100 protein-coding genes and 1 rRNA gene (1 of these 101 cut by a window edge) are annotated in these 112,729 nt (G+C 71.0%); 47 read left to right on the top strand and 54 right to left on the bottom strand.

The features are described from left to right. Positions 1-74: ribosomal RNA gene (rrf, locus tag ACZ6RT_RS06450) — 5S ribosomal RNA — on the top strand; the annotation flags it as partial. A 390-nt stretch (positions 75-464) separates the two neighbouring features. Here rrf and ACZ6RT_RS06455 read toward each other — a convergent pair. Then, a complete protein-coding gene (locus ACZ6RT_RS06455) occupies positions 465-902 on the bottom strand; it encodes a nuclear transport factor 2 family protein (RefSeq protein ID WP_470152457.1) in 438 nt (145 codons plus the stop codon). 230 nt (positions 903-1,132) lie between these two features. Here ACZ6RT_RS06455 and ACZ6RT_RS06460 point away from each other — a divergent pair, with 230 nt between their 5' ends. Beyond that, a complete protein-coding gene (locus tag ACZ6RT_RS06460) occupies positions 1,133-1,774 on the top strand; it encodes a TetR/AcrR family transcriptional regulator (protein ID WP_470152458.1) in 642 nt (213 codons plus the stop codon). Here the strand turns inward: ACZ6RT_RS06460 and ACZ6RT_RS06465 are convergent. Next, positions 1,735-2,199, bottom strand: coding sequence for an Lrp/AsnC family transcriptional regulator (locus ACZ6RT_RS06465; RefSeq protein WP_344893570.1), 465 nt, complete (start codon positions 2,197-2,199; stop codon positions 1,735-1,737). The genes ACZ6RT_RS06460 and ACZ6RT_RS06465 overlap by 40 nt on opposite strands. Positions 2,200-2,331: 132 nt before the next feature. On the opposite strand from ACZ6RT_RS06465, the gene ACZ6RT_RS06470 reads away from it, so the two are divergent. Then, positions 2,332-3,219, top strand: a complete 888-nt coding sequence (locus ACZ6RT_RS06470) for a phenylalanine 4-monooxygenase (protein ID WP_470152459.1) — start codon at positions 2,332-2,334, stop codon at positions 3,217-3,219. A gap of 417 nt (positions 3,220-3,636) precedes the next feature. Continuing rightward, positions 3,637-4,752: a serine hydrolase gene (locus tag ACZ6RT_RS06475; protein WP_470152460.1), complete on the top strand. Its 1,116-nt coding sequence runs from the start codon at positions 3,637-3,639 to the stop codon at positions 4,750-4,752. A 245-nt stretch (positions 4,753-4,997) separates the two neighbouring features. Here ACZ6RT_RS06475 and ACZ6RT_RS06480 read toward each other — a convergent pair whose 3' ends face one another. From ACZ6RT_RS06480 to hisN, 6 genes are all read right to left on the bottom strand, one after another. Continuing rightward, positions 4,998-5,717: a response regulator transcription factor gene (locus tag ACZ6RT_RS06480; protein WP_399186653.1), complete on the bottom strand. Its 720-nt coding sequence runs from the start codon at positions 5,715-5,717 to the stop codon at positions 4,998-5,000. A gap of 17 nt (positions 5,718-5,734) precedes the next feature. Further along, complete coding sequence (gene pstB, locus ACZ6RT_RS06485) at positions 5,735-6,547, bottom strand: phosphate ABC transporter ATP-binding protein PstB (protein WP_344893581.1); 813 nt, start codon at positions 6,545-6,547, stop codon at positions 5,735-5,737. A gap of 44 nt (positions 6,548-6,591) precedes the next feature. Beyond that, the gene (pstA, locus tag ACZ6RT_RS06490; protein ID WP_470152461.1) at positions 6,592-7,482 is read right to left on the bottom strand and encodes a phosphate ABC transporter permease PstA; all 891 of its coding nucleotides are present in this window, start codon (positions 7,480-7,482) and stop codon (positions 6,592-6,594) included. Continuing rightward, positions 7,482-8,423, bottom strand: a complete 942-nt coding sequence (gene pstC, locus ACZ6RT_RS06495) for a phosphate ABC transporter permease subunit PstC (protein ID WP_470152462.1) — start codon at positions 8,421-8,423, stop codon at positions 7,482-7,484. Before pstC ends, pstA begins: the two co-directional genes overlap by 1 nt. Then, on the bottom strand, positions 8,423-9,433 hold the full coding sequence (locus ACZ6RT_RS06500; RefSeq protein ID WP_470152463.1) for a PstS family phosphate ABC transporter substrate-binding protein: 1,011 nt from the start codon (positions 9,431-9,433) through the stop codon (positions 8,423-8,425). The genes pstC and ACZ6RT_RS06500 overlap by 1 nt, the downstream gene beginning before the upstream one ends. A 556-nt stretch (positions 9,434-9,989) precedes the next feature. Further along, entirely contained in the window at positions 9,990-10,793 is an 804-nt protein-coding gene (gene hisN / locus ACZ6RT_RS06505; RefSeq protein WP_399186649.1) for a histidinol-phosphatase, read from the bottom strand. Between the two features lie 139 nt (positions 10,794-10,932). Here hisN and ACZ6RT_RS06510 point away from each other — a divergent pair, with 139 nt between their 5' ends. Next, complete coding sequence (locus ACZ6RT_RS06510; protein WP_470152464.1) at positions 10,933-11,388, top strand: DUF4442 domain-containing protein; 456 nt, start codon at positions 10,933-10,935, stop codon at positions 11,386-11,388. 325 nt (positions 11,389-11,713) lie between these two features. Here the strand turns inward: ACZ6RT_RS06510 and rsgA are convergent, their stop codons facing one another. Beyond that, positions 11,714-12,781, bottom strand: a complete 1,068-nt coding sequence (rsgA, locus tag ACZ6RT_RS06515; protein ID WP_399186679.1) for a ribosome small subunit-dependent GTPase A — start codon at positions 12,779-12,781, stop codon at positions 11,714-11,716. Between the two features lie 86 nt (positions 12,782-12,867). Further along, positions 12,868-14,145 carry a 3-phosphoshikimate 1-carboxyvinyltransferase gene (gene aroA, locus ACZ6RT_RS06520; protein ID WP_470152465.1) on the bottom strand — a complete coding sequence of 426 codons (1,278 nt, stop codon included), beginning with the start codon at positions 14,143-14,145 and terminating at the stop codon, positions 12,868-12,870. A gap of 203 nt (positions 14,146-14,348) precedes the next feature. Between aroA and ACZ6RT_RS06525 the strand changes: the two genes are divergently transcribed. Together ACZ6RT_RS06525 and ACZ6RT_RS06530 are read left to right on the top strand one after the other, a co-directional pair. Further along, the gene (locus ACZ6RT_RS06525) at positions 14,349-15,110 is read left to right on the top strand and encodes an SOS response-associated peptidase (RefSeq protein WP_470152466.1); all 762 of its coding nucleotides are present in this window, start codon (positions 14,349-14,351) and stop codon (positions 15,108-15,110) included. Between the two features lie 226 nt (positions 15,111-15,336). Beyond that, positions 15,337-15,660: a TraR/DksA family transcriptional regulator gene (locus ACZ6RT_RS06530; RefSeq protein ID WP_470152603.1), complete on the top strand. Its 324-nt coding sequence runs from the start codon at positions 15,337-15,339 to the stop codon at positions 15,658-15,660. Between the two features lie 189 nt (positions 15,661-15,849). On the opposite strand, the gene ACZ6RT_RS06535 is transcribed toward ACZ6RT_RS06530, so the two are convergent. Further along, a complete protein-coding gene (locus ACZ6RT_RS06535; protein WP_470152467.1) occupies positions 15,850-16,590 on the bottom strand; it encodes a methyltransferase domain-containing protein in 741 nt (246 codons plus the stop codon). 354 nt (positions 16,591-16,944) lie between these two features. On the opposite strand from ACZ6RT_RS06535, the gene ACZ6RT_RS06540 reads away from it, so the two are divergent. The 6 genes from ACZ6RT_RS06540 (at position 16,945) to ACZ6RT_RS06565 (ending at position 22,061) form a co-directional block, all read left to right on the top strand. Beyond that, positions 16,945-17,481: a sigma-70 family RNA polymerase sigma factor gene (locus ACZ6RT_RS06540; RefSeq protein ID WP_386247759.1), complete on the top strand. Its 537-nt coding sequence runs from the start codon at positions 16,945-16,947 to the stop codon at positions 17,479-17,481. Between the two features lie 64 nt (positions 17,482-17,545). Beyond that, positions 17,546-17,812 carry a mycothiol system anti-sigma-R factor gene (gene rsrA, locus ACZ6RT_RS06545; RefSeq protein ID WP_470152468.1) on the top strand — a complete coding sequence of 89 codons (267 nt, stop codon included), beginning with the start codon at positions 17,546-17,548 and terminating at the stop codon, positions 17,810-17,812. Positions 17,813-17,863: 51 nt separating this feature from the next. Beyond that, a complete protein-coding gene (locus ACZ6RT_RS06550) occupies positions 17,864-18,808 on the top strand; it encodes an NAD-dependent epimerase/dehydratase family protein (protein ID WP_399186643.1) in 945 nt (314 codons plus the stop codon). A gap of 256 nt (positions 18,809-19,064) precedes the next feature. Beyond that, positions 19,065-20,411 carry an HD-GYP domain-containing protein gene (locus tag ACZ6RT_RS06555; RefSeq protein WP_399186642.1) on the top strand — a complete coding sequence of 449 codons (1,347 nt, stop codon included), beginning with the start codon at positions 19,065-19,067 and terminating at the stop codon, positions 20,409-20,411. Then, positions 20,408-21,688 (top strand): HD-GYP domain-containing protein, encoded by a 1,281-nt coding sequence (locus tag ACZ6RT_RS06560; protein ID WP_470152469.1) that lies wholly within the window; start codon positions 20,408-20,410, stop codon positions 21,686-21,688. The genes ACZ6RT_RS06555 and ACZ6RT_RS06560 overlap by 4 nt, the downstream gene beginning before the upstream one ends. A 160-nt stretch (positions 21,689-21,848) precedes the next feature. Beyond that, positions 21,849-22,061: a biotin/lipoyl-binding carrier protein gene (locus ACZ6RT_RS06565; RefSeq protein WP_344893625.1), complete on the top strand. Its 213-nt coding sequence runs from the start codon at positions 21,849-21,851 to the stop codon at positions 22,059-22,061. A 51-nt stretch (positions 22,062-22,112) separates the two neighbouring features. Here ACZ6RT_RS06565 and ACZ6RT_RS06570 read toward each other — a convergent pair whose 3' ends face one another. After that, the gene (locus ACZ6RT_RS06570) at positions 22,113-22,493 is read right to left on the bottom strand and encodes a thioesterase family protein (protein WP_344893628.1); all 381 of its coding nucleotides are present in this window, start codon (positions 22,491-22,493) and stop codon (positions 22,113-22,115) included. 392 nt (positions 22,494-22,885) lie between these two features. Here ACZ6RT_RS06570 and ACZ6RT_RS06575 point away from each other — a divergent pair, with 392 nt between their 5' ends. Then, a complete protein-coding gene (locus ACZ6RT_RS06575; RefSeq protein WP_470152470.1) occupies positions 22,886-24,673 on the top strand; it encodes a serine/threonine protein kinase in 1,788 nt (595 codons plus the stop codon). A gap of 141 nt (positions 24,674-24,814) precedes the next feature. Here the strand turns inward: ACZ6RT_RS06575 and ACZ6RT_RS06580 are convergent, their stop codons facing one another. The 4 genes from ACZ6RT_RS06580 to ACZ6RT_RS06595 form a co-directional block, all read right to left on the bottom strand. Then, entirely contained in the window at positions 24,815-26,467 is a 1,653-nt protein-coding gene (locus tag ACZ6RT_RS06580; RefSeq protein ID WP_399186639.1) for an acetolactate synthase, read from the bottom strand. Positions 26,468-26,727: 260 nt separating this feature from the next. Then, entirely contained in the window at positions 26,728-27,450 is a 723-nt protein-coding gene (gene bioD / locus ACZ6RT_RS06585; RefSeq protein WP_470152471.1) for a dethiobiotin synthase, read from the bottom strand. A gap of 41 nt (positions 27,451-27,491) precedes the next feature. Next, on the bottom strand, positions 27,492-28,211 hold the full coding sequence (locus tag ACZ6RT_RS06590; protein ID WP_344893640.1) for a GntR family transcriptional regulator: 720 nt from the start codon (positions 28,209-28,211) through the stop codon (positions 27,492-27,494). Next, positions 28,208-28,804, bottom strand: a complete 597-nt coding sequence (locus tag ACZ6RT_RS06595) for a hypothetical protein (RefSeq protein WP_470152472.1) — start codon at positions 28,802-28,804, stop codon at positions 28,208-28,210. The genes ACZ6RT_RS06590 and ACZ6RT_RS06595 overlap by 4 nt, the downstream gene beginning before the upstream one ends. A 68-nt stretch (positions 28,805-28,872) precedes the next feature. Between ACZ6RT_RS06595 and ACZ6RT_RS06600 the strand changes: the two genes are divergently transcribed. Beyond that, complete coding sequence (locus tag ACZ6RT_RS06600; protein ID WP_399186635.1) at positions 28,873-30,336, top strand: sensor histidine kinase; 1,464 nt, start codon at positions 28,873-28,875, stop codon at positions 30,334-30,336. A gap of 325 nt (positions 30,337-30,661) precedes the next feature. Here the strand turns inward: ACZ6RT_RS06600 and ACZ6RT_RS06605 are convergent, their stop codons facing one another. Both ACZ6RT_RS06605 and ACZ6RT_RS06610 read right to left on the bottom strand, forming a co-directional pair. Next, positions 30,662-30,910: a WhiB family transcriptional regulator gene (locus ACZ6RT_RS06605; protein WP_344893649.1), complete on the bottom strand. Its 249-nt coding sequence runs from the start codon at positions 30,908-30,910 to the stop codon at positions 30,662-30,664. A 279-nt stretch (positions 30,911-31,189) separates the two neighbouring features. Beyond that, entirely contained in the window at positions 31,190-32,149 is a 960-nt protein-coding gene (locus ACZ6RT_RS06610; RefSeq protein WP_470152473.1) for a diacylglycerol/lipid kinase family protein, read from the bottom strand. Positions 32,150-32,227: 78 nt separating this feature from the next. Here ACZ6RT_RS06610 and ACZ6RT_RS06615 point away from each other — a divergent pair, with 78 nt between their 5' ends. Further along, positions 32,228-32,626, top strand: a complete 399-nt coding sequence (locus ACZ6RT_RS06615; protein WP_470152474.1) for a hypothetical protein — start codon at positions 32,228-32,230, stop codon at positions 32,624-32,626. Between the two features lie 143 nt (positions 32,627-32,769). Here the strand turns inward: ACZ6RT_RS06615 and ACZ6RT_RS06620 are convergent, their stop codons facing one another. The 3 genes from ACZ6RT_RS06620 to sodN all read right to left on the bottom strand — a co-directional run bounded on the left by ACZ6RT_RS06620 (position 32,770) and on the right by sodN (position 34,861). Continuing rightward, positions 32,770-33,549, bottom strand: coding sequence for an RNA polymerase sigma factor SigF (locus ACZ6RT_RS06620; protein WP_344893659.1), 780 nt, complete (start codon positions 33,547-33,549; stop codon positions 32,770-32,772). Positions 33,550-33,566: 17 nt separating this feature from the next. After that, the gene (locus ACZ6RT_RS06625; RefSeq protein WP_344893661.1) at positions 33,567-33,992 is read right to left on the bottom strand and encodes an ATP-binding protein; all 426 of its coding nucleotides are present in this window, start codon (positions 33,990-33,992) and stop codon (positions 33,567-33,569) included. 467 nt (positions 33,993-34,459) lie between these two features. Next, a complete protein-coding gene (gene sodN, locus ACZ6RT_RS06630; RefSeq protein ID WP_399186633.1) occupies positions 34,460-34,861 on the bottom strand; it encodes a superoxide dismutase, Ni in 402 nt (133 codons plus the stop codon). A gap of 89 nt (positions 34,862-34,950) precedes the next feature. On the opposite strand from sodN, the gene ACZ6RT_RS06635 reads away from it, so the two are divergent. Continuing rightward, on the top strand, positions 34,951-35,253 hold the full coding sequence (locus ACZ6RT_RS06635; protein ID WP_470152475.1) for a S24 family peptidase: 303 nt from the start codon (positions 34,951-34,953) through the stop codon (positions 35,251-35,253). On the opposite strand, the gene ACZ6RT_RS06640 is transcribed toward ACZ6RT_RS06635, so the two are convergent. Continuing rightward, positions 35,223-35,753, bottom strand: coding sequence for a CGNR zinc finger domain-containing protein (locus ACZ6RT_RS06640; RefSeq protein WP_344893670.1), 531 nt, complete (start codon positions 35,751-35,753; stop codon positions 35,223-35,225). The genes ACZ6RT_RS06635 and ACZ6RT_RS06640 overlap by 31 nt on opposite strands. A gap of 269 nt (positions 35,754-36,022) precedes the next feature. Between ACZ6RT_RS06640 and ACZ6RT_RS06645 the strand changes: the two genes are divergently transcribed. Together ACZ6RT_RS06645 and ACZ6RT_RS06650 are read left to right on the top strand one after the other, a co-directional pair. Further along, complete coding sequence (locus ACZ6RT_RS06645) at positions 36,023-37,222, top strand: NAD(P)-dependent malic enzyme (RefSeq protein WP_470152476.1); 1,200 nt, start codon at positions 36,023-36,025, stop codon at positions 37,220-37,222. A 258-nt stretch (positions 37,223-37,480) separates the two neighbouring features. After that, positions 37,481-38,839 (top strand): hypothetical protein, encoded by a 1,359-nt coding sequence (locus ACZ6RT_RS06650; RefSeq protein WP_470152477.1) that lies wholly within the window; start codon positions 37,481-37,483, stop codon positions 38,837-38,839. A 197-nt stretch (positions 38,840-39,036) separates the two neighbouring features. Here ACZ6RT_RS06650 and ACZ6RT_RS06655 read toward each other — a convergent pair whose 3' ends face one another. The 5 genes from ACZ6RT_RS06655 to ACZ6RT_RS06675 all read right to left on the bottom strand — a co-directional run bounded on the left by ACZ6RT_RS06655 (position 39,037) and on the right by ACZ6RT_RS06675 (position 47,621). Continuing rightward, complete coding sequence (locus tag ACZ6RT_RS06655) at positions 39,037-40,539, bottom strand: trypsin-like serine peptidase (protein WP_470152478.1); 1,503 nt, start codon at positions 40,537-40,539, stop codon at positions 39,037-39,039. An 800-nt stretch (positions 40,540-41,339) separates the two neighbouring features. After that, on the bottom strand, positions 41,340-42,842 hold the full coding sequence (locus ACZ6RT_RS06660; RefSeq protein ID WP_470152478.1) for a trypsin-like serine peptidase: 1,503 nt from the start codon (positions 42,840-42,842) through the stop codon (positions 41,340-41,342). Between the two features lie 487 nt (positions 42,843-43,329). Continuing rightward, positions 43,330-44,490 carry a trypsin-like serine peptidase gene (locus ACZ6RT_RS06665; RefSeq protein WP_470152479.1) on the bottom strand — a complete coding sequence of 387 codons (1,161 nt, stop codon included), beginning with the start codon at positions 44,488-44,490 and terminating at the stop codon, positions 43,330-43,332. A 131-nt stretch (positions 44,491-44,621) separates the two neighbouring features. Further along, positions 44,622-45,851 carry a trypsin-like serine peptidase gene (locus ACZ6RT_RS06670; RefSeq protein WP_470152480.1) on the bottom strand — a complete coding sequence of 410 codons (1,230 nt, stop codon included), beginning with the start codon at positions 45,849-45,851 and terminating at the stop codon, positions 44,622-44,624. A 213-nt stretch (positions 45,852-46,064) separates the two neighbouring features. After that, positions 46,065-47,621 carry a trypsin-like serine peptidase gene (locus ACZ6RT_RS06675; RefSeq protein WP_470152481.1) on the bottom strand — a complete coding sequence of 519 codons (1,557 nt, stop codon included), beginning with the start codon at positions 47,619-47,621 and terminating at the stop codon, positions 46,065-46,067. Positions 47,622-48,169: 548 nt separating this feature from the next. Here ACZ6RT_RS06675 and ACZ6RT_RS06680 point away from each other — a divergent pair. Then, entirely contained in the window at positions 48,170-48,634 is a 465-nt protein-coding gene (locus ACZ6RT_RS06680) for an SSI family serine proteinase inhibitor (RefSeq protein ID WP_470152482.1), read from the top strand. Between the two features lie 216 nt (positions 48,635-48,850). Here the strand turns inward: ACZ6RT_RS06680 and ACZ6RT_RS06685 are convergent, their stop codons facing one another. Continuing rightward, entirely contained in the window at positions 48,851-49,969 is a 1,119-nt protein-coding gene (locus ACZ6RT_RS06685) for a trypsin-like serine peptidase (RefSeq protein ID WP_399186624.1), read from the bottom strand. 317 nt (positions 49,970-50,286) lie between these two features. On the opposite strand from ACZ6RT_RS06685, the gene ACZ6RT_RS06690 reads away from it, so the two are divergent. The 4 genes from ACZ6RT_RS06690 to ACZ6RT_RS06705 all read left to right on the top strand — a co-directional run bounded on the left by ACZ6RT_RS06690 (position 50,287) and on the right by ACZ6RT_RS06705 (position 55,029). Then, positions 50,287-51,771: an acetyl-CoA synthetase gene (locus ACZ6RT_RS06690; RefSeq protein ID WP_470152483.1), complete on the top strand. Its 1,485-nt coding sequence runs from the start codon at positions 50,287-50,289 to the stop codon at positions 51,769-51,771. Positions 51,772-51,975: 204 nt separating this feature from the next. Then, the gene (locus tag ACZ6RT_RS06695) at positions 51,976-52,863 is read left to right on the top strand and encodes a hypothetical protein (RefSeq protein ID WP_399186622.1); all 888 of its coding nucleotides are present in this window, start codon (positions 51,976-51,978) and stop codon (positions 52,861-52,863) included. 9 nt (positions 52,864-52,872) lie between these two features. Further along, positions 52,873-53,835, top strand: a complete 963-nt coding sequence (locus ACZ6RT_RS06700; RefSeq protein ID WP_399186621.1) for a zinc-binding dehydrogenase — start codon at positions 52,873-52,875, stop codon at positions 53,833-53,835. A gap of 201 nt (positions 53,836-54,036) precedes the next feature. Next, positions 54,037-55,029, top strand: a complete 993-nt coding sequence (locus tag ACZ6RT_RS06705; protein WP_470152484.1) for an oxygenase MpaB family protein — start codon at positions 54,037-54,039, stop codon at positions 55,027-55,029. 134 nt (positions 55,030-55,163) lie between these two features. Here the strand turns inward: ACZ6RT_RS06705 and ACZ6RT_RS06710 are convergent, their stop codons facing one another. From ACZ6RT_RS06710 to ACZ6RT_RS06740, 7 genes are all read right to left on the bottom strand, one after another. Next, the gene (locus tag ACZ6RT_RS06710) at positions 55,164-55,874 is read right to left on the bottom strand and encodes a PadR family transcriptional regulator (RefSeq protein WP_399186619.1); all 711 of its coding nucleotides are present in this window, start codon (positions 55,872-55,874) and stop codon (positions 55,164-55,166) included. After that, positions 55,871-56,713 (bottom strand): DUF4097 family beta strand repeat-containing protein, encoded by an 843-nt coding sequence (locus ACZ6RT_RS06715; RefSeq protein ID WP_470152485.1) that lies wholly within the window; start codon positions 56,711-56,713, stop codon positions 55,871-55,873. Before ACZ6RT_RS06715 ends, ACZ6RT_RS06710 begins: the two co-directional genes overlap by 4 nt. Before the next feature lie 115 nt (positions 56,714-56,828). Next, positions 56,829-57,005: a DUF6104 family protein gene (locus tag ACZ6RT_RS06720; protein ID WP_344893721.1), complete on the bottom strand. Its 177-nt coding sequence runs from the start codon at positions 57,003-57,005 to the stop codon at positions 56,829-56,831. Positions 57,006-57,111: 106 nt separating this feature from the next. Then, a complete protein-coding gene (locus ACZ6RT_RS06725; protein ID WP_470152486.1) occupies positions 57,112-60,897 on the bottom strand; it encodes a multifunctional oxoglutarate decarboxylase/oxoglutarate dehydrogenase thiamine pyrophosphate-binding subunit/dihydrolipoyllysine-residue succinyltransferase subunit in 3,786 nt (1,261 codons plus the stop codon). 193 nt (positions 60,898-61,090) lie between these two features. Then, positions 61,091-61,756 (bottom strand): B3/4 domain-containing protein, encoded by a 666-nt coding sequence (locus ACZ6RT_RS06730; RefSeq protein WP_399186616.1) that lies wholly within the window; start codon positions 61,754-61,756, stop codon positions 61,091-61,093. Between the two features lie 105 nt (positions 61,757-61,861). Then, positions 61,862-64,363 (bottom strand): glycoside hydrolase family 9 protein, encoded by a 2,502-nt coding sequence (locus tag ACZ6RT_RS06735; RefSeq protein WP_470152604.1) that lies wholly within the window; start codon positions 64,361-64,363, stop codon positions 61,862-61,864. 341 nt (positions 64,364-64,704) lie between these two features. Beyond that, positions 64,705-65,598 (bottom strand): glutathione S-transferase family protein, encoded by an 894-nt coding sequence (locus tag ACZ6RT_RS06740; RefSeq protein WP_470152487.1) that lies wholly within the window; start codon positions 65,596-65,598, stop codon positions 64,705-64,707. A 222-nt stretch (positions 65,599-65,820) separates the two neighbouring features. Here ACZ6RT_RS06740 and ACZ6RT_RS06745 point away from each other — a divergent pair, with 222 nt between their 5' ends. Continuing rightward, positions 65,821-66,327: a flavin reductase family protein gene (locus tag ACZ6RT_RS06745; protein ID WP_344893733.1), complete on the top strand. Its 507-nt coding sequence runs from the start codon at positions 65,821-65,823 to the stop codon at positions 66,325-66,327. A 132-nt stretch (positions 66,328-66,459) separates the two neighbouring features. On the opposite strand, the gene ACZ6RT_RS06750 is transcribed toward ACZ6RT_RS06745, so the two are convergent. Continuing rightward, complete coding sequence (locus ACZ6RT_RS06750) at positions 66,460-67,518, bottom strand: dihydrodipicolinate reductase (RefSeq protein ID WP_399186614.1); 1,059 nt, start codon at positions 67,516-67,518, stop codon at positions 66,460-66,462. Positions 67,519-67,883: 365 nt separating this feature from the next. Between ACZ6RT_RS06750 and ACZ6RT_RS06755 the strand changes: the two genes are divergently transcribed. The 7 genes from ACZ6RT_RS06755 to ACZ6RT_RS06785 all read left to right on the top strand — a co-directional run bounded on the left by ACZ6RT_RS06755 (position 67,884) and on the right by ACZ6RT_RS06785 (position 75,524). Then, positions 67,884-68,780, top strand: a complete 897-nt coding sequence (locus ACZ6RT_RS06755; RefSeq protein WP_399186613.1) for an SDR family oxidoreductase — start codon at positions 67,884-67,886, stop codon at positions 68,778-68,780. A 129-nt stretch (positions 68,781-68,909) separates the two neighbouring features. After that, the gene (locus ACZ6RT_RS06760; RefSeq protein ID WP_470152488.1) at positions 68,910-69,143 is read left to right on the top strand and encodes a hypothetical protein; all 234 of its coding nucleotides are present in this window, start codon (positions 68,910-68,912) and stop codon (positions 69,141-69,143) included. Between the two features lie 445 nt (positions 69,144-69,588). Beyond that, the gene (locus ACZ6RT_RS06765) at positions 69,589-71,103 is read left to right on the top strand and encodes a sugar ABC transporter ATP-binding protein (RefSeq protein WP_470152489.1); all 1,515 of its coding nucleotides are present in this window, start codon (positions 69,589-69,591) and stop codon (positions 71,101-71,103) included. Next, entirely contained in the window at positions 71,100-72,128 is a 1,029-nt protein-coding gene (locus ACZ6RT_RS06770; RefSeq protein ID WP_470152490.1) for an ABC transporter permease, read from the top strand. Before ACZ6RT_RS06765 ends, ACZ6RT_RS06770 begins: the two co-directional genes overlap by 4 nt. Positions 72,129-72,217: 89 nt before the next feature. Continuing rightward, complete coding sequence (locus ACZ6RT_RS06775; protein ID WP_470152491.1) at positions 72,218-73,282, top strand: substrate-binding domain-containing protein; 1,065 nt, start codon at positions 72,218-72,220, stop codon at positions 73,280-73,282. Beyond that, complete coding sequence (locus tag ACZ6RT_RS06780; protein WP_399186609.1) at positions 73,282-74,520, top strand: Gfo/Idh/MocA family protein; 1,239 nt, start codon at positions 73,282-73,284, stop codon at positions 74,518-74,520. The genes ACZ6RT_RS06775 and ACZ6RT_RS06780 overlap by 1 nt, the downstream gene beginning before the upstream one ends. After that, positions 74,517-75,524: a sugar phosphate isomerase/epimerase family protein gene (locus tag ACZ6RT_RS06785; protein WP_399186608.1), complete on the top strand. Its 1,008-nt coding sequence runs from the start codon at positions 74,517-74,519 to the stop codon at positions 75,522-75,524. Before ACZ6RT_RS06780 ends, ACZ6RT_RS06785 begins: the two co-directional genes overlap by 4 nt. 106 nt (positions 75,525-75,630) lie before the next feature. On the opposite strand, the gene ACZ6RT_RS06790 is transcribed toward ACZ6RT_RS06785, so the two are convergent. The 3 genes from ACZ6RT_RS06790 to ACZ6RT_RS06800 are packed head-to-tail and all read right to left on the bottom strand — an operon-like array spanning position 75,631 to position 77,395. Further along, complete coding sequence (locus ACZ6RT_RS06790) at positions 75,631-76,716, bottom strand: Zn-dependent alcohol dehydrogenase (protein WP_399186607.1); 1,086 nt, start codon at positions 76,714-76,716, stop codon at positions 75,631-75,633. Positions 76,717-76,725: 9 nt separating this feature from the next. Next, positions 76,726-76,920 (bottom strand): ferredoxin, encoded by a 195-nt coding sequence (locus tag ACZ6RT_RS06795; protein WP_344893760.1) that lies wholly within the window; start codon positions 76,918-76,920, stop codon positions 76,726-76,728. Between the two features lie 10 nt (positions 76,921-76,930). Then, positions 76,931-77,395 carry a pyridoxamine 5'-phosphate oxidase family protein gene (locus ACZ6RT_RS06800; protein ID WP_399186606.1) on the bottom strand — a complete coding sequence of 155 codons (465 nt, stop codon included), beginning with the start codon at positions 77,393-77,395 and terminating at the stop codon, positions 76,931-76,933. Between the two features lie 78 nt (positions 77,396-77,473). On the opposite strand from ACZ6RT_RS06800, the gene ACZ6RT_RS06805 reads away from it, so the two are divergent. After that, the gene (locus ACZ6RT_RS06805) at positions 77,474-78,121 is read left to right on the top strand and encodes a class I SAM-dependent methyltransferase (RefSeq protein ID WP_344893766.1); all 648 of its coding nucleotides are present in this window, start codon (positions 77,474-77,476) and stop codon (positions 78,119-78,121) included. Here ACZ6RT_RS06805 and ACZ6RT_RS06810 read toward each other — a convergent pair. The 6 genes from ACZ6RT_RS06810 to ACZ6RT_RS06835 form a co-directional block, all read right to left on the bottom strand. After that, positions 78,057-79,139, bottom strand: coding sequence for an enediyne biosynthesis protein UnbU (locus ACZ6RT_RS06810; protein WP_470152492.1), 1,083 nt, complete (start codon positions 79,137-79,139; stop codon positions 78,057-78,059). The two genes, ACZ6RT_RS06805 and ACZ6RT_RS06810, sit on opposite strands and share 65 nt — an antisense overlap. Further along, positions 79,136-81,070: a CRTAC1 family protein gene (locus ACZ6RT_RS06815; protein ID WP_470152493.1), complete on the bottom strand. Its 1,935-nt coding sequence runs from the start codon at positions 81,068-81,070 to the stop codon at positions 79,136-79,138. Before ACZ6RT_RS06815 ends, ACZ6RT_RS06810 begins: the two co-directional genes overlap by 4 nt. A 180-nt stretch (positions 81,071-81,250) precedes the next feature. Beyond that, positions 81,251-82,171, bottom strand: coding sequence for a DUF1702 family protein (locus ACZ6RT_RS06820; RefSeq protein ID WP_470152494.1), 921 nt, complete (start codon positions 82,169-82,171; stop codon positions 81,251-81,253). A 1,116-nt stretch (positions 82,172-83,287) separates the two neighbouring features. Next, entirely contained in the window at positions 83,288-84,340 is a 1,053-nt protein-coding gene (locus tag ACZ6RT_RS06825; RefSeq protein WP_470152495.1) for a prenyltransferase, read from the bottom strand. A gap of 76 nt (positions 84,341-84,416) precedes the next feature. Further along, positions 84,417-85,130 (bottom strand): class I SAM-dependent methyltransferase, encoded by a 714-nt coding sequence (locus tag ACZ6RT_RS06830; RefSeq protein ID WP_344893778.1) that lies wholly within the window; start codon positions 85,128-85,130, stop codon positions 84,417-84,419. Between the two features lie 40 nt (positions 85,131-85,170). After that, a complete protein-coding gene (locus tag ACZ6RT_RS06835; protein ID WP_399186601.1) occupies positions 85,171-86,415 on the bottom strand; it encodes a glycosyltransferase family 4 protein in 1,245 nt (414 codons plus the stop codon). Positions 86,416-86,705: 290 nt separating this feature from the next. Here ACZ6RT_RS06835 and ACZ6RT_RS06840 point away from each other — a divergent pair, with 290 nt between their 5' ends. Continuing rightward, entirely contained in the window at positions 86,706-87,734 is a 1,029-nt protein-coding gene (locus ACZ6RT_RS06840) for a GDP-mannose 4,6-dehydratase (protein WP_399186600.1), read from the top strand. 183 nt (positions 87,735-87,917) lie between these two features. Here ACZ6RT_RS06840 and ACZ6RT_RS06845 read toward each other — a convergent pair whose 3' ends face one another. Further along, positions 87,918-88,859, bottom strand: coding sequence for a L,D-transpeptidase (locus ACZ6RT_RS06845; protein WP_470152496.1), 942 nt, complete (start codon positions 88,857-88,859; stop codon positions 87,918-87,920). 357 nt (positions 88,860-89,216) lie between these two features. Between ACZ6RT_RS06845 and ACZ6RT_RS06850 the strand changes: the two genes are divergently transcribed. Next, positions 89,217-90,416, top strand: coding sequence for a macrolide family glycosyltransferase (locus ACZ6RT_RS06850; RefSeq protein ID WP_470152497.1), 1,200 nt, complete (start codon positions 89,217-89,219; stop codon positions 90,414-90,416). A 172-nt stretch (positions 90,417-90,588) separates the two neighbouring features. Here ACZ6RT_RS06850 and ACZ6RT_RS06855 read toward each other — a convergent pair whose 3' ends face one another. Together ACZ6RT_RS06855 and ACZ6RT_RS06860 are read right to left on the bottom strand one after the other, a co-directional pair. Next, positions 90,589-91,794 carry a cytochrome P450 gene (locus tag ACZ6RT_RS06855; protein ID WP_470152498.1) on the bottom strand — a complete coding sequence of 402 codons (1,206 nt, stop codon included), beginning with the start codon at positions 91,792-91,794 and terminating at the stop codon, positions 90,589-90,591. Between the two features lie 237 nt (positions 91,795-92,031). Then, the gene (locus ACZ6RT_RS06860; protein ID WP_470152499.1) at positions 92,032-94,443 is read right to left on the bottom strand and encodes a glycoside hydrolase family 95 protein; all 2,412 of its coding nucleotides are present in this window, start codon (positions 94,441-94,443) and stop codon (positions 92,032-92,034) included. A gap of 471 nt (positions 94,444-94,914) precedes the next feature. On the opposite strand from ACZ6RT_RS06860, the gene ACZ6RT_RS06865 reads away from it, so the two are divergent. From ACZ6RT_RS06865 to ACZ6RT_RS06900, 8 genes are all read left to right on the top strand, one after another. Further along, entirely contained in the window at positions 94,915-95,784 is an 870-nt protein-coding gene (locus ACZ6RT_RS06865) for a fumarylacetoacetate hydrolase family protein (RefSeq protein ID WP_399186595.1), read from the top strand. Continuing rightward, positions 95,781-97,220, top strand: a complete 1,440-nt coding sequence (locus ACZ6RT_RS06870; protein ID WP_470152500.1) for an L-fuconate dehydratase — start codon at positions 95,781-95,783, stop codon at positions 97,218-97,220. Before ACZ6RT_RS06865 ends, ACZ6RT_RS06870 begins: the two co-directional genes overlap by 4 nt. After that, positions 97,213-97,959, top strand: coding sequence for an SDR family NAD(P)-dependent oxidoreductase (locus tag ACZ6RT_RS06875; protein ID WP_470152501.1), 747 nt, complete (start codon positions 97,213-97,215; stop codon positions 97,957-97,959). The genes ACZ6RT_RS06870 and ACZ6RT_RS06875 overlap by 8 nt, the downstream gene beginning before the upstream one ends. 59 nt (positions 97,960-98,018) lie before the next feature. After that, complete coding sequence (locus ACZ6RT_RS06880) at positions 98,019-99,083, top strand: sugar ABC transporter substrate-binding protein (protein ID WP_399186592.1); 1,065 nt, start codon at positions 98,019-98,021, stop codon at positions 99,081-99,083. Continuing rightward, positions 99,083-100,576, top strand: a complete 1,494-nt coding sequence (locus tag ACZ6RT_RS06885; protein WP_470152502.1) for a sugar ABC transporter ATP-binding protein — start codon at positions 99,083-99,085, stop codon at positions 100,574-100,576. The genes ACZ6RT_RS06880 and ACZ6RT_RS06885 overlap by 1 nt, the downstream gene beginning before the upstream one ends. Then, entirely contained in the window at positions 100,573-101,595 is a 1,023-nt protein-coding gene (locus tag ACZ6RT_RS06890) for an ABC transporter permease (protein WP_399186589.1), read from the top strand. Before ACZ6RT_RS06885 ends, ACZ6RT_RS06890 begins: the two co-directional genes overlap by 4 nt. Positions 101,596-101,749: 154 nt before the next feature. Next, the gene (locus ACZ6RT_RS06895) at positions 101,750-102,685 is read left to right on the top strand and encodes an aldo/keto reductase (protein WP_470152503.1); all 936 of its coding nucleotides are present in this window, start codon (positions 101,750-101,752) and stop codon (positions 102,683-102,685) included. A 90-nt stretch (positions 102,686-102,775) separates the two neighbouring features. Further along, on the top strand, positions 102,776-103,156 hold the full coding sequence (locus tag ACZ6RT_RS06900; protein ID WP_399186587.1) for a mycoredoxin: 381 nt from the start codon (positions 102,776-102,778) through the stop codon (positions 103,154-103,156). 39 nt (positions 103,157-103,195) lie between these two features. Here the strand turns inward: ACZ6RT_RS06900 and ACZ6RT_RS06905 are convergent, their stop codons facing one another. Next, positions 103,196-104,503 carry a collagen-binding domain-containing protein gene (locus ACZ6RT_RS06905; protein ID WP_470152504.1) on the bottom strand — a complete coding sequence of 436 codons (1,308 nt, stop codon included), beginning with the start codon at positions 104,501-104,503 and terminating at the stop codon, positions 103,196-103,198. Between the two features lie 254 nt (positions 104,504-104,757). Then, positions 104,758-105,084: a rhodanese-like domain-containing protein gene (locus ACZ6RT_RS06910; RefSeq protein WP_399186585.1), complete on the bottom strand. Its 327-nt coding sequence runs from the start codon at positions 105,082-105,084 to the stop codon at positions 104,758-104,760. A 36-nt stretch (positions 105,085-105,120) separates the two neighbouring features. On the opposite strand from ACZ6RT_RS06910, the gene ACZ6RT_RS06915 reads away from it, so the two are divergent. Continuing rightward, a complete protein-coding gene (locus tag ACZ6RT_RS06915; protein WP_399186584.1) occupies positions 105,121-105,750 on the top strand; it encodes a TetR/AcrR family transcriptional regulator in 630 nt (209 codons plus the stop codon). A 42-nt stretch (positions 105,751-105,792) separates the two neighbouring features. Here ACZ6RT_RS06915 and ACZ6RT_RS06920 read toward each other — a convergent pair whose 3' ends face one another. From ACZ6RT_RS06920 to ACZ6RT_RS06935, 4 genes are all read right to left on the bottom strand, one after another. Further along, positions 105,793-106,467: a FadR/GntR family transcriptional regulator gene (locus ACZ6RT_RS06920; protein WP_399186583.1), complete on the bottom strand. Its 675-nt coding sequence runs from the start codon at positions 106,465-106,467 to the stop codon at positions 105,793-105,795. Between the two features lie 37 nt (positions 106,468-106,504). After that, the gene (locus tag ACZ6RT_RS06925) at positions 106,505-107,524 is read right to left on the bottom strand and encodes an MBL fold metallo-hydrolase (RefSeq protein ID WP_470152505.1); all 1,020 of its coding nucleotides are present in this window, start codon (positions 107,522-107,524) and stop codon (positions 106,505-106,507) included. Between the two features lie 105 nt (positions 107,525-107,629). After that, a complete protein-coding gene (locus tag ACZ6RT_RS06930; RefSeq protein WP_470152506.1) occupies positions 107,630-108,784 on the bottom strand; it encodes a steroid 3-ketoacyl-CoA thiolase in 1,155 nt (384 codons plus the stop codon). Between the two features lie 130 nt (positions 108,785-108,914). Beyond that, a complete protein-coding gene (locus ACZ6RT_RS06935) occupies positions 108,915-109,628 on the bottom strand; it encodes a TetR family transcriptional regulator (protein ID WP_399186580.1) in 714 nt (237 codons plus the stop codon). Positions 109,629-109,820: 192 nt separating this feature from the next. On the opposite strand from ACZ6RT_RS06935, the gene ACZ6RT_RS06940 reads away from it, so the two are divergent. The 3 genes in view from ACZ6RT_RS06940 to ACZ6RT_RS06950 are tightly spaced (each overlapping or abutting the next) and all read left to right on the top strand, a layout consistent with a single transcriptional unit that may run on beyond the window. Then, positions 109,821-110,906, top strand: a complete 1,086-nt coding sequence (locus ACZ6RT_RS06940) for an acyl-CoA dehydrogenase family protein (protein WP_470152507.1) — start codon at positions 109,821-109,823, stop codon at positions 110,904-110,906. Beyond that, positions 110,906-112,060: an acyl-CoA dehydrogenase family protein gene (locus ACZ6RT_RS06945; RefSeq protein WP_470152508.1), complete on the top strand. Its 1,155-nt coding sequence runs from the start codon at positions 110,906-110,908 to the stop codon at positions 112,058-112,060. The genes ACZ6RT_RS06940 and ACZ6RT_RS06945 overlap by 1 nt, the downstream gene beginning before the upstream one ends. Continuing rightward, positions 112,057-112,729, top strand: partial view of a bifunctional MaoC family dehydratase N-terminal/OB-fold nucleic acid binding domain-containing protein gene (locus tag ACZ6RT_RS06950; RefSeq protein WP_470152509.1) — the 5' portion only. The gene runs 374 nt beyond the window's last position; only the first 673 of its 1,047 coding nucleotides appear in the window; the start codon lies at positions 112,057-112,059; the stop codon falls past the right edge of the window. The genes ACZ6RT_RS06945 and ACZ6RT_RS06950 overlap by 4 nt, the downstream gene beginning before the upstream one ends.

A 112,729-nucleotide genomic window follows, 5' to 3' on the forward strand; every position in this document is an offset into this window, starting at 1 on the left:
ACCCGGAAGTTAAGCTCTTCAGCGCCGATGGTACTGCACCGGGGACGGTGTGGGAGAGTAGGTCACCGCCGGACAATCTTTCGAAAGCCCCCACCATTGGTGGGGGCTTTCGTGTTTCCCGGGGTGCTTTCTTGCTTCCCGAGGGTTCTTTCCCGGGTGGTTCTTCTGGCCTTGGTGGGGTTGTTCTCCTGCGGGCCCCTGGCGTGCTCTCAGCCGTCATGTCTTCCGCTCGTCGACGGCAGCGAACGCACCAAGGGCACCGGCCGAATCGAAAGCAGGGATCGGCCGCCGGGAATCGCCCCACGATCCGGCCCCCACACGTCAGCCGATTCGCAGGGCCTCAGCCGATTGGCAGGGCCACCGGACTCGGCCGGCCGCGATCCGCCCTGGCGTCGATCGCAGGCACCGGGCCTACCGGCCTGTTGATTCGACGCCGATCCCGGATCGTCCACCGCGGCCGTTCGTCAGCCGTTCCTCAATCGTTCGGCGACCTCGGCCATCACCAGGGGGTTCTGGTACTCCCTCCACAGGACGATCTTGCCGTCTCGCGCCCTGAGGACGCCGATGAACGATGAGGAGGCCCGGTGCCCGGTGGCGACGACGGTACCCGTGAGCTCGTACTCGACAACGATCACTTCGGGGTCGGCGGTCTCGTGGATCACCACGTCGCGGATCTCCTCCAGCCTGTACTGCCGGGCGAACGCGGCCTGTTCGGGACCGGTGAAGCGACGGACCGCCTCCTGTCCCTCCAGCCGCCGGGGCGTGCCTTCAGTGGCGAAGGGAATCTCGATGACGGCGTCGTCGGCCAGCTCGTCCGCGATGCCACCGGTGTTCTCCGTCCAGTGACGTCGCATGCGGTCGAAGAGGTCGACGGGGCCGGGAACGAGAATGGATTCGGGCATTGTGGATCCTTTCGGGAACGACTACTAAGATGAGTGGAAACTCACTCTATGATCGTGAGTCAGTACTCACTTTGTCAACGTCGCGTCGTCGCACCAGGTGCCAACATCGCCTCGGCCTCGCCCGCAGCCGACGTCTTCCCGCGTCGGCGTCGCGCCGGCCTCGTGTCATCGGCCGTGCGGTGTCGCCCGGGTGCCGCCCCGGTGTCGCGTTCTGAAGCATCGTGGAGAGGATGGAGCCCATGACCCCGGCCAAGTCGTCATCGGACCGTACGGACGATTCCGGCGGCGCCAGGCCGCTGCGTGCGGACGCCCGGCGCAACCGAGAACGCATCATCGCGGTGGCCGAGGCCGTCTTCGCGGAGAAGGGGCCCTCGGCGTCGACCGAGGAGGTCGCCGCCCGCGCGGGGGTCGCCATCGGCACGGTCTTCAAGCACTTCCCGACCAAGCAGGCCCTGCTGCAGGCCATCATGAAGGGCCTGCTGGAGCGGCTGACCGAGGAGCTGTCCGCTCTCGCCGCCGGTTCCCGTCCCGGTGAGGAGTTGTTCGACTTCATCGCGGGCGTGGTCGAGCAGGCGGCGCACAAGAGGACCGTGGTCACCCTGCTGGCCGAGACCGGCGTCGATCTCCAGGTCGCGGGTTCGCTCCAGCTGCTGCGCGACGGGATCGAGACGCTCCTGCTCCGCGGTCAGAAGGCCGGGACCGTCCGGGAGGACGTCCGGCTCGACGAGGTGCTCGCCCTGCTCACCGGTCTCTGCCACGGAGCGCTTCACGCGGGCTGGGACGCCGACCTCCAGCGCCGTACGCTGGCCATCGTGTTCGGGGGGTTGCGGGGTCAGCCGGACGCGGCGCGCAGCAGAGGCTCGATCCGGTAGGGGACCTGGATCGAGAGGGCGATCGTGGTGTCGGTCCGCTGGACCGCGGGGGAGGCCAGGATGCGGGCGATGATCTCCTGAAGCTCGGGCGTGCCGCGCGCGACCACCCGGCAGAGCAGGTCGGCCTGGCCGCTGGTGCCGTACACCTCCAGGATCTCCGGTACGGACTCCAGGGCGCGTACGGCCTCGTTCAGCCGGCCCTGGGCGATCTGCAGCGAGACGAACGCCAGGATCGGGTACCCGGCGCCCTCGGGGGTGACCGTGGGGCCGAAGTCGGCGATGACGCCGCGGGCCGTGAGCTTCTCGACGCGGGCCTGCACGGTGCCGCGGGCCACGCCGAGCAGGCGGGCCAGCTCGGTCAGGCCGATGCGCGGGTGGGCTCGCATGGTGATCAGGAGGCGGCCGTCCAGCTCGTCTATCGACATGATTCCGAGGATCGCACCGGATTGGTCGATTCGACCAGTCCTCAGGGGGAGTCGCCGTACGTTCCTGAGCGGATCGCCCAGTGGAACTGGCCGCTCTTGTCAACGATTCGAGAAATTGCTGTCATTTCCTACATGTTCGAGGAAGCGCAGTATTTCGCACCGGTGGCGACCCGTGACGACGGCACGATCGAGGTCGAGCTCGGCACGGGTCATCCCGGTTTCGCGGACCCGGTCTACCGCGCTCGCCGCAACGCGATCGCCGCGCTCGCGGTGGGCTACGTACCGGGTACGCCGATCCCGACGGCCGAGTACACCGACCAGGAACACGAGGTGTGGGCCCTGGTCAGTCGTGAACTCGCCCTCAAACACCACAAGTACGCCACCACCGAGTACGTGAACGCGACGGAGCGGCTCAGGCTGCCGGCCGAGCGCATCCCGCAGCTGCAGGAGGTCGGGGACCTGCTGGAGCCGCTGACCGGGTTCCGGTACCTGCCGGCCGCCGGTCTGGTGCCGCTCAGGGACTTCTACGGGGTGCTGGCCGACGGCCTCTTCCATTCCACGCAGTACATCCGGCACCACTCCACGCCGCTGTACACGCCCGAGCCGGACGTGATCCACGAGGTGATCGGGCACGCCAACGCGCTCGCCTCCGACCGGTACTCCAGGCTCTACCGCCTGGCCGGGCAGGCCGCCCGCCGGGTGGAGGGCAAGGAGGCCCTGGAGTTCATCTCGAAGATCTTCTGGTTCACGCTGGAGTTCGGCGTGATGACGGACCAGGGCGAGCTGCGGGCGTACGGCGCGGGCATCCTGTCCTCCTACGGGGAGATCGAGGAGTTCCGCGGGATGGACATCCGTCCGCTGGACATCGCCGCCATGGGCACCACCCACTACGACATCACGAAATATCAGGATGTGCTGTTCAGGGCGGAGTCGCTGGAGCACCTCGAGGACGTCGTCGGAGGGTTCTGGGAGACCTGCGACGACGAGAGCATCGCGCGGCTGACCGCCGACGCCCGCTGAACGACGGGCTCGTCGCCCTGCCGGTGGCGGGCGGCCGGAGGTGACGCCACCCCGGCCGCCCGGCCGATCGACCGCGGATGGTGACGCCACCGCGGTCACCCGGCCGATCCCGGAGGATGACACCACCGCGGTCACCCGGCCGTTCACGGAGGATGACGCCACCGCGGTCGCCCGGCCGTTCACGGGAGGTGACGCCGCCGATGCTCGCCCGGCCGGTCGCCGGTGGCCGGCCCGGGGGCGACCGGGGTGAGATCGTCCCCCGGTTAATCGCCGCCGTTCCCTAAGGCCGGGCATCGATCCGGTCCGACATTTCCTGGCTCATGCCCTGATTGGGGCTAGGTTCCACTTCATCGTCTTCCTGTCACTCTCGGTTGGACATATCCCGATCGGGACGTCATGGGAGAGCGGTGGGATGTGATGACAAGAGCCGGTAGCCGGGTGGCCGGGGCCGTGATCCTGGTGACCATCGCGCAGATCAGCGGATGCGGGGTGCACCGGGACCCGTCGCCGGTGGGCCTGTCCTCGGTGACCCCGTCCTCCACGCCTCAGGCGGCACCGACGCCCCCGATGTCCACGGCGTCCCCGACCGGGCCGTTCCTGGCCGCGGACCCCCCGCCCACCTTCCCCGGGACCGCACCGCCGTCCGCTTCCGGCAGGGCGCCGGCCGCCGAGCCTCCGCGCTTCCACTCCGGGAGGCTGAGCCGCAGGCTGGACGCGTTCCTGGCGGCGTACGGGGGGCGGACCACCCTTTCGGTACGGGACCTGACCACGGGCCGGCACTACCGCTACCACCGGGCCCTGCGGCTGCCGACGGCCAGTGCGTCCAAGATCGGAATCCTGGCGGCGCTGCTGCTCGAGACGCGGTGGCGCGACCTCGACCGGCGTGCCAGGTCCGACGCGCGCAAGATGATCCGCTTCAGCGACAACGGCGCGGCCGACCGCCTGTACGAGCGGATCGGCCTGGAGAACGGGCTGGACGTGGCGAACCGCAGGCTCGGCCTCAGGCGGACCCACACGCCCGGCGGCCGGTGCGTGAACCTGTACTGCTGGGGCATCACGCAGACCACCGCCGAGGACCAGACCCGGCTGGTCAGGGCGCTGGCCACGGACAGGAGCCCGCTGGAACCCGCGACACGCCGCCGGGTGCTCGGGCTGATGGAGAGGGTCGCCCCCGACCAGAAGTGGGGGATCAGCGCGGGCGCGTGCGAGGGGGACCGCGTGGCGCTGAAGAACGGCTGGCTGCGGCATGTGGCGAACGGGCGCTGGGTGGTGGTCAGCGCCGGGCTGATCCGCGGGCACGGGCACGACTACGCGGTGGCCGTCCTCACCGGGGACAGCCTCAGCATGGGAACCGGCATCGCCAAGATCGAGGGTGCGGTCGAGCGCGTCATGGCCGCCTTCCGGGGCGGGCTCGGCTGCCGGGCGGTCGAGAGCGGCCGAAGTGGCGAGGGCGCCGAGGACGGCAAGGACGGCCAGGCTGGCGAGGGCCGCGAGGGCGGAGGGCGCAGCCGGTGGACCCGGCAGGGCCGGTGAGGCCGGTGAGGTCCGCAGGGCCGGCGCGGCCGACGAGGACTGAGCGGCCCGCGGAGCGGCCATGCCGGGCCCTTCGGGAAGACCCGCTTCCGGAACGTGCCCCCGCATCGCTCCGGAACCGCTCCGGGGCCATGCCGGGGCCACGCCGGGGTCCGTCCGGCTCGGGGGCGCGATGTCGTCGTCCCGCGAGCCGTGGGCCCCGGAGCCCGGTGGCGCGGCGTGGCGCGTCGTCCGCCGGTGTCCGGTCAGGAGGCCTTGGCCGTCAGGCGGTACCCCACTCCCCGGACGGTCTGGATCAGCCGGTCGTCGTTGTCGCCGAGGCGGGCGCGAAGGCGCTTGACGTGCACCGCGATGGTGTTGGTCGACGTGGTGTCGGTGGAGTGCCAGACGTGCCGCATGATCTGCTCCCGCGTCACCGTACGGTGGGCGTTGCGCATCAGGTAGTGCAGCAGCTCGAACTCACGCAGCGGCAGGTGGACGATCCGGCCGTCGACGCTCACCTGGTAGGCGTTCACGTCCAGCTCCACCCCGCCGACCACCAGGGTGCCGCGGGTGGCGGAGTCACCGCTGAACGCGGCGTGGATGAGCGGCAACAGCTCGGGCACCCGGTACGGGCGGGCGACGCACGCGGTGGCCCCGGCCGCCAGTGCCTGAACGGCCTGCTGGGCGTGGCCCTCGCCCACGCCCAGCAGAACGGGTACGGCTCTGGTGAGCCGTACCGCGCGGACGAACTCGACCGCGCCGATGACCGGCAGAGAGGCGCTGACGAGAACGACGTCGGGCCGGAACGCCCCGGCCTGCAACAGCGCCTGGGCGCCGTCGGTGACGGCCATGACCTTCACGCCTTCGCGTTCCAGGGTCTCTGCGAGGTCATGGGCCATGGCCGCTTCCGGATCGGCCACCAGCAGCATGGGCGCCGTCCGTGTGTCCTCGTCCACCTCGGGTGCCGTTTGCGGCTGGATCACCCGGATCCTCCAATGGGTTAGCCGAAGCGGCCGGTGATGTAGTCCTCGGTCCGCTTGTCGGTGGGGTTGGTGAAGATGCGGCTGGTCTCGTCGAACTCCACCAGCCGGCCGTGCCGTACCCCGGCCTCGTCCACCTCGGCCGTGAAGAACGCCGTGCGGTCCGAGACGCGGGCGGCCTGCTGCATGTTGTGCGTGACGATCACGATCGTGTAGTCGCGCGTCAGCTCCTGCATCAGGTCTTCGATCTTGGTGGTCGCGATCGGGTCCAGGGCCGAGCAGGGCTCGTCCATCAGGATCACGTCGGGCTTCACCGCGATCGCCCGCGCGATGCACAGACGCTGCTGCTGGCCTCCGGAGAGGGAGAGCGCGTTCTGCTTGATCTTGTCCTTGACCTCGTCCCAGAGCGCGGCCTTGGTCAGCGCGCCCTCGACGATGTCGTCCATGTTGCCCTTGACCCCGTTGACCCGGGGGCCGTAGGCGATGTTGTCGTAGATCGACTTGGGGAAGGGGTTCGGCTTCTGGAAGACCATGCCGATCCGGCGGCGGACCTCGATCGGGTCCACGTGGTCGCCGTACAGGTCCTCGTCGTGGTAGAGGATCTTGCCGGCCGCACGGGCTCCGGGGATGAGGTCGTTCATCCGGTTGAAGCAGCGCAGCACGGTGCTCTTGCCGCAGCCGGAGGGACCGATCATGGCGGTGATCTCGCGGTTGCCGATGGTCAGGTCGACCCCGCGCACCGCCTCGTAGTCGCCGTAGAAGACGCTGAGCCCGGAGACGGTGAAGACCGGGTCGAGGGCCTCGATGGTACGGGGGACTTCGGGTCCGCGCACGTTCACATTCGGCACGGAAATTCCAATCTCGGACATTTCTTTCCTCACCAGCGCTTCTGGTAGCGGTTACGGAGCCAGATGGCGACCGAGTTCATCAGGAGCAGGATCGCCAGCAGGATCACGATCGCCGCCGCGGCGAGGATGGCGAACTCCTCCTGGGGACGGCTGATGAAGCTGTAGATCTGCAACGGCAGGACGGAGAAGCTGCTCCACACGCCCTCCGGGTTGAACCGGACCAGTGTCGCGGCGCCCAGCATCAGGAACGGGGCGGCCTCGCCGATCGCCCGGGAGAGCGCCAGGATCGAGCCCGTCGCGATGCCGGGGATCGACGCGGGCAGCACCTGGCGGTAGATGGTCTGCCACTGGGTGGCGCCCAGCGCCAGCGAGCCCTCGCGGATCGACGGCGGCACCGCGCGGATGGCCTCGCGGGCGGAGATGATCACGATGGGCAGCACGAGCAGCGAGATGGTGACCGCGCCGGTCATCACGGTGAAGCCGAACTGCATCCAGCGGGCGATGATGCCCAGGCCGAGGATGCCGTAGACGATCGAGGGAACGGCCGCCAGGTTGGAGATGTTCAGCTCGATCAGCCGGTTGTACCACTTGGTCTTGTCGGCGTACTCCTCGAGGTAGATCGCCGCGAGGATGCCGGTGGGCAGGGCCATGACCGCGGTCAGGCCGATGATCCACAGGGTGCCGAGGATGCCGGACTGGATGCCCGCGGTCTCCGGGCGGCGGATCGAGGGCTGGTTCTCCCACAGGACCGAGTTCAGGCGCGGCCAGCCCTCCTCGACCACGTAGACGAGGAGCATGGCCAGGAACAGCAGCGCGATGGCCAGGCTGGCCATCAGCGCGATGCGGAAGAGGTGTTCCTTGAGCGGGCGTCCCTTGCTCGCCAGCTGCACGGCCGAGCGCGGGGTGGTGAGGATGGCCATCAGTCGTAGACCTCGCGATACTTCTGGACCATGCGGGCGCTGAGGTAGTTCATCGCGAACGTGATCACGAAGAGCAGGGACCCCACCGCGAAGATGGTCTTGTAGGCGATCGAACCGACCGAGGCGTCGCCGGAGCCGGCCTGAGCGATGAAGGCCGCCATGGTGGCCATCTCGTTGCCCGGGTAGAGCGTGAAGACGGACTTGAAGCCGCCGGCGATGGCCACGATCATCGTCTCGCCCGCGGCCCGGGAGATCGCCAGGATGATGGCGGCGACGATGCCGGAGAACGCGGCGGGGACCACGACGCGCACCGAGGTGAGCATCTTGGAGGCGCCGAGGGCGTACGAGCCCTCGCGCAGGCCGTTCGGGACCGCCGCCATCGCGTCCTCCGACAGGGACGCGACGATCGGGATGATCATGACGCCGACGAGGAGGCCCGCGGCGAGCGCGTTCTTGCCGTCCAGGTTCAGGAAGGGGAAGACGTCCCTCAGCAGCGGGGTGACGAAGGTCAGGGCGAAGAAGCCGAAGACCACCGTGGGAACGCCCGCGAGGACCTCCAGCACCGGCTTGAAGATCTTACGGGTCCTGGTGGAGGCGTACTCCGACAGGTAGATCGCGGCGGCCAGGCCGAGCGGCACGGCGACCACCATGGCGATGAGGGTGATCTCCAGCGTCGCGACCAGAAGCGGCCATACGCCGAACGACGGCGGGTTGAACAGCGGCCCCCAGTTGGTCGAGCCGAAGAACTCGCCCAGGCTCACCGAGGCGAAGAACTCGATGGTCGGTTCGAGGAGCGCGATGACGATGCCGACGGTGGTCGCCACCGACACCATGGCCGCCGCCAGCAGGATGACCTTGATGGCGGACTCGCCGTAACGCGGGCGCGACCGCGCCAGGGACCCCGGGGTCCCTGGAACGGTCGTGCGGTGCTGTGCCGACATCAGCCGGCGCTCTTCAGCGAGGTGATGTCAGCCTTGAGCTTGGCCTCCTGCTCGGGGTTGAGCGGGATGTACTTCGCGTCCTTGACGATCGCGTTGATGTTGCCGGCGTAGAAGTCGAGGAAGGCCGCGACCTCGGGCCGCTTCGCCGCGGCGGTGGAGGGGTAGAGGAACAACGGGCGGGCGAGCGGGGTGTACGTGCCGCCCTGCGCGCTCTCCACGCTCGGGGCCACGCAGCCCTCGCCGGAGTCGATCTCCACGGCCTTGAGCTTGTCGGCGTTCTCCTCGAAGTAGGTGAAGCCGAAGTAGCCCAGGCCGCCCTTGGCGCCCGCGACACCGGTGACGATGTCGTTGTCGTTCTCGCTCGGGCTGTAGTCCTTGCGGCTGGCACCCTCTTCACCGTTGATCTCGTCGGTGAAGTAGTCGAAGGTGCCGGAGTCGGTGCCGGGACCGTAGAGCTTCAGCTCCTCGGCCGGGAACTTGGCGTCGACGTCCTTCCAGGTCTTGACCTTGCCCTCGGCCGCAGGCTCCCACATCTTCTTGAGCTGGTCGGTGGTGAGGCAGGTGGCCCAGGTGTTCTCCTTGGGGACCACGACGGTCAGCGCGTCGACGGCCACCGTGAGCTCGGTGAACTTGATGCCCTTGGCGTCACAGGCCGCCTTCTCCTCGTCCTTGATCGCACGGGAGGCGTTGGAGATGTCGGTCTCGCCGGCGCAGAACCTCTCGAAGCCGCCGCCGGTGCCCGAGGTGCCGACCGGCACCTTGACCTGGGGCTGCTCCTCGTTGAAGAGCTCGGAGGCCGCCTGGGTGAGGGGGGCCACGGTGCTGGAGCCGTCGACCTTGATCTCGCCGCTCAGCTTCGCGCCGCCCTCGCCGGCGGCGGCAGAGGGCGCGTTCGCGGCGGTGGTACTGCCGTCACTGCTGGGCTTGGCGTCGCCACCGCAGGCGCCCGCGAGCGAGACGACGAGCGCGGCCGTCGCCACCGCGCTGAGGCGGCGCTGTGCACTGGTCACGGTATGTTCCTTCTCCGTAGTGAGATCTGTTCTCGATGACTCCGATGAAACCGGGGCAAAGTGAACGGAGATGAAACGAGCCATGACCGGGGCCGGAAGAGGTGAGCCCGCAGGTGTGAATATCGGGGCTTGGCCCAGGGCATGACACCGGTTTCCGGACCGCGGTGGACGTTCAAGGGGTCGTGACGGCTCCATGGTCCGGACGTGGTGCGCGCGGTGGCCGGGAGTGGCCCGGTGGGTGGATCCGGGCTGGTCGGGACGGATGAGGGCCGTGGCGCGGAGCCGGGACCCCGGGTGGGGGGCGCGGATGCCCCGCGAAAGGGCGGGAGGGCGGTCCGACGGGCCGGTCCCGGTACCGGGGACTTCGGCAGCCGGTCACGTCCGGTGCACCGATCCGTTCACCTTCCGGACATCCTGGTGAGCGGGCGGGGTAGGGCTCGGAGCCGTCGCGTACGGGCGGCGGGCTCCGCAGAGGGGGCGGGCGAGAGCCGGCGACGGACCGTCCGGAAGGGGGCGGGACGGTGACGGTGACGGTGACGGACCGCCCCGGTGGACGTCAGACGGGAAGGGTCAGCGGCCCGGAACCGAGGCGTTCGAGCACGCTGCCGTGCAGGGGGCCGTTGCTGCACAGCAGGCTGCCGCCGTCGATGTCGGGGACGCCCGACAGGTCGGTCCAGATGCCGCCCGCCTCCTCGACGATCACGGTCAGGGCCGCGATGTCCCAGGCGGAGAGCTCGGGCTCGGCCGAGACGTCGACCGCGCCCTCGGCGACGAGCATGTGCGACCAGAAGTCCCCGTAGGCGCGGCTGCGCCAGACGGAACGGTTCAGGTCGAGGAACGCGTCGAGCTTTCCGGCCTCCTCCCAGCCGCCCAGGCTGGAGTAGGAGAACGAGGCGTCCTGCAGGGAGGTGACCGAGGAGACCTGGCAGCGGGTGGCCTTGGTCAGGCTCCTGCCGGTCCAGGCGCCGCTGTCGCGGGCGGCCCACCAGCGGCGGCCCAGGGCGGGGGCCGAGACCAGGCCGACGACGACGCGTCCCTGGTCGAGCAGGGCGATGAGGGTGGCCCAGACGGGCACCCCGCGCACGTAGTTCTTGGTGCCGTCGATCGGGTCGATGATCCAGGAGCGCTCGCCGCGGCCGCTCTCGCCGAACTCCTCGCCGATGACGGCGTCGCGCGGACGGGCCCGGGAGAGGGTGTTGCGGATCGCCTTCTCGGCCGCCTGGTCGGCGTCGCTCACCGGGGTGAGGTCGGGTTTCGTCTCCACCCGCAGGTCCATGGCCTTGAACCTGCGCATGGTCAGATCGTCGGCGGCGTCGGCCATGACGTGCGCCAGGCGAAGATCGTCGTTGTAACCCGTCACGGGGGGAACGCTACCGTGTCACCGGCCGTACGGAGGAGAGCGGAGCAAGGGGAACAATCGTGTCGCGCCCCACCAGGCACTGGAATAGCGCGTAAATCATCCGTCGACGGTTAAGTTACCAACCAGTAGCATTCTCGTCATGACCTTCGATGTGGGTGACCTCATGCTGCAGAGCGTCCCGTTCGCCAGGACGCTGGACGTCTCGTTCGACACGGTGGAACCGGGTCGTGCCGTCGCCCGGATGCCCGACCGGGCCGACCTGCACAACCACGTGGGCGGCCCGCACGCCGGGGTCCTCTTCAGCGTCGCCGAGGTCGCCTCGGGCGCCACCATGATCTCGGTCTTCGGCGACCAGCTGTCGCGGGTCACCCCGCTGGTGACGAACGCGACGATCCGCTACCTCAAGCTCGCCAAGGGCGAGATCGTAGCCGAGGCCCGCCTCCAGGCATCCAAGGAGGAGGTCGTGGCCAAACTGGACGCGGGGGAGCGCCCCGAGTTCGACGTGCTGATCGAGATCAGGACCGCCGACGGCACCGTGGTATCCGAGATGACGGTCACGTGGACGTTTAAATTGCGACGCTGCGCGTCGCGGTGAGTTGTGTTCGTTGCGACGCTGCGCGTCGCGGTGAGTTGTGTTCGTTGCGACGCTGCGCGTCGCGGTGAGTCCGCTCGGATCCGGCGCTGACACATGGCGACGCTGACGCGTCGCGGTGAGTCCGCTCGGATCCGGCTCCTTCCCTCGTCGGGCGTGGTCGCTCGTTCCTCACGATCACGCCCTCCTCGGTCCAGTCGCCGGCGCGGACTCACGGGGGTCCCGAAGGGATGCTCATGAGGCTGTGTCGGCGACATGGCGTGGTGCGGTTCGGGAGCTCTCGGGAGGACGAGTCGCCGAGGGGCAGAGGGCGGGGCGCGTCCAGGGGTCAGGGGTCCTGAGGGTGGTCCTCTTCCGGGGCGCCTTCCCGGCTGGCGAGGAGGCGGCGCAGGGAGGCGAGCCGGGCCGGGTCGGCGTGGCCCGCCGCGACCCAGGCGTCCAGGGCGCACTCGTCGGAGAGGTGGTTGCAGCCCTTGGGGCACTGGACGGTGCCCTCGATCAGGTCGGGGAAGCCCGCCAGCACCGTCTCCACCGAGACGTGGGCCAGTCCGAAGCTGCGAACGCCGGGGGTGTCGATGATCCAGCCGCCCTCCGGCAGCTCCAGGGCGACCGCCGAGGTGGAGGTGTGGCGGCCCCGGCCGGTGACCGCGTTCACGTGGGAGACGGCCCGGTTGGCGTCCGGGACCAGGGCGTTGACCAGCGTCGACTTGCCCACGCCCGAATGGCCGACGAGCACGCTGATGCGGCCCTTCAGGCGCGTCCGTACCTCGTCGAGGCCACCGCCCTTCTGGACCACCACGTACGGCACCCCGAGGGGGGCGTAGAGCGCGACCAGTTCCTCGGGTGAGGCGAGGTCGGACTTGGTGAGGCAGAGCAGCGACTCGATGTCGGCGTCGAAGGCCGCGACCAGCATCCGGTCGATCATCCGGGGCCGGGGCGGCGGGTCGGCCAGGGCCGTCACGATGACCAGCTGGTCGGCGTTGGCGACCACGGGACGCTCGATGCCGTCGGTGTTGTCGGTGTCGTCCGCGGAGCGGCGGAGCATGGAGACGCGGGGCTCGACGCGTACGACGCGGGCCAGCGTGTTCTCCATGCCGGAGACGTCGCCCACCAGGGCGACCCGGTCACCGACCACGATCCCCTTGCGGCCCAGCTCGCGTGCCTTCATGGCGACCACGACCCGGCCGCTCATCGCGGCGCCCTCGGCGTGGTCCTTCTTGCGGCGGCGTCCCTTCTCGCCCGCCGACTCGACCAGGCACGTGTAGCGCCCGCGGTCCACGGCGACCACGAAGGCGGGGACCGCGTCCTCGTGGGCAGGGCGGATCCGGGTCCGGGGCCGAGATCCCTTGCCCGGCCTGACCCTGACGTCGTCCTCGTCGTACTCGCGCTTTCTCAGCTTCTCCGCCTCGTCCGGCCCGGTGCCGCCCCCGCGGGGGCGGTGCTACCGGGCGCCTCCAGGGCCTGCCGGCCGTCGCTCGCCCTTCACCGCGCGCCGCGCAGCATGTCCGCCCACATGGAGGCGAACTCGGGCAGGGTCTTACCCGTGGTGGCGATGTCCTCCACCTCGACGCCGGGCACGGCCAGGCCGATCACCGCTCCGGCGGTGGCCATCCGGTGGTCGGCGTAGGAGTGGAACACCCCGCCGGACAGGGGGCGGGGCCGGATCTCCAGGCCGTCCTCGGTCTCGTTCGCGTCGCCTCCCAGGCCGTTGATCTCGGCCACCAGGGCGGCCAGCCGGTCGGTCTCGTGCCCGCGGATGTGGGCGACGCCGCCGATCCTGCTGGGGGAGTCGGCCAGTGCGGCCAGCGCGGCGATCGTCGGGGTCAGCTCCGCGACGTCCCGCAGGTCCGCCTCGATGCCGCCGATCCGCCCGGTGCCGGTGACCGCCAGCCCGTCGGGCGTGTGCTCCACGGAGGCGCCCATGTCCGCCAGCAGCGTGCGCAGCTGATCGCCCGGCTGGGTCGTGTGAGCGGGCCAGCCCGGGACGGTGACCGTGCCGCCCGTCACCATGGCGGCGCACAGGAACGGTGCCGCGTTGGACAGGTCCGGCTCCACCGTGAAGTCCCTGGCACCGATGGGACCGGGCTCGACGCGCCAGACGTCGGGCTCGGAGTCGTCCACCACGACGCCGAACTCGCGCAGCATCTGGACCGTCATCCGGATGTGCGGCTGCGAGGGGATCGGCGGGCCGTCGTGGCGTACCGTCACGCCCTTGGCGAAGCGCGCGGCGGTCAGCAGCAGGCCCGAGAGGAACTGCGAGGAGCCCGACGCGTCCAGCCGGACCTCGCCACCGGTCAGCGGGCCCCTGATCGTGAACGGCAGCGCGTCGCCGTTCACCTCGGCGCCCAGGGCGCGCAGCGCGTGCAGGATCGGCCCCATCGGGCGCCTGCGGGCGTGCGGGTCGCCGTCGAAGAACACCTCGTCCGCCGCCAGCGCCGCCATGGACGGCACGAAGCGCATGACCGTACCGGCCAGGCCCACGTCGATACGGGCACCGCCGGTGACCGGACCCGGCGTGATCGCCCAGTCGACGGCGGAGGCGCTCTCGTCGGAGGGGACCATGGTCGCCCCCAGCGCGCGCAGCGCGTTCACCATCAGGTCGGCGTCACGGCTGCGCAGCGCGCGCCGTACCGTGCCGGGGCCCTCGGCCAGCGCGGCGAGCAGCAGCGCGCGGTTGGTCACGGACTTCGACCCGGGCAGGGCGACGGTCGCGCGGACGGGTTCGGTCGCGGTCGGGGCGGGCCACAGCGGAGCGGACATGGTCAAAAGCCTACCGGGACCCGGTGGGGACAGGTGTGAGTGGCGCGGGACCCGGATCTGCGGTGTCCGGCGCGCGGGGGACGGTCGTGACCTCCCGCCGGACGGCGCCGCGGCGGGGTGCCCTCGCCCGTCGTACCGGATGGGGCAAGATCGAAGGCCGAGGCCGGGGGTCCTCGTAGGGTGGGACGTGGCAAGGTGGAGGTATGTGCGGGAGATACGCCTCTGCGCGGAAAAAGCAGGAGTTGCTGGAGGAGTTCGAGGTCGAGCTCGACGGAGCCGCCGACGACGAGCTCAGGCCGGACTACAACGTCGCGCCCACGAAACCGGTGTACGCGGTGATGAGCCGGGTGCCCAAGAGCGCTCCGGAGGGTCGTGCGGTGCGGCAGCTCCGCGTGGTCCGCTGGGGGCTCGTCCCCGCCTGGGCGAAGGACCCGTCCATCGGCTCGAAGATGATCAACGCGCGGGTGGAGACGGTGGCGGAGAAGCCGTCCTACCGCAAGGCGTTCGCCGAGCGCAGGTGCCTGATCCCGGCCGACGGCTACTTCGAGTGGGCCGTGCTCGATGAGAAGGACGCCAAGGGCAAGCCGAAGAAGCAGCCCTACTTCGTCCATCCCGCCGACGGCGGCGTGATGGCCATGGCCGGGCTGTACGAGTTCTGGCGGGACAAGGGCCGCGCCGAGGACGACCCGCTCTCCTGGCTGGTGACCTGCACGATCATCACGACCGACGCCGTGGACGCGGCGGGTGTGGTCCACGACCGGATGCCGATGCTGATCGAGCGCGACCGCTGGGGGGACTGGCTCGACCCGGGCGTGGCCGACGCGAAGGAGTTCCTGATCCCCGCGGGCTCCACCGGCCTGGAGATCTACCCGGTCTCCACCGCGGTCAACTCGGTGCGCAACAACGGCCCGGAACTGCTGGAGCCGATGAAGATCGGCGAGGGGGAGAGCACGAAGCGCTCCTGACGCCGTCCGGCCCACCGGTTCCGGTGGGCCGGCCCGCGAACCGGTAAAACATCGGCCACGCGGTGTAAAACTTCCGGGGAGCGGGCATCCGGTGAGGAAAGCGGTGCCTCGGGCGCGACGAAGAGGTCACCGCCGCAGAGCTCACCCCCTTTGCGCCTGACGGGAGAGTCGGGGGATCCCTTCACAGGCCGCCCCCGTCGCCCGGAGGTGCGGAGTCGTGGATGTCATGACCATGCGCGAGCGCTTGCAGGGCATGCTCGCCGAACTCGACCGGTCCATCGAGGTGCTCCGCGGGGACTCTCCCGCCCTGCGGGAGCGCTCACCGGCCGACGGCGGCCTGCACCTGACCGAATCCGGCCGCAATCAGGCCCTGCTGGAGGTGGCCACCCGGCACCGGCGCTCGGTGCAGGAGGCGCTCACCCGGATGGACGAGGGACGCTACGGCCTGTGCGCCGACTGCGGCGGGGCCGTCCCGGAGAGCAGGCTGGAGGCCCGCCCCGAGGCGGCCCGCTGCATGCAGTGCCAGTCCAAGCGTGAACGCAGACGCTGACCTCGGGTCACGTTTCCCTCATCGTCCCCACGAGCCCCGCTCATTTCACGGGTGCTCGCCTCATGAGCCTTGTCGAGGTGCGCCAATGCCCCGACGACCTCCCCGGGGCTCCTCTCACCGCGACGCGCCAGCGTCGCCATGGGCACCTCTCACCGCGACGCGCCAGCGTCGCCATGAAACAGCGTCGCCCTAAGCAGGCTTCTTTGCGCTCGCCACCAGGTGGATCCCCACCGTGTCGTCGTCCTCCGGGTGGGTGTCCAGCTCGGTGTTGACCAGCCAGGTGAGCGCCCGCGAGTCGGAGGCCAGCACGTGGTCGACGGTCGAGGGGGACAGCACCGTACGGGGCCGTATCCACTCGACCTCCAGGCCGGCGTCGGTGAGCAGCTCGCGGAGCTGGACGCTGCTGAAGCAGCGGGTGATGCTCCCGTCGGGCCAGGGCACGAGCATGACCTCGCCGGTCTGGCGCAGGTGGGCCCAGTAGTTCTGCTCGGCGAGGATGGCCATGCCCAGCACGAGGGAGTCGACGCAGACCAGGGCCCGCCCGCCGGGGCGCAGGACCCGGGCGACGTCGCCGATCGCGGACTCGGCCATCAGGTCCACCGACAGGGCGCGTTCCTCGGCCATCACGGCGTCCACGCTGCCGTCGGGCAGGAAGCGCAGGTCGTCGGCGCGTACCTGGCTGACCTTGGAGATGTCGTGCAGCGGCTGGACGTCCGCGGGGCGGCGGAAGTCGACCACCTCGACCACGCGGTGCCCGGCCTTGGCGGCCTGGGCGGCCCAGCGGCCGTTGCCGCCGGACATGTCGAGGACGGTGGAGGGGCTCTGTGGGAGCCATCGGCCGAGTTGCTCGGCCACGACCGCGTGGTAAAAGGTCCAGTACGGCCCGAGCGCACCTGAGCCGTTCAGCTCTTCGGCCGGGATGGGCAGCACAAGCAGCTCCTGGCGTCGGGAGGATCCGGTGGTCTTAACTCCTACCGGTACGTATGTTCTTTTTCCCCGTACCGGGCCGTTCGTCACCTTCTATCTTGCGGGAACAGATGACCGGACGAGCGTGTTGCAAGCGGACAACGCACGATCCTTTCGGAGGTTGGCAAGCAGATGCTCGCCCTCATCGAACCAGTCACCCGCCCCGGTGATCGGCCTGTCCGTGCTGAACGGGTATTCTCCGCTCAGTACGGTGTCCCGCGTCAGCAGGACTCCGGCGATCTTAAGGGGGTGGGTCCGGTCCCTGCGACAGACGAGGAGACTCTGGAGCAGCGGAGCACACGGTTCGAGCGGGATGTCATGCCCTATCTCGACCAGCTCTACTCTGCCGCGCTTCGGATGACCCGAAACCCCGCGGACGCCGAGGACCTTCTTCAGGAGACCTTCGCCAAGGCCTTCGCGTCCTTCCACCAGTTCCAGCAAGGCACGAACCTCAAGGCCTGGCTGTACCGGATCCTGACCAACACCTTCATCAACAGTTACCGCAAGAAGCAGCGGGAACCCAAGCAGTCGGGTGCCGAGGAGATCGAGGACTGGCAGCTCGCCAGGGCCGAGTCGCACACCTCGGCCGGGCTCAAGTCGGCGGAGATCGAGGCGCTGGAGCACCTCCCCGACACCGACGTGAAGCGGGCGCTGGCCGCGCTCCCCGAGGAGTTCCGCATCGCGGTCTACCTCGCCGACGTCGAGGGATTCCCGTACAAGGAGATCGCCGACATCATGGGCACCCCGATCGGGACCGTGATGTCAAGGCTGCACCGTGGCCGCCGTCAGCTGCGGACCCAGCTCGAGGACTACGCCCGCGAGCGTGGCCTGGTTCCAGCGGAGGGTGCCAAGTGAGCGAGCGAGACAGGACCGGCGAGGCCGCCCGCACGGGCTGCGGGCGTCCGGGCGAGGTGATCGCATGAGCTGCGGCAAGCACCACGACACCGACTGTGCCGAGGTTCTGGACAAGGTCTACACCTACCTGGACGGCGAGCTCGACGAGGGCAACTGCGCCGACATCCGCCAGCACCTGGACGAGTGTCATCCCTGCCTGGAGGAGTACGGGCTGGAGCAGGTCGTCAAGCAGCTGGTCGCCAAGCACTGCGGCTGCGACGAGGCCTCGGCGGACCTGCGGGCCAAGGTGCTCGACCGGATCGACAAGGTGCGCTCCGAGCTCGCCCGCTGACCTCCTAGGATCTTCCGTACGGCCGTGGCCATACGACAACGGGGGTTCATCATGCGCGTACTCGTGACCGGCGGGGCGGGATTCATCGGATCCACCCTCGTCGACCGGCTGCTGGCCGACGGGCACGAGATCGCGGTGGTGGACGACCTGTCCGGCGGTGACCGCGCCAACCTGGCCGGTGCCGAGCGCGACCCCGGCTTCACCCTGCACGTGATGGACGTCCGCGACCCCGCCCTGGCCGACCTGGCCGGTGACTGGAGGCCGGAGGTCGTCTGCCACCTCGCCGCGCAGATCAGCGTCCGCAAGAGCGTGGCCGACCCGGTCCACGACGCCCGGCTCAACGTCGAGGGGACCGCGTCCGTGCTGGCCGCCGCCCACCGGGGCGGCACCCGCAAGGTCGTCTTCGCCTCCTCGGTCGCGGTGTACGGCAGGCCGAAGGTCATCCCGGTGCCCGCGGGAGCGGCGACCGACCCGCGCTCCCCGTACGCGGCCTCCAAGCTGAGCGCGGAGATCTACCTGGCCACGTTCAAGGCCCTGCACGGCATCGACTACACCACGCTGGTGCTCTCCAACGTCTACGGCCCGCGCCAGTCGCCCGAGGGCGAGGCCGGGGTGGTCGCCATCTTCACCGACGCGCTGCTCAACGGCTCCCCCACCGTGGTCTACGGTGACGGCTCCCAGACCCGCGACTACATCTTCGTCGACGACGTGGTGGACGGTTTCGCCCGCGCCTGCGGCATCGAGGGTGGCGGCGGCCGTTTCAACCTGGGCACCGGTGTCCAGACCACCGACCGGCGGCTGCACTCCCTGATCGCCGAGGCGGCGGGCGCGGCCGACGAGCCCGGCACGGCCCCGGTCCGGCTGGGCGACCTGCCGGCCATGGCCGTCGACCCGGCCCCCGCGCTGGAGGGGCTGGGCTGGCGTCCCCAGACGGATCTGGCGGCCGGTCTGAAGGCCACCGTCGAGTGGGCCAGGACCCGCTCCCCGGGCGCCTGACGGGCTTTCCCGGGGCCTGCCCGGCCGCCCGGGGCCGTCCCCGAGACCACGTCCTCGGCGCGCGTGGCGTGGCGTGATTGCTTGGTTACGCTTTGCTTGCGATTGGTCGTCTCGCCCTCGTGCCCGGGCTCGTTTCTGTAGCCTGAGTGCGAAATCGACGTGGAGGAGCGCATGGTGAAGGAAACGGTCAGCCCGAGCTTTCTCGGGATTTCCTGGACCTGAGCGACGCGCCCTTTGGAATCGTAGGGTGGCCGCTGTGCGGGGACTGCCGTGGTTTGCCAAGGTCTACCTGGTCCTTGTCATCGGAGCGGCGTTCGTGCTGCTCGGATACAGCGTCCTGTCGGACGGCCGTCTGGACCGGCTCGACTGGTCCAACCTCATGGTGCTGACACTGCTGTTCCTGGTGTGCGAGTCGGTGCCCACGCTGCTGAACGTCCGGCAGGCGGCCGTCTCGGTCAGCTTCTCCGCCGTGCTCGCCGCGGTGGTGCTGCTCGGCCCGGAGGGGGCGGCGCTGGTCGGCGTGACGGCCATGTTCAGCGTGCGTCCCGGCCTCCCGCTGGTGAAACGGCTGTTCAACAGCGCCCAGTTCGCCATCTGCGGCTATGTCGCGGGCCGGGTCTACGTGGGGCTCGGCGGCACGCCCGGGGTGCCGACCATCGCCGGGTTCGACGACATCATCGTGCCGTTCGCGGGAGCGGCGGCCGTCTTCGTGCCGCTGAACTTCATGCTGATCGCGCTCGTGCTGGTGCTCACCGGCCAGGCCGACCAGGTGCCGCTGCGGGGCATCGTCCAGTTCATGGTGTCCTACTTCGGCTACGCCACCTTCGGCCTGCTGATCGCCGGGCTCTGGGCCACGGTCAACTCGATCTCCGCGGTGCTCGTGCTGCTCCCGCTCTTCGTGGCGCGCTGGGCCTTCGGGCAGTACCTCGCCCAGCAGCGCTCCTACGACGCCACGATCGCCGCGCTCTGCCAGGCGGTGGAGACCAAGGACTACTACACGCGCGGCCACTGCACCCGCGTCTCCCAGGCGGCCGGCATGATCGCCGAGGAGATCGGGATGGGGTCGGAGCGGCTGCGCGCGATCCGCTACGCCGGGATGCTCCACGACGTGGGCAAGCTGGGCGTGCCGACCAAGGTGCTGCAGAAGGACGGCCCGCTCAGCGAGGAGGAGTACGCGGCCATCCAGCTCCATCCGATGCGCGGCCTGGAGATCGTCCGCGGCATCGACTTCCTCGACGAGGCGTTCGCCGGGATCATGCACCACCACGAGCGGCAGGACGGCAAGGGCTACCCGATGGGGCTGGCCGGGGACGAGATCCCGGAGTTCGCCAGGATCATCGCGGTGGCCGACGCCTTCGACTCGATGACCTCCGACCGCTCCTACCGCAACGCCCGCCCGCGCGAGGTGGCCATGGCCGAGCTGCGCAAGGGGGCCGGGACCCAGTTCGACCCGGTGATGGTCGTCGCGTTCATCAAGGCCGTCGACCGTGACGGCTGGGAGCCGCCGCGCACGGTCGTCGCGCCCCCGGCCGACGTCGCGGAGACCACCGCCAAGGACCACGACGACCCGACCGTTCCCATCCAGGTGGTGTCCGAGCGATGAACGGCACCGGGGGCGCCCGCGCCTTCCAGGCCCTCGACTCGGGCCAGCTCCTGCTGATCTGCGCGGCCGGGCTGCTGGCGGTGGCCGGGGTGGCGCACACCGCGGCGACCGGGCTGCTCGACCCCAAGATCGCCATCGCCTTCGGCGTGCTGATCGCGATCGGGGAACTGGCCAGGCTCACCATGCCCGGCAACCGGGAGGTGGCGCCGATCGGCGCGGCCGCGGCGCTCGGGTACACGCTCCTGCTGGACATGGGCGGCGTCCCGGCCCGGCACCCGGCGCTCCAGGTCGTCGCGGTGCTCTCGGTCGGCATGGTCGCCGGGGCCCTGCCGCACCTGGCGGTGGGCCGCCCGCCCCGGCTGGACGCGATGGCGCGCAGGCTGCTCGCCGGGGCCCTGCTCGCGCTGGCGTACCGGCCGCTGGCCGGGCCGCTCTTCGACACGGCCGTGACCGGACAGGGCGGCTGGTGGCCCGCGCTCGGCGTGATGGCGCTGCTCATCCTGTTCATGGTGATGGCCGACGTGCTGCTGGCGGCCATGCTCAGGGCCGAGCAGGTGCGCGCCGCCTTCCGGGTGGCCGTCCGCGACGAGCTGCGGATGGCGGCGCCGCTGTGGGCCGCGGTCGCGGCCTCGGGCATCCTGCTCGCGCTCGCCTCGCACAGCATGGACATGGCCGCGCTGCTGGTCTTCGCCGCCCCGCTGTTGGTCACCCAGGTCGCCTTCCGCAAGTACGCCGGGATCAGGGCCACCTACCTGCAGACGGTACGCGCGCTGGCCCGGGTCACCGAGGTCGCCGGGTACGTCGAGCCCGGGCACTCCCGGCGGGTCAGCCGCCTGGCGGTGGCGGTCGGGCGCGAGCTCGGCACGGCCGAACCCGAGCTGCTGGAGCTGGAGTACGCCGCGCTGATGCACGACATCGGCCAGCTGTCGCTGCGCGACCCCATCCCCGGCGGTGCCACGGTGCTGACCGATCCCGCGCAGGCGCGGCGCATCGCCGAGCTGGGCGCGGAGGTGATCAGGCAGACCGGGGTGCTGGACCGGGTGGCGGAGATCGTCCGCCGCCAGTGCGACGGCTGCGCCGAGGCGCCGCCGACGGCCAGCCGCATCATCAAGGCGGCCAACGCCTACGACGACCTGGTCGGCGGTTCCACCGACCGCGACCGGGCCGGTGCCGCGCTGGAGCGGCTCAGGCTCGGCGTGGGCCGGGAGTACGACCCGACCGTCGTCGAGGCGATGGCCAAGGTGATCGACAGGCTGGCCCCGATCCACCGGCTCTAGAAGCCCCGATCCACCGGCTTCAAGAGCCCCGACCCACCGGCTCCAGGAGCCCGGAGGCGCCCGCCCGCCGCCGGGGAACGCGACATCGGCCTGTCCGATATGCGTGCGTGATCCACTCTGTCTGGGACAGTGGGAGAACGCTGAACGATGGGAGTTTCCGGTGGCCGAGGTCCGTGCCGAGATGGTGGCGAACGTCTGGAAGATTCTCGTGGCAGAGGGGGACACCGTGCAGGACGGTGACGCCCTGGTCATCCTGGAGTCGATGAAGATGGAGATCCCGGTCCTCACCGAGGACGCCGGTGTGATCACCACGCTGCAGGTGTCCGAGGGCGACGTCATCCAGGAGGGCGACCTGATCGCCGTCATCGACTAGCCGTACCCCGGCCCGCGGGGGCGGTCCCGAGGATCGTCCCCGTGGGGAGGGTCAGCGGGCGAGCCGGGCCAGGAAGCGCTCGCGGTCGACGACCACCCGCTCGATCGTCCCGGTCGCGACGACGTTCTCCCGCCCGCGGGCGGTGAAGTCGAAGGTCAGGCGGCGGCCGTCGACCTCGGTCAGTTCGGCGGTGATCTCGACGTGTGCGCCGACCGGGCTGGCCTCCAGGTGCTCCAGCCGCACCCGGGTCCCCACGGAGGTCCGGCCCGCGTCCAGGGCGCCGGCGATCGCCTGGACGGTGGCCTGCTCGGCGAGCGCCAGCAGACGGGGGGTGGCCAGCACGGGCACGTCCCCGCTGCCGACCCTGGCGGCGGTGTCCTCGCGCTCGACCATGATGAGGAGCCGTGCCTGCAGACCCGGAGCGAGCGTCATGCGCGCCAGCATAGGGTCTGGTGACGTGATCTCGTACTGCGACCACCGCGGGTTGGTCCTTCCGTAGCGGAGAGATCCCTTAATTCGCGCTCAGGCCTTCTTTGCGTACTCTTATAGGGTTTTATTGAGGCAACTCCTGCGTTGCAGGGTGTCTCCGTGACATCGGGGTCGGTTGTTCCCGGTGTGACCGCCGGTTCACTTCAGGCGCAATGGCCTGCAAGGTGTACAAGTGCCCCCATACGTTCTTGATTTTGTGCGATGCTACGGCACGCGTCATGTATGTGAGCCGTACGGCGAGCAGGGTTTCGTTACAGCGCCGAGACGGTGCCGCGATACGGATCCGCTTTGTTGGAGAGCTCTGGGGTAGGAGTGGACAGGGTTACGGGGGAGTAATGGTGGCCCAAGGCACGACGCTGGCGGGGCGGTATCGCCTGAACACCCGCATCGGCGCCGGCGGTATGGGCGAGGTGTGGCGGGGCGAGGACATGGTCCTGGCCCGCACCGTCGCCGTCAAAGTGCTGCTCCCGGGCCGTACGGACGACCCCGGCTTCCTGGTGCGCTTCCAGGGCGAGGCCCGAGCGATGGCGACGATCAACCATCCCGGGGTCGTCGACGTCTACGACTACGGTGTGCACGAGGTGCCCGGCGCGGGGGCGACCGCGTACCTGGTGATGAAGTTCGTCGACGGCGAACCGCTCGACCGCCTGCTCGGCAGGCTCGGGCGCATCGCCCCGGGGGCCGCGATGGACCTCATCGCCCAGGCGGCCTCGGCCCTGCAGGCCGTGCACGACCAGGGCATCGTCCACCGCGACATCAAGCCCGGCAACCTGCTGGTGCGCTCGGACGGCACGCTGGTCCTGACCGACTTCGGCATCGCCAGGTCCGACACGGCCAGCCGGCTGACGGACGCGGGCATGGTGCTGGGCACGGCCGCCTACTGCGCGCCCGAGCAGGCCGAGGGCGCGCCCGTCACCCCGGCCGTGGACATCTACGCGCTGGGCGTGGTGGCGTACGAGTGCCTCGCCGGGCAGCGCCCGTTCGACGGCGACACGCCGGTCACGATCGCGCTCAAGCACATCCGCGAGACACCGCCGCCGCTGCCGCCGTTCGTCCCGCCCGCGGTACGCGCGCTTGTGGAGCGGTCCCTCGCCAAGGACCCGGCCCGGCGCTTCCCCAGCGCCGCGGCCATGAGCTCCGCGGCCGGACAGGCCGCCTTCGAGGCGGAGACCGGGGGCATGGCCGCGCAGCCCGGGCAGAGCGGCCAGAGTGGGCAAAGTGGGCAGTGGGCCGACGGCGCCCCGGAGACCGGCGGCCGGCAGGGCCACCTCCCGCAGGGGTTCGCGACGGGCCAGACCGACTGGCAGGGACAGGGTCCCACCGGGCCGCAGACCGGCCGGCAGGACGCCCGGCCGGGCTGGGACACCCCGGCGGGCGCCTGGGAGGAGACCCGGGCGACCCACGCCCAGACCGGCGGACGGACGGCGGACGACCGGACGGCCGGGCCGTGGCCCGGCACGCCGGGAGCGGGCGGGGCCGCCGGCGCGGACACGCAGGGCCAGGGCCGGCGCGCCGCCCGCAGACCGCGGGGCCGCGCCGGGCTGGTCGTGGCCTCGGCGGTCGCGGCAGCGATGTGCGCGGGCCTGGTGGTGGTCACGGTGAACGGGATCGCCGCCTCCCGCGCCTCCGAGGTCGACCCCCAGAGGAAGTCGGTGACCTCCGTCAGCGTGGAGCCGTCACCGACGAAGACCCGCACCAGGAGGCCGTCGCCCAAGCCGTCGCGCACCGGCGAACCGACCAGGGAGGCGCGGCCCGAGCCGACGCCCGAGGCGTCCGGGGAGTCGCCGACCCCCACCCCCACGACGCGGAAGCCGACGCCGAAGCCCGGCACCCCGTCCCCGTCCGTCAGCAAGTCCCCGTCCCCGAAGCCGCAGCCGAAGAAGCGGGTGCCCGACACGCTGGGCATGACGCCGGAGGCGGCGAGCGCGGTGCTCGCGCAGGCGGGCTTCAAGGCGGCGGTCTTCACGAGCGCCGACATCAAGCCCGAGCAGTGCCCGAAGATCGTCGAGTCCCGTCCGGGAGCCGGCGCGATGTGGGACCCGTCCAAGAAGGTGGAGATCACCGCGGCCGGCTTCGAGTGCCCGCCGACGCCCACCCCGACGACGTCCAACGCCAAGTACTGATCCGGTCCTCGGGGTCGTGGCCGGGCCGGTCACGACCCGTGCCGTCCGGACGGCGGGCGGATCCGGTCCCGGCCGGGGCCCTGTTTCTCGACGAGGGCCCGGGCCCCGCCCCGCCGGAGGGGCGCGGACCCCGGGACCGCCTCAGACGCCCGTGGTGTGACGGGGGTAGGCCACCGACGGGTCGGTGGCGATGTTGACCATGTAGGGGATGCCGGAGTCGAACGCGCGGCGCAGGGCCGGGCCGATCTGCGACGGGTCGGTCACCAGCTCGCCGCCGCCGCCCAGCGCGGTCACGACCTGGTCGTAGCGGCACTGCGGCTGCAGCTCGGCGGCCACGTCGTAGCCGTAGAGCATCTGCATGGGGTGCTTCTCCAGGCCCCACATGCCGTTGTTGCCGCAGATCATCACGACCGGCAGGCGGTGGCGTACGAGCGTGTCGACGTCCATCAGCGAGAAGCCCGCCGCGCCGTCGCCGAGCAGCAGCACGACCTGCGAGGAGGGCCGGGCCACCCGCGCGGCGATCGCGTACCCCAGGCCCGTGCCCAGGCAGCCGTACGGGCCCGGGTCGAGCCAGTTGCCCGGCTGCTTCGGCTCGACGTACTTGCCCGCGTACGAGACGAAGTCACCGCCGTCGCCGATCACCACGGCGTCGTCGGCGAGGATCCTGCTCAGCTCGCCGTAGATGCGCATCGGGTGGATCGGGTCGGAGGCCGACTCCAGCAGGCCGGCGTCGGCGGCGATGGCGGCCGAGGCGGCCTCGGACAGCTGCGCCACCCAGGGGGCGTAGGTCTTGGGGGAGACGCCCGCGTTGGCGCAGGCCGCGCCCAGGCTCCAGAAGAGCAGGGACAGGTCGCCGGCCGCGGTGGCCGCCGGGTCCATGTGCGTGGTCAGCTGGGACGGCGCGTCGGCCAGGTGGACGACCTTGGCCAGCGGTGCCCCGTCCTTGCCGCCGAACCAGCCGTAGCCGAGCCGGAAGTCCATCGGGGCGCCCGCCACGATCACCAGGTCGGCCTGGGAGAAGGCCAGCCCCCTGGCCCGGGTGACCAGCAGCTCGTGACCCGCGGGCAGGATGCCGCGCCCCTGGCCGTTGGGGATGACCGGCAGGCGGTACTCCTCGGCGAAGGCCCTGGCGACCTCGTCGGCGCGGTCCATCCACACGTCGGAGCCGAGCACCAGCACCGGGCGCTGGGCCTCGGCGAGCAGGCGGGCGACCGCGGCCAGCGAGTCGGGGTCGGGCTCCAGCGGCGACGGGGTCAGCGTCTCGGGCTCCTCCTCCAGCGGGGGCGCGGCCGAGAACAGGTGGTCCATGTGGAAGTCGAGGAAGACCGGGCCGCGGTGCGGGGCCAGGGCCGTGCGGAAGGCCATCTCCACGTCCTGGGCGATGGAGTCGGCCCCCGAGCCGGTGAAGGCCAGCTTGGTGATCGGCGCGAACAGCGGCGGATGGTCGATCTCCTGCAGCGCGCCCGAACCCCACCGCGACTGCGGGGCGCGGCCTCCGAGCACCACCACGGGGGAGCCGTTGAAGTGCGCGGTGGCCACCCCGCTGACACCGTTGGTGATGCCCGGACCCGCGGTGAGCACGGCCAGCCCGGGTTTGCGGGTCAGCCGCGCGGTCGCCTCGGCCGCGAAGACGGCGCTCTGCTCATGGCGGACGTCCAGGATCGGCATGCCCTCATGGACCGCCCCGTCGTAGAGCGGGAAGACGTGCCCGCCGGACAGGGTGAACATGGTCTCGATGCCGTATGCCTTGGAGACGGCGACCGCGATGTCACCTGCGTGCTTGGGAGACTCCATATCGCGCAACCTACCAGTCAGTCACTTAGCCGGACAGGGATTGTTCCCCCTGCCCAGAACCCCCCGCCTAATGCGGACGGCATCTATCCCGTCCATCCGGAAATATCCGGCCGGGACCTGGGCGCGGAGGTCCGCGAGGGCGTCCCCGGAGGCGCCGTGCCGCGCCGCTCCGGGACATCGCGCGAGGGCGTTCCGGGAACCGCCCGAAGGACGCTCAGGGGGTCTCGGACAGCTGCCTGCAGGGACGATCGCGGGAGCGGTCAGGGGGAGAGCCTGAGGGTGGCGCGGAAGGCGGCCGGGTCGAAGCCGCCGCCCAGCGCCGGGCCCAGCCCCGCCCTGGCCACCCGGGCGAAGGCGTCGCGCTCCAGCGACCCCGCCCCCTCGGGGAGGGCCCCGGCCAGCGGGCGGGCGGCCAGCATCTCCAGGTCCGCCACGTTGCTGCGCTCGGCCGGGCCCGGCTCTGCCGGCCAGGAGCCGATGACCACCCCGGCCGGTTCCAGCCCGCGGTGGGCCATCGCCTCCAGGGTCAGCGCGGTGTGGTTGAGCGTGCCGAGGCCGGCCCGGGCGACCAGCAGCACCGGCGCCGAGAGCGCCCGCGCCAGGTCGGCCAGGGTCGCCCCCTCCTCGTCGAAACGGACGAGCAGCCCGCCCGCCCCCTCGACGATCACCAGCCGGTGCGATTCGGCCAGCTCCCGGATCCGGGCCGCCGCCCGCTCCATGGAGAGCGGCGGCAGGCCGGACAGGCGCGCCGCGGCCGCGGGCGACAGCGCGGCGGGGTAGCGGGCCAGCTCGAAGGTGGTCCGCACCCCCGACAGCCGGATGACGTCGTCCACGTCGCCCGGCCCGGTGCCGGGCACGCCGGTCTGCGCGGGCTTCACCACCGCCACGGAGGACTCCCGCTCCCTGGCGAGCGCGGCCACCGCCGCGGTGACGACGGTCTTCCCCACGCCGGTGTCGGTCCCGGTGACCACGAGAATGCTCACCCGCCACACCTTAGGCGGGCCGGGACGCGGACGGGGGCAGGTCAGGGACGGCGCAGGCGGGTGACGAACTTGTAGCGGTCCCCCCGGTACAGGGACTGGGCCCACTCCACCGGGTTGCCGTCCGCGTCGAAGGCGTGCCGGGTGAGCAGCAGCAGCGGCAGGCCCGCGTCCACGCTGAGCACCTGCGCGTCGTACGGGGTGGCCAGCACGGTCTCGATGATCTCCTCGGCGTCGGTCAGGCGCACGTTGTAGGCGTTGTAGAGCGTCTCGTACAGCGAGGAGTGCACCTCCAGCTCGCGCCGCAGGCGGGGGAAGCGCCGGGCCGACAGGTGGGTGGTGTCGATCGACATCGGCTCGCCGTTGGCCAGGCGCAGCCGGTGGATGCGCAGCACCCGCCCGCCCGCGTTGATGGCCAGGCGGCGGGCCAGCGGCTCGTCGGCGGTGACGTAGCTGATGTCCAGGATCTTGGTATCCGGCTCCAGGCCGACGGTCCGCAGGTCCCCGGTGTAGGAGGTCAGCTGGAGGACCTGGGCCACCTTGGGCTGCGCGACGAAGGTCCCCTTGCCCTGGATGCGTACCAGGCGGCCCTCGACCACGAGTTCGGACAGGGCCTGGCGCACGGTGGTGCGCGAGGTCTCGAAGCGGACCGCGAGCGCCCGCTCGGGCGGCAGGGCACTGCCCGCGGGCAGGCTCTTGGTGAGGGTGAGCAGGCTGCGCTTGACGTCGTAGTACTTCGGGATCCTCGGGGAGTCCTCGCTCACATGGTCACCTTCATCTCGGCCACGGCGGTGAGGGCACCCCTGATCACCGCTAGATCATCGGAACTCAGATTGGCCCGTGCGGTCGACCGCAGGCAAGAGCGGTCTTCCGGAACCGAGGGCGGGCGGAGGCATCCGGCGCGCACCCCGTGCTCCGCGCAGACCCGTGCGGCCCGGAGCGCGGCCTCGGGCCGACCCGGGACGAGCGGGACGACCGGCTCGGTCGTCTTCAGGCCGAGGCCCAGGCCGAGGCCGCGGGCCGTGGCGGCCAGGTCGGCCAGGTGGCCGGAGGAGCACACCAGGGCACCGGCCGCGCCGGTGAAGGCGCTCAGACGCCTCTCCAGGCGCGCGTACAGGGTCGTGGAGCCCGTGACCGGACGGGAGCCGGTGGAACCGGTTCCCCAGGTGCGGACGGCGGCCACGGCCGCCTCGGCCTGGCGCTCGTCCCCGGCCGGACCGAGGTGGTCGTCGGAGGCCGGATCGGGCAGCCCGTCGTCGTCCGGCGTACGGGCGCGCAGGGTTCTCCGCAGGCCCGCCGCACGCCTGGTGGCCGCCGCCGCGCGGGGCCTGGCCAGGGGATCGGCAGTCTGCTCCATAGGCGGCATCCTTGCAGCCGGGCTCACCCGATTCGCGTTCGGGCCTGCAAAGAACGCATGATGCACGGGTGCCGACTCTAAGCGACCTGGCGGTTCGTCACACCGCGCTCGACGATGCGGACCTTGAGTGGATGCACTCGCTGGTCTCCGACTGGCAGCTCCTCGCGGACCTGTCCTTCGCCGACCTCATCCTGTGGATCCCGCTCAAGGACGGTTCAGGCTGGATCGCCATCGCGCAGATGCGGCCCACCACGGGACCGACCGTCTACCACGACGACATCGTGGGCATGACGGCCGCGAAGGGGGAACGCCCCCTGCTGGAGACCGCCTGGAACGAGCGGCGGATCTGCCGCGAGGGCGATCCCGACTGGTCGAGCGGGGTGCCGGTCCGCGAGGAGACCATCCCGGTGCGGCGGGCCGACCACTTCCTGGGCGTCATCCAGCGGTCGACGAACCTGTCGTCCGCGCGTACCCCGTCCCGGCTGGAGCTGACCTACCTGCAGAGCGCGTCCGACCTGGCCCAGATGGTGGCCGAGGGCCGTTTCCCGTTCTCCGGGGCCGAACCGATCCTGGTCCGCTCACCGAGGGTGGGCGACGGGCTGCTCCGGCTCGACCGTGCGGGCCGCGTCACGTACGCCTCGCCGAACGCGCTGTCGGCCTACCGGAGGCTGGGCCTCAACGCCGACCTGGTCGGCGCCGAACTCGGCCGTACGACCGCGACCCTGTGCTACTCCGACGAGCCCATCAACGAGAACCTGATGATCGTCGCCAGCGGCAGGGAACCCCGGGAGACCGAGGTGGAGTCGGGCGGCACGGTGGTGCAGCTGCGGGCGATCCCGCTGGTCGTCGGGGGCGGCAGGATCGGCGCGCTCATCCTCATCAGGGACGTGACCGAGCTGCGGCGCCGCGAGCGGGAGCTGATGACCAAGGACGCCACCATCCGGGAGATCCACCACCGGGTGAAGAACAACCTGCAGACCGTGGCCGCGCTGCTGCGGCTCCAGGCCAGGCGGCTGCAGCAGCCCGAGGGCAGGGAGGCGCTGGAGGAGGCGGTGCGCAGGGTGGGGTCGATCGCGATCGTGCACGAGACGCTCTCGCACACGCCCGAGGAGCAGGTCGACTTCGACGACATCGCCGACCGGGTGATCGCGATGACCGGGGAGGTGGCGGCCCCGGAGACCCAGGTCGTGCCGCACCGTATCGGGACCTTCGGGGTGCTGCGCTCGGAGATCGCCACGCCGCTGGCGATGGTCCTCACCGAGCTGCTGCAGAACGCGGTCCAGCACGGGCTGGCACAGCGGCAGGGCCGGCTCCAGGTGATCGTGTCGCGCGGGGCCGAACGGCTGGACGTGATCGTCTCCGACGACGGCAGCGGGCTTCCCGAGGACTTCGACCTCGACCGGAGCACCAGCCTGGGCCTGCAGATCGTACGGACCCTGGTGGTGAGCGAGCTGTCCGGACGGCTGGCCGTAGAACCCCGCCAGGGCGGCGGCACCGAGGTCAGTCTGAGCATTCCCCTGCCGGCTCTGTGACCCCCGCCCGCTCTCCGGCCGGGACCGTTCCTCGACCGGACGGCGGAGGTCAGATCATGATCGCCTGAGTGGCCGCTCGGACGGCCCTTGCCCGGGCGTCCTGCCTTCTCACAACGCTCCTGCCCCGGCGACCTCTCCCAGGGACTCCCGTGAGACCGCGCCGGCGACTGGACCGAGGAGGAAGGGATCGTCGTGAGGCCGCGCCGGCGACCGGACTGAGGAGGGAGGGATCGTGAGGAACGAGCGATCCCTCCCGACGAGGGAAGAAGCCGGGTCTAAGCGGCCGAACCGCGACGCGAAGCGTCGCCATGAACACAGCGTCGCCTTAGACTCGCGCGCGTGCCCGGGCGTTGCGGCGCTTCAGGGCGCGTCGCTCGTCCTCGCTCAGGCCGCCCCAGACGCCGGCGTCCTGGCCCGACTCGAGGGCCCACTTCAGGCATGCTTCGCTGATGCTGCACGTACGGCAGACCTGCTTGGCTTCTTCGATCTGCATCAGGGCGGGGCCGGTGTTGCCGATCGGGAAGAACAGCTCGGGATCCACGTCACGGCAGGCGGCTCGGTGGCGCCAGTCCATGCGTCCACTCCTTCGTAAGAGGAGCCCTTGCGTCGGCTCCGGCGGCTCACTTTGTGAAGAGTTTCACTAACCTGCGCGAACGACGCCCCGGTCGTTGTCCGATCCGGGGTCTGTCCACTTGATCGCCGGTGACCCGAGAGTGAGGTGGCACTCAAAGGTCCTACGTTCCGACGTCAATGTTGAGATTGTCAGCCACGCTCAGTACACGCAAGAGTTTTGGGAGAACGTTTTGCCGGAAATACATGTCGGATGCGTCACACCCTGACGGCACGTAACCAGCTAGACCAGGACTTGTAACGCGGCCGGGATGGAGCGAAAGGTGATCTGCTCGACCTCGCCGAGGTAATCACCGTCCAGCTGGAACGCCACCGGCCGTTCCGCGCTGAGGGTGAACTCCTTCTCGTCGTGGAGCTGTACCAGGTGACGGCCGGTGGGAAGGGTCTCGCGGTCGCCGATGATCTGGGGCATCAGGTGGAGCATGGCGGGCAGGCCCAGCCGCTGCAGGCCCAGCAGGTCCAGCCCGGTCTCGAAGCTCGCCCACGGGGTGGGGGAGACCGGCCGCGGGCCGACGTACGTCCAGGGGGAGGTGTTGGAGACGACGGCCATGAAGATACCGCCGGTCCGGGGCACGTCGGGCCCCTCGACGGTCATGGCCGGGCGGCGCTTGTCGGTCGACAGATAGTGGTGCAGGGCGGTGTTCACATAGCGCGCGGGCGTCGCCTTGCGCCCGGTGCCGCGCATCCCCTCGACCGCCCGGATCACCTCGGCGTCGTACCCCAGCCCGCTGCAGAAGGTGAAATACCTGCTCTGGTCGCCCCAGACCGCCTGACCGAGACCGACGGTACGCCGCCTGCCGTCGCGGATGGCCTCCAGGATCTCCCCCACCGCCTCGACCGAGCTGTTCGGCAGCCCCAAGGCCCTGGCGAAGACGTTCGCACTGCCACCGGGGATCGCCAGCAACGCCGGCCGGTCGGCCGCGGTGCCCTGGTCGCCGCCCTTGCCGTCCACCGGGTCGAGCAGCCCGTTCACCACCTCGTTGATCGTGCCGTCCCCGCCCAGCACGGCGACCACGTCGTAACCGGAGGCGTGCGCCTCGCGGGAGAGCTGGGTCGCATGTCCCCGGTAACCGGTCTCCTCGATCGTCAGTTTCATCGTCGCGCTCAGTGCGTTGATCAGCACGTCCCGAGTCCGTTGAGTGGTCGTCGTCGCTTTCGGATTCACCAGGAGCATCGCGCGCATAACACCCAGCGTATCCGCCGGTGGTCGGGCGAGGCGGCGGAGAAGGGAGCGCCGGTACCCGGCGATAGGGTTGGGCCCGTGCCGAACCGTCCGATGACCCTCACCGTCGCCGCAGCCGTGACCGGGCTGGAAGGCGTGACCGCCGTGATCCTCGGCGGCTACGCCGGTGTGGAGACGGTGGCCGGCCGGCCGGCCGACGTGATGAGTTCCGTCGGCGTCGCCGTGTTCGGCGTGATCGTGGGCGCGGCCCTGCTCTGGGTCGTCCGGGGGATGCTGCAGGCCGAGCGGTGGGCACGGAGCCCCGGCGTGCTGACGCAGATCTTCGCCATCCCGGTCGCGGTCACGCTGATCCAGTCCGGCCAGGGGGCGACCGGCTTTCCGCTGATCGCCCTCGCCTTGATCGGACTGGTCGCCCTGCTCTCCCCGCCGACGACGCGCGCGCTCTACGGGGACGAGGACACCTCGTCCGCGTCCTGAGCGTTCACGGCGTGATCGGCCGCGGACGGTCATGATCCGGCCTCGATCGGCACGGCAGGTCCCGTCCGGGGCGCGGGAGGCCGGTGTCCCGGCCGGCCGTTCACGGCCGGCCGCCACGTTCGGTCGTCGGGCCGGTCGTCGGGTCAGTCGTCCACGGTCAGGCCCTCGCGGAGCTGGGCGAGGGTTCTGGCCAGCAACCGGGACACGTGCATCTGTGAGATGCCGAGCTCGGTGGCGATCTGGGACTGTGTCATGTTGCCGAAGAACCTCAGCAGCAGGATGCGCTTCTCCCGCGGCGGAAGCCGCTCCAGCAACGGCTTGAGCGACTCGCGGTACTCCACGCCCTCCAGCGAGTCGTCCACGATCCCGAGGGAGTCGGCGACCGCGGGCGCGTCGTCGTCGCCGGAGTCCGGCGCGTCCAGGGAGACCGTGGAGTAGGCGTTGGCCGACTCCAGCCCTTCGAGCACCTCCTCCTCGCTCATCTTGAGGAACGCGGCCAGCTCGGCCACGGTGGGCGCCCGCCCTTCCCGCTGGGAGAGCTCGCTGATCGCCTTGGTGAGCGAGAGCTTGAGCTCCTGCAGGCGGCGCGGCACGCGGACCGCCCAGCCCTTGTCGCGGAAGTGACGCTTGATCTCACCCACGATCGTCGGGGTGGCGTACGTGGAGAACTCCACGCCCCGCCCGAGATCGAACCGGTCGATCGACTTGATCAGCCCGATGGTCGCGACCTGGGTGAGATCGTCCAGCCACTCGCCCCGGTTGCGGAACCGGCGGGCGAGGTATTCGACGAGGGGAAGGTGGAGCTCGACGAGCTCGTCACGGATGCGCTGGCGCCGCGGATCATCAGAGGTCAACTCCACCAGCTCGGCGAAGAGCAGGCGCGCACGCACCCGGTCGGGCACCGCGTGGTCGCTGGCGGCCATGGCACGAGTCCTTTCCGTCACGCCGGCCTCGCCGCGCCTCGGCGCTTGCGGAGGACGATCGCCATACGGTCGGGGGAGTCGGTTACGGCATCCACATCGTCGGCCAGGGCGGTGAGCACCATCCACGCGAAGTCGTCACGCTTCGGCGGGGTGTTCCCCACCGTGCCGACCTCGACGCGTACCTTCATCAGCTGGCCGGTGAGCTCGAACTCGGCGGTCAGATCGGTGCCGGGAACGGCCTGGGTGAGCAACATCGCACACGCCTCGTCGACCGCGATCCGAAGATCCTCGATCTCGTCCAGCGTGAAGTCCAGCCGTACCGCGAGCGCGGCCGTGGCCGTGCGCAGGACGGACAGATAGGCACTCGCAGCCGGCAGCCGGACGCTCACCACGTCACGGATCTCGCCCATGCCGACCGCGGGCGCCTCGGTGTGTTCGGTCACGTTCCTCCTCGCAGAGTCGCTGACTGCAACCTACAGCCCTGAGACGCCAGTTGGCCCGCTTGGACTCGCGATCAGGGCGATTTGAGGGCGTTTATTGGTGATGTTGATGGTGTCTATCGCGACGCTGTTTCATGGCGACGCTTCGCGTCGCGGTGAGAGGTGCCCATGGCGACGCTGCGCGTCACGGTGAGGCCGCTCAGACCCGGCTCTGTATTCATGGCGACGCTTCGCGTCGCGGTGAGGCCGCTCTTACCCGGCTCCTTCCCTCGTCGAGGGGGATCGTTCGTTCCTCACGATCCTCCTCTCCTCGGTCCAGTCGTCGGCGCGGCCTCACGGGAGTCCCCCATAAGGGTCGCTGGGCATGGGCCCTGACGGGGTCCCGGGAGGGTTCCTGCCCGGATCAAGGGAGCGCCGGAGCGCTTCCCTGATCCGGGCAGGGTGATCAATATGAGGACGCCTCCCGAGGGTCAGGCGGCCTTGGTCTCCCAGAAGATCTTGGAGATCTCGTCGATCTTGGCGAGCAGCTCGTCGGCCTTGGCGACGTCGGTCGTGCCCTTGCCGCCGCCCGCACCGGCGAGCTTGGTGGCCTCCCAGAACAGCTGGTGCAGCTGCGGGTAGGTCTCCAGGTGCTGGGGCTTGAAGTAGTCGGTCCACAGCACCCACAGGTGGTGCTTGACCAGATCGGCCCGCTGCTCCTTGATGATCAGCGCACGGGTACGGAACGCCGGGTCCTCGTTGGCGGCGTACTTCTCCATGATGGCCTTGACCGACTCGGCCTCGATACGGGCCTGGGCCGGGTCGTAAACGCCGCAGGGCAGGTCGCAATGGGCCGACGCGATGTGCTTGGGACGCAGAAGTCGTGCGAGCATCGGAATCCTTCCTTGATGCCAGGTACTGAATGGTCCGTTCAACGACCTTACTCGTCTCCGAATGCCCGCGTGGGAGGGGGTTGCGTCCGATGAGAGTGCGCGTCGAGGGAGAGTCGATGCTCCCGGTACTGCGGCCGGGGGACTGGCTCTGGGTGCGCCGCGGCGCGCCCGTACGCCCCGGTGATCTGGTCGTCGCCCGCCTGCCGTCCGACGCCTCGGTGCTCATCGTAAAACGGGCCGCCTGGCGGGACGACGACGGCTGGTGGCTGGAGAGCGAGAACCAGCGGGCTCCCGGCCGGCGCGACAGCTGGGACTTCGGGGCCCTGGCGCCGTCCGCGATCGTCGGCCGGGTGGTGCTGCGCTACTGGCCGACCTTCTGGCGGGCCCGGTAGGCGGCGACGTTGGCGCGGCTGGCGCACCGCTCCGAGCAGTAGCGGCGCGACCGGTTGGATGAGGTGTCCAGGTAGGCCCGGCGGCAGGGGGACGCCTGGCAGAGGCCGAGCCGGTCGACCCCGAGGTCGGTGATCATGGTGGCGAGTCCCATCACCGCGCCCACCGCGTACTGGTCGGCCATCCGGCCGCCCTCGGTCAGGTGCAGGTGCCAGCGCTCGCCGTCGTGGCCCGAGATCTGCGGCTGGACCGGGTGGTGGATCAGCAGCGAGTTGAGCCGGTCGACCACCGCCTCCTCGTCACCCAGCTCGGCGGTCTCGAACACGATCAGAAGCTCCTCGCGCAGGTCGCGCAGGGCCTCCAGGTCGCTCCTGGTGATGCGGCAGCCGGGGCGGTAGCGTCCGCCCTCTTCCAGCAGCAGGCGCAGCCCTTCCAGACCGTTCAGCCGCTCGGGGCTGTTGATCAGTAGGACGGCCAGCTCGGCATAGGAGGTGAGGTCCATCTGGGGATCCGTCGATGTAAGAGGTGTGGTGGACTTCGAGTATTACACGGTGTGGCGAGGTTAACACCGGGACCGCGAACGTGCGGGATTTCCTCAACGGCCGCGGTCTCAACATGTGGCACAATCGAGCAACGGGTGACCCCCGTACCCCTCCAGACGACCGTGCTCAGCGAGCAGGTCCCGAGCGGCTACCGAAGCCCGGGACCAGGCTCTCTCCGGCCGTCTCCGAAGGAAACATCCGTCTGTCTGACTGAACTACAGGGGTCGCTGTGGCCGTCACGCCATCCTCCGCTTCTCTCGAAGCCCTCCAATCCCTCGATCTGGACCCGGCCTTCGCCCTGCACCGCGGGGGCAAGCTGGAGATCCGTTCCACCGTCCCGGTCCGCGACGCGGGCGACCTGGCACTCGCCTACACGCCGGGCGTCGCCAGGGTCTGCAGCGCGATCGCCGACGCGCCCGAGCTGGCCAAGGACTACACCTGGATCTCCAACGTGGTCGCCGTCGTCTCCGACGGCACCGCGGTGCTCGGCCTCGGGGACATCGGGCCCGCCGCCGCCATGCCGGTCATGGAGGGCAAGGCCCTGCTGTTCAAGCAGTTCGCGGGCGTCGACGCGGTGCCCATCTGCCTCGACTGCACCGGCGTGGACGAGCTGGTCGAGACCGTCGTCCGGCTCGCCCCCTCCTTCGGGGGGATCAACCTCGAGGACATCAGCGCGCCCCGCTGCTTCGAGGTCGAGGCGCGCCTGCGGGAGATCCTCGACATCCCGGTCTTCCACGACGACCAGCACGGCACCGCGATCGTCACCCTGGCCGCACTGAGGAACGCGGCGCGGCTGACCGGCCGGTCGCTGGGCGAGCTGCGGGTCGTGGTCGCGGGTGCCGGGGCCTCCGGGATCGCGGTCAGCAGGTTCCTGCTCGACGCCGGGGTCGGCGACATCGCGGTGGCCGACTCCAAGGGGCTCATCCACGAGGGCCGCGACGGGCTCAACCCGGTGAAGCAGGCCCTGGCGCGCGACAGCAACAGGGCCGGGCTGAGCGGGTCCATCGAGCGGGCGCTGGCCGGGGCGGACGTGTTCGTCGGGCTGTCGGGCTCGACGGTGTCGGAGGAGGCCATCGCGTCGATGGCACCCGACTCGATCGTGTTCGCGCTGTCCAACCCGACCCCCGAGGTGCGGCCGGAGATCGCGCGGAAGTACGCCAGGGTGGTCGCCACCGGCCGCTCCGACTTCCCCAACCAGATCAACAACGTGCTGGCCTTCCCGGGCGTCTTCCGGGGCGCCATGGACGTCCGCGCCACCACGATCACCGAGAACATGAAGGTGGCCGCGGCCGAGGCGCTGGCCGCGGTGGTCGGCGACGAGCTCTCGGCCGACTGCGTGATCCCCAGCCCGTTCGACGAGCGCGTCGCCCCCGCGGTCATCGCCGCGGTCTCCGCGCAGGCCCGCGCCGACGGGGTCGCCCGCCTCTGACCGGCCGGTCGCGTTCCCCGAAGGGTTCCGCGCGTCCACGGTACGACCCGCCCACCAGGCATCCGACGCCGAACGCCCCCCGCCCCACCGGCGGGGGGCGTTCGCGCTTTCCGGAAAAGCCGAGCCTCGTCACGGATCGTGCTATAAAAAGAGCTCTCTGTTACCTATGTGCGTAAGACGTGCATCGGGCAGCGTATGCGCGCATGGACGGTCATGCGTGCCGTCGGCGCACCGGGGGTTCTCACGACCAGGAGGACTATGGAACGCGAGCCCAATCGACTGCTCCAGCGGTTCATCGCCGAGGCGGGCTTCACCCACAAGGGACTGGCCCGCAGGCTCAACGATCTCGGTACGGCCCGTGGCCTGCCCGGCCTGCGGTACGACCACAGTTCCGTGCTCCGCTGGCTCGCGGGTCAGCGGCCCAGGGACCCGGTCCCGGGACTGCTCGCCGAGATCTTCGCTCTCCGGCTCGGCAGGGCCGTCGGCCCCGAGGATCTCGGCCTGCCGGCCGTCCTGGCGCCTCTCGACCTCGGGCAGGAGTTCACCCGTACGTGGCAGGAGGGAATCTCGACCGTGACAGCACTGTGGCGAGCGGACGTGGAAAGACGCAGGTTCCTGCTCGACTCCACCTTCGCGATCGGAGCGGGCTCCGCGGGGGCCCTGCGCTGGCTGACCCTTCCGACGGAGGGCCGCCCCGAGGGCGGGGGCACCAGGCGCGTCGGCATGGACGACATCGCGGCGATCCGGGAGGTCACCCGGTCCTTCGGTGAGCTGGACAACAGGTTCGGCGGGGGCAGGGTCCGCTCGGCGGTGGTGAGGTACCTGGACACGGCCGTCGCGCCGCTGCTCGCCGACGGCTCGTACACCGAGCGGACGGGCAGGGCACTGGCGTCGGCCGCGGCCGAGCTGACCAGGCTGGCCGGCTGGATGGCCTACGACCTGGAGCAGCACGGCCTGGCCCAGCGGTACCTGATCCAGGCGCTGCGCCTGGCACGCGGCGCGGGTGACCACGGGCTCGGCGGCGAGATCCTCGCCGGGATGAGCCACCAGGCCGTCTACATCGGGCAGCCGGCCCACGCGCTCGACCTGGCCAGGGCCGCCCAGCTCTCGGCCCGCCGCGCGGGCGTCTTCGCCCTGCTGGCCGAGGCGCACGTGCTGGAGGCGCACGCCCACGCCGTGCTGACCGACCGCGCGGCGTGCGCGAGGTCCCTGCACGAGGCCGAGCTCTCCTTCGACCGCCGCGGCACCGGGGAGGCGCCGGACTGGATCGCCTACTTCGACGAGGCCTACCTGTCGGCGAAGTTCGCCCACTGCTTCCGCGACCTGGGGGACGGGCCGGACACCGTACGGCACGCCCGGCGCTCGCTGCAGATGGACGGGCGCTACGTGCGCGGGCGGATGTTCAACCTGTCGCTGCTGGCGGCCGGGCTGCTGGCCTCGGGGGAGCTGGAGGAGGCGTGCTCGGTCGCCTCGTCGGCGCTGGAGCTCGCCGAGGGCCTGCGGTCGGCCAGGACCCGGTCCTACGTCGCGGACCTGCGGCGCCGGCTGGATCCGCACGCGGCGGAGCCTCCGGTGGCCGAGCTGAACGAGCGGGTGGGGGAGCTCAGTCCGGTCTGAGCACCTTCACGGCCGCGGTGATCCTCCATGGACGGTCTGAGCACGTTCATGGTCTCTGTGCTTCTCCATGGGTGGAGAAATGGGTGAAGGGGTCCGGCTGGTGCCGGACCCCTTCGGGTGGAGCTGGTGGTGCTGTGAATCTGTTCGAGTCTGAGGTTTGGACGCTCAGGCTCGGGTGATCGTCAGTGGAGTTACTACTACTTGACGATCGAGCCGGACCAGACGTTCTCGGCCTTCTTGTAGATCGCGGCGGTCTCGCCGTCGAAGTACGGGGAGGTGATCAGGTCGTAGCGGCCGTTGGCGTCCTGGTCACCGAAGAGGCTGGTGACACCGTTGACGTAGCCCAGACGCTTGGCGTTGCTGTACTTGGCGAGCCAGGGGCCACCGTCAGCGCCGGGGGTGAAGGAGCTCTTCAGACCGACGTGCTCTTCGGTCTTGGTCGCGGCCTGCACGTACTTCTGGGCGTTGGTCTTGCCGTAGGTCCACTTCGGCGTGACACCGGTGTAGGCCTTGTTGCCGTCGGGGTGCGCGTCGGCCGGGTAGCCGAACACGAACACCGTCTGCTGCGGCTTCTGGTTCCAGGTGAAGCCCTGGCCACCGACGTTGTCACCGAGCTTGCCGGCGTCCTTGATGAAGCCCTCGAGGACGTAGAAGGTCGCCTTGAAGTACTTCTTCGCGGTGCCGGGCTTGAGCCACAGCTGCACGTAGTGGTGCGTGATGGTGAAGTTGCCGAGCTTGTCGACAGCCTTGGTGCCCGGGCCCTTGTAGGCCTGGTACTCAGACAGGGTGACGTGCTCGACCTCGGGCTCGCCCAGCTTGTTGCCGTTGCCGGGGCCGACCTTGGCGGCCTTGTAGAACGACTCCTTGACCTCGACGCGCTCGAGCACGGCGCCGGGGTGGTTCGGGCCGACGACGTCGGCCTGGGTGTTCTTGCCCTCAGACCAGCAGGCGCCCAGGTTCAGGACGCACTTCTCGTACTCCTCCTTGGAGATCTCCTGCTGCTTGACTTCCTTACGACCGGTGAACTTGTCGTAGTCAGCCTTGGAGACTTCCTTGGCGGTGCCGCCACCGATCTGGACACCGTTGTAGACGGTCACGAACGCGTAGTCGCGGTCGTAGTCCTCGTAGTTGGCGAAGTCGTAGTGGGTGTAGGCCGTCTTACCGACGTAGATGCCCCACGGGGTCTTGCCCTGGTAGTAGCCGGGCACGAAGACCCAGTTGTCCATGACGCTGGCGTTGGCCTTGTCGTCGTAGACGCAGTGACCGGCGGTGGCGACCAGGTTGCGGTACTTGCCCTGGATCGAGGTGGCCGAGCACCACTTGAGCTCGTTCTTCTCGTCCACGAAGAACACCTTGCCGATGGTCTTCGGCAGGTTGATGTTCTTGACCTTCGCGGAGGGCTTGGTCTCTTCGCCGGTCGGCTTGACGGCGCCGGGCTTGCCGTCGGCGACGTAACCGCCACCGGCGTTCAGCTTCGGCGTGGCCTTGGTCTCCCAGGTGTAGGGAGTCGCCTTGGCGAGGTTGTTGGTGTGGCCGTTGGCCTTGAGCCAGAACTCGGCGACGTCGACCGCGGCCGGGGCGTCCTTGGCCATGGTGTCGTAGGCCCAGTCCGGAACGGCGTTGGCGGTGCCGGCCAGGCCGGCGGCCAGCAGACCGGTGGCCAGAACGGCGCCACCGGCGGGGAGGAGGATGCGCTTCAAGGGGAGCTCCTTGGTCTGATGTGGAACGCTTCTTGCGTCCCATGCGTCAGTAAAGGGAATGCCTGAAACATACAGTGTGGATCTTGGGCATCGGAAGCCACTTCGAGGGGTAAAGATCCGCCCCCCACCCCCGTGACCCATCCGTGATGTTTAGGGAAGCATGGTGGTCACGTCGGGATTGACCGCCACTCGTGGTGTTTCCGCAGGTGGGTGTAAGTCTGGGGTAAAAGTGACTGATGGGATGCGAGAGGGCGGTGACGGTTGGTCACGTGTGCTATGTGATGCAGATCACACCGAATTGATGGCACCGTTTCGTCCAAAGTCACGTCTAAAAACCCAGCACTCCAAGAGACCTCGTCCGAGTGCGCGACGAGCACGGTCCTCAGATGACCTTTCCCGAGGCTGAGCGTCTTGCTGGCCGGTCGACTCGTACCCCCTGCGTCCCGCCCCGGCGCAGGAGTAGAGAGGGCCTGAGGCCGGCCCGGCGCACGGATACGAACGAGCTCGACGTGTACCGAGGGTCCTGCCCGAGAGAGGGTCGCCGCCTTGAGAGCCGCGACCGGCGGTCACGTCCATGTTCTGACAGACCTGAAACGATGAGAGCCCGGTGCATCGCAACCGGGCCCTCATCGTTTCGTCGTCATCGTTCCGTACGAATGTCGTTCCCGTCATGGGTGGAGAAATGGGTGAAGGGGTCCGGCTGGTGCCGGACCCCTTCGGGTGGAGCTGGTGGTGCTGTGAATCTGTTCGAGTCTGAGGTTTGGACGCTCAGGCTCGGGTGATCGTCAGTGGAGTTACTACTACTTGACGATCGAGCCGGACCAGACGTTCTCGGCCTTCTTGTAGATCGCGGCGGTCTCGCCGTCGAAGTACGGGGAGGTGATCAGGTCGTAGCGGCCGTTGGCGTCCTGGTCACCGAAGAGGCTGGTGACACCGTTGACGTAGCCCAGACGCTTGGCGTTGCTGTACTTGGCGAGCCAGGGGCCACCGTCAGCGCCGGGGGTGAAGGAGCTCTTCAGACCGACGTGCTCTTCGGTCTTGGTCGCGGCCTGCACGTACTTCTGGGCGTTGGTCTTGCCGTAGGTCCACTTCGGCGTGACACCGGTGTAGGCCTTGTTGCCGTCGGGGTGCGCGTCGGCCGGGTAGCCGAACACGAACACCGTCTGCTGCGGCTTCTGGTTCCAGGTGAAGCCCTGGCCACCGACGTTGTCACCGAGCTTGCCGGCGTCCTTGATGAAGCCCTCGAGGACGTAGAAGGTCGCCTTGAAGTACTTCTTCGCGGTGCCGGGCTTGAGCCACAGCTGCACGTAGTGGTGCGTGATGGTGAAGTTGCCGAGCTTGTCGACAGCCTTGGTGCCCGGGCCCTTGTAGGCCTGGTACTCAGACAGGGTGACGTGCTCGACCTCGGGCTCGCCCAGCTTGTTGCCGTTGCCGGGGCCGACCTTGGCGGCCTTGTAGAACGACTCCTTGACCTCGACGCGCTCGAGCACGGCGCCGGGGTGGTTCGGGCCGACGACGTCGGCCTGGGTGTTCTTGCCCTCAGACCAGCAGGCGCCCAGGTTCAGGACGCACTTCTCGTACTCCTCCTTGGAGATCTCCTGCTGCTTGACTTCCTTACGACCGGTGAACTTGTCGTAGTCAGCCTTGGAGACTTCCTTGGCGGTGCCGCCACCGATCTGGACACCGTTGTAGACGGTCACGAACGCGTAGTCGCGGTCGTAGTCCTCGTAGTTGGCGAAGTCGTAGTGGGTGTAGGCCGTCTTACCGACGTAGATGCCCCACGGGGTCTTGCCCTGGTAGTAGCCGGGCACGAAGACCCAGTTGTCCATGACGCTGGCGTTGGCCTTGTCGTCGTAGACGCAGTGACCGGCGGTGGCGACCAGGTTGCGGTACTTGCCCTGGATCGAGGTGGCCGAGCACCACTTGAGCTCGTTCTTCTCGTCCACGAAGAACACCTTGCCGATGGTCTTCGGCAGGTTGATGTTCTTGACCTTCGCGGAGGGCTTGGTCTCTTCGCCGGTCGGCTTGACGGCGCCGGGCTTGCCGTCGGCGACGTAACCGCCACCGGCGTTCAGCTTCGGCGTGGCCTTGGTCTCCCAGGTGTAGGGAGTCGCCTTGGCGAGGTTGTTGGTGTGGCCGTTGGCCTTGAGCCAGAACTCGGCGACGTCGACCGCGGCCGGGGCGTCCTTGGCCATGGTGTCGTAGGCCCAGTCCGGAACGGCGTTGGCGGTGCCGGCCAGGCCGGCGGCCAGCAGACCGGTGGCCAGAACGGCGCCACCGGCGGGGAGGAGGATGCGCTTCAAGGGGAGCTCCTTGGTCTGATGTGGAACGCTTCTTGCGTCCCATGCGTCAGTAAAGGGAATGCCTGAAACATACAGTGTGGATCTTGGGCATCGGAAGCCACTTCGAGGGGTAAAGATCCGCCCCCACCCCCGTGACCCATCCGTGATGTTTGAACGGGTGTGGTATCGATGTGGTGACTGATGTGTATCGATCGTGTTTGCCCAGATGAATGTAACCGTGAGATAAAAGTGGCGAGTGTGGTGTAAGCGGTCGATCACCATAGGTGATCGACATGATGTGATGCAGATCACATCCGATTGATGGCACCGATTTCCTCGAACGCACGTCTAAAGCGACGATCCGCACCTCTCGTGCTCGCCTGCCGGCTCTCCGATGCCTCGGAAGAAGGCCTGGAACACCGGTGAAACGGGTGCGGGACCCGGCCTGAGAGGCCGGGTCCCGCGAATGGTTCACAGGCCCGAAGGGCTCTGGGTGGAGCTGTGCGAGCTACCTGTAGAGCTCGCCGTTCGGGCCGACGATCTTGCCGGACCACACGTTGGCGGCCTTGCGGTAGATGTCGGCGGTCTCGCCGTCGAAGTACGGCGAGGTGATCAGGTCGTAGCGGCCGTTCTGGTCCTGGTCACCGAAGAGGCTGGTGACACCGTTGACGTAGCCCAGACGCTTGGCGCTGCTGTACTGGGTCAGCCAGGGGCCACCGTCGGCACCGGGGGTGAGGGCGCCCTTGAGGCCGACGTGCTCCTCGACCTTCTCCGCCGCCGAGACGTACTCCTTGCCCGAGGTCTTGCCGTACACGTACTTGGGCGTCACGCCGCTGTAGGGCTTGTCGCCGTCGGGGTGCGGGGCCTGGGGGTAGCCGAAGACGTAGACGGTCTTGCCGGTCTTCTGGTTCCAGGTGAAGCCCTGGCCGCCGACGTTGTCGCCCAGGCGGCCGACGTCCTTGGAGAGCAGGATGTAGTAGTGCGAGCCGCGCGACCACTTGGGCCCGGTGAAGCCTGCGTACTCCTTCTTGGTGACCTGCTTGACACCGTTGAAGGCGACACCGTTGTAGACCGTGACGAAGGCGTAGTCCTTGTCGTAGTCCTCGTAGTTGGCGAAGTCGTAGTGCGTCCACGCGCTCTTGCCGACGTAGATGCCCCACGGAGCCTTGCCCTGGTAGTAGCCGGGCACGAAGACCCACTTGTCCATGGTGTCGCCGTTGCTGCCCGGGTCGTAGACGCAGTGCCCGGCCGTGGCGACCAGGTTGCGGTACTTGCCCTGGATCGAGGTGGCCGAGCACCAGCGGTACTGGCCGTCGACCACGAAGAACACCTTGCCCAGGGTCCTGGGCAGGTTGACGTTCTTGGCGAGCGAGGGCCTGGGCTTCTCCGAGCCGGTCGGGCCGACGGTGCCGGGACGGCCGTCAGGGGAGAAGCCGCCACCCACCTTCATCTTCGGGCCGCCCGGGTCGGGGTTGTACACCGTGGCCTTCTTGAGGGCGGCGAAGTTCGAGGCGGCCCAGAAGTCGATGACCGACACGGCCGAGGAGTTGTTCTTGGCCATCGGGTCGGTCGCCCAGTCCGGGGCGGCCTGTGCGGTGCCGGCCAGGGTGGTGGCCAGCAGGGTGGTGACGGCTGCGGCACCACCGAGAGGGAGAAGAGAGTGCTTCAAAAGACTGGCTCCTTGCGCTGCAACGCTCCCGGGAGAGTCCGGGAACTGCGGGACGACAAGCAACGAACCTATGCACGGAGCGTCCGGGCAAACCCGCGATAAGTCCCTCTTAAGCCTCTCTTAAGGTTCCTTTATGCTCGGGGCGCGTGCTGAGCGGTCGCCCACTTGTAAATCACGTAGGTCGACGCGATGAAGTACGGGGAGGAGATCCTGTCGTACCTGCGGTCGCCGTTGGTGTCCCAGGCGAAGCTGTTGACGCCGTTGAGATACCCGACGGCGTGCTTGGGGTCGAAGGCGATCAGCCACGGGCCGCCACTCGCACCGTTGGTGAAACCGCACGTCAGGGCCGTCCCGTGTTCGACCAGGCGGCCCGGGGCCCGCACCTTGATCGTGCGGCCGTCGCACGACTTGAGCACCTGGCCGTTGTAGGGCCTGCTCCCGTCGGCGTGCGGGGCCGCGGGATAGCCGAAGGCCAGCGTGAGCAGGCCCACGCCCCGGTTGGTCGTCAGCCCCTGCCCACCGACGTTGTCCTGCAGGCTCCCGACGTCCTCCATCGCGTAGCTGCCGGCCGTCTTGCCCGCCTTCCAGCGGAAGCCGTCGTGCACGGTGATGAACGCGTAGTCGTAGTCGAAGTCGCCCTTGCCGACGAAGTCCTCGTGCAGGTTGAGCGAGTGACCGACGTAGATCCCGTACGGGGTCTCTCCCTTGTCGTAGCCGGGGATGAAGATCCAGTACTCGGCCTGGCTGCCCGTCTTGGCGTCGTAGGCGCAGTGTCCGGCGGTCGCGACCAGGTTGCGGTTGGCCGCCGCCACCGAGGAGGCCGAGCACCAGTAGTCCCTGCCGCCGATCTGGAAGAACACCTTGCCGACGGTCAGCGGGGAGCCGTTGGAGGCCGGGGACCGCTTCTTCGGCAGGACCGGCTTGACGATCGGTACGGAGGAACCCGAACCGGTGGCTCTCCCGAGGGTGCCGAGGGTGCTCTGCAGGCTCGTGGCCGTCGTCGAGGTCTCTCCGGTGGCCGAGGCGGAGATGGCCGAGGCGGAGATGGCCGTACCGCCCGCCGCGGTACCGCCGGAAGCGGAGGCGGTGGGGGAGGCCGAGGAGGAGGTGGCACCGGACTTCGTCGCGTCGGGTCCCGCCGGGGCGTTGTCCGCGGCCTGCTTGAGCCTGGCCGGGCTCCAGTACTCCGCGATCCGCTTCATGTCGGCGGCGGTCTTGGTCAGGGTGATGGAGGTGATGCCGTTGGGCACCCCGTAGACCGGACCGGCCGCGGCGCTCCCGGCGAAGGCCGACGTCATGGTCACACAGGCGGCGACCAGCGCGCCCAGTGTGGCCGTGAGCCGCCGTACGCGGGAGGGCATGAGGGGATTTCCTTTCAGGGGCGGCGCGAGGTGCCGGCGGGAGGTGCAGAGATTGATTTTTCCAGATCAACTCGATTATGGGCAGACGGTTGGAGCGATCCTGTCGTACTGCGTATCGGTCGAGTCTGTCCGAGGGTGTATAAGACCCCCGTCAAGGTGCGCAAAGGGCCCGGCACGCGCCGGGCCCTTCCTCTCGCTCGCGCGGTCGTCTCCCTAGGAGGGGAGCTTCCCGGTCCAGAGGTTGGCGGCGTGCCGGTAGATGCCGTACGTGTCACCATTGAAGTACGGGGTGGTGACGCGGTCGTAGCGGCCGTTCTTGTCGCTGTCGATCGTCAGGCTGACGACGCCGTTGAGGTAGCCGGTCCTCTTACTGTTCTTGTACTGCAGCAGGAAGGGGCCGCCGCTGGCACCGGGGGTGAAGGCGCACTTGATCGCCTGGTGCTCCTCGGCCTTGTATCCCGGCACCACGGGCGCTGCGGCGGTCTTGCCGTAGCACCACTTCTGGGTGTGACCGGAGTAGGGCTTGTCGCCGTCCAGGTGCGCGGAGGTCGGGTAGCCGAAGGTGAAGACCTTCTTGCCCAGCTTCTGGTTCCAGCTGAAGCCCTGGCCGCCGACGTTGTCGCCGAGACGGCCCGCGTCGCTCACGAACGTGATGTAGTGGCGGAAGATGATGTACTTCGCGGACGAGGTCTTCGCGATGTACTTGACCAGGTAGTAACGGGTGACCGTGTAGTTGCCCTTCGAGTCGACCTGCTTGTGGCCGGGACCCTTGTAGGCCTCGTACTCGGTTTTGGTGAGATGCTCGACGCGAGGCTCGAGCTTGGAGTCGGACTTCGGCCAGTCGGCCTGGTCCAGCGTCCTGCCGCCGAGGGTGACCTTGTCGTCGTGCAGACCGTAGACCTTCCCAGCGACCTTGTCCCAGGTGGACTTGCCGGTCTCCACGGCGACGGCGATGGCGCCCTTGTACTGCGGGCCGACCTGGTCCTCCTTGTCGACGCCCTCGACCTTGCCGAGTCCACCCTTCTTGGTCCACTCGTCGTAGGTCTTCCGGTCGACGCTCCGGGCGTCCTCGCGGCCCACCCCGCCCTTGTCCATGTGCGCCTTGAAGGTCTTGTAGTCGACCTCGCGCTCGGGCTGCTGCCTGATGCCGTTGTAGACGTTGACGAAGGCGTAGTCGTAGTCGTAGTCCTCGTAGACCGTGAAGTCGTCGTGGGTGTTGACCTTGGCGCCGACGTACACGCCCCAGGGGGCCTTGCCCTGGTAGTAGCCGGGGATGAACACGAAGTTGCCGAAGGGCTTGTTCGTGTCGGTGTCGTAGACGCAGTGGCCCGCGGTGGCGACCAGGTTGCGGAACTTCGACTGGACCGAGGTGCCGGAGCACCAGCGCTCCTGGCCCTTGCCGTCGACGAAGAAGACCTTGCCCACGGTGATCGGCAGGTTCACGTTCCGGGACCGGCCGGCGGTCTTGCCGCCCTCACCGGTGGGGGCGACGACGCCGGGCTTGCCGTCGGCGGCGGCCCTGGCCGCGCCGGTCTTGTTCAGCTTCGCCGAGACGGTGGAGTCGGACAGGTACGTCTTCGCCGACTTCAGCTTCGAGGCCGTCCAGTAGCCCGCGATGGCCTTCGCGTTACCGGAGGGGGTGAGCGCCGTCGACTTGACGTCGGGGTCGACGCTCGCCTGGGCGGTGGTGGTGAGGGAGGTGCCGATCAGGGAGGCGGCCGCGAGGGCGCCGCCGAGGGGGAGGGCGAGGCGCTTGGCTCGGGAGTTCAATGGAGCTCCTTCTTTGTCATGGGTCACTCGGGACGCAACCCACGCATGCGTAAAGAGACAAGACGTGACCGTACTCGGCAAAGATGGGTTAAAAAGCTATAAAGCAGACATCAGTTGGGACCGATACCATTTCGTTATCAATGCGAGGGAACCGGAAGTCACCGGGGTCCGTCTGATCTGCCTCCACGTGATCGAAAAGCCTGCGGCCGGTCACGTAACCGCATGAGCTGCAAAAACGTCGGGACCGGTGATTGCCCCGGCCGGAGGGGCGGGAGAGGCTGAGGCCGCATCCGCGTCACACGTCATCGGGGGATCTCATGCGGCGTCTTCTCTGCCTGGCCGTGGCCGGGCTCTTCCAGCTTCCGGGTGCGGCCTCGGCCGCAGCCCCACCGTCCTCGAACCCCGGGCCGGAGACGGCGAGCGTGCTCGCGCGGCACCCGGGCTCCGCCGGTCCGTCGGTGACGAGCCCGCTGTCGCCCAAGCCCGGTGGTCGTGGTCCGCGCGCGGTGGATCTGCTGTCGCACGGGTCGAGCGGTCACGGTCCGCGTGTGACGAGTCCGCTGCCGCCCGTACCGGACCGTCGCGGCCCGCGGGTGGTCCCGCTGCCGGCGCATCCCGGCGAGCCCGTCCAGACCGGGCCCGGACCGCTGCGGTCCTCGCCCGGCGACCGGCCCTCGCGCAGTGCCAAGGCGCTCGTGCTGAGCGTCGCCCAGGGGGAGAAGCCCCTGCCCGCGGCGGGACACGCGCTGCTCCTGTGCGACCGGCCCGGCAGCACCCACCCCGACGCGGTCGGCGCGTGCGAGGTGCTGTCCGAGGTACGGGGCGACCCCTCCAGGCTCAAGCCGTTGTCCGGGGTGGCCTGCACGATGCAGTACGACCCGGTCACGGTGTCCGCCATGGGGATCTGGAACGGCCGCTTCGTCCGGTTCGAGCAGACCTTCGGAAGTTCCTGCTCGCTGCGGGCCGCCACCGGCACGGTCTTCTCGCTCAGGAACCAGCGGGGCGGTCACTGACGTACAGGAACCGGCGGACGAGACGTTCCGCGTGACCGTCGGCCGAACGGAACGTTCCGGTGGCCGGTGTGTCCGCCGGACGAGGGCGGCTCCCGGTCCCGGACGCAGGGCCCGGTCCCTCCCGGGATCGGGCCCTGCGTCGTCACTCCCGGCCGGCCGAATGGCCTGCGGTCGGCCGGTCATGGCGGTCACGCGGGTCGTGCGGGGTCGTGCGGGTCACTTGGTCCAGCGGTTGGACGCGGCCTTGTAGACCTTGTAGGTGTCGCCGTTGAAGTACGGCGACGAGATCTTGTCGTACCGGTCGTTCTTGTCGGTGTCCCAGGCGATGCTGTTGACGCCGACCAGGTAGCCGGTGCGGCTGGAGCTCTTGTACTTGTAGATCATCGGGCCGCCGCTCGCGCCCGCGGTGAAGGCGCACTTGAAGCCGACGTGCTCCTGGACGTTGTACTTGGGCGCGGCCGGCATGGCGGTGGTCGTGCCGTAGCACCACTTCATCGTGCGCCCGGAGTAGGGCTTGTCGCCGTCGGGGTGCAGACCGGCCGGGTAGCCGAAGGAGAAGACCGGCTTCTTCACCTTCTGGTTCCAGGCGAAGCCCTGCCCGCCGACGTTGTCGCCGAGCCGTCCGACGTTCTTGGTGACCGGCTTCCACGTGCCGCTCGAGTCCTTCTCCCAGTTCACCTTGAACCCGGAGTGGACGTTGACGAAGGCGTAGTCGTAGTCGTAGTCCTCCTTCACGACGAAGTCGTCGTGCGCGTTGAACCACTTGGCCGCGTAGATGCCGTACGGGTTCTTGCCGTCCCACGCCTGGTTGCCGTCCCAGTAGGACGGGATGAAGACCCAGTTGTCGTAGAACTGGTTGGTCTTCACGTCGTAGACGCAGTGGGCCGAGGTGGCCACCATGTTGCGGTACTTGCCCTGCACGGAGCTGCCGGAGCAGTACTTCCAGCTCTTCGGGTCCGACGGGTTGGAACCGGGCAGGGTGAAGAAGACGCGTCCGACGGTGTTGGGCAGGTTGACCTGCTTGCTCTTGGCGGACTTCGTGCCCTCGGCGCCGATCGGCGGGACCGACCCGCGGGGGCCGTCGGGGGCCACCGCGCCGGAGGCCTTGCCGCCCTTGATGCTCAGGTCGAGGTCGTCGGTGGCGTCGGTGGCCTTGCGCATCCGTTCGGGCGACCAGAAGGAGGTGGCCTGCGCGGCCGTCTCCGAGGCCTGGGAACTGACCACGTCCTTGGGGGCCGTACCGGCGTCGGCGCCGGTGGTGGTGGCGCCGATCACTCCGGCGATCGTGAGAACGCCGGTGAGGGGGATCGCGAGGCGCCGTGCTCGGGGGTACATGGGACTCCTTTCGCTCTCGGCCCGGAGACGGGACTTCTCCTGGCCGGGAAAACGATCGGAACGTTACTGACGCGACGAGGCGGCGGGTAGGAATTGACGGGAAAAAGTCTGAGACGGTTCCATCCGATGCGATCCCGTTATTGAAATAGCAATTTGTTATCATTTAACAAATAAGTATTTCCGCAGCTCAACGCGGGTTTCGAGTGACACCACGGACACCTCGAACATCACCGGTAACGGCGATTACCGAAGGTTTCTCGGTCACCTCCGGTCTCGCCCGACTATTAAACCGAATGATGTTCTGGTTGGATGTCGGCATGAGCGGAGACCCTCGTACCCCATGTCTCGTCGGCGTCGCCCAGCACACGGTCCGCGAGCAGCCGGGCCCCGAGCCGCTGGACCTGTGGGAGCTCGTCGCCCGCGAGGCCGCCGTCGACGCCGTCTCGGGGCTCCCCGCCGGCGGCGGGGCCTCGGGGCTGCTGGCCGCCCTCGGCTCGGTCCAGGTCGTCTACACCGAGTCCTGGCAGTACGACGACCCCGCGGCCAGGCTCGCCGAGCGGATCGGGGCGAGCCCCCGCCACCGGGTGTACTCGAAGGTGAGCGGCACGGCCCCGCAGACGCTCCTCGGCGCGGCGGCCTCGATGATCGCCAGGGGCGAGCTGGACGCCGCCCTGGTCGCCGGCGCGGAGGCGCTGGCCACCCGCAGGGCCCTGCGCAGGGCGGGTGAGCGCGTCGCGTGGAGCCACCCGGCCGACCCCAAGCCGCCGTACGGCTGGGAGCGACCCCCGCACCCGGTCGAGCTGGCCCACGAGCTCTTCCTGCCGGTGCACACCTACGCGATCATGGAGACGGCCCGGCGGGCGGCGGCCGGGGAGTCCGACGAGCGGGAGCGGACCGACCGGGGACTGATGATGGCCCCGATGACCGAGGTCGCCGCGGCCAACCCCTACGCCTGGCACCGGCGGGCCCGCACACCCGGGGAACTGGTCACCCCGTCGCCGTCCAACCGGTTCGTCGGCTGGCCCTACACCAGGAACACCGTCGCGGTCATGGAGGTCGACCAGGCCGCCGCCGCGATCCTGGTCGGCGACGGCTTCGCCGACCGCCTCGGCATCCCCCGGGACAGGCGCCTCTACCTGCGGGGATGGGCCTACGCCGAGGACACCTGGGAGGTGGCCGCCCGTCCCGGGCCCGGCTCCTCGCCCGCCATGGCCGCGGCGGCGCGGGCCGCCTTCGAACGGGCCGGGACCGGCCTCGACGAGATGTCCGCCCTCGACGTCTACAGCTGCTTCGCCGTCGCGCTCCGTGCCGCCTGCGCCGCGACCGGCCTCGACCCGCTCGACGCGCGCGGACTGACCGTCACCGGGGGCCTGCCGTACGCGGGCGGCCCGGCCAGCGACTACGTCCTGCACTCGACCGCGGCGATGGCGGCCCGCCTGCGCGCCGCGCCGGGCCACGGGCTGGTCACCGGGGTGGGCATGCACCTGACCAAGCACACCTACGCGGTCTGGTCCACCGAGCCGGGCGGCGTGGGGGGCGACGCCGCGCCGGTGCACACCGCGGAACCGGTGCCGATCGCGGCCTCCTACGAGGGGCCCGCCACGGTCGCCGGGTACACGGTCGCGCACGGCAGGGACGGCGCGGCCGAGCGCGGCGTCCTCATCGCCGACCTGCCCGGTGGCGGGCGGGCCTACGCCCACGTCCGTCACCCCGACCTGATCGCCGAGGCCGAGGCGCGGGAACTGGTCGGCGTCGCCGTGCGCCTGACCCCCGACGGTCAGGTGAACGTCGCGACCTGGTGAGACCGGGCTCGCGGCGGGATCGGGTGGACAACGATTCCGATTCGTGACGCTACCGGGCCGGGGACCGAGACCCCGGCGACCCCAGGATGGCTCAGGGTCCCGTCCACGGGCACTCCCGGGTCGCTTCGCCGGGAGACGCGGGACGGCGGCCTCGCCGGGGACGCGGGACGGCGACGTACCTTTTCGTGAGAGGCGGCCTGGGACGTGGGCGGCGATCCGTACGACATCATCGAGGCGAAGGCGCCGCGGGGACCGCGGCGCTGGATCGGCCTCGCGGCGCTGGCGGCGCTCGTGGTGGTCCCGGTGGGGGTCCTGCTGGCCGGGCGGGAGCCCGGCGCGGTCCCCCACGTCCAGGCGCCCGAGCCCGCCCGGTCGGTGGCCGCCGAGCGGGAGGTCCCCAACCTGCTCCACCCGCGGCCCCGCCTCCGGAACGGCCGGGAGGTCCTCGACGTGGTCTTCCCCGACGGCTCGTCGGCGGAGATCGGCTACCCGGCGGAGCTCGGCCTGGCCCGGCTGGGGGTCCGGCCCGTGACGACGGGGTGGCTGGACGGCGTTCCCGACTCCTACCGGCGGCTGACGGCCCCGCAGGGCGGCCCGGCCGGGGTGTCCCGGGGGCGGCCGATGATCAGGAAGCTGACCGGGAAGGTCACGCTCTGGCAGCCCATGAGTCCCGCCGTGGGGGAGACGCTGCTGTTCGCGTTCGACCCCTGGTTCGTGGCGCTGCACGACCTCAAGAGCGGCATGACCTTCGAGCAGCGCATGCTCTGGGCGCGCAACCTGCGTGGCAAGGTGACCCGGGACGGCCACCTGGTGCTCACCGCCAGGCCGCCCCTGCGGCTGGCCGTCCCCGGGCAGATCGTCGGCGGCGAGCAGGCGGGGCCGCAGCTGTGGTTCGGCGGGGCCCGGGAGACGCTGCTGGTGCTGGTGCCGGTGCCGCGCTGTGACGTCGCGGCGATCGAGCTGTCCGTCGTCGAGCAGCGTCACCGCTTCTCGGCGGAGGCCTGCCGGGACGGGATGTACGTGGCGGCCTCGGGAGAGCGGGGACACGTCGAACGGACCATCGCCGGACTGACCGTGAAGCGGACGGCATAGGGTGCGGCCATGTTCGCTGTAACCGCCACGCGGCTCGATCCCGACAATCCGCTCGCCGGTCTCACGCTCGGCGACCGCCCCGAACCCGAGGTGCCCGACGGGTGGACCACCGTCACGGTGAGGGCGGCCTCGCTCAACCACCACGACCTGTTCACCCTCAAGGGGGTGGGCATCCGCGCAGAGCAGCTCCCCATGGTGCTCGGCACGGACGCCGCCGGGATCGACGAGGACGGCAACGAGGTCATCGTGCACGCGGTGATCGGCACCGGTGCCGACGAGACGCTCGATCCCAAGCGCTCCCTGCTCTCGGAGAAGCACGACGGCACCCTCGCCGAGCGGGTGGCCGTGCCCCGGCGCAACCTCGTGCCCAAGCCCGCGGGACTGGGGTTCGAGGAGGCCGCCTGCCTGCCGACGGCCTGGCTGACCGCCTACCGGATGCTCTTCGACAAGGCCGGTCTGGAGCCGGGCTCGACCGTGCTGGTCCAGGGCGCGGGCGGCGGCGTGGCCACCGCGCTGATCATGCTGGCCCGAGCCGGGGGGTACCGGGTCTGGGCGACCAGCCGCTCGGAGAGCAAGCGGGCGCGGGCGCTGGAGCTCGGTGCCGACCAGGTCTTCGAGGACGGCGCCCGGCTGCCCGAGCGGGTCGACGCGGTGATGGAGACCGTCGGCCAGGCCACCTGGGCGCACTCGCTCAAGGCGTTGCGCCCCGGCGGACGCATCGTGGTCTCCGGCGCGACCAGCGGCGCGGTGCCACCGGCCGACCTGAACCGGGTGTTCTTCCTGCAGCTGTCGGTGATCGGTTCCACCATGGGCACCCGCGACCAGCTCGGAAGGCTCGCCCGCTTCATGGAGCAGACCGGGACCCGGCCGGTGATCGACCGGGTCCTGCCGCTGGCCGAGGCCCGCGAGGGCTTCGCGGCCATGCACGAGGGCGACCTGTTCGGGAAGGTCGTCTTCACCCTGCCGGGCTGAGCCGGGGCGATGTGCCCGTGCCGGTCCCTCCGGTACGGGCACGATGAACGAGGAGGACGGCCGCGGGCGCCGGTCTCGGGCCCGCTCCGGGGATCACGAGGATGCGCCCCGTCCGGCCCGGTGAGGTAAGTAATGAATTACTTCCTGACGTACCGGGTGATAGAAAAGCAGGTGAGCGATGTCTCACCCGGGAGGTCCGGAATGACCGACTCGACCGAGCGCCGCGCTTCCGAAGCGCCCCGCGATCCCGGAACACCCCGCTGCGCCGAAGCGCCTCACCACCCCGACGCCTCGCGGCACGCGCACCGGGAACGGCATCCGTCCGATACGCCCGGCGACCCCGAACCGTTCGGTCCCGGGGACCTGCTCTGGGAGGGCATGGGCGACCGGCGGCTGGTGTTCCTGCTCGGCGGGGGCCTCGTCATGCAGGTCATGCACCCGGCGATCGGCGCCGCGATCGGCGAGCACTCGGTCTACCGGACCGACCCGTGGGGCCGGCTCACCCGCTCGCTCACCTCACTGCAGACCTGGGTGTACGGCGGGCCGCGGGCCGCCGAGGAGGGCAGGCGCCTGCGCGAGCTGCACCGTGGCATCCGGGGGGTCGACGACCGGGGCAGGAGCTACCACGCGCTCAGCGCGGAGCCGTACGCCTGGGTGCACCTGACCGCCTTCGAGCGGGCCGTCACCACGCTGAGGTACTTCGGCGAGCGGCCCTACACCCCGTCGGAGGAACGGCGCCTGTACGAGGAGGTCCTCCGCCTGGGCCGGATCCTGAGGGTGCCGGAGCGGATGTTCCCCGCCACGGTCGAGGACTACTGGGACTACTTCCACGACATGGTCGCCGGCACGCTGGAGGACCATCCCACCGCGCGCGACGTGCTGGAGACCACGCTCACCGTGGGCCCGCCGCCCGTGCTGCCGGGGCCGCTGCGGGCGCTGTGGCGCCCGCTCGGCCTTACCTCGGGCCGGGTCAACCACTTCGTCACGGTCGGTACGCTGCCGGACGCCGTCCGCGCGAAGCTGGGACTGTCGTGGACGGCCCGGGACGAGGCGCGGCTGCGACGGCTGGGCAGGGCGGTCGCCGCGACGATGCCGCACCTGCCCGAACGGGCCAGGTACCTGCCCATCGCCTACCGGGCGAGGCGGGCGGCACGGGCCCGGGACCGGCTCACCCGGGCCGTGCGCGCCGCCTGACACGACCCGGTGCCCCGATCCGATGATCCGATCCGGCGATCAGATCCCCCGGCCCGCTCGCCGAACCGGCCCGGCGATCAGATCCCCCGGCCCGCTCGCCGAACCGGCCCGGCGATCCGGCTCACCGGCCCGGTTCAGCGGAGCGTGTCGCGGATCCGGCGGGCGGCGTCGTACAGGGCGTCCTGCGCGGTGGCCAGGGTCTCCTCGCCTACCCGTGAGCCCGCGGCGTCCCTGCGGACCTCCTCGACGAACTCGGCCAGCATCTGCCCGAGCCGGTCGTCCCCGGCGGACGAGCCCTCACCGGTGAACCCGGAGGCCCAGATGCGCTTCCAGTCGTCCTTCCACTCGCCGGACTGACGCTTCCACTCGCTCTTCTGGCGCTTCCACTCGTCCTTCTGCTCGCGCCAGGCCTCGCGGTGGTCGTTCCTGGCCTGCCGCTCCTCCTGCCTGGCGCCCTGGCGGACGTCGCGCGCCATCTGGGTGAGCTCCTCGCGCAGGGACTTGACCGTCTCGCGCACGTCCTCCTTGACCTCGCGGGCGATGTCGCGGACCGAGTCGGAGATCTCCTCCTCCAGCTCGGCCAGCTCGTCGAGGCGGGCGTTCAGCTCGGCGCGGCCCCGGTCGCTGATGGTGAAGACCTTCTTGCCGTCCACCACCTCGTGGGTGACCAGGCCCTCCTCCTCCAGCCGGGCCAGGCGCGGGTAGATCGTGCCGGGAGAGGGGGAGTAGACGCCCAGGAAACGGTCCTGGAGCAGGCGGATGACCTCGTAGCCGTGGCGCGGGCTCTCCTCCAGCAGCTTCAGGAGGTAGAGCCGGAGCCTTCCGTGGCCGAAGACGGGGCTCATGCCCGGCCTCCTTTCAGCAGGGTGACGTCGGCGGAGACGGTGTGCGCGCTCAGGGAGGCCATGCCGCCGCCGATCCGGCCGGTCAGCGCGCTCATGCCGGCCTGGGCGGAGTGGTCGAGCCCGGTGAAGGTGGTCTCGATCCTGCCCGTGGTGGAGCGGATCTTGACGTCGGTCTCGACGGCGTGCGGGAGGCGGACCACGATGTCGCCGGAGACGCTGTTCATCGTCACATGACCGGTCGGCGGGAGCTCCAGGTCGGCGGTGATCCGGCCGGAGACGGTGGTGGCGCTCAGCCGCCGGGGCTTTCCCTGCGCCACGGTCAGGTCCCCGGAGAGGCTCTTGAAGGAGAGGTCCCCGACCAGGCCGCGGCTCTCCGTGTCGCCGGAGACGGTGTCGGCGCTGATCTCGCCGCTCACCCCGTCGAGCACGATGTCGCCCGAGACGCTCTTGACCGAGGTGCGGTCCCGGAACCCGGAGATCACCGCGGAGGCGGAGACCGTGCCCACGTTGACGGGCCGGTCGGCGGGCACGGTCAGTGTCAGCGTCACCCGCCGGTCGCTCGCGCGCAGTGCCTGCGGGTCGCCCGCCAGCCCGTCCCGTACCCGGCTCATCAGGCCGTCCAGGAGGCCGTCGCGGGTCAGGTCCCGGTAGGTGACGGTCAGGACGCCGTCGTCGTCGTGCGTGATGAGCAGCGGCGCGTCACCGACCTCGGTCACCTCCAGCGTGGCGGGGCCCTCACCGGCCAGCACGGCCAGCCTGCCCGCCACGACGCGCACGTTGAGCCTGCTCACCGCGTCGAAGGTGAGCCGCTCCGGTTTCTCGACGCTCCATTGCCGCATGGTACGACCTCCTTGTCCACGACACGATATGTCGCGTTTTCGAGAAGGTCAAGATATGTCGCGTCATGGTCCTTCGCGGACGTCCCCGGCTGTCCCCAGTCGTCCCCGGTCGTCCTCAGTCGTCCTCGTCGTCCAGCCGGGCCAGCCAGGTGGCCAGCCGCTCCACCGGCGTCTCGAAGTCGGGGTTGAGGTCGACGAACTCGCGCAGCCGCTCGGCCAGCCACGCGACCGTGACCTCCTCCTCGCCGCGGCGCTCGACGAGCTCCTCGATGCCCCGATCGGTGAAATACATCGTTCTCCTCGTGGTGACGGCACCTGCCATAACGGGGAAGTCCCCCGCAGAGGTTCCTGCGGGGGACTTCCGGGTGAGGTCGTGCCCGCCGTACGGGCCCGTCCTCCTAGCCGAAGATCTCGCTCAGCATCTGCTGCAGCTCCGCCTCGTGGGCCGCGTGCGAGCCGGTCGCCGGGGAGGAGTTGGCCTTGCGGGAGACGCGCCTGATCGAACGCCCGCCGAAGACGCGCGGGTTCTCGGCCAGCTTGAGCGCCACGAACGGCCACGGGCCCATGTTGACCGGTTCGTCCTGGGCCCAGATCAGCTCGATGTCGGGGGAGTAGCGGCTCAGCTCCGACTCCAGCGAGTCGCCCGGGAAGGGGTAGAGCCGCTCCAGACGGACGACCGCCACGTCGCCCCGGCCCAGCTTGTCCCGGGTCGCGGCCAGGTCGTAGTAGAGCTTGCCGGAGACCAGCACGACCTTGCGGACGGCGCCCTGGTCGGCCGCGTGGTCGCCCAGCACCGCCTGGAACGACCCCGAGGTGAAGTCGCCGACCGCCGAGACCGCCGCCTTGTGCCGCAGCAGCGACTTGGGCGTGAACACCACCAGCGGGCGGTGCCGGTTCGACAGCGTCTGCCAGCGCAGCAGGTGGAAGTAGTTGGCGGGCAGCGTGGGCTGCGCCACCGTCATGTTGTCCTGGGCGCACATCTGCAGGAAGCGCTCGATGCGGGCCGAGGAGTGGTCGGGACCCTGGCCCTCGTACCCGTGCGGCAGCAGCAGGGTCACGCCGGAGCGCTGACCCCACTTCTGCTCGCCCGCGGTGAGGTACTCGTCGATGATCGACTGGGCGCCGTTGACGAAGTCGCCGAACTGCGCCTCCCAGGCGACCAGCGCCTCGGGCCGCTCCACGCTGTAGCCGTACTCGAAGCCGAGCGCGGCGTACTCGCTGAGCAGCGAGTCGTAGACGTAGAACTTCGTGGTGCCCTGGTTGAACGCCTTGAGCGGGGTGTGCTCCTCGCCGGTGATCCGGTCGACCAGCACGGCGTGGCGCTGGGTGAACGTGCCGCGCCGGGAGTCCTGGCCGACGAGGCGGACCGGGTGGCCGTCGATCAGCAGCGATCCGAAGGCCAGCGTCTCGCCCATGCCCCAGTCGATGTGGTCCTCGGCCACCATCTGCCCGCGGCGCTGCAGCACCGGCAGCAGACGCGGGTGGACGGTGAAGCCCTCGGGCATGTTGAGCTGGGTCTCCACGATCCGCTTGACGGTCTCCTCGGAGATGGCCGTCGTGACGTCCTCGTGCGACCAGGGGACCGTCTCCAGGTCGACCGGCCGGGAGAACTCGCCGGTCTGGTCCTTGGCCGCGCGGGTCTCGGCGAAGGCGTTCTCCAGCTTGGCCTGGTAGTCGCGCAGCGCGCTCTCGGCCTCCTCGACCGTGATGTCGCCACGGCCGATCAGCGCCTCGGTGTAGAGCTTGCGGGTCGAGCGCTTGGCGTCGATCAGGTCGTACATCAGCGGCTGGGTGAAGCCGGGGTTGTCGGCCTCGTTGTGGCCGCGGCGCCGGTAGCAGATGAGGTCGATCACGACGTCCTTGCGGAACGCCTGGCGGTACTCGAAGGCCAGCCGGCCCACCCGGACCACGGCCTCGGGGTCGTCGCCGTTGACGTGGAAGATCGGCGCCTGGATCATCCGGGCCACGTCGGTGGCGTAGACGCTGGAGCGCGAGCTGGCCGGGCTGGTGGTGAAGCCGACCTGGTTGTTGACCACGATGTGCACGGTGCCGCCGGTGCGGTAGCCGCGCAGCTGCGACAGGTTGAGCGTCTCGGCCACCACGCCCTGGCCGGCGAAGGCCGCGTCGCCGTGGACGAGCACCGGCAGGACGGTGAAGCCCTCCTCGCCGCGCTCCAGCAGGTCCTGCTTGGCGCGGACCACGCCCTCCAGGACCGGGTCGACCGTCTCCAGGTGGGAGGGGTTGGCCACCACCGAGGTCTTGAGCTTGGAGCCGTCCGGTGAGACGAAGTCGCCGCTGGCGCCCAGGTGGTACTTCACGTCGCCGGAGCCGTGGGCGCTGCGCGGGTCGATGTTGCCCTCGAACTCGCCGAAGATCTGCCCGTACGACTTGCCGACGATGTTGGCCAGGACGTTGAGGCGGCCGCGGTGGGCCATGCCGATCACGGCCTCGTCGAGCCGCTCCTCGGCCGCCGAGCTGAGCACCGAGTCCAGCAGCGGGATCAGCGACTCGCCGCCCTCCAGCGAGAAGCGCTTCTGCCCGACGAACTTCGTCTGCAGGAACGTCTCGAACGCCTCGGCGGTGTTCAGCCGCTCCAGCACGCGCAGCTGCTCGGTGCGGTCGGGCTTGGCGTGCGGCCGCTCGATGCGGGCCTGGATCCAGGCCCGCTCCTCGGGATTCTGCATGTGCATGTACTCCACGCCGATGGTGCGGCAGTAGGAGTCACGCAGCACGCCGAGGATCTCGCGCAGCTTCATCAGGGGCCGGCCGCCGAAGCCGCCGGTGGCGAACTCGCGCTCCAGGTCCCACAGCGTCAGGCCGTGCGACTTGATGTCGAGGTCGGGGTGCTTGCGCTGCTTGTACTCCAGCGGGTCGGTGTCGGCCATCAGGTGGCCGCGGACCCGGAAGGCGTGGATCAGCTCGATGACGCGGGCCGACTTCGCCACGTCGTCGTCGTGGGTGGTCGAGATGTCCTGGACCCAGCGGATCGGCTCGTACGGGATCCGGAGGGACTCGAAGATCTCGTCGTAGAAACCGTCCTCGCCCAGCAGCAGCCGGTGGATCTGCCGCAGGAAGTCGCCCGACTGGGCGCCCTGGATGATCCGGTGGTCGTAGGTGCTGGTGAGCGTCATGACCTTGCTCACCGCGAGGCGGGAGAGCGTGTCGGGGGAGGCGCCCTGGTACTCGGCCGGGTACTCCATCGCGCCGACGCCGATGATCGTGCCCTGCCCCGGCATCAGGCGCGGCACCGAGTGCACGGTGCCGATGGTGCCCGGGTTGGTCAGCGAGATCGTGGTGCCGGCGAAGTCGTCGACGCCGAGCTTGCCGGCCCTGGCCTTGCGGACCACGTCCTCGTAGGCGACCCAGAACTGACGGAAGTCCATCGTCTCGGTGTTCTTGATCGACGGGACCAGCAGCTGGCGGGTGCCGTCGCTCTTGGCCACGTCGATGGCCAGGCCCAGGTTGACGTGCTCGGGCTTGACCAGCACCGGCTTGCCGTCGACCTCGGCGTAGGAGTGGTTCATCTCCGGCAGGACCGCCAGGGCCTTGACCACCGCGAAGCCGATGATGTGCGTGAACGACACCTTGCCGCCGCGACCGCGCGACAGGTGATTGTTGATCACGATCCGGTTGTCGATGAGCAGCTTCGCCGGGACCGCCCGCACGCTGGTCGCCGTCGGGACGACGAGGCTGGCCTCCATGTTGGCGGCCGTTCTGGCGGCCGCGCCACGTAGTCGGACTTCCTCGGCACCGGCGGGCAACTGCGTCTCCTGCTTGGATCGGTCCGCCGGGGCGGCCTGGGCCGCCGGCGCTGGGGTCTTCACCGCGGCGGCCTCGGGAGCCGGAGCCGGGGTGTCCGTGGTGGCCGCCGTGGTCGCGGGGGCCGCCTGGGGAGCCGGGGCCGCGGCCGTCTCGCCCGACGGCCCGTTCGAGGGCTCGGCCGAGGAGCCGTCCGGGGAGGCGGAGGGCGCGGCGGGTGTCGGAGGAGTGGACGCGGCGGTCGCCGCCCCCTGGGGCGCGGCTCTGCCGGCCCCCGAATCAGGGTTGTAGTCAGCGAAGAAGTTCCACCAGGCACGATCGACGGACTCGGGATCCTGGAGATACTTCTGGTACAGCTCGTCGACCAGCCATTCGTTCTGGCCAAAGGCTGCCAGCGGGTTTGTCCGCGACGACTCAGACGACACGGCGGAAATCGCCCTCTTCCGCAGATCGGCGTTGATGATGGAGAACCTGTCCAAGGTTACTCGCCTCGGCCCGGACCTGCGCCAGTCCGGTCCGCGCTTCCTCGCAGATCCTGCCGCCGGAGCCCGGAACGACCGCCCGCCGCGGGCCCGTCATCGGGCTCGTCCCCTGGTCAGGACGGTCCTGCGGGCCTGATCAGGCGGGGCCGACCAGGCGGGAGGTCACCCGTATCCCCGGGGTAACATCTTCGAGCAGCGCGACCAGCTCGTCCCCGGCGTCCCGCAGCTCCCGCAGGGACATCGGCTCCAGCCTCTCCAGCAGGAACAGAGCGTCGACGGTCTCCTCGGTGATCCGGGTGCGCACGCACTGGCGCCAGTTCCACCGGCGGCAGGTGACGCCCCGGTCGTCGCGCCAGACGACCTCGCCGGGCTCCGGGTGGTCGATCCCGGGCTCGCCCTTCTCGATCACCTCGAACGGCTCGTCGCCGCTCGCGCGCACCAGGCGGGCCGGGCCCTCGTAACGGGCCAGGTCCTCCCCGCCGACCGGCAGGCCGTGGCGGACGCTGATCGCGTTGTAGGCGTCGACCGCCCGGTTGATCTCCGGCAGGGGCATCCGCCTGATCAGGGCGTCCACCGAGGGCCTGGTCCGCTGGGGCTTCGCGCCGAACGCCCGGTAGGCCTCCCGCCACGCCTCGATCCTGGGGTCACCGCTCTCCGTGGCCTTCTCGGCGGCCTCGGCCAGCCAGGCCCGGGAGGCGTCGTCGCTGGGCCCGTTGCGCAGGCCCCGCACCTCGAACGTCAGCACCGCGAAGTCCGGCCTGAGCGCGCCGACGGCGGGGTCCACCACGATGTCCTCGATCACGGGCCCCAGTGTAGGACGCCCGGCCGGGCGTCCGGAGACGACCCGGCCCGGCTCGTGGACGTACCGAGCCGGGCCGGATCGATCACCCGCGTCGGGCGGCGGGGATCACTTGCACGGGACGCCGTTGAGCAGGAGGCGTTCGGGCTTGGGGTTGGGGCCGGGCGCCTCGGCGCCGATGAAGCCGAAGGAGACCGACCCTCCCGGCTTGATCACCTTGTTCCAGCCGAGGTTGCGGGCGGTCACGGTGGCGCCCTCCTGGACGAGGTCGGCGTTCCAGTGCCGCCGCACGGTCTGGCCGCCCAGGAAGGACCAGCTCAGGCTCCAGCCGTCGATGGCCTTGGGGCCGGTGTTGGTGACGGTGACCTGGGTGTTGAACCCCTCGGGCCACTGGCCGTGCCCGGTGTAGGTGACCTTGCACGTCCCCGGCGGGACGGCCAGGGACGGGGTGGCCAGGTAGGAGCCGATCCAGGCGAGCGGGGCGTTCCAGTTGATCGTCAGCTCGTTGGTGGCCCAGGACTCGATGTCGTCGATGTAGCAGAACTGGGGCTTGCAGCCCTTGAGCTTGGCCTGGGCGACCGGGTCCTGGATGGCGGAGTTGGGGCCGCCGGCCAGGGTGCCGCGCGGCGGGTTGGGCAGGGACGGGTCGAGCTGGTGGGCGTACCAGCGGCTGTGCTGGTTCTTGGAGGCGACCTCGCCGTAGCCGGTCACGTACGACTGGTTGAGGGCGTTGCGGCCGAAGATGTAGTCCAGGCCCTCCAGCACGCCCTCGTGGTACTTGGCCTCACCGCTGATGTCGTGGGCGACGGCCATGACCACCATGTTGTTCAGCACCAGATGGCTGGAGCCCCAGTCGTAGTCGCCGGGGTTGTACGGGACGCCGTACGGGTGGGCCTTCTGGACGGCGAGGTAGCGGTCGGCGCCCTCCAGCACCGACTGGCGCACCCGGGCCCGGTCCGGCAGCGCGTTGGGCACGGTCGCCAGCTGCAGGCGGCCGAGCTGGGCGGTGTGGCCCCAGTCGAAGCCGCGCTCGCGCCAGATGTCACCGGTGTGGTGCGGCGAGGCGAGCACGTGGTCGGCGAACTCCTTGCCCGCGGTGGCCAGGTAGAGCTCGGCCGCGGCCCAGTAGAACTCGTCGGTCACGTCGGTGTCGTCGTAGGCGCCGCCGCCCGTCGCGTCGGCCGGGTCGGCGTAGCGGGCCGGGTCGGCCTTGGCCGCGGCCCACGCCTTCTTGGCCGCGGCGAGGTTGCGCGCGGCGAACGCGGCGTCGTACGGGGCGAAGACCCGGGCGGCCTGGGCGGCGGTGGCGGCCAGGTTGAGGGTGGCCGCGGTGGAGACCGCGTGCAGCTCGCGTGGCTGCGGGTCCAGGTGGGGCAGGAGCGGCAGGCCGGTCCAGTTGGCGTCGTGGATCTTGTGGTGGGCCATGCCGGCGTGCGGGCGGCCGTCGGGGACCTGCATGCTCAGCAGGAACTCCTGCTCCCAGCGGGCCTCGTCGAGGATGTCGGGCACCCCGTTGCCGCTCTCGGGGATGTTCAGGTCGCCGTCGCCGTGCAGGCGGTCGGCCTTGGTGCGCTCGAAGGTGGACATCAGCTGGTGGACCGAGATGCCGCCGTTGACGACGTACTTGCCGTGGTCGCCCGCGTCGTACCAGCCGCCCTTGACGTTCAGCGTGTAGTCGCAGACGCCCGGCTTGCAGGGCACCTCGATGTCACCGCGGTTGGGGGCGACGCCGACGTGCCCGGCGGGCCTGCCGTAGCCGGGGCGCAGCGCGTCGAGGATCTCGATGCCGCTGCGCTGGGTGTAGTAGAACTTCAGCGCGTCGGTGCCGAGTTCGGAGTAGACGTCCGCGCCGATGTCGAACGGGCGGCTGGTCTCGCCGTCGGCCGAGAGCGTGTACCCGGTGAGGGACGCCTTCACCTGGCTGAAGTCGATCGAGTGGACGTTCTGGCCGGAGCTGGCGTCGACGCCGCGCGGGACGGTCTCGCCCTCGGCGACGACCTCGCCGTCGCGCTTCAGCGTCCAGCTCACCGGCTCGGTCTTCTCGGTGACCAGGGTGGCCCGCTTGGGCCCGGCCGGCAGGTAGCCGACCATGTTCACCCGGACGCGAGGCCCGGTGTCGGGCTCGTAGACCTCGGGTTCGGCCCCTCCCTTGAGGGAGACGTCGTCCACGCAGAACCTCCACGGGGTGGCGCTGCCCCCGAGCTGGAACGCCACCTGCGCGCCTGGCAGGTCCACGGGCGAGGTGAAGGTGAAGCGGTGGTCGGCGGCGGTCGCGCCCAGCTCGGGGGTGGCCGACAGGTACTGGGTGTAGGGGTCGACCGGGAGCTGGACCAGCGCCTTGACCGTCCTGGGCCCGCCCTGCGGCGCGGCGCCCGAGAAGGAGAACGCGTAGGTCTCGTCCTTGACCAGGGGGATGTCGTCCTGGCCGATGATGACGTCCCACGGGTTGGCGGTACCGCCGGGGACGTCGGCGCAGAGCCGTCCGTCCTCGACCTCCAGCGTGGTGTTGGGGGTGCCCCACCAGGGGGCGGTGCCGCTCTCGAAGGTGCCGTTGACGATCTGTTCGGGACCGTCGTCGGCGATGGCGGGCAGGGGGGTCAGGGTCACCATGGCGGCGGCCGTGGCGAGGGCGAGCCAGACGGACGGCCTGGTGGCGCGGTGTCGCGGCGAGGCGGTCCGGGGCGAGGGCGTTCGGGTCACGGGCGGTCCTTCGGACGGGGGTTTCTCCCGGCGTGGGAGCCCGGTCGTGGGAGCGCCGGATGGGGGCCGCGGCCCCGGACCGAGGTCCGGAACCGAAGTGGGAGCGCTCCCACTACCGAGACGTGCCGATGTTTCCAGCGCGTTTCGCCCACCGTCAATGGACACCCCTCCCGGCCCGGCCGCTGACCGGGCGAATGCCCGATATATCCGATGAAACTTTCACCGTCGGGAGGCGGCGCCCGTGACGGCCGTCAGGGAGCGGTCCAGTCGATCTCCGGGCCGCGCGGGACGATCCCGCTGGGGTTGATGTTCGTCTGGGTCACGAAGTAGTGCCGCTTGATCTGGTCGAGGTCGGTCGTGCCGCCGAAGGCCGGCAGGGCGTACAGCCTCCGGGCGTAGGCCCACAGGGCCGGATGGTCCGTCAGCCGCCGCAGCGAGCACTTGAAATGCGTGTTGTAGACGGCGTCGAACCTGGCGAGCGTGGGGTAGAGCCGCACGTCGCTCTCGGTGAGCGCGTCCCCGTGCAGGAAACGCCGGGCCGACAGTCGCTCCTCCAGCAGGGCCAGGGTGGCGAACACCTCGGTGACCGCCTCGTCGTAGGCGGCCTGCGAGCGGGCGAACCCGGCCCGGTAGACGCCGTTGTTGAGGCCGCGGAAGATCACCTCGTTCAGCGCGTCGATCTCCTCGCGCAGCTCCCGCGGGTACAGGTCGGGGGCGCCCTCGGCGTGCCAGGGCGCGAAGGCGGTCTCCAGGGTCAGGGTGAGCTGCGGGTAGTCGTTGGTGACCAGCCGCCCGGCGACGGTGTCCCAGACGCACGGCACCGTGTACCTGCCCTCGTAGCCGGGGTCGGTGGCCAGGTAGAGCTCGGAGAGGTACTCCACCCCGGTCACCGGGTCCCCGCCGGGCATCCGCCAGCCCTTCTCGTCCCTGATCGGATCGACGATCGTGACCCCGATCACCTCCTGAAGGCCCAGCAGCTCGCGGACGATCAGCGAGCGGTGCGCCCACGGGCAGGCGTAGGAGGCGTAGATCTGGTAACGGCCGGGCTCCGGCGGGTGCTCGCCGCCCTCCTCGATCCGCGTCGTGAACCTGTTCGGCTGCCTGACGAAGCGGCCGCTCTCGGAGGTCTCCTTCTCCAGCTTCATGCTCCGACGGTACGGGACGCGGACGGGGCGCGGACGGGACGTGGCGGCCCCGCGCGGACGGGGACGTGGCGGACGGAGAGGAACGGAGGCAGGGCATGGGTGTCGCGCGGAAGAGATGACTGCATTAATGGGTTGCTACAGGTGTCCTTTGTTCCTCGGAGGGGGAAAAGTGACCAAGTGGAGCATCCAGGTGATGACCGGCGAGTCCCCGAGCGAGGCGTCATGACGGAAACCCTGTCCGGCCAGGCGGTCGACGCCGAGCGCTTCCGGCAGACGCTCGCCCTCCACGCCGCCGGAGTCGTCGTGGTGACCGCGCAGGTCGACGGCGTGCCGATCGGCCTGACCGCCACCTCGTTCTCGTCGGTCAGCCTCGCCCCCCCGCTGGTCTCCTTCTACGTGGACCAGTCGTCCACGACGTGGCCCCGGCTGCGGCAGGCCGGCCACTTCGCGGTGAACGTGCTGGCCAGCGACCAGGCCGAGGTGGCCTCGCGCTTCGCCAGGAGGGGGGTGGACCGTTTCGCGGCTCCCATCTCCTGGACCCCCGGCTCGCACGGCGTCCCGCTGCTCGGCGGGGTCTCGGCGCACCTGGTCTGCTCCCCGCACTCCACGGTGGACATCGGTGACCACGTGCTGGTCGTCGGCCTGGTCACCGAGACGGGGGTCGAGCCCGGCGGGCGTCCGCTGCTGTATCACCAGGGCCGTTTCGGGCGCTTCATCCCGCACCCCTGACCGCGCCGCCACCGGGAGGCGGCCGGATGCCCGGAGGTCTTCTGCGATCCGCGTCCGGCCCGCGCCGGGCCGCGCGGGACGTTCGGGGGAGACCTGCGCCGAAGGACGCCTCGGAGGGGGCCGAGAGGGTCCTCAGGCGAGGCGTACGGTGCCCCGGCCGGTGGCCAGGGGAAGATCCAGCGCGGTGCGGATGCCCGGCGGGGCCGCGCACAGGGCCGCCACGGAGTTCACCGCGTGGGCGGCGGCCCCGGCCAGGCCGTGGGAGATCTCGTCGACGCTCAGCATCAGCTGGGGCACGCCCTCGATGTGGACGCTGAAGCCGGGACCGGCCCAGCGGTCCACCCGGGTGGCGTCGGCCTTGTAGACGCACTCGACGGTCATGAAGGGACGGCCGCGGACCAGCCCGCTGAACATCCAGCGGGACGCGCACACCGTGCCCCGCCGGACCAGGCCCGCGTCGATCTCGAACTCCTCGGTGGCGAGCTCGAACTCGTCGCTCTCCTCGACCTCGTCGAGCTCCACCCCGAGGTTGTCGGCCACGAACTGGACGCTCTCGGCGAACAGCGAGCGCTGGAAGGCGCGGAACGGCCGTACGGCGGCGGCGTAGTCCTTGGCCGAGCGGGTGAAGCCGAACAGGTCCACCACGATCTGCCGCGAGGGGTGCCCCCGGAAGTCCGAGGACTCCCGGACGTAGATGTGGTCGACCCGGCTGGACAGGCCGGTCAGCGTGAGCGGCAGCACGTCGCTCATGAAACCGGGGTTGACCCCGGTGCCGTGCAGCGACGACCCTCCCGCCCGGCAGGCGGCCTCCAGGCGTTCCACCACCCCGGGGCCGTAGCACTTGGGGTAGACGAAGCCGGTGGTGGTGATGACGTTCTTGCCGGCGGCGAGCAGCGCGCAGATGGTCTCGACGTCGCTGGGATGATCCCCTCCGAAGTAGAAGGCCGGCAGCGGCATGTGCAGCACGCAGTCGGCCTCCGTCGCCAGGATCTCCTCGACGTCGTCGGTGCAGATGACACCGGCCTCGGGGAGCCCGACCAGGGTTCCCGCGTCCTGTCCCACCTTGTCCGGGTCGTAGACCAGCACCCCGGCCAGCTCGAACTCGGGCCGGGTGATCAGGCTGCGCAGGGAGTATCTGCCGACGGCGCCCGTGGCCCACTGGACCACGCGCAGGGGCGGCGATAAGGACATATGGGGCCTCCAGCCCGAATGAGTGGGCGGGGCCCTACTGGAAGGAGTTGAGGGGTGTCGTCGTTGACCCTCGCCCGTGTGGGGCAAAAACTTTAGCAGAAATTAACACGCTTGCTCACTAAGAGCAATTATCCCATTCGTTTTCGGTTACCGGTACGGCCGGAGTGCGACCGTCCGATTTGGGTGCCCGCACAGTCGCGCGGCCGCCCGGAGCCGTCCGGGCGGCACCCCGGCCGCGGTGTCCCGGGGGCGCGGACGTGATCGTTCCCGATGGTGGCGGGCAGGTGTCGCGTCCGATGGCATCGCGGGGGCCGGGAGGTTATTGTTCGGATGACTAGAATTATGTTCTCGTGGGAGGAACGCGGATGTCAGAGCTGCGATTCGACGGCAAGGTCGCGATCATCACCGGGGCCGGTCACGGTCTCGGCCGCTCGCACGCGCTGTCGCTCGCCGGGCGCGGCGCCAAGGTGGTCGTCAACGACCTGGGCGGGGCGCTGGACGGTACCGGGGCCTCCGCGGGGCCGGCCGCCGACGTGGTCGAGCTGATCAGGAAGAACGGCGGGGAGGCCGCCGTCAGCACCGACGACGTGGCGACCCCCGAGGGCGCCGCGGCGATCGTCCGGACCGCGATCGACGCCTTCGGGCGGCTGGACATCGTCGTCAACAACGCCGGCATCCTGCGGGACAGGTCCTTCGGGAAGATGAGCGTCGAGGAGTTCGACCAGGTCATCGCCGTCCACGTCCGCGGCTCGTTCCTGGTGAGCCGGGCGGCGTTCCCCCACCTCAAGGAACAGGGGTACGGCCGGATCGTCAACACCTCCTCGCCCGCGGGCCTGTTCGGCAACTTCGGCCAGGCCAACTACTCCACCGCCAAGATGGGGCTGGTCGGTCTCACCAAGACGCTCGGCATCGAGGGTGCCAGGGCCGGGATCAAGGCCAACGCGATCGCGCCGATCGCCTGGACGCGGATGACCCAGGAGATCCTGCCGGCCGAGTTCGAGGCGACGTTCACCGCGGAGCGGGTCAGCGCCCTGGTGACCTTCCTGGCCCACGAGGCCTGCGAGACCAGCGGTGAGGTCTTCAGCGTCGGCGGCGGCCGGATCGCCCGGGTGTTCGTGGCCGAGGGGCCGGGCTGGCGCAAGGAGGACCACACGGTCGAGGACATCCGGGACAACTGGGACGCGATCCTCGCCGAGCAGCCGTACCTCACCCCGACCACCCTCGGCGAGCAGGCGACCGCCTCCATGAAGGCGATGCTCTGAGCGTGCTCTGAGTCTGTCCTGAACGGATTCCGGACGGGCCCCGCGTCGTCCGGGGCCATCACGGGGCCCGTCACGGGTCCCGTCCGGCGCCGCCGCCCCCGCGGCGCGTCCGATCGTCGCGAGCACCCGGTGAAGGCGCGTGACGGCGTGGAGGCCGGGGCCCGCGGGGCGCCCCTCGGCGAGCGCCCGGGCCGTCTCCCGGTGGAGCGCCGCCGCGTCGTCCACCGGTCCGGCCGCAGGGTCGAAGGGGACGGTCCGGTCCTCGCCGCCGCACCGGACGTCCCGGCCGGTCCGGTGATGGACGTGCCGGGATCGGGCCGCGTGACGGTGAGCGTGTCCCCGGAGCCCACGAGCTTCACGTAGAACCCGTCCGGGCCCCCGCCGGCGCCGTGCACCGCGGCCGGGACGGCCCTGCGCGCCCGGCCCGCCGACGGGTGAGCCCCTGCGGCCCTGCCGAACGGCCCCGCCGGGCCGACTGCGACGTGCGGCAGGGCGGCCTGCGCGGTGGCGACGGGCTCCACGCCCCGGACGGCCCATGTCATCGCGCGTCCGGTGCCCCCTCGGCGCGAGGGTGACCCCCTGACGTCCGGGATCGGATGCCGCGCGCCAGACTTTTGCTGATTTCTGCAAAAGTCTACGAACTGTTAGATGAAAGCCCTTCACAAACCAGGACGTAGAGGGTTAGCTTCTGCACATCCCATGGTGGAGGGGAGGGCGTCGGCGTCGGTGTCGGCGGTGTGGCCCGCACGGGCCCGGCTCCCCCGGCGACCACGTCTTCTCCGGCCCCACGAGGAACCAGCGAGGCTCCATGTCCGAAGCCACCCCCCTGCTCGTCATGCGAGGGATCGTCAAGCAGTTCCCCGGTGTGCGCGCCCTGGACGGCGTCGACCTGGAGGTGCTGCCCGGCGAGGTGCACTGCCTGCTCGGCCAGAACGGCGCGGGCAAGTCCACGCTGATCAAGACTCTGGCCGGGGCGCACCAGCCCGACGAGGGCACGATCACCTTCGGTGGCGAGGAGGTGCGGCTGTCCAGCCCGATCGCGGCGATCCGGCTGGGAATCTCCACGATCTACCAGGAACTCGACCTGGTCGACGGACTGAGCGTGGCCGAGAACGTCTTCCTCGGCCACGAGCCGGCCCGGCTGGGCTTCGTGGGCCGCGGGGCCGCGGCCCGGGCGACCCGGGAGGTGCTGGCCCGGCTCGGGCACGGCGAGATCCGCCCCTCGACCGAGGTCGGGCGGCTCTCACCGGCCGCCAAGCAGGTGGTGAGCATGGCGCGGGCGCTCTCGCACGACACCCGCCTGATCGTCATGGACGAGCCGTCGGCGGCCCTGGCCCACGACGAGGTGGGCAACCTGTTCCGGATCATCCGGGAGCTGACCGCGCAGGGCGTGGCGGTGGTCTACATCTCGCACCGGCTGGAGGAGATCCGCGAGATCGGCGACCGGGTCACCGTCCTCAAGGACGGCCGCACGGTCGCGGTGGGCCTGCCGGCCAAGGACACCCCGACCTCCCAGATCATCTCGCTGATGACCGGCCGCACCGTGGAGTACCTCTTCCCCGACCGGCCCGAGGCCGGTGCGCGGCAGGACCGCGCCGAGGTGCTGCGCGTGGAGAACCTGAGCGTCCCCGGCAGGGTCGAGGACGTGTCGTTCTCGGTACGGGCCGGGGAGATCGTGGGACTGGCCGGGCTGGTCGGCTCGGGCCGTTCGGAGATCATCGAGGCCGTCTACGGGGCCCGGAAGTTCTCCGGCCGGGTGACGCTGGAAGGCCGCCCGGTGGGCCGCGGCGGCACCGGGAACGCGGTCCGGATGGGCATGGGGCTGGCGCCGGAGGAGCGCAAGGCCCAGGCGCTGCTGCTGGACCAGAGCGTCTCGCGCAACATCAGCCTGGCGAGCCTGGGCCGCTACTCGCGGCTGGGCTGGATGGACCGGCGCCGCGAGGCGGCCGACGCGCGGGCCATGGTGGAGGCGCTGGACATCCGGCCGTCCGACCCCGAACGGCCGGTCAAGACGCTCTCGGGCGGCAACCAGCAGAAGGCGGTGCTGGCGCGCTGGCTGCTCAACGAGCGCCGGCTGCTGCTGCTGGACGAGCCCACGCGCGGGGTGGACGTGGGAGCACGGGCGGAGTTGTACGCGCTGGTACGGCGGCTGGCCGACGACGGGATCGGCGTCCTGCTGGTCTCCAGCGAGGTTCCCGAGGTGCTGGGCCTGGCCGACCGGGTGCTGGTGATCAGGGAAGGCCGGATCGTCCGCGAGGCCGCCGCCGGAGAGCTGGACGAGCACGCCGTCCTCGACATGATCATGGAAGGAAGTCCGGTATGAGCGAGTCCCGGCCGCCGTCGGTGGACGAGAAGGTACGGGCGACGGGGCAGGGCCGCGCGCCCGCGGCCCCGCCGAGCCTGCTCACCCGCCTGGGAGACGTCCCCCACCTGGGGCTGGTGGTCGCGCTGGTGCTGCTGGCGATCGTGGGCCTGATGACGGTGCCCGACACCTTCGCCACCACCTCCAACATGGTGAGCATCCTGTCGCTGGCGGGCACCATCGGGGTGATCACGGTCGGCATGACCTTCGTCATCATCGGCGGCGGCATCGACCTGTCGGTGGGCGCGCTGATGGCGCTGGCGTCGGTCTGGGCCACCACGCTGGCCACCCAGGCGTACGGGCCGTTCGTGATGATCGTGTGCGCGGTGCTGGTCGGCACGGGCGCGGGCCTGGTCAACGGCCTGCTGATCGCCTACGGGCGGATGGTGCCGTTCATCGCGACGCTGGCGATGCTGGTCGCCGCCCGAGGACTGGCCCAGCGGATGTCGAACCGCCGCACCCAGCTCGTGCAGCAGGGCAACGAGGCGATCGTGGGACTGTCGACCACCCGGGTGCTGGGCATCCCGCTGCTGGTCTACATCTTCGCCGTCGTCGTGGTGCTGGGCTGGGTGCTGCTCAACCGCACCACGTTCGGGCGCCGTACCTACGCCGTCGGCGGCAACCCCGAGGCGGCCCGGCTGGCCGGCATCGACGTGCGCCGGCACACCGTGGCGCTGTACGCGCTGTCGGGCCTGTGCTGCGGCATCGCGGCCGTGCTGATCATGGCCAGGACCACCACCGGCTCCTCCACCCACGGCGACCTGTACGAGCTGGACGCGATCGCCGCGGTCATCATCGGCGGCACGCTGCTCACCGGCGGCCGGGGGTCGATCATCGGGTCGATCCTGGGCCTGCTGATCTTCACCGTGATCACGAACCTGTTCATCCTCAACGGCCTCAACACCAGCGACCAGCTGGTGGCCAAGGGCCTGATCATCGTGGTGGCCGTGCTGCTCCAGCGGCGCAGCCTCCGAACCGCGACCTAGCCTCTCCCGCCAGGTCACGTCCCCTCGATCTTTCACGATCTTCCCCCGGGTCCGTTCCCGGGACTCAATTCCGAAAAAGGAGCACGGTCATGGCAGAGAACGTCGCGCGCAGGGGTTTCCTGCTCGGCGGGGCGGTCATCGGCGCTGGCGCGCTGGTCACCGGGTGCACGAGCAACGAGCCCGCGGCACCGGCCGCGGCGAGCTCGGCGGCAGCCCCGGCACCGGCTCCGACCGGCGGCAACGACGCACCCGGCGAGAAGGTCGTCATCGGCTTCTCGGCCCCCGCGGCCGACCACGGATGGATCGCCGCGATCGCCAAGAACGCCGAGGCCGCGGCCAAGGAGTACTCGGACGTGGAGTTCAAGCCGGTCGAGCCGACCAACGACATCAACGCGCAGATCTCGGCGGTGGAGTCGCTGATCCAGGCCAAGGTCGGCGCGCTGGTGATCCTGCCCAACGACGGCCAGCAGCTCAACCAGATCGCCCGCCAGGCCTCGGACGCGGGCATCCCCGTGATCAACCTGGACCGGGTCTTCCCCGACAAGCTGTCGTACCGCACCTGGATCGGCGGCGACAACTACGGCATGGGCGTCGCGGCCGGGCACTACATCGGCAAGACGCTCAAGGACAAGGGCGTGGCCGACCCGGTGATCCTGGAGATCCAGGGCATCGCCACGCTGCCGCTGACCCAGGACCGCAGCAAGGGCTTCGAGGACGCGCTCAAGACCTACGGGTTCAGCGTGACCGCCAAGCAGGACGCGCAGTTCACCGTGGAGTCGGGCACCAAGGTCGCGGCCAACCTGATGCAGGCGCACAAGAAGATCGACGCGATCTGGAACCACGACGACGACCAGGGCATCGGCGTGCTGGCGGCCATCAAGGAGGCCGGCCGGAGCGAGTTCTTCATGGTCGGCGGCGCCGGCTCGGCCAACGCGATGCGCGACATCAAGGCCGACAACGGCGTGCTGAAGGCCACGGTCACCTACAGCCCGACGATGGCCTCCTCGGCGATCAAGCTGGCCCGCCTGGTCGCGCAGGGCAAGGGCATGAGCGACCTGATGGAGAAGCAGGTGCCGCAGTCGATCACCCTGGCCTCGGAGACGATCACCAAGGAGAACGTGGACGCCTACCTGCCGCTGGGATTCGAGTCCTGATGAGCCGTCCGGACGAGGAGAGGCCGACGCTGGGGATCGGCATGGTCGGGTACGCGTTCATGGGCCGGGTGCACTCCCAGGCCTGGCGCAGCGTCTCGGCCTTCTTCGACCTGCCGGTCCGGCCGGTGATGGCCGCGCTGTGCGGCCGCTCGCCCGAGGGCGCCGCACGGGCGGCCGAGCAGATGGGCTGGGCGGCCGTGGAGACCGACTGGCGGGCGCTGATCGCCCGCGACGACGTCGACGTGGTCGACATCTGCACCCCCGGCGACTCCCACGCGGAGATCGCGATCGCCGCCCTGCGGGCCGGCAAGCACGTGCTCTGCGAGAAGCCGCTGGCCAACACGGTCGCCGAGGCCGAGGCCATGGCCGAGGCCGCGAGGGAGGCGGCGTCGCGCGGGGTGTACGCCATGGTGGCCTTCAACTACCGGCGGGTGCCGGCGATCGCGCAGGCGGCCCGCTGGGTCGCCGAGGGCCGGCTGGGGGACATCCGCCACGTGCGGGCCCAGTACCTGCAGGACTGGATCGTCGACCCGGAGTTCCCGCTGGTGTGGCGGCTGCGCAAGGAGCTGGCCGGCTCCGGGGCGCTGGGCGACATCGGCGCGCACATCATCGACACCGCCCAGTTCATCACCGGCCAGCACCTCACCGAGGTCTCCGCGCTGACCGAGACGTTCGTCAAGGAGCGTCCCCTGGCCGAGAGCTCGGCCGGGCTGTCGGCCGAGGCCGGCCGGGACGGTGACGGAGCCGGAGGCGGCGAGGGCGGTGAAGGTGGGGCCGGGCCGACGGGTACGGTGGACGTGGACGACGCGGCACTGTTCATCGGCCGGCTCAGCGGTGGCGGCCTGGCCTCCTTCGAGGCCACCCGCTTCGCCACCGGGCGCAAGAACGCGCTGCGCATCGAGATCAACGGCTCGGCCGGCAGCCTGGCCTTCGACTTCGAGGCGATGAACGAGCTGTGGTTCCACGACCACGCCCTGCCCGCCGAGGAGGGGGGGTTCCGCCGGATCCTCGTCACCGAGGCCGGCCACCCCTACGCGGGGGCGTGGTGGCCACCGGGACACGGTCTCGGGTACGAGCACACCTTCACCCACGAGGTGAAGGACTTCGTCGAGGCCCTCGGCGCCGGTACCGCCCCCGCCCCGTCGTTCGACGACGGGCTGCGCGTCCAGCGCGTGCTGGCCGCGGTCGAACGCAGCGCCGCGGAGCAGTCCCGGCTCACACCCGTGGAGGAGACATGAGCAGGCCGATCACGTTGTTCACCGGCCAGTGGGCCGACCTGCCGTTCGAGGAGGTCTGCCGGCTGGCCTCCGGGTGGGGCTACGACGGCCTGGAGATCGCCTGCTGGGGCGACCACTTCGAGGTCGACAAGGCGGTCTCCGAGGACGGCTACGTCGAGCGCAGGCTGGAGATCCTGGCCGAGCACAACCTCAAGGTCTGGACCATCTCCAACCACCTGCTCGGCCAGGCCGTCTGCGACAGCCCCATCGACGAGCGGCACAGGGGCATCCTGCCCGCCCGCATCTGGGGCGACGGCGAGCCCGAAGGCGTACGGCGGCGTGCCGCCGAGGAGATGAAGGACACCGCCCGCGCCGCGGCGAAGCTGGGCGTCGACACCGTGGTCGGCTTCACCGGCTCGTCCATCTGGCACACCGTGGCGATGTTCCCGCCGGTCCCGGCGTCGATGATCGAGGCGGGCTACGCCGACTTCGCCGACCGGTGGAACCCGATCCTGGACGTCTTCGACGAGGTCGGGGTGCGCTTCGCCCACGAGGTGCACCCGAGCGAGATCGCCTACGACTACCACACCACCGTGCGGACCCTGGAGGCCATCGGCCACCGGCCCGCGTTCGGGCTGAACTGGGACCCCTCGCACATGGTCTGGCAGGAGATCGACCCGGTCGGTTTCATCCTGGACTTCGCCGACCGGATCTACCACGTCGACTGCAAGGACGCCAAGGTCCGCACCGGCGACGGCCGGCGCGGACGGCTCTCCTCCCACCTGGCCTGGGCCGACCTGCGCCGGGGCTGGGACTTCGTCTCCACCGGCCGCGGGGACGTGCCCTGGGAGGACTGCTTCCGCGCGCTGAACGCGATCGGCTACAGCGGGCCGATCTCGATCGAGTGGGAGGACGCGGGCATGGACCGCCTGGACGGCGCGCCCGACGCGCTGGCCACCATCCGCCGCCTCAACGCGATCACCCCGCCCACCGCCGCCTTCGACGCGGCCTTCTCCACCGAGTGAGCCGTACGGGGTGATCTCCGCCGGGTGATCTCTCACAGGTCCGGGGCCGGTCCGTCCCGTCACGGGACGGACCGGCCCCGGGCGTCCCCCGGGGCCGGCGGGAGCCTCAGTCCAGGACGACGACCTGGCGCAGCACCTCGCCGCCGCGCAGCGCCGCCACCGCGTCGTTGAGGTCGGCCAGCGCGATCCGGGAGCTGATCATGCTCTCCAGGTCGAGCTTGCCCGCCTTGTAGAGGCCGGCGAAGAACGGGAAGTCACGCCGGACGTCCGAGCCGCCGTACATCGAGCTGCGCAGCGTCTTGCCCTCGAAGAGCAGGTTGAAGGCGCTCAGCGAGACCATGTCGTCCATCGCGCCCGCGCCCACCACGATCACCTCGCCGCCGCGCCGGGCCGCCTGCCAGGCCGTCATGATGGTGGCGGACTTGCCGACGGCCTCGAAGGCGTAGTCGAACCCGGTGCCGCCGGTGAGCGTGCCGATCGCGTCGTTCAGCTCGCCGGGGGTGACGGCGTGGGTGGCGCCGACCTTCTTGGCCAGGGCGTGCTTGGACTCCAGCGGGTCGATCGCCAGGATCGTGCTCGCGCCGGAGATGCGGGCCCCCTGGATCACCGACAGGCCGATGCCGCCGGCGCCGACCACGACGACGGTCGAGCCGGGCCGTACCTTGGCCGTGTTGAGCGCCGCGCCGACACCGGTGGTCACGCCGCAGCCGATCAGGGCCGCCACCTCGAAGGGCACCTCGGGGTCGACCCGGATCGCGCCCTGCCAGGGCACGATGACCTCCTCCGACCAGGTGCCGCATCCGGCCATGCCGAACGCCGGGGTGTCGCCGTCGTAGCGGAAGCGGGCGTTGACGAAGCTGTCCATGACGTACGTCGTGCACAGGAACGGCTGGTTGACCAGGCAGTTCGCGCAGCTTCCGCACGTCGGGACCCAGTTGATGATGACGTGGTCGCCGGGCTGTACCGAGGTCACGTAGTCGCCGACCTCGACCACCTCGCCCGCTCCCTCGTGGCCGGGGATCACCGGCAGCGGCATCGGCAGCACACCGTTGATCACCGACAGGTCGGAGTGACAGACCCCGGTGGCCCTGATCCTGACGCGAACGTCCGTCGGGCCCACCGGGGCGAGGGTGAAGTCGTCGCGGATGTCGAGCATGTCGTCGCCGACGGCATGCAGAAGCGCACCACGCATGGGGTCCTCCTAGTTCTCCTCGAGGGAGAGGGCGGCTTTGGGACAGGACCGCACGGCGTGCCGGACGCGGTCCATCATCTCCGGCGGTGGCTCGGGCAGCAGCAGGTGCAGCTGATCGTCGTCGTCGAGTTCGAAGACCTCCGGAGCGAGTCCCGTGCAGATCGCATTGGCCTCGCACACCAGATAGTCGACTTTGATCTTCATATGGGCCTCCTCAGTCGGCGCCGGCGAGCTTACGGTGATCCCATGAGATCACTCGAGTGGGCTCTACCACGAAGGCGACCCTTTTGCGGCCGGTGTAGGCCACGTACTCGGTGAGCAGTTCCTCCGCGTCGGGCACCCCGGCCATCCGTCCGGCCACCGTCATGCCGACGCCGAGGACCCCCTCGCTGTCGTCGATCCTGCGCGCCACCCCGTAGACCAGGACGCCGCGAAGGTCGGAGTACTCCTCTCCGGCCTCGATCAGGCAGCTCACCCGCGCGTCGCGTTCGATGTTGCGCGTCTTCTGGGCCTTGCCGTAGGTCCAGAACGAGATCCTGCCCTCGGTCAGCCCGTAGAACATGGTCACCAGATGCGGTGTGCCGTCCGGGTTGATGGTTCCGAGCTGCAGTTTTCGTGACTCGTCGAGGAGGGTGGCCACCTCGTCGTCGGACATCGTGATGCGGGCGCGCTGGTTCACGGTGCAAAGTAGAACACGTTCCATAGGGTCGGGCAAGGGCCGTATGGAATATTATTCGGTGTCCAATAGTCTGCTGTGATGAGCATCGCCACCATGCCCGCCGACCTGCTGTACGCCGCCCAGCGCGCCAAGGGTTTCATGCCCCACGCCGAGGGGCTCGCGCTGTTCGAGACCGCCGCCGAGTACGGATCGCGCGGCCCGGTCTGCGAGATCGGCAGCTACTGCGGGAAGTCCGCCGTCTACCTCGGCGCGGGCGCGCGGCAGGCCGGTTCCGTGGTCTTCACCGTGGACCACCACCGTGGTTCCGAGGAGATCCAGCCCGGCTGGGCCCACCACGACCCCACGCTGATGGACCCCCGCTTCGGCAAGATGGACTCGCTGCCCACCTTCCGCGCCACCATCGCCGCCGCCGGCCTGGAGGAGGAGGTGATCGCGATCGTCGGCAGGTCCGGGCTCGTCGCCCGGTTCTGGAACACCCCGCTGGCGATGCTCTTCATCGACGGGGGCCACTCCGAGGAGCCGGTGACCGAGGACTACGAGGGATGGGCCCCGCACGTCATGCAGGGGGGAGCCCTGGTCTTCCACGACATCTACCCCGACCCGGCCACGGGCGGTCAGGCGCCGTACCGGGTGTACCGGCGGGTGCTCGACTCGGGCGCGTTCAGGGAGGTCCGCCAGGAGGGTTCGCTGCGGGTGCTGGAGCGGGTCGGCCCGGGGATCGGCTGACCCCCCGGCCGGGGACGTCCGCGTCCGGCGTCCCGGCGGACGGCCGGGAGAGGGACGGGACGAAGCGCGGGGAGGGGAGGAGACGGGCCGGCAGGAGCGGTCCCAGCTCCCGCCCCGCGCAGACGGCCACCAGGGCGAGGAACGGCCCGAAGACGACGTGCCACTGCACCAGCAGCCCGTAGACCGCCGCCGCGGCCAGGCCGAACCCGGCCTGCTCGCGGGGCCGTGCCGGGGAGGTGACCGGGTCGGCGATCACGTAACCGGCGTAGAGCGCGAAGGCCGTCCCGGTCATCGGAAGCAGGGCGGCGACCGTCGAGACGTCGGTGAGCCACCCCCTGACGAGCGCCTGGGCGGCGAACCCGGCCACCCATCCCAGGAGCAGCGGCAGCCTGCGGGCGAGCCAGGCGTGCACCACGCCCGCGGCCAGCACGGCCGACGGCACGATCAGGTCGAACGGCCCCGACACCCAGGCGGTGAACTGGTGGGACGGGGCCAGGGAGACCTGGGGCAGCAGCAGGAGCGCGGCGGCGACCCCGGTGGCCACCGGGTTCAGGAACGGCCGGCGCGGCAGGTACCCGCTGCCGACGCCGACCAGGACGGCCAGCACGACCGGCATGGGGCTCCCGCCGCCGTACAGCAGCATGGCGCAGAGCAGGCCGCAGACGTAGGAGGGCAGGAGGAGGTCGAGGACGCGGGCCCCGGGGACCCCGAGGTAGCGCACCGGGCGCCGCCACGCCCACGCCTCCACGGTCTCCAGCACGAGCGCGGCGACGACCCCGGTCAGCGCCCCGGCGACCGGTGCCGACCAGGGCTGCTCGAAGCCGAGCACGGTGTGCCCGAGCACGGTGAGCAGGGTGAGGGACGCAGCCGCCCACCGCGACGCCCGGCCCCGCCGCCGACCGCCACGCCCGTCGCGCCCGTCGCGCCCGGCGGTCGTGGTGGCCGTGGCGGTCCCGGTGGCCCCGGGACGGTTCCGGTACGTCCCGGCGGGCTCCGGGGTGGCGCGGCCGGTTCTCATGGCCGGACCTCGACGGCGCGTCCGTCCGCCAGCAGGACCCGGTGCCAGCCCGGTTCGAGGGAGATCGACGCGGTACGGGCCGTACCGCAGGCGTCCCTCCAGGAGACCTCGACGGCGAGGGGGGCGACCGGCAGGTCCGCGCCGAGACCGAAGAGCAGTTCGGGCGCGGAGAAGCCGTTGTGCCCGACGGCGGGGTAGAGCTGACGGGTCCGCGTGCCGCCACCGGGCAGGCGCACCGTGGCGACGGCCCCGATGGCGGCCCGCGTCGGCCCGGGACCGGCCGGGGCGGGCGTGCCGCAGGAACCGGTGGGCAGGCGGAGCCGCAGGCCCACGAACGGCGCCGTGGGGCCGTGGTTGCCGTAGAGCACCGACCGCGCCCACTGGTTGGCGACCGCGAAGTCCAGCCGCCCGTCGTCGTCCACGTCCCCCACGGCGAAGGCCCGGCTCACCGCGTCGCCGCCGACCCCGGCCGAGGCGGCCACGTCCGCGTACCGGCCGTCCGGGCCCGCCGTGTAGAAGGTGTCGGCCTCGCGCCCGGACACGTCGTCCCCGGCGTCCAGGACGGGCCAGAACGCCGGACGGGAGAGGAAGGGGTCACCGGTGGAGGCAGCCTCGTGCAGCTGCGCCCACCGGTCCACCTCACCCCTGAGGAACCCGGTCGCGTGCATGATCTCGTCGGTGCCGTCGTTGTCGAAGTCGGCGGCCTTGACGTCCCAGGACCAGCCGCCCCGGCTCAGTCCCAGCTCCTCGGCGCGGTCGCGGTAGGGCGCGAGCCCCGCGTGCAGCCCGCCGGGTCCGGACACGAAGGCGAGGTTGCTCTCGTGCGGCCCGCGTTCCCCCGCTGCGTTGCTCACCAGGATGTCCGGCCTGCCGTCGGTGTTGAGGTCGGTGAAGCCGACCCCCATGCCCTTGAACGAGTCCCGGCCCAGGACCCGGGAACGGGGGGTCACCGGGTCCGCCGGGCCCCGGGCCTCGGTGAACCTGATCCTGCCGGGCGCCGACTCGTTGACCAGCAACCGGTCCGGGCCGAAGTCGTTGGCCACGTACAGCTCGGGGCGCCCGTCGCCGTCGAGGTCCTGGGTGCCCAGCGCGAGCGTCCAGCCTCCGCCGCCGAGCTCGTCGAACACCCCCTCGGCCTCGGCGAAGGTCGCCGGGCCCGTGGCGCGGTAGAGCCGGTCGGTGCCGCCGTTGGAGGCGGCCGACAGCGAGTCGGGCATCACGGCCGCGTCGGCGTCGGCGTCGGTGCCGGTGCCGGTGCCGGTATCGGTGCCGGTACGGGCCCCGCCCAGCGCCAGGACGCCGTCGGGGAGGTAGTTGCCGAACACCAGGTCCAGGCGGCCGTCCCCGTCGAAGTCACCGGCCGTGGCGGCGCCGGTGTTCCAGATCTCCCGTTCGGTGGTCAGCGGGCGGTGCCGGAAGGCCGTCCCGGACGGCAACGCCCAGGGCACCCGCAGGAACAGCGAGGGGGAGCGCCCCCAGTAGTAGACGACCAGGTCCTCCCAGCCGTCCTGGTCGAGATCGGCGGGCAGGCACCCCGTCGGGGCCTCGTACGGCCTGCGGTCCGGGGGGACCAGTGTGAACGGCCGGTAGGACCGGGAGGTGCCCGGCGCGGGCCTGACGGTCACGGTGTCACGACGGGGGTCGACCAGGCAGACGTCGTCGGCGACGACCTCGCCGTCCACGTCGAACAGCGCGACCGCCGCCCCCGGCGCCGACACCCAGCCCCGGACGTTCGCGTACCCGGGCGCGACCGTCCGCAGGACCCGGTCACCGGGTGCGGTGGGCGGGCTCAGCGGCCTGGCGTGGAAGGAGAAGGCGGTCGTTCCCGCGCCGGGAGGCTCCGGCGGGAGGGCGAGCCGCCAGCCGGTGACGACGGACAGCACGGCCAGAGCCCCGGCCGCGTACCTGCGAACTCCCGACATCGCGGTCATCGCCCCTTCGAGTCACCGTCTCACCGTCCGAGTCACCGTCCGAGTCACCGTCGCCGGTCACCGTCACGGGCCGTCGCCGCGGTACGCCGTCGCGAGCCGTCATCGCGGTACGCCGTCGCGAGTCACCGTCGCCGTTCACCGTCACGGGCCGCTGTCACGGGCCGCCGTCGTGGCACGTCGTCATGTGTCGCGGTCGCGGCGTGCCCACGCCTTCCGGATCCCCGCCCGCCAGGCCTGGTAGTCCTCGCCGCTGCAGGCGTTGTGGCCCAGCGCGACGAGGGCGGTGTCCGTCCAGGCCGCGGCCTCGTCCACCTCGGCCCCGCAGAGCACGGGGGCGGCGGCGACGGTGTGGTCGGGGACGACGCCCGAGATCAGCCGGAAGGCGCACGCGAAGGCGGAACCCTGGGCGAGGTGGGCGCGGAAGCCGTCCCCGGACGCGGCCGAGGCCAGCCTCTCCAGGTCCCTGGTGCTCGCGCCCCCCACGTAGGTCGCGGCCAGGCCCGCGCCGCTCCACAGGTCGGCGCGGCGACCGGCGGGGAACTCGGCGATGCGCAGCGCGACGTCTTCCGCCCTCGCGCACTCGTGGAACCAGAGCATCCGCCCCAGCCCCTGGTCGAAGATCGCCCGCCGGGTACGGTCCATGAGCCCGGCCGTGCGCTGGCGGCCCACCGTACGGTCGGCGCAGAAGAAGCCCTGGTGGAAACCGAACCCGTCGTGGGCCATCCAGCGCAGGAGCGGGTGGACCGAGCGGATGCCCCACATCGGCCGCAGCCGCATGCGGGCGTACGCCCAGCCGGTGCCCAGGTGGATCAGGTGCGGATGGAGCAGTCCCTGGCCGCTCAGCAGCTCCCTGAGCCGCCGCCCGCCGGTGAGGGTGAGCACGTCGAGGGTCGCGCAGGCCATGCCGGCACCCTCGTACGCGAAACCGCGCAGGTCGTCGCGGAGGTCGTCGATCCGTCCGGGCTCTCCGGCGACCATCGCGTTGAAGCCGGTCGTGAACGACCGTCCCGCCTCCTCCAGCCGGTCGCGTGCCGGTCCCAGCCGGAACCTCCGCATCCCGAGCCTCACCTGGCCGGGGTCCTGCCACAGCAGCCGGGACACGCCCCTGGACCGTGCCGGTACCGGCGCCGGAACGCCCAGCCGTGGCGCCGGTCCCGATCCCGGCGACGGTACCGGGCCCTGCACGGGTTCCCGGGGAGCAGGCGTCCGGGGCAGGGGGAGGGACGGCGCGGAGGACGACGACGGGGACGACGGCGACGGGGACGACGGCGACGGGACCACGGGCGCGGGCGACAGGGTGTTCACGAGATCCAGGAGGTCGTGCTCGGACGGCACGTCCGAGGCACTCGCGGAACCCGCGGGGCCGACAGGGTTCGTGGAGCCCGCAGAACCCGCGGAGCCCGTGAAGTTCGTGACGCCCGTGGATCGCGCGGAGCCCGTGGAACCGGAAGCGCCCGTGGAGTTCGACGCACCCGTGGAACCGGCGGAACTCTTGAGATCCGTGGCACCGGCAGAGCCCGCAGAACCCGCAGAGCCCGCAGAGCCCATGGCGCCGGCAGGGTTCGTGGATCCCGCAGAACCCGCGGAGGTCGCAGAGGCCGGGGAACCGGTGGAGTCCGAGGCGCCCGTAGAACCGGCAGAACTCGCAGAACCCGTGGAACCGGCAGAGCCCACGGAGCCCCTGCCCCCCGGGGAGAGCGAGGAGACCGACCGGCCCGTCGGGTTCCGGGGGGCCGGGGGTGCCGGGCGGTCCGGTGACGTGGGTGAGGCGGGTGACGCCGTCGCCGGCGGGCTCGTCGTGTCCGGTCGCGGGATCGCCGTGTCCGAGCTGCCGCGAGGGGCGGGGGCCGAAGGGGCCGGGGTCCGCGGGGAGGTGCTCCCGGTCCCCGGTGCCCCGCGAGGGGTCCGCTCCCGGAGCTGCTCCGACGTCTTCTCGGGAACCTTCTCCGAGACGGCCTCCGCGGCCTTCTCCGGAACGCTCCCCGAGTCTCTCCCCGCGGTCCCGGCTTTCTCCGAAGCCCTTTCCGAGGCCCTCTCCGGGACCGCCCCGGACCGGGTCTCCGCTCCGGTCTCCGTGCCGTCATCGCTCTGGGTTACCGTACGAGTGCCCTCCGCATTACTCACGGACCCGAAGGTAGTGAGCGGCGATCGGCCCTTCAAGCACCGCGTTTCCGGTTGCGGGCAAAGAAAACACCCGTCCGTGCCGGAGGCGCTGTGTCAGCCCCGGGAGCGGGCGTGACTGCACCCGCAGGCGGCGGTGGGGCGGTCGGTCACGTACGCGCCCGCGTCGCGGAAGATCCCGGAGGCCGGGGTGTACCCGGCCAGCGCGTCGGCGGCGAGCACGACGGCGGCGGCGGTGTAGGCGGAGCGCTCGTGCGGGAACCACTTCTCGTTCACGAACTGCCAGCCGGTCCAGTACGAACCGTCCTCGTGCCGCAGGTGCTGCATGTCCGCGAACAGTCCGGCCGCCCGTTCCCGGTCGCCGAGCGCGTCCAGCGCGAGCACCAGCTCGCACGTCTCGGCGCCGGTCACCCACGGCTGGTCGGAGACGCAGCGGATGCCGAGCCCCGGCTCGACGAACGTGTCCCACTCCTCGGCCAGCCGCGCCTCGGCGGCCGGGCCGCGTACCGCGCCGCCCAGGATCGGGTAGTACCAGTCCATCGAGAACCGGCTCTTGTCGGCGAACGCCTCGGGGTGCGCGGCGAGCACGTGGCCGAGCTGGTCGGCGGCCAGTTCCCAGTCCGGCTGCGGGTCGCCCAGGTGCTCGCCCAGCAGCACGCCGCAGCGCAGGCCCTGGTGGATGGAGGCGCACCCGGTCAGCAGGGCGTACCCGGCGGCGCGGCCGTCCGCGGCGCGTTCCCAGACGATCTCACCTCGGGTGGTCTGCAGGCCGACCACGAAGTCCAGCGCGGCCCGGACGGACGGCCACATCCCGCGGGTGAAGTCCTCGTCCCCGGTCACCAGCAGCTCGTGCCAGACCCCGACCGCGATGTACGCGGCGTGGTTGGACTCCCCGCCCTGCTCGACGGCCTCGCCCCCGACCAGCTTCATCGGCCAGGAACCGTCGTCCCGCTGGGTGCGGGCCAGCCAGTCGTACCCCCGGCGCACCGGGCCGGTCAGCCCCGCCACGCTCATCGCCATCAGGCACTCGACGTGGTTCCAGGCGTCCACGTGCCCCTCGGGCCACGGGACGCCGCCGTCGGCCTCCTGCACGGCCGCGATGCTCCGGGCGGTCCGGACGACCTGCTCCCACTCCATCGGGTCGCTCACCGCTCCTCCGCCGCGCGGACCGCCTCGTCCCCCGGCCGGCCGCAGCGCCCGCCGGGCCGCTTCCCGTACGGGAAGGTCATGCCGGCTTCCGGACGTAGAGCACCACGCTCTTGCCGATGAGCGGGTTGAGCACCGCCTCGGCGATCCGGGTGGCGGCGGGGCGCTTCATGATGTCCCAGACCAGCAGCTCGTGGTACGCCTTGGCCAGCGGGTGCTCGTCGTTGTTCACCCCGACCGCGCACTTGATCCACCAGTACGGCGCGTGCAGGCCGTGGGCGTGGTGGTGCGGCCCGACGATGAAGCCCGTCGACTTGAGCTTCGCGCTCAGCTCGGCCAGCGTGTAGATGCGGACGTGTCCCCCGGGGGCGGTGTGGTACGCCTCGTCCAGGGCCCAGCAGATCCGCTCCGGCAGGAAGCTGGGCACGGTGACCGCCGCCCGGCCGCCCGGCTTGAGCACCCTGAAGATCTCCCGCATCGCGGCCATGTCGTCGGGGATGTGCTCCAGCACCTCCGCGGCGATCACCCGGTCGAAGCTGCCGTCCTCGAACGGCATGTCCAGCGCGTCGCCCGTCACGGTCTCCCCGGTCGCCTCGGGCGGCACCTCCCCGGCCTTGTCCATCGCGGAGAACATGGTCGCCACGCCCTCCAGCTCGCCCGCGTCCATGTCGAAGGCCACCACGTCGGCGCCGCGCCGCAGCACCTCGAAGGCGTGGCGCCCGGCGCCGCACCCCAGGTCCAGCACCCGGTTCCCGGGGCCCACGGGCAAGCGGTCGAAGTCGACGGTCAGCACTGGCCGCTCCTTGTGAAGGGGGATTCGTTACGGGAGGTCGTCACTTCGCCCGGCGGGCGCGGATGGCCTCGTGGTAGGCCTCCACGGTCCGCTGGGCCACGACGTTCCAGGTGAAGCGCTCCATGACGCGGTCGTACCCCTTGCGGCCCACCGCGGCGCGCTCCTCGGGAGAGTCGTGCAGCCGCCGCAGGACCGCGGCCAGCTCCTCGGGGTCTCCCGGGGTCACCTGCACGGCGGCGTCGCCGACGACCTCGGGCAGCGCCCCGGTCCGGCTGGCGACCAGCGGGGTGCCGCAGGCCATGTGCTCGACGGCGGGCAGCGAGAAGCCCTCGTACAGGGAGGGGACGACGGAGATCTCCGAGGTGGCGATCAGCTCGCCCAGCTCGGTGTCGGAGATGCCGTGCACGAACGTCACCCGGTCCTGCAGCGCCAGCTCGGCGACGAGCTTCTCGGTCGGGCCTCCCGGGGTGGGCCTGCTGACCACGGTCAGGTTGACGTCGCGCTCGGTGGCGAGTTTGGCCACCGCCCGCAGCAGCGTGGCGACGCCCTTCATCGGGGAGTCGGCGCTGGCCACGGCCACGATGGACCCGGGCCGCTTGGGCATCTCCGGGCGCGGGTGGAAGTAGCGGGTGTCGACGCCCAGCGGGATGAGCCGCATGTTCTTCTGCGGCACGTTGAAGTCGCGGTGGATGTCGGCGAGGGAGGACTCGCTGACGGTCAGGATCGGGTCGAGGCGCGGCGCGACCTTGGCCTGCATGCGCACGAAGCCGTACCAGCGGCGCATCGGGATCTTCTTGCGCAGCGGGGCGGCCTTCAGCTCGATGCGCCGGTCCACGCTGATCGGGTGGTGGATGGTCCCGACCACCGGGAACAGCTTCTGGATGCCCAGCAGGCCGTAGCCGAGGGTCTGGTTGTCCTGCACCACGTCGAAGTCGCCGACGCGCTTCTTCAGCTCCCGGTACGCCCGCAGGGTGAAGGTCAGCGGCTCGGGGAAACCCGCGGTCCACATGGTCCCGACCTCAAGCAGGTCGATCCAGTCGCGGTACTCGCTCAGGCGGGGGGTGCGGAACGGGTCCTCGTCGCGGTACAGGTCGAGGCTGGGGATCTTGGTGAGGACGACGCCCTCGTCCAGTTCCGGGTAGGGCTGGCCGGAGAAGACCTCCACGCTGTGCCCGAGGGCGACCAGCTCACGGCTGAGATGGCGCAGGTAGACGCCCTGCCCACCGCAGGTCGGCTTACTGCGATACGACAGCAGTGCGACCCGCAGTGATTCAGCACCCGGCACGGCAACCCCCTTATCATCCTGTCCGAAAGGGGACAGGTACCGTGAAAGATGACCTTAGTCCTCGGACCCTACCATTCGGTGGCTCTGTTATACCCGATGTGTAATTGTTCCCAGTGGCCGCCCCATGGCGTGCGAGCTGGGAGGTTGAGCTTACCGAACGTAGTTCTGTGTAACGTGTTCTAGGGATACGGGCAGGCGCATGATGCCCGCGTGAGGGTCTGAGGGTACATTCGCCAATCAAACGGCATGAGACCGCACAAGGTCCCGCCCCCGCAAGCGAGGAGGACGCGTTGGCCAGGCGCGCACTGATCACCGGCATCACCGGGCAGGACGGTTCCTACCTGGCCGAGTGCCTGCTGGACCAGGGGTACGAGGTCGCCGGGCTCGCCCGGGGACAGGCCAACCCGCGCGTCTCGCGGCTCCGCAAGCTGCTCCAGGACGTCCAGCTCGTCCGTGGCGACCTCCTCGACCAGGGGTCGCTGATCTCGGCCGTGGAGAAGGTCCAGCCCGACGAGGTCTACAACCTGGGCGCCATCTCGTTCGTCCCCATGTCGTGGGAGCAGGCCGAGCTCACCGCCGAGGTGACCGGGATGGGTGTGCTGCGCATGCTGGAGGCCATCCGGGTCTGCTCGGGGATCTCCTCCTCGCGCACGGTCGCCGGGTCGGACCAGATCCGCTTCTACCAGGCGTCCTCGTCGGAGATGTTCGGCCAGGTCCGGGAGACCCCGCAGACCGAGATCACCCCCTTCCACCCCCGTTCCCCGTACGGGGTGGCCAAGGCGTACGGGCACTTCCTGACGCAGAACTACCGCGAGTCGTACGGCATGTACGCGGTGTCGGGGATCCTGTTCAACCACGAGTCGCCGCGCAGGGGTGCGGAGTTCGTCACCCGCAAGGTCACGCTCGGCGTGGCCAGGATCAAGCTCGGTCTCGCCTCGGAGCTGCGCCTGGGCAACATGGAGGCCCGCCGGGACTGGGGCTTCGCCGGGGACTACGTCCGCGCCATGCACCTGATGCTCCAGGCGGACGCCCCCGAGGACTACGTGATCGGCACCGGCCGCACCCACACCGTCCGTGACCTCGTGCAGGCCGCCTTCACGGCGGCCGGCCTGGACTGGGAGCGGTACGTCGTCACCGACCAGACCCTGCACCGCCCGGCCGAGGTCGACCTGCTCTGCGCCGACCCGAAGAAGGCCCGCGTCCAGCTGGGCTGGGAGCCCACGGTCGCCTTCGAGGAGCTCGTCGCGATGATGGTCGAGGCGGACGTCAAGCTGCTCTCCGACGGCGGCGACCCCGACCAGGACTCCTCCTGGCCCTGACCCGCCCTGCTCCGTTCTGCTCCGACCTGGCCTGACCGGCTCCGGCCTGACGTGCCCCGACCGGCTCTGCCCCGACCGGCTCGGCCCGGTCCTGCTCCGATCGACCCGGCCCGGCCCGACCTTGACACGGACAGGGCTTTGCCCTGGTCCGGTCCGTGTCCTTCGGGCGTGCCCGGGTCACGCTCAGCCGGTGATCAGGACGGGGCTGCCCAGCGGGATCGTGGACAGCAGCCGCAACGCGGCCGCAGGGACCCGGACGCAGCCGTGGCTCACCGCGCGGCCGAACGCGGTCCTGTCCGGCCAGCCGTGCAGGGCGATCGTCCCCGGCCCTCCCTCGAAGGTCCGCAGGGTCCCCGAGTGCGCGCCCAGCGCGAGGAAGAGCGGGCTGTAGGTCGCGGGGGTCGGTGCCAGCGAGGCGAGCAGGAACGTCCGCCCCCGGGGCGTGGGCGTGCCGGGCGCCCCCACCGCCACCGGCCACGAGCCCACCTCGCGGTCGCCGTCGAACACGGTGAGCCTGCGCGCGGCCAGCCCGACCTCCACCCGGTACGTGCTCCGGACGACGCGCACCCCTCCGCCCCCGGTGTACAGCCAGCCGGTGGACCGGTTCGGCCGGCTCGGCAGCAGCACCCGGTCCCAGCCGGGGAGCCGCTCCACCACCGGTACCCAGGTCGGGCCCGCGAGCTGGGTGGGCGGCAGCACCCCCACCGGCGGTCCGCCGGGACGGGCGTAGATCACCTGCTCCCGCCGGGGATGGACGACGAGCCCGTCGACGGGCCGGAACGGGTCGGGGTCGCGGGGAGCCCGTCGCAGCGTCGCGTACGTCGTGGCGGCCGGAAGCCGGGCCAGCCGCGCCGCCGGGACCGGTAGCGGGGCGATCCGCTCCTGACGCTGGGCGGGCTCGTGCGGGGCGGCGCTGAGGAGGGGCGTCGGCGGTGCGGCGGACGGCCCGGTGGGCGGGGCGGGCGTCCCCTGCGTGCAGGAGGAGAGCGAGAGCGCGCAGAGCGGCACCGCGCCGAGCGGGACCAGCAGGCGGAGGAGCCGCGAGCGGGACGGTCGAGCGGTGAACAGGGCCGCCGGGGTCACCGGGGCCGTGGGGGCCACCGGGGCCGTGGGCCGTTTCACCATCGTGGACGCGCCCCCCGTCGTCTCAGATCACGTCGCTTCAGATCACGTCACGTCAGGTGACGTCGTCTCAGATCACGTCGCCTCGGATCACGTCGTTCCGGAGCGCGTCGCCCGGGACGGAGCGGCCGGGCTCGCGACCTCTCGTTCCCCGCAAGGACTCGATGCCCGCTGCGAGGCGCCGGGTCGCCCAAGGTTCGTTGAAGGCTCGGTCCGCTTCCCGTTCCGAACGGATCACCGACGGTCCTTCAGAGAGACGAGACGTACCGTCTTGACATGATCGGGGCCTTAGGTGCATGCTTGGGCTCATCGCGAGACGAGACGTCTCGCGAGAAAGCTTCCCACCCTTCGGAGGACCCCATGACCCGCCGCGCCCACATCGCCATGGTCAGTATCCCGGCCCCGGGTCACGTGAACCCGAGCATCGAGGTGATCAGGGAACTGGCCGCCCGGGGGCACCGGGTGACCTACGCCAACGACCCCTCCTACGCCGAGATCGTCGCGGAGGCCGGGGCCGAACCGGTGCTCTACGACTCGCTCCTGCCCAAGGTGGACTCCGGTACGTGGCCCGAGGATCCGGTCGGCCAGATCGACCTCTTCCTGCGTGACGCGATGGCGATGCTGCCGACGCTGCGCGCCGCGTACGAGAACGACCGTCCCGACCTGTTCCTCTACGACATCGGCGGGTACGCCGTGCGGGTGCTCGCGGAGAACTGGGGGATCCCGCTGATGCAGCTCTCGCCGACGTACGTCGCCTGGGAGGGCTACCGCGAGGACATGGCGCCGATGATCGAGGAGTTCGAGAAGGCTCCGGGCGGCGCCGAGCACTACCGGCGTTTCGACGAGTGGCTCGCGGACAACGGCCTCGGCCACCTCGACTCCCACGAGTTCTCCGGACGCCCGCCCCGGGCGCTGGCGCTCATCCCGAAGGTCATGCAGCCCAACGCGGACCGGGTCGACCCGGCCAGGATCACCTTCACCGGGCCGTGCTTCTCGGTGCGGCCCCACCAGGAGCCCTGGAAGCGCCCCGAGGGAGCGGAGAAGGTCCTGCTCGTCTCGCTCGGGTCGACCTTCACCGACGTGCCCGACTTCTACCGCGCCTGCCTGACCGCCTTCGGCGACCTGCCCGGCTGGCACGTGGTGCTGCAGATCGGCAGGCACATCGACCTCGACGGCCTGGGGGAGATCCCGTCCAACGTCGAGGTGCACCGCTGGGTGTCGCAGCTGTCGATCCTGGAACAGGCCGACGCGTTCGTCACCCACGCGGGCATGGGCGGCACCCAGGAGGGCCTGTACTGCGGCGTCCCGATGATCGCCGTTCCCCAGGCCGCCGACCAGTTCGGCAACGCCGACAGGCTGGTGGAGCTCGGCGTCGGCCGCCGCATCGACACCGGGGAGGCCACCCCCGAGGCGCTGCGCACGGCCCTGCTCGACCTCACCACCGATCCGCGGGTCGCCGAGCGGCTGGCCGGGATCCGGGCCGAGGTCCGCGCGGAGGGCGGCACCCCCCGGGCGGTCGCCCTGATCGAGGAGATGCTGGCCGGTGTCCCGTCCCGCTAGACGCGGCCCCCGGCCCTCCCGGACCCCGGCCCTCCCGGACCCCGGCCCTCCCGGACCCCGGCCCTCCCGGACCCCGGCCCTCCCGGACCCGGCCTCTTCGAACCCGGGCCGTCCGGCACCCCGGCCGTCCCGGATCCCGGCCCGGACTCGGGTCCCGGGTCCCGGCCCGGACTCAGCCCACGGTGACCGGCAGGTCCTTGATGCCGTTGATGAAGTTGGAGCGCAGGCGGCGGGCCGGGCCCGCCTGCTCCAGCTTCGGCAGCCGCTCGGCCAGCACCTCGAAGAGCACCCGCAGCTCCAGCTTGGCCAGGTGGTTGCCGAGGCAGAAGTGGGCCCCGCCACCACCGAAGCCGATCTGCGGGTTGGGGTCGCGGCCGATGTCGAAGGTGTCCGGGTCGGCGAACACGTCCTCGTCGCGGTTGGCGGAGCTGTAGAAGACCACGATCTTGTCGTTCTCCTTGACCTCCTGCCCGCCGATCACCGTGTCGGTGGTGGCCGTACGGCGGAAGAGGTTCACCGGGGAGACCCAGCGGACGATCTCGTCGGCCGCGGTGCCGGCGAGCGAGGGGTCGGTGACCAGGCGCCGCCACTGCTCGGGGTGCTCGAAGAAGGCCAGCATGCCCCCGGAGGCGGCGTTGCGGGTCGTCTCGTTGCCCGCCACCACGAGCAGCAGCACGAACAGGTCGAACTCCTCCTCGGTGAGCGTGTCCCCCGCGGCGTCGGGCATGATCAGCTTGGTGACGATGTCCTCGCGGGGCTGCCGGCGACGTTCGGCGGCCAGCGCGTTGGCGTAGGCGTAGACCTCACCGGCCGCGTTCGCCCCCTCGCCGGGGTCGGCCGCGTAGTCCGGGTCCTCGGCCCCGATCATCTGGTTGGACCAGTTGAAGAGCTTGTCCCGGTCCTCGGGCGGGGCGCCGAGCAGCTCGCAGATCACGTACAGCGGCAGCGGGGCCGAGATGTCCCGGACGAAGTCGACCGAGCCGCGTCCCTTGGCCTCGTCCACCAGCTGGTGGCAGATCTCGCGGATGTGCCCCTCCAGGGCGCCCATCATGCGCGGGGTGAAGCCCCGGTTGACCAGGGAGCGGCGCCGGGTGTGCTCCGGCGGGTCCTGGTTGAGCATCATCAGCCGCTGCAGGGCCCGCTGGTCCTCGGGGACCTCGTTGAAGAGCGCGAGCTTCCTGCTGGAGGAGAACAGGTCGGAGTGGCGGGAGACGTGCACCACGTCGGCGTGCTTGGTGACCGCCCAGAAGCCGGGCCAGCCCCGCTCGGCGTCCCCCGGATGCGCGTAGACCGGCGCGTTGGCCCTCAGCCAGGCCATCTGGTCGTACGGGGCGCCGTTCCGCCAGTAGAAATCCTGGTCGACCAGATCGATGTCCATCGGTCCTCCTGCGGAGCCGGGTCGGCGTTCTCGGACGGCGCGCGGGCCGGGGGGCCCGCGGGCGCGGATGACGTGCCCTTCGTCCGGGCGGCGCGTTCCTCGCGGGACGGCCGTCGCGGACGCGGCGGTCGCCGGAGTCCCTGTCCACCGCCGGGCACACCGAACCGCCGAGCGTTCGAGCGTACGCTTGGCAGGATACCTTTCTGAAACGTGTTCTATTACGCGACGGGGGGTCCGTCAACCCGGTGCCCCCGCGTCGGCGGTGACGGTGTAGGACTCCCCGGCGCGGGCGTCGATGGTCAGCAGGTCCCCGTCGCGGGTCGTGCGGGGTCTCCTGCCCGCGGCGTCCCGGACGTCGTGGGGACCGGCGATCACGGCCGCGCGGACCCTGAGCGGGCCGGTCCTGCCCGCACGGAGGACGATCCGCGCGGCCGCGCCACCGGTCCAGGAGACGTCCACGGTCACGTCCCCGCGGGCGCGCAGGCCGGTGACCGAGCCCCGCGGCCAGGCCGCCGGCAGTGCGGGCAGCACGTGGACCGTGCCGTGCGCGCTCTGCAGCAGCATCTCGGCCATGCCGGAGACGGCGCCGAAGTTGCCGTCGATCTGGAACGGCGGGTGGGTGTCCCAGAGGTTGTCCAGGGTGGAGCCCCTGAGCTGCTCGGCGAGCATCCGGTGGGCGTGGTCCCCGTCCAGCAGCCGCGCCCAGAAATTGATCTTCCACGCCTTGCTCCAGCCGGTGCCGCCGTCGCCCCGCGCGGTGAGCGAGACCCGGGCCGCCTCCGCCTCCGGAGTGCCGGCCCTCACCCGGGAGCCCGGATGCAGGGCGTACAGGTGCGACAGGTGCCGGTGGGTGTCGCCGGGGTCGTCCCAGTCGCCCTTCCACTCCTGCAGCTGCCCCCAGGACCCGATCCGGACGCCCGGGTCGAGCCTGGCCAGCGCGTCCGCGATCTCCGCCTGGAGGGCAGGGTCCTCCCCGAGTTCCCGGGCCGCCTCCAGGGTGGTGGTGAGCAGGTCGAGGACGATCTGCTGGGACATGGCGGCGCCCGCGGAGAAGTCGCCGTGCTCGGGGGAGTAGCTCGGGGAGACCACCAGCGTGCCGTCGCGCGGGTCGACGTGCAGGGTGTCCAGCCAGAACACCGCGGCCTCCCGCATCACCGGGTACGCGGTCCCGCGCAGGTAGGACGGGCCGGCGCCGAACAGGTGACGCTCGTACATCTGCCGGGCCAGCCAGGCCGCCGCCTCCGGGAACCAGAACGCGGTGGCCCAGTCGTGCACGCCGGTGAAGCCGAACGGGGTGGTCTCGTCGTGCACCACCCAGCCGCGCGCGCCGAACATCCGCCGCGCGCTCTCGCGGCCGGGCGCCACCAGTGACGTGACGTAGCGGTCGTACGGCTCGGCCGTCTCGGCCAGGTTGGCCGGCTCGGCGGGCCAGTAGTTCATCTGCAGGTTGATGTTGACGTGGTAGTCGGCCGACCAGGGAGGGTTCACCGAGTCGTTCCACACCCCCTGCAGGTTGGCCGGGAGGGACCCCGGCCGGGAGGAGGCGATGAGCAGGTAGCGGCCGTAGGCGAAGAACAGCGCCTCCAGCGCCCGGTCGCCGTCCGAGGGGCCCCCGGTGTAGGCGGCGCGGAGCCTGTCGGTCGGGACGTCCGCGGGGAGGGGGGCGAGGTCCAGCCGGCACCGGTCGAACAGCGCCCGGTGGTCGGCCCGGTGGACGGCTCTGAGCCGCTCGTACGGCGTGCCGGCCGCCTCGTCCACCGCCGCGGTGACCCGGGCGCGCGGGTCGGCGCCCCGGTAGCGGGGGTGGGCGTCGGCGTAGTCGGTGCCCGCCGACAGCACGAACACCGCCTCGTCGGCACCCTCGACGGTGACGTGACCGTCGCCGTCGACGCGGGTGCCGCCGCGCGCGACGACCTGGACCTGCGCCTCGAACCTCATGCCGTTGTCGGCGAGCGCGCCCCGCAGGGTCAGGCGTCCCCCGGACACCGTGACCCGCGCGCCGGGGTGCGGGCACGACAGGCGCAGCGTGAAGGAGACCCGGCCCGGGGCGCCGGTGGAGATCCGCCCGACGACGACGCCGCCGGGGTGGGAGGCGAAGTACTCGCGCAGGTGCTCCACCCCGCCCGAGGTGTAGCCGACCCTGGCGACGGCCTCGCCCAGATCCAGCTCCCGCCGGTAACCGGTCACGCCCGCGCCGTCCCTGTCGCTCTCTTCGGCCCCTCCGGACGTCCCGGCCCCTCCGGACGTCCCGGATGCCCCGGACGTCCCGGATGCCCCGGACGTCCCGGACCCGTCCGCCAGGTCGATCCAGAGGTCGCCGAAGGGCTGGTAGGCGCCGTACCCCCGTCTCGGCTGCCCGAGCAGGGCGGCCACCGCCTCGGGGGACATCCTGCCCTCGGCGTCGATGCGCGCCCTGACCTCGGCGAGCGCCCCGGGCCGCGGACGGGTCCAGTCGCCGTGGTCGTAGCCCTCGGAGCCGGGTCCGCCGGTCCACAGGGACTTCTCGTTGAACTGGATCCGTTCGCGGCCGACGCCGCCGAACACCATGGCGCCCAGCGCGCCGTTGCCGATCGGCAGCGCCTGGGTCTCCCAGTCGGTCGCGGGCGCGTCGTACCGGAGGACCGGGTCGTCGGGGTGCGGTGTCGTCATGATCGTTCACTGCTCCGGTGGTGGCGGGATCGGGGCCGTACGGCCGGATGGAAGGGGGCGCGGTGCCGGGGGCTCCCCGCCGGACCGCCTCGCGCGGCCCCGGCGGCGGGCCTTCGGGACCGCCCGGCGCGGGCCCGGCCGCGGGCCCGGTCGCGGACCTTTCGGCCGCGAGACGGGCACGTTTCCGGGGACGGTGCCGAAACCGCGACGTAACCGGGGAAGCGTCCTCCGATGTTTGATACGGGGCGATCATTCCGGATCCCGTTCCCCGCCTCGAACGACATCGACGATCTTCCTTTCTCCCTTCGGAGGGAACTCCGATCTATCACGTCAAAACCGGGCGATGATCGGATCCTCCCCTGCCCATCTGCGGATTCTTCCGGGTAACGGATCGGATGTATAGGCCCGCGAAGGGTTGACACCGGCCCCGAACGTCGTTCAGCATCACGGGACAAGACATCGGATGTATTGATGACATCGAGCGAAGGGTGCGGTGTGAAGCTGCTGCGCGTGGGACCCGTCGGCCAGGAGCGGCCGGCCGTCCTGGACGAGGCCGGTAACCTCCGTGAAATCCCGGAGGCCGAGATCGACGGGGCGTTCCTCGCCTCCGGGGGTGTGGCCCGTGTCCGCGCGGCGCTGGAGCGGGACGAGCTTCCCGTGCTGGAGGCCGAGGGGCTGCGGATCGGCGCCCCGATCGCCAGGCCGGGGAAGATCGTGTGCATCGGCCTCAACTACCGCGACCACGCGGCCGAGACGAACGCCGCCATCCCGGCCGAGCCGATCGTCTTCATGAAGGCCCCCGGCACGGTGATCGGCCCGTACGACGAGGTGCTCGTCCCCAGGGAAAGCGTGAAGACCGACTGGGAGGTCGAGCTGGCCGTCGTGATCGGCGGGACGGCGCGCTACGTCGAGACGCACGAGGAGGCGCTGTCCAAGGTCGCCGGGTACGCGATCTCCAACGACGTCTCCGAGCGGGAGTTCCAGCTGGAGCGCGGCGGGCAGTGGGACAAGGGAAAGTCGTGCGAGACCTTCAACCCGCTCGGCCCCTGGCTGGTCACCGCCGACGAGATCGCCGATCCGCAGGCCCTGGGCCTGCGCCTGTGGGTGGACGGCACCCGCCACCAGGACGGCGGCACCCACGACATGATCTTCACCGTGGCGGAGATCGTCCGCTACCTGAGCCGGTTCATGGTCCTCGAACCCGGTGACCTGATCAACACCGGCACCCCGGCGGGCGTCGCGCTCGGCCTGCCCGGCACCCCGTACCTGCGGGCGGGCCAGGTCATGGAGCTGGAGATCGACGGTCTCGGCCGCCAGCGGCAGACCGTGGGACAGGCATGAGCGAACTGACCGCCCCCGGCCCGGCCCCCGCTCCCGACGCCCCCGCCCGTGCCACCGACGCCCCCGACGCCCCCGACGCCCCCGACGCCACCGACGCCACCGCTCACGAGGTCACCGCCTCCGGTACGGTCCCCGGCGCGAGCGGCACGTACCGCATCGTCTCGATGCGCACCCACGACATCCGCTTCCCCACCTCGCTGGAGCTCGACGGCTCCGACGCGATGAACCCCGACCCCGACTACTCGGCCGCCTACCTCGTGCTGAGCACCGACGACGGCTTCGAGGGCCACGGCTTCGCGTTCACCATCGGACGCGGCAACGAGGTGCAGACCGCCGCGATCAGGGCCCTGGAGCCGTACGTGCTCGGCAGGGACACCGAGGACATGGGCACGCTCTGGAAGGACATGGTCCACGACTCCCAGCTGCGCTGGCTCGGTCCGGAGAAGGGCGTCATGCACATGGCGATCTCCGCGGTGGTCAACGCGCTCTGGGACCTCAAGGCCAAGCGGGCGGGAAAGCCGCTCTGGCTGCTGCTGGCCGAGATGTCGCCCGAGGAGCTCGTCGGCCTGGTCGACTTCCGCTACCTCACCGACGCCCTCACCCCGGACGAGGCGCTGGACATCCTGCGCGCCGCCGAACCCGGAAGGCGCGAGCGGATCGCCCACCTGCGCGAGCACGGCTACCCGGCCTACACCACCTCGCCCGGCTGGCTCGGCTACGACGACGACAAGCTGCGCCGCCTGTGCGAGGAGGCCATGAGGGACGGCTTCACCCAAATCAAGCTGAAGGTCGGCGCCGACCTGGAGGACGACCGGCGGCGGATGCGCATCGCCCGTGACACCTGCGGCGAAGACTTCCCCATCGCGATCGACGCCAACCAGCGCTGGGACGTCGGCACGGCCATCACCTGGGTCAACGCCCTGGCCGAGTTCCGCCCGCACTGGGTGGAGGAGCCCACCAGCCCCGACGACGTGCTCGGCCACGCCGCCATCGCCCGGGGCATCGCGCCCATCCCGGTCGCCACCGGCGAGCACGTGCAGAACCGCATGGTCTTCAAGCAGCTCCTGCAGGCCGAGGCCATCTCGTACCTGCAGATCGACGCGGCCCGCGTCGCGGGCGTCAACGAGAACGTCGCGATCCTGCTGCTCGCCGCCAAGTTCGGCGTCCCGGTCTGCCCGCACGCGGGCGGGGTCGGCCTGTGCGAGCTGGTGCAGCACCTGTCGATGTTCGACTACGTCGCGGTGAGCGGCTCGATGGAGAACCGGGTGATCGAGTACGTCGACCACCTGCACGAGCACTTCGCCGACCCCGTGGTGATCGAGAACGGCGCCTACGTCGCGCCGAGCGTGCCCGGCTTCGGCGCGGCCATGCACCCCTCGTCGATCGCCGACCACGGCTATCCCGACGGCCCGGTATGGAGGTCCCTCAATGGGTGAGTTCGACGGCCTGCGCGCCCTGGTCACCGGCGGGGGCTCCGGCATCGGCCTGGCCACCGCCACCCTGCTGGCCGAGCGGGGCGCGGGCGTGGCCTCGCTGGACGTCAACGCCTCCGGCGGCCCGTTCGTCGAGGTCAGGGCGGACGTCACCGACGAGGGCGCGGTCCGCGCCGCCGTCGCCGAGGCCGCCGAACGGCTCGGCGGGCTGGACGTCCTGGTCAACAACGCCGGGATCGGTGCCGCCGGCACGATCGAGGACAACCCCTACGAGGAGTGGCTGCGGGTCCTGGACGTCAACCTCCTGGGCATCGTCCGGGTCACCCGGGCGGCCCTGCCGCACCTGCGCCGCTCCGAGCACGCCGCGATCGTCAACACCTGCTCGATCGCGGCGACGGCCGGCCTTCCCCAGCGGGCGCTCTACAGCGCGTCCAAGGGGGCCATCCAATCGCTGACCCTGGCGATGGCGGCCGACCACGTCGGGGAGGGGATCCGCGTCAACTGCGTCAACCCCGGCACCGCCGACACCCCCTGGGTGCAGCGCCTGCTGGCGGCGGCCGACGACCCGGCCGCCGAACGGGCGGCGCTGGAGAACCGTCAGCCGATGGGGCGTCTGGTGAGCGCCCCCGAGGTCGCCGCGGCCATCGCCTACCTGGCGAGCCCGCTCACGGCGTCCACCACCGGGACCGTCCTGGCCGTCGACGGCGGCATGCAGGGCCTCAGACTCCGGCCCAGGACATGACCCCTCCCGGGTCCCACCGACCCACTCACCCTTCGCACGGCTTGAACAGAGGCAACGACATGAACATTCGACCCGCGGCGACGGGCGCGGCACTGCTCGCCCTCGCCCTCACGCTCTCGGCCTGCGGCTCCTCCGAGCCCGCCGGCACCGCCACCACGGGCGCCCGGCCCACCGGTGACGCCGCGGCCAAGGGCGGCAAGGTCGGGATCGACTTCCCCCGTGCCGACTCCGACTTCTGGAACTCGTACAACAAGTACGTCCCCCGGATGGCGGCCGAGCTGGGCGTCGACCTGATGCCGCCGACCAACTCGCAGAACGACGTGGCCAAGCTGGTCGCCAACACCCAGGCCCTCACCGGGCAGGGCGCCAAGGCGATCGTCATGGCACCGCAGGACACCGGCGCCATCGCCTCCACCCTGCAGACTCTGGAGACCAGGAACATCCCGGTCGTCACCGTGGACACCCGCCCCGACAAGGGCAAGGTCTACATGGTGGTGCGCGCCGACAACAAGGCGTACGGCACCCAGGCGTGCGAGTTCCTCGGCGAGAAGCTCGGCGGCAAGGGCAAGGTCGTCCAGCTCATGGGCGCCCTCGGGTCGATCAACGGCCGCGACCGGGCCGAGGCGTTCCGCGGCTGCATGAAGGAGAAGTTCCCCGGCATCACGGTCTTCGACGAGCCCACCGAGTGGGAGGGCACCAAGGCCGCCTCGATGCTGCAGACCCGCCTCCAGCAGCACCCGGACATCAAGGGCGTGTACATGCACGCCGGAGGCGTCCACCTGGCCCCCACCCTCCAGGTGCTCAAGGCCAAGAACCTCATCGTGCCGCCGGAGGACCCCGAGCACGTCTTCGTGGTCTCCAACGACGGCATCCCGCAGGAGTTCGACGCCATCCGCAAGGGCGAGATCGACGCCACGGTCTCCCAGCCCGCCGACCTGTACGCGAAGTACGCGCTCTTCTACGCCAAGGCCGCGATCGAGGGCAAGACCTTCGCACCCGGCCCCACCGACCACGGCAGCACGATCATCCAGCTGCCGAACGGCCTGGAGGACCAGCTCCCCGCGCCGCTGGTCACCAAGGAGAACGTGGACGACAAGGCCCTCTGGGGCAACCAGGTCAAGTGATGACACCATCCGTCAAGGCGGTCGAGGCGCTCGGGATCACCAAGCGCTTCGGGCCGACCGTCGCGCTCGACGGGGCCGGGATCGCGATCACCGAGGGGGAGACGCACGCGCTCGTCGGCAGGAACGGCGCGGGCAAGTCCACCCTGGTGTCGATCCTGACCGGCCTGCAGCGCCCCGACGAGGGAGAGGTCCGCTTCGCCGGCGAGCCCGCGCCGCCGATGGCGGACCGGGACGCCTGGCGGCGGCGCGTCGCGTGCGTCTACCAGAAGTCGACGATCATCCCCACCCTGACGGTGGCGGAGAACCTCTTCCTGAACCGCCAGACCGACCGCGGTGCGATCGGCTGGCGGAGCCTGCGCGGCCGGGCCCGGGAACTGCTGGACCAGTACGGGGTGGACGTCGACGCCGGCACCATGGCCGCGGACCTCGGCGTCGAGCAGCGCCAGCTCCTGGAGATCGCCAGGGCGCTGTCGTTCGGCGCCCGTTTCGTCATCCTGGACGAGCCCACCGCCCAGCTCGACGGGCCCGCCATCCAGCGGCTCTTCGACCGGATGCGCGCGCTGCGCGAGCAGGGCGTCACGATGATGTTCATCTCCCACCACCTGGAGGAGGTGTACGAGATCTGCCAGAGCGTCTCGGTCTTCCGCGACGCCCGGCACATCGTCACCTCCGCGGTCGGCGACCTGCCGCACGACCGGCTGGTGGACGCGATGACCGGTGAGGCGACCGCGGCCTACGCGTACCGCACCCGCACGGCCGACCCCTCGGCCCCGGTGGTGCTGTCCGCGCGCGGGCTCGGCCTGGCCGGCCGCTACGAGAACGTGGACCTCACCGTCCGCGCGGGCGAGATCGTCGGCCTGGCCGGGTCCGGCAGCAGCGGCAAGGTCGGCCTCGCCGAGACCCTGGTCGGCCTGCACCGGGCCGACACCGGGACGGTGACCGTCAACGGCGTCGACGTCCGGCCGGGCGACGTGCCCTCCGCGCTCCGCGCGGGCCTCGGGTTCGTCCCCCAGGACCGGCACCGGCAGGGCTTCGTCCCGCTGCTGTCGATCGCCGAGAACGCGACCATCCCGATCGCCCACCGGCTCGGCCGCTACGGCACGGTCTCCCCGGCCCGCCGCCGCGAGCGCGGCGCCCGGATGATCGAGCGGCTGGACATCAAGACGACGGGCCCCGACCAGCCGGTGGCCGACCTGTCCGGCGGCAACGCCCAGAAGGTGGTGCTGGCCAGGGCGCTCGCCGACGACCCCCGCGCGCTCGTGGTCATCGACCCGACGGCCGGGGTGGACGTCAAGGCCAAGCACTCCCTCCTCGGCGCCGTGGAGGACGCGGCCGGCCGGGGCGCAGGGGCCGTGCTGGTCTCCGACGAACTCGACGACCTGCGGATCTGCGACCGCGTCCTGGTCATGTTCCACGGCAGGATCGTCAGGGACGTGCCGCGCGGCTGGACCGACAACGAGCTGGTGGCGGCGATGGAAGGTATCGACCCATGACCACGACACAGACCTCCCCGCCCGCACCGGCGGCGCCGGCCGCCTCGCGCGGACACGGCCTCAGGCTCGGGCGGTTCCGCGACCTCACCCTGGTCCCGGTGATCGTCGTCCTGCTGATCGCCGGTTCCTTCGTGGACCCGATCTTCCTGACCACCGGCAACCTGACCAACGTGCTCCAGCAGCAGTCGGCCCTGGCGCTGGTGGTGCTCGCCGAGGCGCTGATCCTGATCAGCGGGAAGTTCGACCTGTCGCTGGAGTCCACGGTCGGCATGGCGCCCGCGGTCGGGGTGATGCTGGTCATCCCGGTGGCGGCCGGCGGGTTCGGCCTGGACCTGCCCGCCATCCTGGCGCTCCCGCTCTGCCTGCTGGTCGGCGGCCTGGTCGGGGCCTTCAACGGCTTTCTGATCCTGCGCTTCCAGCTGTCGGCCTTCATCGTCACGCTGGCCATGATGATCGTCGTGCACGGCCTGCACCTGGGTCTCACCCAGGGCCGGAGCCTGTTCGAGCTGCCCGCGTCGTTCCTCTACCTGGGCAGCGCCGTCTGGCTCGGCCTGCCCGCGGCGATCTGGATCACCGGCGTCCTGTTCGCGGTGGCCATCGTCGCGCTCGGCTACTTCCGGGCCGGCCGCTCGCTGTACGCCATCGGCGGCAACGCCGACGCGGCCCGCGCGGCCGGCATCAGGGTCGAGCGGGTCGTGTGGGTCGTCTTCGTCATCGGCGGCGTCGTCGCCGCGCTCGCCGGGGTGCTGGAGACCGGCCGCCTGGGCGGCATCAGCGCCAACCAGGGCGTCGGCTGGATCTTCATGGCCTTCGCCGCGGCGGTCATCGGCGGCGTCAGCATGGACGGCGGCAAGGGGACGATCCTCGGCGCGCTCACCGGCGTGCTGGTGATCGGCCTGGTGGAGAACATCCTCACCCTCAAGGGCGTCCCCGGCGAGTGGAAGCAGCTCGTCTACGGCTCGATCATCCTGGTCGCCCTGATGATCAGCCGCCTGGCCGGAGGCAAGGCCCAGGACTGACGCACCCGGCCGGAAGGACCCCGGTGGCCGGACGGGCCCCGGGGCCCCGTCCGGGTACGGGGAGGGCGCGTGTCCCTCGGTCGCGGGAGCATGAGACGGTACCGGGGACCGCCCTCGTACCGGAGGGATCGTCCTGTCAGGAACGGAGTGGCCGGTGCAGGTCAGCAGGTACGGCTTCGGCGCGGCCCCGATCGGGAACCTGTTCTCTCCCGTCGGCGAGGACGAGGCGCGGGCGGCGGTGGACGCGGCCTACGAGGCGGGGATCCGCCTGTTCGACACCGCGCCCCACTACGGGCTCGGCCTGTCGGAACGGCGGCTCGGCGCCGCCCTCGCCGGCCGTCCCCGCGACTCCTACGTCCTGTCGACCAAGGTCGGCCGCCTGATCGTCCCCGTGGACGGCGACGGCCCCTTCGGCCGGGACGACCAGGGCTTCGACGTCCCGGCCTCCTCGCGCCGGGTCTGGGACTTCTCGCGCGACGGGGTGCGGCGGTCGCTGGAGGAGAGCCTGGAGCGGCTCGGTCTCGACGCGGCCGACCTCGTCCTGATCCACGACCCGGACGACCACTGGGAGCAGGCCGTCTCCGAGGCGTACCCCGCGCTGGCGGAGCTGCGCGACGCGGGCGTCGTCAAGGCCGTCGGGGTCGGGATGAACCAGACGGCGATGCTCACCCGCTTCGTCCGCGAGACCGGCGTCGACCTGGTCATGCTCGCCGGGCGCCACACCCTGCTGGACCAGTCCGGGCAGGAGGAGCTGCTGCCGCTCTGCCGGGAGCGCGGCGTGTCGGTGCTGGCCGCGGGGGTGTTCAACAGCGGACTGCTGGCCACCCACGACCCGTCGGGCACCTACGACTACGCCCCGGCCCCAGGCCCGCTGCTGGAGCGCGCCCGCCGCATCGCCTCGGTCTGCGAACGCCACGGCGTCACCCTGCCGCAGGCCGCCCTGGCCTTCCCGCTGCGCCACCCCGCGGTCGCCTCCGTCGTGGTCGGGGCCCGCTCCGCCGACGAGGTCGCCCGCAACGCCGCCCTGACCGCCCGCCCGGTGCCCGGCGACCTGTGGGCCGACCTCACCGCCGAGGGCCTGATCTCCTGAACGCGTCCGGCCGGATCGTCCCGGCGGGCTCACCCGGCCGGAGTGAAGGTCCGCTGGGCCGAAGCAGGAGGGGTTTGCGATACTCCTCCCATGTCATCCACGGTCTCGATCGTCCTGCTCGTCATCGCGGGCCTGGTGCTCGTCGTCACGAACCTTCCCCGGCGCGACCGGGCGACGTCGCACCGGGAGGCGGACCGGGAGGGCGTGGTCCTCTACTGGCGGCCCGGTTGCCCGTACTGCATGAGGCTGCGCACCCGCCTGCGCCTCACGGGCCTGCGCTACAGCGAGGTCGACATCTGGAAGGACCCCGACGCGGCGGCGTTCGTCCGCTCGGTCGCGGACGGGAACGAGACCGTGCCGACCGTGACCGTGGCCGGGAGGGCGATGGTGAACCCGTCCGCGAGCCAGGTGCTCACCGCGGCCAGGGCCGAGCCGCCGCCCCCGGCGTCCGGCACCGGTGAGCGTCCCTAGACCGGCCGGGGGGCGGTGGCGGGGGCGTGCCCCGTCCCGTCACGGGCGGCGTACCAGCGTCTTCTCCCCGTGCCCGGCGGGTCCGGAGCATCCTCGCCCGGCCCGGCAGCGGCACCGGCCCTTTCCGCTCTCGCATCGGGAGGCGCGCTTCAGCACCGACGACTGCGACTGACGCGTGGACGTGTGCACCCGTGAACCCGGAGGTCCCGTCGGCGTCAACGTCGGGGTGGGGACCGGGAGCGGCGGTACCGGCGTCGGGGTCGGAGTCGGCGTGGGTGTGGGTGTCGGGGTCGGGGTGGGCGTGGGTGTCGGGGTCGGGGGCAGGGCCGCGCAGTCCAGTTCCGTGCTGAACGGGAAGTCGTGGATCTCCCCGCCGTTGGCGGTGGCCGTGCCGGCGGTCAGCTCGCGGACGATGACGTTGCCCTCGATGTTGGAGGCGTTCTCGTCGATCAGCGCGGCGTTCGGAGCGAAGATCGTCCCTTCGATGGTGGCCCCCCTGCCCGAGGGAAGCCTGATGGTGGTGGCGTCCGGGAAGTCGAACAGGATGAACCGGCCCTCCGGCCCGCCGATGCCGGCGAAGTTCGGGGGGACCCACGTGAAGTCACCGCCCACGGCGGTCGTGTCCACGACGACCAGGAGCGGGGCGGTGGCCGTGGGCCGGTCGTCGAAGATCAGGTTGGCGATGTTGTTCAGGTTCTCGGCGTCGATCTGCAGGACGTTGGTGATGCCGTCGGTCAGGTTGATGCGGACGTTGGAACCGGGCGGGACGACGTTGCCGGGGAAGGGCACCCCGTTGCCGTCCCGCAGGATCACGTTGTTGACGCACAGGGCGAGGTCCGCGGCGCGCTGGCGGTAGGTGGCGAAGAGCGCGGCGAAGTCGATCACCGAGGCGGGGCCGACGGAGGCGACGGGCTGGCGTACGGTCAGCTCCACCCGCGCCGGCGATTCGTAGTCGCCCGTGGCGTTGATCCGGGTGTTGACCAGCGCGCCGTTGTTGTCGACGTTCAGGACGAACGAGCCGGTGAGGTCGCCGATCTTGGCGTAGCCGCCGGAGAGGACCGAGAGCCGTCCGGTGGGGCTGCTCTGGGCGAAGTCGACCCGGCCGCCCACCACCAGCGCCGTGGGCCGGGCGTCGCCGGCGACGACGAAGGTGCCCGCCGTCACGGTGGCGACCCGGTAGTCGCCGGTCAGGATGAGGTCCCCGCCCACCGCCAGGGTGCCCTCGTTCTCGTTGCTGTTCAGGCGGGCGTCGCCCTCCACGACGACGGTGAAGCCGTTGTTGCCGCTGACCGGGTTCAGCGGAGCGTGCCCCGAGCCGGTATCGACGATGAGGGCCCCCAGGCTCATGGCGAAAATGCTCAAACCTACGGAAAAATACACTCTGCGCATATCGTTCCCCTCATGATCGCTCCATTTCCCGAGCGAGTTTAAGCAGCTCAGAGGGGGTGAGCGGCTCCGTACGGGCAAATGTCCGTCATGCCTGTGGCTCGAATTCGGAGAACGCGGGAAGGGGCGGCCGGCGTGCCGCGCGGGCGGGACCGTGCCCGCGCGGGCGCCACCGGGGGAGGGGAATCCCCGTGCCGTCCCTGCCCCGGGAGGGTTCAGGCGGATTCGAGGGGCAGGCCGGCCTCGGCCCAGTCCTCGATGCCCTCGCGGTACTTGCGGACGTCGGTGTAGCCGAGGGCGGTGAGCCTGTCGGCGACCTGCCCGCTGTTGGGGCACGCCGGGTTGGAGCAGTAGGTGACGATCGCGGCGTCGAGGTCGGGGAGCAGGGAGGGGGCCAGCCTGTCGACGTCGGCCCGGACCAGGGGGACGGCCCCGGGCAGGTGCTGCCGCGCGTAGTACTGCCCGCCCAGCGCGTCGACGACGGTCACGCGGCCCTCGTCGATCGCGGCCTTCAGCTCGTCCCGGGTGATGAGTGCGGTCATGTCGCTGCCTCCGTAGAAGTGGACTATAGTCCGTTTGTGGCTCACGACGATAGCGGACCGCAGTCCGCTTCTGCAACACCGCTGGAACTGCTGCGCACCCCACCCCAGAGGGAACGGGCGGACGCGGCACGCAACCGCGCCGCGGTACTGGAGGCCGCGGCCCGGCTGTTCGCCGAGCGGGGCGTGGAGGCGGTGTCCATGGACCAGGTGGCCGCGGCCGCCGGCGTCGGCAAGGGCACCCTGTTCCGCCGGTTCGGCGACAAGGCCGGCCTGGCCGCCGCCCTGCTGGACGCCAGGGAACGCGTGCTGCAGGAGGCGATCCTGCACGGGCCGCCGCCGCTCGGCCTCGGGGCGGCGGCCGGTGAGCGGCTCGCCGCGTTCGCCGGCGCCTACCTGGACTACCTGCTGGAGCACCTGGACCTGGTCCGGATGTCGGAGACCGCGGCCCCCGGTGCCCGGTACCGGATCGGGGCCTACCGGTTCTGGCACCGCCACGTGGCGATCCTGCTCGGCGGCACGCCCGACCCCGAGCACGCCGCCCACGCCCTGCTGGCCGCGCTCTCGGCCGAGCACGTGTCCGCGCTCCTGCCGGAGCTGGGCGAGAAGCGGATACGCGCGGGCGTGCTCCGCCTCGCGCGTTCGATGACGCCCCCTCCCGGAGGGTGACGGCCCGCGCCCTCCCGGCGCCCTTCGGTCCCTCGGGGACGGTCAGGCGAGGGTGCTGCGGAGCCACTCCTCGACGCCGGCGATGTGGACCGTGGCCCAGGCCCGCGCCACCTCGGGCTGGCGGGCGGCGATGGCGTCGCAGATCGCGCCGTGCTGCTCGCGGGTCTTCTCCAGGGCGTTCTCCTGGGTGAGGCCCCGCCAGATCCTGGCCCTGGTGGTGGGGCCCGAGAGGCTCTCGATGAGGGAGCAGAGCACGGCGTTGCCCGACCCCTCCGCGATGCGCTGGTGGAACTCCAGGTCGTTGGCGACCAGTTGCTCGACGCTCGGGTCCGCGGGCAGCTCGTCGAGGAGCCTGCGCAGCTCGGCGACCTCGGAGTCGGACATGGAGGTCGCCGCCATCGCGGTCGCCGCGGGTTCCAGGATGCGCCGCACCTGGAAGAACTGCAGCACGGTGTCGTCCTGGTGGAAGTCGACCACGAACGACATCGCGTCCAGCAGCAGCCTGGGCTCCAGGCTGGTCACGTACGTGCCGTCGCCCTGGCGCACGTCCAGCACGTTGATCAGGGCCAGTGCGCGGACGGCCTCGCGCAGCGAGTTGCGCGAGAGGCCGAGGCGGTCGGCCAGGTCGGCCTCCTTGGGCAGCCTGCTGCCGGGGGCCAGCTCGCCGGACAGGATCATCTGTTTGATCCTGTCGATAGCGGCATCGGTGACCGCCACGCTGCACCGTCCTCAGGGTTCGCCAGACATCCGATGTCTATGAGTGTATGGCGAACCTGACCGGATCCGTCCCCGCCGCCCGCCGGACGAGGCCGCGCACCTCCAGGGTGCGCAGGTGCGCCGCGGCCTCTCCCGCGGCCATCCCGCGCAGCAGGACCGGGAAGTCCTCCCAGGGACGGTTCCAGGTCATCCGCCCGGCGATCTCCCAGATGGTCAGCGGCTCCTCCGCCTCGGCGAGCAGGTCGGCCAGCCGTCGGAGCTTCTCCTCGTGGTGGACGCCGATCTCGGCCGCCCGCGCCGCCGTATCCGGAAATATCCATTCATGGGCGGGGAGGGCTTCGAGGTCGCCCAGCCCCTTGACCTTCTCCAGCGACTCCAGGAAGTCGGTGAGCGGGTCCACGTCGGCGCGGTCGTAGGGGTAGATGCCGATGTGCGGGGTGATCGCTGGCAGCACGTGGTCACCGGTGAAGAGGCGGTCGGCGTCCTCCAGGTGCAGGCAGACGTGGCCGGGGGTGTGCCCGGGGGTCCAGATCGTGCGCAGCCTGCGTCCCGGCACGTCGATCAGGTCGCCGTCGGTCAGCACGCGGTCGGGCGTCGCGGGCGGCCCGGGCCGGTTCCCGGTGACCTCCTCCACCTCCACGGCGCCCGCCCCGGCCCGGCGCAGCATGTCGGCCTGGAAGTCGCGGTGCCCGCGCTCCCCGAACTCGCGCATCATCGCGACCAGCGCGGCGTCGGCCTCGTGCATGGCGATCCAGGCGCCCGACTCCTCCCTGACCTGACCGGCCAGCCCGGCGTGGTCGGGGTGGAAGTGGGTGACGACCACCCCGCGCACGTCACGGACGTCCATGCCGGCCGCGGCGAGCCCGTCGCGCAGCGCCAGCCATGCCTCGGGGGCGTTCCAGCCCGCGTCCACCAGCACCGGGCCCGCCGGGGACTCGATCGCGTAGACCAGGGTGTAGCCGAGCGGGTTGCCCGGGATGGGCACCGGCACGCTCCACACCCCGCCACCGGTGTCGAACGGACGCTGCTCGCTGTACGGCCTGCGGCGGGACTTCAACGGTGGTGCTCCTTACCGGCGCCGTTCAAAAGGCGCTCCTTGCCGGCGCCCCTTCGGGGGCGCTCCTTGCCGGTGCCGTTCACGGGCGCCGCTCACACGCGCCGTTCACAGGCGTTCCAGGACGGTCGCGGTCGCGAGCGCCCCGCCCGCGCACATGGAGACCAGCGCGGTCGAGGAGTCGGACCGCTCCAGCTCGTGCAGCGCGGCGGTGATCAGCCGTGCACCGGTCGCGCCGACCGGATGGCCGAGTGCGATGGCGCCTCCGTTGACGTTGACCCGTTCCATGTCCGGCTTGTGTACCGATGCCCAGGATAGGACCACGGAGGCGAAGGCCTCGTTGACCTCGAACCTGTCGATGTCGGCCATGCTCATCCCGGTGCCGGCGAGGACCTTCGCGGTCGCGTCCACCGGCCCGTCCAGGTGGTAGTACGGCTCGGCGCCGACCAGCGTCTGGGCGAGGACGCGGGCCCTGGGCCGAAGGCCGTGCCGGGCGGCGGCCTCCTCACTCATCACCAGCACCGCGGCCGCGCCGTCGGAGATCTGCGAGGAGGTGCCCGCGGTGTGCAGGCCGTCCTCGACGACGGGCCTGAGCCGGGCCAGCCCCTCGGCGGTGGTCTCGCGCAGCCCCTGGTCGCGGTCGACGAGGCGCGTCTCACCGGTCGGCTCGCCGTCCTCGCCGAGGACGGGCGCGCTCACCGCGACGACCTCCCGGCCGAAGCGGCCCTCGGCCCACGCCCGCGCGGCCAGCTGCTGGGAGCGGGCGCCGAACCGGTCGAGCCGCTCGCGGGTCAGCCCGCGCCGGCGCGCGATCCGCTCGGCGGCGGCGAACTGGTCCGGCATGTCGATGGACCAGTCGTCGGGACGGGGCCGGGCGGGGAGCACGTTGGAGCCGAGCGGTGCCCGGCTCATCACCTCGACGCCGCAGGCCACGCCGACCTCGATGACCCCGGCCTGGACGAGCGCGGCGACCAGGTGCACGGCCTGCTGGGAGGAGCCGCACTGCGCGTCGACGGTGGTGACGCCCGCCCGGTAGGGCAGCCCGGCGTACAGCCAGGCGTACCGGCCGATGTGGCCGCCCTGCTCGCCGGCCTGCGTGACGCATCCGGCGAAGACCTGTTCCACCGCGGCCGGGTCGATGCCCGCGCGGCCGACGAGGCCGCTCAGGGCCGCGGCGAGGACCGCCTGCGGTTTGAGTCCGGCGAGCCACCCGCCGCGCCTGCCGATCGGGGTCCGTACGGCCTCGACGATCACTGCACCCATACGATCTCCTCGCCTTCCGGCTCGGAACTCGCGGCCACCGGGCGCCCGTCCCCGCCGGTCCGCCCGCTCGCGCGTCGCTCCAGAACGTCGCTCTAGTCGCCTTCGACTGCGACTGTAACGCGTTCTAATTTCAGGCGGAAGGAGCGGGCCGGAAATCGGCGAGCAGCCGGTCGGCGGCGATCTCGATGCGCCGCTGGATCTGCTCGTAGGTGCGCCGTCCCCTGAGCATCTCCAGCAGCTCGTGCACCCAGACGCTGGAGAGCGAGCCGGCGAGCGCGAACTGCTCCTCGGTGGCGGTCTCCACGGTGAGGTCGTCCCCGGCGACCCGGAGCAGCAGCCCCGTCATGCGGTCGCCGAACGGCGTCTCGACCTCGGCCATGATCAGCGAGCGGATGAGCGCGTCGGCGAGCTCGGGCTCGCGCATCAGGCCGCGGGTGGCGCGCATCAGGATGTCGACGGCGCGCCCCGAGGCCGCGACGGCGCTGGGCGGGCGGCGCTCGATGCTGCTCTCCAGGAGGTCGATCTCCTCGCCCACGACGGCGACGACGAGATCCATCTTGGAGGGGAAGTAGCGGTAGAGCGTCCCGAGCGCGACCCCGGCGCGCTCGGCGACGGTCCGCATCTGCATCGCCTCGACGCCGCCGCGCGAGGCGAGGGCCGCGGCGGCCTGGACGATGCGCTTGCGCCGCTGGTGCTGGCTCCTGGTGCGGACGCCGGTGGACGCCGGTTCGCTCTGCACGCCGGATGCCCCTTCGGTCGTGGCCGGATCGACGTTGCCCGGAGCGTGCCTGCCGGCCGGGCGCGCGGCGGCCGGTGCCTCGGTCGTCACCTGCGGGGTACGCATGAGAACACGTTATCTGATTTCCGGATACTCCGGCGGGTTACTCGCCGGTCACAAAGATGCCCGTGCTTACACGGCATATGTGATGCGGCGGTTATGTCCGTGTTATTGCGGACGGCCCGCTATGGACACGGAATAGAATCTGTTCTACTTTTCGGAAGGGCGGGAACGGCGGACGGCATCCCAGGAGCGCGCGTGGACTTCACCCTTGACGAGACCCGGACCGACCTGCGCGACCTCGCGGCCGACCTGCTCGGCAAGGAGGTGACGGCCGCGCGGCTGGAGGCGCACTCCAGGAGTGGTGCCCCCTACGACGCCGCGCTGTGGCGTTCCCTGGCCGACGCCGGGCTGCTCGGCGCCTGCCTGCCCGAGGAGGCCGGCGGGGCCGGGCTGGGAGCGGTGGGGACGGCGGTCCTGCTGCGGGAGATCGGCGCCCGCGTGGCCCCGGTCCCCGCCGAGCCGAGCCTGGTCGCCGCCCAGGTGATCGCCTCGTACGGGTCCCGCGAGCAGCGCGAGGCGCTGGCCCCGCTGGCCGAGGGCGAGATCACGCTGGCCGTCGCCCCCTCCGAGCCCGGCCGCGACCTCGGAGCCCCGCCCGTCACCACCGCGCGGCCGGACGGCGCCGGATGGGTGCTCGACGGCGCCAAGGGCACCGCGCCCCACGCGGCCGGAGCCTCGAAGATCCTGCTCACGGCCCGGACCGACACCGGGAGCGGGGTGTTCCTGGTCGATCCCGGCGACGTGGAACCACGCCCCGTGCCGGTCTCCACCGGCGAGCCGGCCGCCGCGCTCACCCTGCGGGGCGTACCCGGCGAGATGGTCGGCGCCGCGGACGGCCTGGCCGCCGGCGGCCTGCGGCGGGCGGTGACGGCCGGGAACATCGCCGTCTTCTCCGGCGTGCTGGCCGGAGCCCTGGCGCTGACCACCGAGTACATCAGGACCCGGCGGCAGTTCGACCGGGCGCTGGCCGAGTTCCAGGCGGTCACCGTGCAGATCGCCGACGTCTACATCGCCGCGCGGGCGCTGGACGTGGCCGTGTGGTCCGGGGCGTGGCGGCTGGAGCAGGGCGACGACGAGGGGGCCGAGACCGACCTCGCGGTGGGCGCGCTGACCGCGACCGAGCAGGCGCTGGGCGCCCTGTACACCTGCCAGCACCTGCACGGCGGGATCGGCGTGGACGTGACCTACCCGCTGCACCGCTACTTCGCCTGGGGCAGGCACCACGCCCACCTGCTGGGCGGGGTCGAAGCCCGGCTCGACACGATCGGAGCGCTCGTCTGATGCTGATCGACCTCACCCCCGAGCAGAAGGAGCTCCGCGCCGAGCTGCGCGAGTACTTCCGGTCCTGCCTCACCGACGAGGACAGGAGACGGATCGCCGACGACCCGTTCGGCCACGCGTACATGGAGCACTGCCGCACCCTGGGCCGCGACGGCAGGCTCGGGCTGGGCTGGCCGAAGGAGTACGGCGGCGGCGGGCTCGGCCCGCTGGAGCAGCAGATCTTCGCCAACGAGATCGCCCGCGCCGAGGTGCCGTACCCGATCATCACCGTGCAGACCGTCGGGCCGACCCTCATGCAGTACGGCACGCCCGCGCAGAAGGACTTCTTCCTGCCGCGCATCCTGGCCGGGGAGTGCCACTTCGCGATCGGCTACAGCGAGCCCGGGGCCGGCACCGACCTGGCGTCCCTGCGCACCACCGCGGTCCGCGACGGCGACCACTACGTCGTCAACGGCCAGAAGATCTTCACCTCCGGCGCCCACTACGCCCAGTACATCTGGCTGGCCGTGCGCACCGACCCCGACGCGAAGAAGCACCGCGGGATCACCATGATGATCGCCGACTGCTCCGACCCCGGCTTCTCCTGGACGCCCATCATGACCATGGACGGGCGCCACCACACCAACGCCACCTACTACTCCGACGTCCGCGTGCCCGTGGACATGGTGGTGGGGGAGGAGAACAGGGGCTGGGACCTGATCGTCAACCAGCTCAACCACGAGCGGGTCACGCTCGGCCCCGCGGGCAACATCGCCCACACCTACGACCGCTTCCTGGACTGGGCACGCCGTACCGGCGCGATCGACGAGCCCGCGGTACGCCGCGCCCTCGGCCGCGTCCACGCCTACTTCCGGACCAACGAGCTGCTGAACTGGCAGGTCGCGGCCAACATGGACCTGGGCTGGCTGGGCGCCCCCGACGCCTCGGCCACCAAGGTCTATGGCTCCGAGCGGCTGCAGGAGGTCGGCCGGATCGTCGGCGAGACCCTGGCCCGCTTCGGCGACCCCTCCGACCCGCCGACCGCCGACCTGATGGAGCGCGTCGACAGGGGCGCCAAGGGCGGGCTGGTGCTCACCTTCGGCGGCGGCGTCAACGAGGTGCAGCGGGAACTCATCGCCATGCTGGGCCTGAGCCTGCCGAGGCCGCCCCGATGACCGCGACGACCGGCCCGACCGGTGCGACCGGCCCGACCGGCCCCGTCCCCGCCACCGGCCCCGCGAACGGCCCCGCGAACGATCCCGGCACCCTGCACGAGCGCCTCACCGCCCTGGCCGCGCGCCAGGCCGCCCTGGGCGAGGTGCCCGGCGTCGCGCTGGCCGACCCGGTGAACCTGCCGATGATCCGCCACTGGGCCGCGGCGCTGGGCGACGCCAACCCGCTCTACACCGACGCCGAGGCGGCGGCCGCCGGGGTGCACGGGGAGATCGTGGCACCCCCGGCGATGATCCAGGTCTGGACCATGCCCGGCCTGGACCCCGACGCCGGACGGGCCGGCACACCGGTGGACCCCGTACTGGCGATGCTGGACGACGAGGGCCACACCGGCGTGGTCGCCACCAACTGCGAGCAGACCTACCACCGCTACCTGCGGCTCGGTGAGTCCCCCGTCCCGGCCACCCGGTTCACCGGCATCATCGGCCCGAAGCGGACCGCGCTCGGCGAGGGCTATTTCGTGACCTGGAACGTCGTCTGGTACGCCGGAGGCGAGGCCGTGGCCGAGATGATGTTCCGGGTGCTCAAGTTCCGGCCCGCGACGAGCCCCGCGGACCCGCCGTCCGACGGGGCGCCGTCGCGCGAGCCGTACCCGCTCAGGCCCGCGGTCA

The organism is Streptosporangium sp. NPDC050148, from assembly GCF_055586505.1.

Coding starts and splice junctions, on each gene's coding strand:
- ACZ6RT_RS06455 (WP_470152457.1), bottom strand. CDS start 902: ATGCCCGAATCCATTCTCGTTCCCGGCCCCGTCGACCTCTTCGACCGC.
- ACZ6RT_RS06460 (WP_470152458.1), top strand. CDS start 1,133: ATGGAGCCCATGACCCCGGCCAAGTCGTCATCGGACCGTACGGACGAT.
- ACZ6RT_RS06465 (WP_344893570.1), bottom strand. CDS start 2,199: ATGTCGATAGACGAGCTGGACGGCCGCCTCCTGATCACCATGCGAGCC.
- ACZ6RT_RS06470 (WP_470152459.1), top strand. CDS start 2,332: ATGTTCGAGGAAGCGCAGTATTTCGCACCGGTGGCGACCCGTGACGAC.
- ACZ6RT_RS06475 (WP_470152460.1), top strand. CDS start 3,637: ATGACAAGAGCCGGTAGCCGGGTGGCCGGGGCCGTGATCCTGGTGACC.
- pstA (WP_470152461.1), bottom strand. CDS start 7,482: ATGGCCATCCTCACCACCCCGCGCTCGGCCGTGCAGCTGGCGAGCAAG.
- pstC (WP_470152462.1), bottom strand. CDS start 8,423: ATGTCGGCACAGCACCGCACGACCGTTCCAGGGACCCCGGGGTCCCTG.
- ACZ6RT_RS06510 (WP_470152464.1), top strand. CDS start 10,933: ATGACCTTCGATGTGGGTGACCTCATGCTGCAGAGCGTCCCGTTCGCC.
- aroA (WP_470152465.1), bottom strand. CDS start 14,145: ATGTCCGCTCCGCTGTGGCCCGCCCCGACCGCGACCGAACCCGTCCGC.
- ACZ6RT_RS06525 (WP_470152466.1), top strand. CDS start 14,349: ATGTGCGGGAGATACGCCTCTGCGCGGAAAAAGCAGGAGTTGCTGGAG.
- ACZ6RT_RS06530 (WP_470152603.1), top strand. CDS start 15,337: ATGACCATGCGCGAGCGCTTGCAGGGCATGCTCGCCGAACTCGACCGG.
- ACZ6RT_RS06540 (WP_386247759.1), top strand. CDS start 16,945: ATGCCCTATCTCGACCAGCTCTACTCTGCCGCGCTTCGGATGACCCGA.
- rsrA (WP_470152468.1), top strand. CDS start 17,546: ATGAGCTGCGGCAAGCACCACGACACCGACTGTGCCGAGGTTCTGGAC.
- ACZ6RT_RS06550 (WP_399186643.1), top strand. CDS start 17,864: ATGCGCGTACTCGTGACCGGCGGGGCGGGATTCATCGGATCCACCCTC.
- ACZ6RT_RS06560 (WP_470152469.1), top strand. CDS start 20,408: ATGAACGGCACCGGGGGCGCCCGCGCCTTCCAGGCCCTCGACTCGGGC.
- ACZ6RT_RS06570 (WP_344893628.1), bottom strand. CDS start 22,493: ATGACGCTCGCTCCGGGTCTGCAGGCACGGCTCCTCATCATGGTCGAG.
- ACZ6RT_RS06575 (WP_470152470.1), top strand. CDS start 22,886: ATGGTGGCCCAAGGCACGACGCTGGCGGGGCGGTATCGCCTGAACACC.
- ACZ6RT_RS06580 (WP_399186639.1), bottom strand. CDS start 26,467: ATGGAGTCTCCCAAGCACGCAGGTGACATCGCGGTCGCCGTCTCCAAG.
- ACZ6RT_RS06595 (WP_470152472.1), bottom strand. CDS start 28,804: ATGGAGCAGACTGCCGATCCCCTGGCCAGGCCCCGCGCGGCGGCGGCC.
- ACZ6RT_RS06605 (WP_344893649.1), bottom strand. CDS start 30,910: ATGGACTGGCGCCACCGAGCCGCCTGCCGTGACGTGGATCCCGAGCTG.
- ACZ6RT_RS06610 (WP_470152473.1), bottom strand. CDS start 32,149: ATGCGCGCGATGCTCCTGGTGAATCCGAAAGCGACGACGACCACTCAA.
- ACZ6RT_RS06620 (WP_344893659.1), bottom strand. CDS start 33,549: ATGGCCGCCAGCGACCACGCGGTGCCCGACCGGGTGCGTGCGCGCCTG.
- sodN (WP_399186633.1), bottom strand. CDS start 34,861: ATGCTCGCACGACTTCTGCGTCCCAAGCACATCGCGTCGGCCCATTGC.
- ACZ6RT_RS06635 (WP_470152475.1), top strand. CDS start 34,951: ATGAGAGTGCGCGTCGAGGGAGAGTCGATGCTCCCGGTACTGCGGCCG.
- ACZ6RT_RS06640 (WP_344893670.1), bottom strand. CDS start 35,753: ATGGACCTCACCTCCTATGCCGAGCTGGCCGTCCTACTGATCAACAGC.
- ACZ6RT_RS06650 (WP_470152477.1), top strand. CDS start 37,481: ATGGAACGCGAGCCCAATCGACTGCTCCAGCGGTTCATCGCCGAGGCG.
- ACZ6RT_RS06670 (WP_470152480.1), bottom strand. CDS start 45,851: ATGCCCTCCCGCGTACGGCGGCTCACGGCCACACTGGGCGCGCTGGTC.
- ACZ6RT_RS06685 (WP_399186624.1), bottom strand. CDS start 49,969: ATGTACCCCCGAGCACGGCGCCTCGCGATCCCCCTCACCGGCGTTCTC.
- ACZ6RT_RS06690 (WP_470152483.1), top strand. CDS start 50,287: ATGAGCGGAGACCCTCGTACCCCATGTCTCGTCGGCGTCGCCCAGCAC.
- ACZ6RT_RS06700 (WP_399186621.1), top strand. CDS start 52,873: ATGTTCGCTGTAACCGCCACGCGGCTCGATCCCGACAATCCGCTCGCC.
- ACZ6RT_RS06705 (WP_470152484.1), top strand. CDS start 54,037: ATGACCGACTCGACCGAGCGCCGCGCTTCCGAAGCGCCCCGCGATCCC.
- ACZ6RT_RS06710 (WP_399186619.1), bottom strand. CDS start 55,874: ATGAGCCCCGTCTTCGGCCACGGAAGGCTCCGGCTCTACCTCCTGAAG.
- ACZ6RT_RS06715 (WP_470152485.1), bottom strand. CDS start 56,713: ATGCGGCAATGGAGCGTCGAGAAACCGGAGCGGCTCACCTTCGACGCG.
- ACZ6RT_RS06720 (WP_344893721.1), bottom strand. CDS start 57,005: ATGTATTTCACCGATCGGGGCATCGAGGAGCTCGTCGAGCGCCGCGGC.
- ACZ6RT_RS06735 (WP_470152604.1), bottom strand. CDS start 64,363: ATGGTGACCCTGACCCCCCTGCCCGCCATCGCCGACGACGGTCCCGAA.
- ACZ6RT_RS06740 (WP_470152487.1), bottom strand. CDS start 65,598: ATGAAGCTGGAGAAGGAGACCTCCGAGAGCGGCCGCTTCGTCAGGCAG.
- ACZ6RT_RS06745 (WP_344893733.1), top strand. CDS start 65,821: ATGACGGAAACCCTGTCCGGCCAGGCGGTCGACGCCGAGCGCTTCCGG.
- ACZ6RT_RS06750 (WP_399186614.1), bottom strand. CDS start 67,518: ATGTCCTTATCGCCGCCCCTGCGCGTGGTCCAGTGGGCCACGGGCGCC.
- ACZ6RT_RS06755 (WP_399186613.1), top strand. CDS start 67,884: ATGTCAGAGCTGCGATTCGACGGCAAGGTCGCGATCATCACCGGGGCC.
- ACZ6RT_RS06765 (WP_470152489.1), top strand. CDS start 69,589: ATGTCCGAAGCCACCCCCCTGCTCGTCATGCGAGGGATCGTCAAGCAG.
- ACZ6RT_RS06770 (WP_470152490.1), top strand. CDS start 71,100: ATGAGCGAGTCCCGGCCGCCGTCGGTGGACGAGAAGGTACGGGCGACG.
- ACZ6RT_RS06775 (WP_470152491.1), top strand. CDS start 72,218: ATGGCAGAGAACGTCGCGCGCAGGGGTTTCCTGCTCGGCGGGGCGGTC.
- ACZ6RT_RS06780 (WP_399186609.1), top strand. CDS start 73,282: ATGAGCCGTCCGGACGAGGAGAGGCCGACGCTGGGGATCGGCATGGTC.
- ACZ6RT_RS06785 (WP_399186608.1), top strand. CDS start 74,517: ATGAGCAGGCCGATCACGTTGTTCACCGGCCAGTGGGCCGACCTGCCG.
- ACZ6RT_RS06790 (WP_399186607.1), bottom strand. CDS start 76,716: ATGCGTGGTGCGCTTCTGCATGCCGTCGGCGACGACATGCTCGACATC.
- ACZ6RT_RS06795 (WP_344893760.1), bottom strand. CDS start 76,920: ATGAAGATCAAAGTCGACTATCTGGTGTGCGAGGCCAATGCGATCTGC.
- ACZ6RT_RS06805 (WP_344893766.1), top strand. CDS start 77,474: ATGAGCATCGCCACCATGCCCGCCGACCTGCTGTACGCCGCCCAGCGC.
- ACZ6RT_RS06810 (WP_470152492.1), bottom strand. CDS start 79,139: ATGAGAACCGGCCGCGCCACCCCGGAGCCCGCCGGGACGTACCGGAAC.
- ACZ6RT_RS06815 (WP_470152493.1), bottom strand. CDS start 81,070: ATGACCGCGATGTCGGGAGTTCGCAGGTACGCGGCCGGGGCTCTGGCC.
- ACZ6RT_RS06845 (WP_470152496.1), bottom strand. CDS start 88,859: ATGGTGAAACGGCCCACGGCCCCGGTGGCCCCCACGGCCCCGGTGACC.
- ACZ6RT_RS06850 (WP_470152497.1), top strand. CDS start 89,217: ATGACCCGCCGCGCCCACATCGCCATGGTCAGTATCCCGGCCCCGGGT.
- ACZ6RT_RS06855 (WP_470152498.1), bottom strand. CDS start 91,794: ATGGACATCGATCTGGTCGACCAGGATTTCTACTGGCGGAACGGCGCC.
- ACZ6RT_RS06860 (WP_470152499.1), bottom strand. CDS start 94,443: ATGACGACACCGCACCCCGACGACCCGGTCCTCCGGTACGACGCGCCC.
- ACZ6RT_RS06865 (WP_399186595.1), top strand. CDS start 94,915: ATGACATCGAGCGAAGGGTGCGGTGTGAAGCTGCTGCGCGTGGGACCC.
- ACZ6RT_RS06870 (WP_470152500.1), top strand. CDS start 95,781: ATGAGCGAACTGACCGCCCCCGGCCCGGCCCCCGCTCCCGACGCCCCC.
- ACZ6RT_RS06875 (WP_470152501.1), top strand. CDS start 97,213: ATGGGTGAGTTCGACGGCCTGCGCGCCCTGGTCACCGGCGGGGGCTCC.
- ACZ6RT_RS06880 (WP_399186592.1), top strand. CDS start 98,019: ATGAACATTCGACCCGCGGCGACGGGCGCGGCACTGCTCGCCCTCGCC.
- ACZ6RT_RS06885 (WP_470152502.1), top strand. CDS start 99,083: ATGACACCATCCGTCAAGGCGGTCGAGGCGCTCGGGATCACCAAGCGC.
- ACZ6RT_RS06890 (WP_399186589.1), top strand. CDS start 100,573: ATGACCACGACACAGACCTCCCCGCCCGCACCGGCGGCGCCGGCCGCC.
- ACZ6RT_RS06900 (WP_399186587.1), top strand. CDS start 102,776: ATGTCATCCACGGTCTCGATCGTCCTGCTCGTCATCGCGGGCCTGGTG.
- ACZ6RT_RS06905 (WP_470152504.1), bottom strand. CDS start 104,503: ATGAGCCTGGGGGCCCTCATCGTCGATACCGGCTCGGGGCACGCTCCG.
- ACZ6RT_RS06910 (WP_399186585.1), bottom strand. CDS start 105,084: ATGACCGCACTCATCACCCGGGACGAGCTGAAGGCCGCGATCGACGAG.
- ACZ6RT_RS06930 (WP_470152506.1), bottom strand. CDS start 108,784: ATGGGTGCAGTGATCGTCGAGGCCGTACGGACCCCGATCGGCAGGCGC.
- ACZ6RT_RS06935 (WP_399186580.1), bottom strand. CDS start 109,628: ATGCGTACCCCGCAGGTGACGACCGAGGCACCGGCCGCCGCGCGCCCG.
- ACZ6RT_RS06945 (WP_470152508.1), top strand. CDS start 110,906: ATGCTGATCGACCTCACCCCCGAGCAGAAGGAGCTCCGCGCCGAGCTG.